Source organism: Xenorhabdus littoralis (assembly GCF_033949345.1).
GTDB classification, from domain to species: Bacteria; Pseudomonadota; Gammaproteobacteria; order Enterobacterales; family Enterobacteriaceae; genus Xenorhabdus; species Xenorhabdus littoralis.
In genome coordinates this window covers 57,672-173,014 of the sequence record NZ_VCDP01000004.1, presented here as the reverse complement: position 1 = coordinate 173,014, position 115,343 = coordinate 57,672, and the positions used below count along the sequence as shown (strand labels likewise).

At 43.5% G+C, this 115,343-nt stretch carries 91 protein-coding genes and 2 pseudogenes (2 of these 93 cut by a window edge); 34 read left to right on the top strand and 59 right to left on the bottom strand.

All coding sequences use genetic code 11. The annotated features are described in order from the left end of the window. The 4 genes from aceE to ampD all read right to left on the bottom strand — a co-directional run. Positions 1-1,620 carry the 5' portion of a pyruvate dehydrogenase (acetyl-transferring), homodimeric type gene (gene aceE, locus FE394_RS01670; protein ID WP_319924659.1) on the bottom strand. Its footprint begins 1,044 nt before the window's first position, so only the first 1,620 of its 2,664 coding nucleotides appear in the window; it begins with the start codon at positions 1,618-1,620; its stop codon lies off the left edge, out of view. A 240-nt stretch (positions 1,621-1,860) separates the two neighbouring features. Beyond that, positions 1,861-2,625, bottom strand: a complete 765-nt coding sequence (gene pdhR / locus FE394_RS01665) for a pyruvate dehydrogenase complex transcriptional repressor PdhR (protein ID WP_319924658.1) — start codon at positions 2,623-2,625, stop codon at positions 1,861-1,863. A 719-nt stretch (positions 2,626-3,344) separates the two neighbouring features. Next, positions 3,345-4,214 carry a beta-lactamase regulator AmpE gene (gene ampE / locus FE394_RS01660; protein ID WP_319924657.1) on the bottom strand — a complete coding sequence of 290 codons (870 nt, stop codon included), beginning with the start codon at positions 4,212-4,214 and terminating at the stop codon, positions 3,345-3,347. 5 nt (positions 4,215-4,219) lie between these two features. Continuing rightward, positions 4,220-4,762, bottom strand: a complete 543-nt coding sequence (ampD, locus tag FE394_RS01655) for a 1,6-anhydro-N-acetylmuramyl-L-alanine amidase AmpD (RefSeq protein WP_319924656.1) — start codon at positions 4,760-4,762, stop codon at positions 4,220-4,222. Between the two features lie 283 nt (positions 4,763-5,045). Here ampD and ppdD point away from each other — a divergent pair, with 283 nt between their 5' ends. From ppdD to yacG, 6 genes are all read left to right on the top strand, one after another. After that, complete coding sequence (gene ppdD, locus FE394_RS01650) at positions 5,046-5,468, top strand: prepilin peptidase-dependent pilin (protein ID WP_319924655.1); 423 nt, start codon at positions 5,046-5,048, stop codon at positions 5,466-5,468. A gap of 57 nt (positions 5,469-5,525) precedes the next feature. Next, complete coding sequence (gspE, locus tag FE394_RS01645; RefSeq protein WP_319924654.1) at positions 5,526-7,037, top strand: type II secretion system protein GspE; 1,512 nt, start codon at positions 5,526-5,528, stop codon at positions 7,035-7,037. Next, the gene (gene hofC, locus FE394_RS01640) at positions 7,034-8,233 is read left to right on the top strand and encodes a protein transport protein HofC (RefSeq protein ID WP_319924653.1); all 1,200 of its coding nucleotides are present in this window, start codon (positions 7,034-7,036) and stop codon (positions 8,231-8,233) included. Before gspE ends, hofC begins: the two co-directional genes overlap by 4 nt. 134 nt (positions 8,234-8,367) lie before the next feature. Beyond that, positions 8,368-9,003, top strand: coding sequence for a dephospho-CoA kinase (coaE, locus tag FE394_RS01635; protein ID WP_319924652.1), 636 nt, complete (start codon positions 8,368-8,370; stop codon positions 9,001-9,003). Beyond that, positions 9,003-9,761: a cell division protein ZapD gene (zapD, locus tag FE394_RS01630; RefSeq protein WP_319924651.1), complete on the top strand. Its 759-nt coding sequence runs from the start codon at positions 9,003-9,005 to the stop codon at positions 9,759-9,761. The genes coaE and zapD overlap by 1 nt, the downstream gene beginning before the upstream one ends. Before the next feature lie 95 nt (positions 9,762-9,856). Continuing rightward, positions 9,857-10,054, top strand: a complete 198-nt coding sequence (gene yacG / locus FE394_RS01625) for a DNA gyrase inhibitor YacG (protein ID WP_319924650.1) — start codon at positions 9,857-9,859, stop codon at positions 10,052-10,054. A gap of 98 nt (positions 10,055-10,152) precedes the next feature. Here the strand turns inward: yacG and mutT are convergent, their stop codons facing one another. The 3 genes from mutT to secM all read right to left on the bottom strand — a co-directional run bounded on the left by mutT (position 10,153) and on the right by secM (position 14,426). Next, the gene (gene mutT, locus FE394_RS01620; protein WP_319924649.1) at positions 10,153-10,557 is read right to left on the bottom strand and encodes an 8-oxo-dGTP diphosphatase MutT; all 405 of its coding nucleotides are present in this window, start codon (positions 10,555-10,557) and stop codon (positions 10,153-10,155) included. A gap of 510 nt (positions 10,558-11,067) precedes the next feature. Next, the gene (gene secA / locus FE394_RS01615; RefSeq protein ID WP_319924648.1) at positions 11,068-13,776 is read right to left on the bottom strand and encodes a preprotein translocase subunit SecA; all 2,709 of its coding nucleotides are present in this window, start codon (positions 13,774-13,776) and stop codon (positions 11,068-11,070) included. A gap of 95 nt (positions 13,777-13,871) precedes the next feature. Beyond that, complete coding sequence (gene secM, locus FE394_RS01610) at positions 13,872-14,426, bottom strand: secA translation cis-regulator SecM (protein ID WP_319924647.1); 555 nt, start codon at positions 14,424-14,426, stop codon at positions 13,872-13,874. Between the two features lie 36 nt (positions 14,427-14,462). Between secM and FE394_RS01605 the strand changes: the two genes are divergently transcribed. Next, on the top strand, positions 14,463-14,999 hold the full coding sequence (locus FE394_RS01605; protein WP_319924646.1) for a DUF721 domain-containing protein: 537 nt from the start codon (positions 14,463-14,465) through the stop codon (positions 14,997-14,999). A gap of 107 nt (positions 15,000-15,106) precedes the next feature. Here FE394_RS01605 and lpxC read toward each other — a convergent pair whose 3' ends face one another. The 21 genes and pseudogenes from lpxC to leuO form a co-directional block, all read right to left on the bottom strand. Next, entirely contained in the window at positions 15,107-16,024 is a 918-nt protein-coding gene (gene lpxC, locus FE394_RS01600; RefSeq protein ID WP_319924645.1) for a UDP-3-O-acyl-N-acetylglucosamine deacetylase, read from the bottom strand. A 99-nt stretch (positions 16,025-16,123) separates the two neighbouring features. Further along, the gene (ftsZ, locus tag FE394_RS01595; protein ID WP_319924644.1) at positions 16,124-17,287 is read right to left on the bottom strand and encodes a cell division protein FtsZ; all 1,164 of its coding nucleotides are present in this window, start codon (positions 17,285-17,287) and stop codon (positions 16,124-16,126) included. 66 nt (positions 17,288-17,353) lie between these two features. Next, a complete protein-coding gene (gene ftsA, locus FE394_RS01590; RefSeq protein ID WP_319924643.1) occupies positions 17,354-18,610 on the bottom strand; it encodes a cell division protein FtsA in 1,257 nt (418 codons plus the stop codon). A gap of 32 nt (positions 18,611-18,642) precedes the next feature. After that, the gene (gene ftsQ, locus FE394_RS01585; protein WP_319924642.1) at positions 18,643-19,464 is read right to left on the bottom strand and encodes a cell division protein FtsQ; all 822 of its coding nucleotides are present in this window, start codon (positions 19,462-19,464) and stop codon (positions 18,643-18,645) included. Position 19,465: 1 nt separating this feature from the next. Next, complete coding sequence (locus FE394_RS01580; protein WP_319924641.1) at positions 19,466-20,386, bottom strand: D-alanine--D-alanine ligase; 921 nt, start codon at positions 20,384-20,386, stop codon at positions 19,466-19,468. Then, positions 20,379-21,854: a UDP-N-acetylmuramate--L-alanine ligase gene (gene murC / locus FE394_RS01575; RefSeq protein WP_319924640.1), complete on the bottom strand. Its 1,476-nt coding sequence runs from the start codon at positions 21,852-21,854 to the stop codon at positions 20,379-20,381. Before murC ends, FE394_RS01580 begins: the two co-directional genes overlap by 8 nt. Positions 21,855-21,897: 43 nt before the next feature. Further along, entirely contained in the window at positions 21,898-22,989 is a 1,092-nt protein-coding gene (gene murG, locus FE394_RS01570) for an undecaprenyldiphospho-muramoylpentapeptide beta-N-acetylglucosaminyltransferase (RefSeq protein WP_319924639.1), read from the bottom strand. Then, positions 22,986-24,179 (bottom strand): cell division protein FtsW, encoded by a 1,194-nt coding sequence (gene ftsW / locus FE394_RS01565; RefSeq protein WP_319924638.1) that lies wholly within the window; start codon positions 24,177-24,179, stop codon positions 22,986-22,988. The genes murG and ftsW overlap by 4 nt, the downstream gene beginning before the upstream one ends. Further along, complete coding sequence (murD, locus tag FE394_RS01560) at positions 24,179-25,489, bottom strand: UDP-N-acetylmuramoyl-L-alanine--D-glutamate ligase (protein WP_419836286.1); 1,311 nt, start codon at positions 25,487-25,489, stop codon at positions 24,179-24,181. The genes ftsW and murD overlap by 1 nt, the downstream gene beginning before the upstream one ends. Positions 25,490-25,506: 17 nt before the next feature. Then, a complete protein-coding gene (mraY, locus tag FE394_RS01555) occupies positions 25,507-26,589 on the bottom strand; it encodes a phospho-N-acetylmuramoyl-pentapeptide-transferase (protein ID WP_319924636.1) in 1,083 nt (360 codons plus the stop codon). Continuing rightward, complete coding sequence (murF, locus tag FE394_RS01550; RefSeq protein WP_319924635.1) at positions 26,583-27,965, bottom strand: UDP-N-acetylmuramoyl-tripeptide--D-alanyl-D-alanine ligase; 1,383 nt, start codon at positions 27,963-27,965, stop codon at positions 26,583-26,585. Before murF ends, mraY begins: the two co-directional genes overlap by 7 nt. Next, positions 27,962-29,464, bottom strand: coding sequence for a UDP-N-acetylmuramoyl-L-alanyl-D-glutamate--2,6-diaminopimelate ligase (murE, locus tag FE394_RS01545; RefSeq protein WP_319924634.1), 1,503 nt, complete (start codon positions 29,462-29,464; stop codon positions 27,962-27,964). The genes murF and murE overlap by 4 nt, the downstream gene beginning before the upstream one ends. Beyond that, a pseudogene (locus tag FE394_RS01540) lies at positions 29,451-31,230 on the bottom strand (peptidoglycan glycosyltransferase FtsI). The gene murE and the pseudogene FE394_RS01540 overlap by 14 nt, the downstream one beginning before the upstream one ends. 27 nt (positions 31,231-31,257) lie before the next feature. Beyond that, a complete protein-coding gene (ftsL, locus tag FE394_RS01535; RefSeq protein ID WP_319924672.1) occupies positions 31,258-31,578 on the bottom strand; it encodes a cell division protein FtsL in 321 nt (106 codons plus the stop codon). After that, a complete protein-coding gene (gene rsmH, locus FE394_RS01530; RefSeq protein WP_319924632.1) occupies positions 31,575-32,519 on the bottom strand; it encodes a 16S rRNA (cytosine(1402)-N(4))-methyltransferase RsmH in 945 nt (314 codons plus the stop codon). Before rsmH ends, ftsL begins: the two co-directional genes overlap by 4 nt. 2 nt (positions 32,520-32,521) lie before the next feature. After that, complete coding sequence (mraZ, locus tag FE394_RS01525; RefSeq protein ID WP_319924631.1) at positions 32,522-32,980, bottom strand: division/cell wall cluster transcriptional repressor MraZ; 459 nt, start codon at positions 32,978-32,980, stop codon at positions 32,522-32,524. Positions 32,981-33,649: 669 nt separating this feature from the next. After that, a complete protein-coding gene (cra, locus tag FE394_RS01520; RefSeq protein WP_319924630.1) occupies positions 33,650-34,657 on the bottom strand; it encodes a catabolite repressor/activator in 1,008 nt (335 codons plus the stop codon). A gap of 88 nt (positions 34,658-34,745) precedes the next feature. Then, positions 34,746-35,237 (bottom strand): acetolactate synthase small subunit, encoded by a 492-nt coding sequence (ilvN, locus tag FE394_RS01515; RefSeq protein ID WP_319924629.1) that lies wholly within the window; start codon positions 35,235-35,237, stop codon positions 34,746-34,748. Positions 35,238-35,239: 2 nt separating this feature from the next. Next, positions 35,240-36,967, bottom strand: a complete 1,728-nt coding sequence (ilvI, locus tag FE394_RS01510) for an acetolactate synthase 3 large subunit (protein WP_319924628.1) — start codon at positions 36,965-36,967, stop codon at positions 35,240-35,242. A gap of 230 nt (positions 36,968-37,197) precedes the next feature. Next, positions 37,198-39,021 carry an AMP-dependent synthetase/ligase gene (locus FE394_RS01505; RefSeq protein ID WP_419836285.1) on the bottom strand — a complete coding sequence of 608 codons (1,824 nt, stop codon included), beginning with the start codon at positions 39,019-39,021 and terminating at the stop codon, positions 37,198-37,200. A 281-nt stretch (positions 39,022-39,302) separates the two neighbouring features. Continuing rightward, complete coding sequence (gene leuO, locus FE394_RS01500) at positions 39,303-40,250, bottom strand: transcriptional regulator LeuO (RefSeq protein ID WP_319924626.1); 948 nt, start codon at positions 40,248-40,250, stop codon at positions 39,303-39,305. A 1,146-nt stretch (positions 40,251-41,396) separates the two neighbouring features. On the opposite strand from leuO, the gene leuA reads away from it, so the two are divergent. The 5 genes and pseudogenes from leuA to FE394_RS01475 all read left to right on the top strand — a co-directional run bounded on the left by leuA (position 41,397) and on the right by FE394_RS01475 (position 49,141). Beyond that, on the top strand, positions 41,397-42,974 hold the full coding sequence (gene leuA / locus FE394_RS01495; protein WP_319924625.1) for a 2-isopropylmalate synthase: 1,578 nt from the start codon (positions 41,397-41,399) through the stop codon (positions 42,972-42,974). 2 nt (positions 42,975-42,976) lie between these two features. Then, complete coding sequence (gene leuB / locus FE394_RS01490) at positions 42,977-44,101, top strand: 3-isopropylmalate dehydrogenase (RefSeq protein ID WP_319924624.1); 1,125 nt, start codon at positions 42,977-42,979, stop codon at positions 44,099-44,101. Positions 44,102-44,186: 85 nt separating this feature from the next. Next, positions 44,187-44,970: pseudogene (locus tag FE394_RS01485) on the top strand (ABC transporter substrate-binding protein); the annotation flags it as partial. A gap of 588 nt (positions 44,971-45,558) precedes the next feature. Further along, positions 45,559-46,239 carry a DNA mismatch repair endonuclease MutH gene (gene mutH / locus FE394_RS01480; protein WP_319924623.1) on the top strand — a complete coding sequence of 227 codons (681 nt, stop codon included), beginning with the start codon at positions 45,559-45,561 and terminating at the stop codon, positions 46,237-46,239. Between the two features lie 685 nt (positions 46,240-46,924). Then, complete coding sequence (locus tag FE394_RS01475) at positions 46,925-49,141, top strand: ornithine decarboxylase (RefSeq protein WP_419836284.1); 2,217 nt, start codon at positions 46,925-46,927, stop codon at positions 49,139-49,141. A 66-nt stretch (positions 49,142-49,207) separates the two neighbouring features. On the opposite strand, the gene FE394_RS01470 is transcribed toward FE394_RS01475, so the two are convergent. From FE394_RS01470 to FE394_RS01455, 4 genes are all read right to left on the bottom strand, one after another. Next, a complete protein-coding gene (locus FE394_RS01470; RefSeq protein ID WP_319924621.1) occupies positions 49,208-49,606 on the bottom strand; it encodes a hypothetical protein in 399 nt (132 codons plus the stop codon). A gap of 287 nt (positions 49,607-49,893) precedes the next feature. After that, positions 49,894-50,400, bottom strand: a complete 507-nt coding sequence (gene def / locus FE394_RS01465) for a peptide deformylase (protein ID WP_319924620.1) — start codon at positions 50,398-50,400, stop codon at positions 49,894-49,896. A gap of 321 nt (positions 50,401-50,721) precedes the next feature. Next, positions 50,722-51,891, bottom strand: a complete 1,170-nt coding sequence (locus FE394_RS01460; RefSeq protein WP_319924619.1) for a trans-sulfuration enzyme family protein — start codon at positions 51,889-51,891, stop codon at positions 50,722-50,724. A gap of 20 nt (positions 51,892-51,911) precedes the next feature. Next, the gene (locus tag FE394_RS01455; protein ID WP_319924618.1) at positions 51,912-53,282 is read right to left on the bottom strand and encodes a pyridoxal-phosphate dependent enzyme; all 1,371 of its coding nucleotides are present in this window, start codon (positions 53,280-53,282) and stop codon (positions 51,912-51,914) included. Positions 53,283-53,628: 346 nt separating this feature from the next. Here FE394_RS01455 and FE394_RS01450 point away from each other — a divergent pair, with 346 nt between their 5' ends. Both FE394_RS01450 and FE394_RS01445 read left to right on the top strand, forming a co-directional pair. Then, a complete protein-coding gene (locus FE394_RS01450; protein WP_319924617.1) occupies positions 53,629-54,489 on the top strand; it encodes a lipase family protein in 861 nt (286 codons plus the stop codon). A 92-nt stretch (positions 54,490-54,581) separates the two neighbouring features. Further along, positions 54,582-55,094: a membrane-associated Zn-dependent protease 1 gene (locus FE394_RS01445; RefSeq protein ID WP_319924616.1), complete on the top strand. Its 513-nt coding sequence runs from the start codon at positions 54,582-54,584 to the stop codon at positions 55,092-55,094. Positions 55,095-55,206: 112 nt separating this feature from the next. Here FE394_RS01445 and FE394_RS01440 read toward each other — a convergent pair whose 3' ends face one another. The 4 genes from FE394_RS01440 to galE all read right to left on the bottom strand — a co-directional run bounded on the left by FE394_RS01440 (position 55,207) and on the right by galE (position 59,375). Next, on the bottom strand, positions 55,207-55,908 hold the full coding sequence (locus FE394_RS01440; protein WP_319924615.1) for an O-methyltransferase: 702 nt from the start codon (positions 55,906-55,908) through the stop codon (positions 55,207-55,209). A gap of 44 nt (positions 55,909-55,952) precedes the next feature. Further along, positions 55,953-57,125 carry a galactokinase gene (gene galK, locus FE394_RS01435; RefSeq protein ID WP_319924671.1) on the bottom strand — a complete coding sequence of 391 codons (1,173 nt, stop codon included), beginning with the start codon at positions 57,123-57,125 and terminating at the stop codon, positions 55,953-55,955. Between the two features lie 37 nt (positions 57,126-57,162). Beyond that, a complete protein-coding gene (locus FE394_RS01430) occupies positions 57,163-58,287 on the bottom strand; it encodes a UDP-glucose--hexose-1-phosphate uridylyltransferase (protein ID WP_319924670.1) in 1,125 nt (374 codons plus the stop codon). Between the two features lie 68 nt (positions 58,288-58,355). Continuing rightward, on the bottom strand, positions 58,356-59,375 hold the full coding sequence (gene galE, locus FE394_RS01425; protein ID WP_319924614.1) for a UDP-glucose 4-epimerase GalE: 1,020 nt from the start codon (positions 59,373-59,375) through the stop codon (positions 58,356-58,358). 150 nt (positions 59,376-59,525) lie between these two features. Between galE and FE394_RS01420 the strand changes: the two genes are divergently transcribed. Further along, the gene (locus FE394_RS01420) at positions 59,526-60,269 is read left to right on the top strand and encodes a 4'-phosphopantetheinyl transferase family protein (protein ID WP_319924613.1); all 744 of its coding nucleotides are present in this window, start codon (positions 59,526-59,528) and stop codon (positions 60,267-60,269) included. Between the two features lie 228 nt (positions 60,270-60,497). Here the strand turns inward: FE394_RS01420 and speB are convergent, their stop codons facing one another. Next, on the bottom strand, positions 60,498-61,424 hold the full coding sequence (gene speB, locus FE394_RS01415; RefSeq protein ID WP_319924612.1) for an agmatinase: 927 nt from the start codon (positions 61,422-61,424) through the stop codon (positions 60,498-60,500). A gap of 72 nt (positions 61,425-61,496) precedes the next feature. Beyond that, positions 61,497-63,401 (bottom strand): biosynthetic arginine decarboxylase, encoded by a 1,905-nt coding sequence (gene speA / locus FE394_RS01410; protein WP_319924611.1) that lies wholly within the window; start codon positions 63,399-63,401, stop codon positions 61,497-61,499. Between the two features lie 717 nt (positions 63,402-64,118). Between speA and metK the strand changes: the two genes are divergently transcribed. Both metK and FE394_RS01400 read left to right on the top strand, forming a co-directional pair. Continuing rightward, positions 64,119-65,273 (top strand): methionine adenosyltransferase, encoded by a 1,155-nt coding sequence (gene metK / locus FE394_RS01405; RefSeq protein ID WP_319924610.1) that lies wholly within the window; start codon positions 64,119-64,121, stop codon positions 65,271-65,273. A 130-nt stretch (positions 65,274-65,403) separates the two neighbouring features. Then, entirely contained in the window at positions 65,404-65,904 is a 501-nt protein-coding gene (locus FE394_RS01400; RefSeq protein ID WP_319924609.1) for a SprT family zinc-dependent metalloprotease, read from the top strand. Positions 65,905-66,108: 204 nt separating this feature from the next. Here the strand turns inward: FE394_RS01400 and FE394_RS01395 are convergent, their stop codons facing one another. Beyond that, entirely contained in the window at positions 66,109-66,459 is a 351-nt protein-coding gene (locus tag FE394_RS01395) for a DUF6694 family lipoprotein (protein ID WP_319924608.1), read from the bottom strand. Positions 66,460-67,092: 633 nt separating this feature from the next. Here FE394_RS01395 and FE394_RS01385 point away from each other — a divergent pair. Continuing rightward, entirely contained in the window at positions 67,093-68,577 is a 1,485-nt protein-coding gene (locus tag FE394_RS01385; protein WP_319924607.1) for an aldehyde dehydrogenase family protein, read from the top strand. Between the two features lie 107 nt (positions 68,578-68,684). Here FE394_RS01385 and FE394_RS01380 read toward each other — a convergent pair whose 3' ends face one another. From FE394_RS01380 to rlmD, 7 genes are all read right to left on the bottom strand, one after another. Beyond that, positions 68,685-69,605 carry a dienelactone hydrolase family protein gene (locus FE394_RS01380; protein WP_319924606.1) on the bottom strand — a complete coding sequence of 307 codons (921 nt, stop codon included), beginning with the start codon at positions 69,603-69,605 and terminating at the stop codon, positions 68,685-68,687. Positions 69,606-69,775: 170 nt separating this feature from the next. Beyond that, positions 69,776-71,161 (bottom strand): DASS family sodium-coupled anion symporter, encoded by a 1,386-nt coding sequence (locus tag FE394_RS01375; RefSeq protein ID WP_319924605.1) that lies wholly within the window; start codon positions 71,159-71,161, stop codon positions 69,776-69,778. 352 nt (positions 71,162-71,513) lie between these two features. Further along, on the bottom strand, positions 71,514-72,815 hold the full coding sequence (eno, locus tag FE394_RS01370) for a phosphopyruvate hydratase (protein WP_319924604.1): 1,302 nt from the start codon (positions 72,813-72,815) through the stop codon (positions 71,514-71,516). 74 nt (positions 72,816-72,889) lie between these two features. Continuing rightward, positions 72,890-74,527: a glutamine hydrolyzing CTP synthase gene (gene pyrG, locus FE394_RS01365; RefSeq protein WP_319924603.1), complete on the bottom strand. Its 1,638-nt coding sequence runs from the start codon at positions 74,525-74,527 to the stop codon at positions 72,890-72,892. 283 nt (positions 74,528-74,810) lie between these two features. Then, positions 74,811-75,611, bottom strand: a complete 801-nt coding sequence (gene mazG / locus FE394_RS01360) for a nucleoside triphosphate pyrophosphohydrolase (RefSeq protein ID WP_319924602.1) — start codon at positions 75,609-75,611, stop codon at positions 74,811-74,813. A gap of 58 nt (positions 75,612-75,669) precedes the next feature. Then, positions 75,670-77,907, bottom strand: a complete 2,238-nt coding sequence (gene relA / locus FE394_RS01355) for a GTP diphosphokinase (protein ID WP_319924601.1) — start codon at positions 77,905-77,907, stop codon at positions 75,670-75,672. Positions 77,908-77,959: 52 nt separating this feature from the next. Beyond that, entirely contained in the window at positions 77,960-79,369 is a 1,410-nt protein-coding gene (gene rlmD, locus FE394_RS01350; RefSeq protein ID WP_319924669.1) for a 23S rRNA (uracil(1939)-C(5))-methyltransferase RlmD, read from the bottom strand. A gap of 53 nt (positions 79,370-79,422) precedes the next feature. Here rlmD and FE394_RS01345 point away from each other — a divergent pair, with 53 nt between their 5' ends. Beyond that, positions 79,423-81,804: an ATP-binding protein gene (locus tag FE394_RS01345; RefSeq protein WP_319924600.1), complete on the top strand. Its 2,382-nt coding sequence runs from the start codon at positions 79,423-79,425 to the stop codon at positions 81,802-81,804. Here FE394_RS01345 and dgt read toward each other — a convergent pair. Next, entirely contained in the window at positions 81,788-83,314 is a 1,527-nt protein-coding gene (gene dgt, locus FE394_RS01340; protein WP_319924599.1) for a dGTPase, read from the bottom strand. The genes FE394_RS01345 and dgt overlap by 17 nt on opposite strands. Positions 83,315-83,430: 116 nt before the next feature. On the opposite strand from dgt, the gene mtnN reads away from it, so the two are divergent. The 4 genes from mtnN (at position 83,431) to FE394_RS01320 (ending at position 87,547) form a co-directional block, all read left to right on the top strand. Further along, the gene (mtnN, locus tag FE394_RS01335; protein WP_319924598.1) at positions 83,431-84,126 is read left to right on the top strand and encodes a 5'-methylthioadenosine/S-adenosylhomocysteine nucleosidase; all 696 of its coding nucleotides are present in this window, start codon (positions 83,431-83,433) and stop codon (positions 84,124-84,126) included. 30 nt (positions 84,127-84,156) lie between these two features. Further along, positions 84,157-85,014, top strand: coding sequence for a vitamin B12 ABC transporter substrate-binding protein BtuF (btuF, locus tag FE394_RS01330; RefSeq protein ID WP_319924597.1), 858 nt, complete (start codon positions 84,157-84,159; stop codon positions 85,012-85,014). A gap of 546 nt (positions 85,015-85,560) precedes the next feature. Next, entirely contained in the window at positions 85,561-86,202 is a 642-nt protein-coding gene (locus tag FE394_RS01325) for a hypothetical protein (RefSeq protein WP_319924596.1), read from the top strand. A 445-nt stretch (positions 86,203-86,647) separates the two neighbouring features. Next, positions 86,648-87,547: a DMT family transporter gene (locus FE394_RS01320; RefSeq protein WP_319924595.1), complete on the top strand. Its 900-nt coding sequence runs from the start codon at positions 86,648-86,650 to the stop codon at positions 87,545-87,547. 586 nt (positions 87,548-88,133) lie between these two features. Here the strand turns inward: FE394_RS01320 and erpA are convergent. After that, the gene (gene erpA / locus FE394_RS01315) at positions 88,134-88,475 is read right to left on the bottom strand and encodes an iron-sulfur cluster insertion protein ErpA (protein ID WP_319924594.1); all 342 of its coding nucleotides are present in this window, start codon (positions 88,473-88,475) and stop codon (positions 88,134-88,136) included. 257 nt (positions 88,476-88,732) lie between these two features. On the opposite strand from erpA, the gene hemL reads away from it, so the two are divergent. Further along, positions 88,733-90,016 carry a glutamate-1-semialdehyde 2,1-aminomutase gene (hemL, locus tag FE394_RS01310; RefSeq protein WP_319924668.1) on the top strand — a complete coding sequence of 428 codons (1,284 nt, stop codon included), beginning with the start codon at positions 88,733-88,735 and terminating at the stop codon, positions 90,014-90,016. Positions 90,017-90,130: 114 nt separating this feature from the next. Here the strand turns inward: hemL and mrcB are convergent, their stop codons facing one another. Continuing rightward, complete coding sequence (gene mrcB, locus FE394_RS01305; RefSeq protein WP_319924593.1) at positions 90,131-92,617, bottom strand: bifunctional glycosyl transferase/transpeptidase; 2,487 nt, start codon at positions 92,615-92,617, stop codon at positions 90,131-90,133. A gap of 50 nt (positions 92,618-92,667) precedes the next feature. Further along, entirely contained in the window at positions 92,668-95,130 is a 2,463-nt protein-coding gene (gene hrpB / locus FE394_RS01300; RefSeq protein WP_319924592.1) for an ATP-dependent helicase HrpB, read from the bottom strand. A 136-nt stretch (positions 95,131-95,266) separates the two neighbouring features. On the opposite strand from hrpB, the gene sfsA reads away from it, so the two are divergent. The 7 genes from sfsA (at position 95,267) to panC (ending at position 101,558) form a co-directional block, all read left to right on the top strand. Beyond that, positions 95,267-95,977 carry a DNA/RNA nuclease SfsA gene (sfsA, locus tag FE394_RS01295; protein ID WP_319924591.1) on the top strand — a complete coding sequence of 237 codons (711 nt, stop codon included), beginning with the start codon at positions 95,267-95,269 and terminating at the stop codon, positions 95,975-95,977. A 197-nt stretch (positions 95,978-96,174) separates the two neighbouring features. Then, positions 96,175-96,630 carry an RNA polymerase-binding protein DksA gene (gene dksA / locus FE394_RS01290; RefSeq protein ID WP_047963537.1) on the top strand — a complete coding sequence of 152 codons (456 nt, stop codon included), beginning with the start codon at positions 96,175-96,177 and terminating at the stop codon, positions 96,628-96,630. Between the two features lie 101 nt (positions 96,631-96,731). Then, positions 96,732-97,610 (top strand): tRNA glutamyl-Q(34) synthetase GluQRS, encoded by an 879-nt coding sequence (gene gluQRS, locus FE394_RS01285; RefSeq protein ID WP_319924667.1) that lies wholly within the window; start codon positions 96,732-96,734, stop codon positions 97,608-97,610. Between the two features lie 311 nt (positions 97,611-97,921). Then, positions 97,922-99,280, top strand: a complete 1,359-nt coding sequence (pcnB, locus tag FE394_RS01280) for a polynucleotide adenylyltransferase PcnB (protein WP_319924666.1) — start codon at positions 97,922-97,924, stop codon at positions 99,278-99,280. A gap of 1 nt (position 99,281) precedes the next feature. After that, the gene (folK, locus tag FE394_RS01275; protein WP_319924665.1) at positions 99,282-99,767 is read left to right on the top strand and encodes a 2-amino-4-hydroxy-6-hydroxymethyldihydropteridine diphosphokinase; all 486 of its coding nucleotides are present in this window, start codon (positions 99,282-99,284) and stop codon (positions 99,765-99,767) included. A 103-nt stretch (positions 99,768-99,870) separates the two neighbouring features. Further along, on the top strand, positions 99,871-100,662 hold the full coding sequence (panB, locus tag FE394_RS01270; protein ID WP_319924590.1) for a 3-methyl-2-oxobutanoate hydroxymethyltransferase: 792 nt from the start codon (positions 99,871-99,873) through the stop codon (positions 100,660-100,662). A 38-nt stretch (positions 100,663-100,700) separates the two neighbouring features. Then, complete coding sequence (panC, locus tag FE394_RS01265) at positions 100,701-101,558, top strand: pantoate--beta-alanine ligase (RefSeq protein WP_319924589.1); 858 nt, start codon at positions 100,701-100,703, stop codon at positions 101,556-101,558. A 193-nt stretch (positions 101,559-101,751) separates the two neighbouring features. Here the strand turns inward: panC and FE394_RS01260 are convergent, their stop codons facing one another. Together FE394_RS01260 and FE394_RS01255 are read right to left on the bottom strand one after the other, a co-directional pair. Then, a complete protein-coding gene (locus FE394_RS01260; protein WP_319924588.1) occupies positions 101,752-102,522 on the bottom strand; it encodes an ABC transporter permease in 771 nt (256 codons plus the stop codon). Next, the gene (locus tag FE394_RS01255; RefSeq protein ID WP_319924587.1) at positions 102,522-103,445 is read right to left on the bottom strand and encodes an ABC transporter ATP-binding protein; all 924 of its coding nucleotides are present in this window, start codon (positions 103,443-103,445) and stop codon (positions 102,522-102,524) included. The genes FE394_RS01260 and FE394_RS01255 overlap by 1 nt, the downstream gene beginning before the upstream one ends. Positions 103,446-103,626: 181 nt before the next feature. On the opposite strand from FE394_RS01255, the gene can reads away from it, so the two are divergent. Further along, positions 103,627-104,280 (top strand): carbonate dehydratase, encoded by a 654-nt coding sequence (gene can / locus FE394_RS01250; RefSeq protein ID WP_319924586.1) that lies wholly within the window; start codon positions 103,627-103,629, stop codon positions 104,278-104,280. Between the two features lie 84 nt (positions 104,281-104,364). Here can and hpt read toward each other — a convergent pair whose 3' ends face one another. The 5 genes from hpt to FE394_RS01225 all read right to left on the bottom strand — a co-directional run bounded on the left by hpt (position 104,365) and on the right by FE394_RS01225 (position 107,315). Then, on the bottom strand, positions 104,365-104,910 hold the full coding sequence (gene hpt, locus FE394_RS01245; protein ID WP_319924585.1) for a hypoxanthine phosphoribosyltransferase: 546 nt from the start codon (positions 104,908-104,910) through the stop codon (positions 104,365-104,367). A gap of 372 nt (positions 104,911-105,282) precedes the next feature. Continuing rightward, positions 105,283-105,546: a helix-turn-helix domain-containing protein gene (locus FE394_RS01240; protein ID WP_319924664.1), complete on the bottom strand. Its 264-nt coding sequence runs from the start codon at positions 105,544-105,546 to the stop codon at positions 105,283-105,285. A 280-nt stretch (positions 105,547-105,826) separates the two neighbouring features. Beyond that, positions 105,827-106,030 carry a helix-turn-helix transcriptional regulator gene (locus FE394_RS01235; RefSeq protein WP_319924584.1) on the bottom strand — a complete coding sequence of 68 codons (204 nt, stop codon included), beginning with the start codon at positions 106,028-106,030 and terminating at the stop codon, positions 105,827-105,829. After that, positions 106,027-106,908 (bottom strand): integrase domain-containing protein, encoded by an 882-nt coding sequence (locus tag FE394_RS01230; RefSeq protein WP_319924583.1) that lies wholly within the window; start codon positions 106,906-106,908, stop codon positions 106,027-106,029. Before FE394_RS01230 ends, FE394_RS01235 begins: the two co-directional genes overlap by 4 nt. A 230-nt stretch (positions 106,909-107,138) precedes the next feature. Then, complete coding sequence (locus FE394_RS01225; protein ID WP_319924582.1) at positions 107,139-107,315, bottom strand: hypothetical protein; 177 nt, start codon at positions 107,313-107,315, stop codon at positions 107,139-107,141. A gap of 820 nt (positions 107,316-108,135) precedes the next feature. Between FE394_RS01225 and FE394_RS01220 the strand changes: the two genes are divergently transcribed. Beyond that, positions 108,136-111,852 (top strand): AAA domain-containing protein, encoded by a 3,717-nt coding sequence (locus FE394_RS01220; RefSeq protein ID WP_319924581.1) that lies wholly within the window; start codon positions 108,136-108,138, stop codon positions 111,850-111,852. Continuing rightward, positions 111,849-113,690, top strand: coding sequence for a phospholipase D-like domain-containing protein (locus FE394_RS01215; RefSeq protein WP_319924580.1), 1,842 nt, complete (start codon positions 111,849-111,851; stop codon positions 113,688-113,690). The genes FE394_RS01220 and FE394_RS01215 overlap by 4 nt, the downstream gene beginning before the upstream one ends. A 133-nt stretch (positions 113,691-113,823) precedes the next feature. Here FE394_RS01215 and FE394_RS01210 read toward each other — a convergent pair whose 3' ends face one another. Next, the gene (locus FE394_RS01210; RefSeq protein WP_319924579.1) at positions 113,824-113,949 is read right to left on the bottom strand and encodes a hypothetical protein; all 126 of its coding nucleotides are present in this window, start codon (positions 113,947-113,949) and stop codon (positions 113,824-113,826) included. Positions 113,950-114,246: 297 nt separating this feature from the next. Continuing rightward, on the bottom strand, positions 114,247-115,343 hold the 3' portion of the coding sequence (locus tag FE394_RS01205) for a DUF5906 domain-containing protein (RefSeq protein ID WP_319924578.1). 1,315 nt of this gene lie beyond the right edge of the window; the window shows 1,097 of its 2,412 coding nt (coding positions 1,316-2,412); its start codon lies off the right edge, out of view — the gene reads right to left on this strand; it ends in the stop codon at positions 114,247-114,249.

Here is a 115,343-nt window from a genome sequence, read left to right as displayed (position 1 = left end):
GCTGTAGATACCGATTTGACGGAACAGACCTTCCATACCGAAAGTACGTGCTTCGTCAGCAATGATTGGAACCAGACGATCTTTGATCGACTTGTTCTTAAGCATAACGTTCAGCGCACGGACAAAAGCGATAGTGGTAGAAATTTCTTTGGATTGTTCTTCCAGCAGAGAGCTGAAATCTTCCAGAGCCGGGATTTCCAGTTTGTCGTCGAAGTTAACGCGACGGCTTGGCAGGTAACCACCCAGTGCGTTACGACGCTCATGCAAGTATTTGGACTCTTCAGAATCTTTATCGAAAGTGACATATGGCAGGTTTTCGATCTGATCATCGGATACAGGCACATTGAAACGATCACGGAACTGACGAACGCCTTCCATGTTCATTTTCTTGACCTGATGGGCAATGTTTTTGCCTTCAGCGGTATCACCCATACCGTAACCTTTGACGGTCTGAGCCAGGATTACAGTTGGTTTACCTGTGGTTTCCTGCGCTTTTTTCAGTGCAGTGAAAACTTTCTTAGGATCGTGACCACCACGATTCAGAGACCAGATTTCGTCATCAGTCATGTCTTTGACCAATGCCGCAGTTTCTGGGTAACGGCCGAAGAAGTGCTTACGAACATAAGCGCCATCTTTGGACTTGAATGTCTGATAGTCACCGTCCAGCGTTTCGTTCATCAGCTGAATCAGTTTGCCGCTGGTGTCTTTACGCAGCAGCTCATCCCAACGATCGCCCCACAGGACTTTCAGTACCTGCCAGCCAGCGCCGTCGAAGATACCTTCCAGTTCGTTAACGATTTTGCCGTTACCAGTTACCGGGCCATCCAGACGCTGCAAGTTGCAGTTGATGATGAATACCAGATTATCCAGTTTTTCACGAGTTGCGATAGTGATCGCACCTTTGGATTCTGGCTCATCCATTTCACCGTCGCCCAGGAAAGCGTAAACGGTTTGTTTAGAGGTATCTTTCAGACCACGATTTTCCAGATATTTCAGGAACTTCGCCTGATAGATAGCGGAAATTGGCCCCAGACCCATTGAAACAGTCGGGAACTGCCAGAAGTCAGGCATCAGTTTTGGATGCGGATAAGAAGACAGACCATTGCCACCGATTTCCTGACGGAAGTTATTCATTTGCTCTTCAGTCAGACGGCCTTCAAGGAATGCACGTGCGTAAACGCCCGGAGAAATGTGACCCTGGAAGTAAACCAAATCACCGCCATCATTTTCATTGCGAGCGCGGAAGAAGTGGTTAAAGCAAACGTCATAAACAGTAGCGGAAGACTGGAATGAAGCCATGTGGCCGCCCAGTTCCAGATCTTTTTTGGATGCACGCAGAACGGTCATTACTGCGTTCCAGCGAATAGCAGAGCGGATACGGCGCTCTAAATCCAGGTTGCCAGGGTAAGCAAACTCATCCTCAACGGGAATAGTGTTGATGTAATTACGACTTGCAGCACCTGCAGCAACGCTAACTCCACCTTTACGAGCTTCACTCAAAACCTGATCAATCAGGAACTGAGCGCGCTCAACACCTTCTTCACGGATGACCGATTCGATCGCCTGTAACCAATCGCGAGTTTCGATCGGATCCACGTCATTTTTCAAAATATCTGACATGGTTTATTCCTTATCTGTTATCTATTTCTAATGGTTGTTGGAGCCTATCTTCTGGTCATACCCTTTGATGAACAGCCTGTTATGACCGGAAGATAGGCCCTGCTATATATTGCTGCTAAAACTCTTAGATAAAGAGTTGACGAACTGTACAAACGCAGCAGTCAGGATCTGTACAGTCAAGTTTAGAATCTGCCCTTTTCGGGAAATTGATGAGTCAATGACGCCCCAAAGGACAGACTCTTATTCCTGATGTTGCTGGAGCCGCCTCAATGAACGCTCTCGACGAGTATGTTCACGATTCAAATCCAATAAAACTTCTTCAATAAAAGCCAAATGGCGATGGGAAGCTTCTCGGGCTTCTTCCGGTTTTCTCGCCATAATAGAGCGAAAAATCTCAGCCCTATGATCACTAACGGCTGCCAGCATTTCCTTGCGGGTATAAATGAATTCGAAATTGCGTCTGATGTTTTGTTCCAACATCGGGATCATACAGCGCAATAGATGCAGTAATACCACGTTATGGGCAGCTTCCGTGACAACGAGCTGATATTGCAGGACAGCATCAGATTCCGCATTGACATCTCCACTTTGCTGGGCTTCTTGAATAGCAAAGTGGCTTTGTTCAATACGCTTGAAATCTTCATCGGTTCCCCTCAGAGCCGCATAATAAGCTGCAATGCCTTCTAAAGCATGCCGCGCTTCAAGGAGATCGAACTGGGATTCTTGATTCTCTGCAATAAGTTGGACAAGTGGGTCGCTGAAACTTTGCCACAGATTGTTCTGTACGAAAGTTCCTCCCCCTTGACGACGGAAAAGAAAGCCTTTGGCTTCCAATTTTTGAATGGCTTCGCGTAATGAAGGACGTGATACTTCAAACTGCTTCGCTAGCTCACGCTCAGGCAGCAGTTTTTCTCCCGGGCGTAGCGAGCCTTCGAGAATGAGCTGTTCAAGACGCTGCTCAATCACATCTGATAACTTTGGTTGGCGAATCTTGCTATAGGCCATATCTGCTGTAAGCCATTCAATGAGTAAATGTTGCTTCGGACTATGCCCTGATGACCTGAGCCTTGTGGACTAAGTTCTAGTCAGCAAGCCCTAGCTAACAGAGCTGGAGTCAATTGGTAATACCAATTCTGAATACGGGCCTTAAAGTAACAAAGTATTCACTAGCTGTCTATAAAGACCTTGAGGCAAATCATAAAAATCTGCAAATTTTAACAAATTATTTTAAATTTTATTAGAAAATTATAACTAGAGAGGATTTTTTAGACAGTAAATCTGATGGTATTTAACGTTGCACAACGCATAGAGAGAAAAATAGAGAGAAAAAATGAAGTTTTAGCTAATTTAAAAATATAAACAAAAAGATGAAAATTAGCTTCTCATTTTATCATCATAGGCAATCCAATATTGATAAATAAAATAGTCATCAACAAATCAGCTATTACCAAATCCCGACACATATAAATAGGTTTTCATAATAGTGATACACTCAAATTATGAGGATTCCTTACTCCTCGCGCAGCGAGGGGTAAGGAAGTGAACTACAATTTTGGAATGTTATTTATATTGATAACGACTTTAATCTGTAAAAAATTAAAATCCACTGTATTGCAACGCAATAACTAAAGGGATTTTAAAAATCAAAATCCCTCAATTATTGTTATTAAATATTGTTATTAAACCATTTAACGTTACAAAAACAGGGCACAGCTTTTCATATATCAGACCAGAGTCCCATAAATCGTCAATAACGCAACGATAATCACAATCGTAAACGTTGCTTTTTTGGCTAATGTAACAGCAGCAACAGGTGTCTCTACCAAATTGAGGTGCGGTTCTTTACTTAATGCAAATTGAGCCAGTTGGCTGACCACCCTATATTGAGATGTGCGAAAATCACTGAGCGATGCGATCCAGGCAGGCAACGCTTTCTCACCGTGTCCCAATAAAGCATAAGCAATACCAGCCAAACGGGCCGGAAGCCAATCAAGCCAATGCAATATACCATCAACTCCCGACTGTGCCCGCTGTACCGCCGTTGCGTGTTGTGCCAGCCATCCCTGATAAGCTCTGAGGCAACCATATCCAACCAAAATGGCCGGACCAAATTTCCCCAGTACAATCATCCAAAAAATCGGGGCGAGATAATAACGAAAATTTATCCAGATTAACGCATTTTGTATTTCACGTAGCCGTTCTTCCTTTGTTGTTTCTGATAATGCTGAATCAGACAGCATACCCTGAATCATGGTTAAACGGGCAAGATAGCTATTCTGTTGTTCCGGATCATCATGACGTACTGCCTGAAGATATCCGCGATAGTCATGACGTAACTCCCCGGCACCAATACATAACAGGCCAATTATGATACTCAGTAAAATTGCCGGAATACCAAAAGCAACCGCACTTGAAATATCAATCAGTTTCCACGTCAATAAGGCGACCAAAAAGGTAATCCCCAGACTGCCCCATAGTGAATATGACTTTACCCTGACAAAAAACGGAGCTAAATAGCGTTCCAACTGCCAATGATCACCCATCTTAAAAACGCGTTCCCATGCCAGTATTAACAATAGAATAAAGAGTGTCATTTTCCTCATTCCTTCAATAGTTGCCGATAATGTTCCCAAGAAAAATAAGGGCCCGGGTCAGTTTTTCTATCCGGTGCTATATCACTGTGCCCCGTGATATTTTTGCGGATATCAGGATATTGACTGATAAGCAATTCAGTGACCTCAGCCAACTTAATATACTGAATTGCAGTGAATTCCTCATAATCCGTGCCTTCCAACTCAATGCCTATCGAAAAATCATTACACTTTTCACGTTCACAGTAGCAGGAAACACCGGCATGCCAAGCTCTTTTATCGAAAGGAACGTACTGTACAACCTCACCGTCACGCCGGATTAAACAATGAGCAGAAACGCACAAGTGTTTAATCTCATCAAAAAAAGGATCATCATTTGGATTCAGTACTCCCATAAACAATTGATCAATATAGGGGCCACCAAACTTGCCGGGAGGTAAGCTAATATTATGAATAACCAGCAATGATGGAGTCTCACCCTCCGGACGCAAATCACAATGCGGAGAAATCACCTTTCTTGACGTATCAATCCATCCTTCATGTAGCCTCATTTTTCTACTCCAGCGCTTGTTCTCACCGTTTAGTCCCATTTAAAGTGTAACAGGCTCGCATGTTAACACTTTAAAACAACTAATATTTCTGACTGTTCTTTATTTACAGACAGCCTCGAAATTTTTATTGCAATAAATGTAACACCTAATTATTTTTTCGAGGCTATTCCATAATTTTTACTCAGGCTATTTTATTTTCTTCCTTTTTCTCCATGCTTATTCGCGTCAGTATCCATCCAGAACTTGATGTTGTAATTCGTGAAGTACCAATTAAGGAGGAAGAATGAATCAGAAAGGGTTTACATTAATGGAAGTCATGGTTGTTATGGCAATAGTCTCTATCCTTGGTGCCATTGGTATCCCCAGTTATCAGGGATATATCCAAAAGGCAGCACTGACGGATATGCTTCAAGCAATTGTACCTTATAAATCGGGAGTAGAGCTTTGTCGCTTTGAAACTGAAAATTATAAAGCATGTCACTCGGGTCAATCTTCCATTCCATCGGGTCACAATAGTCGCTATGTCAGTACCATTTCAGTAAAAGATGGGGAAATAACCATTGTAGGTCAACAAAATCTCGACGGACTCAATGTCATTTTAAGACCTGCTCAGGATACCAAAACAGGCATTACTCAGTGGAAAGCGAGTTGTGAGTCTAAAAATGAGTCATTAAAACTGAAATGTCAGGAGTCCGTGAGGTTTTAAAGATTATTTTTTATTAGTTTATTAAAAGACACCATTCTATTTAAAGGAATATAAATAATGAAAAACAAGGAATATCTCTTAATGGAGAGAGAAATAAAAGATCTATGCCAACGACATCAGGCCATTATTATTAAAAAAGATCCTCACACTATTACTATTGCCTGTAGTCAATCACCGAATGAAGATTTCACCGCTGCATTGCGGTTTATTTCCGGTTTAATCGTTAATGTAGATATCTGGCCACAAGCAAAATTAGAATCTATGTTGACACAAAGCCATTCATTTATATCAGCAGAAAATTACTGCGCGGAAAATGATGACACTGAATCTTATCGTATAGAAAATCTGGATACAAACTATACCAGCTCTCATGCAATACAAACAAACGATATCCACGATGAAGATATAGATACCCCGGTTATTCAGTTAATTAACCAGACGATATTAACTTCAATACAAAAAAGAGCCTCTGATATTCACTTTGAACCGTCTCAACGTGGTTATCAGATACGCATTCGAGTTGACGGTATATTACATGCGATGCAAACTCCACCTCCTCAAATAAATGCGAGCATTCCTGCCCGCTTAAAAATCATGGCAAAACTCAATATTGCTGAAAAACGCCAGCCACAGGATGGTCAGTTTGATTGGTACGACAGCAAAAACAACTATGCAATACGGATATCAACACTACCGACATTACATGGGGAAAAAGTCGTCCTGCGTATTTTAAATACCATACACCAATTATCATTGGAACAACTTGGCCTGCCTGAATCACAGTTACAACTTTTAAAGCAGAAAATCCATTTACCACAAGGTATGATTTTAGTTACCGGCCCAACGGGCAGCGGAAAAACTGTCACTCTGTATAGCTGTCTGCAATATTTAAATCAGACTAAAAAAAATATCTGTAGTGTCGAAGATCCTGTAGAAATCCCTTTAAATGGTATCAACCAAACACCTGTAAATAATAAAATTGGTCTCGATTTTGCCAAAATACTCAGGGCATTATTACGGCAAGATCCCGATATCATCATGGTTGGTGAAATTCGTGATAATGAAACTGCTGAAATATCAATGAAAGCCGCACAAACAGGCCATTTGGTTTTATCGACACTACATACTAATTCTACTATTGATACTTTGTCCCGCCTGCAAAATCTGGGAATTTCCGGCTATATCACCGCCTCATGCGTAAAGCTGATTATTGCTCAAAGATTAGTCCGTAAACTCTGTCACCATTGTCGCCAACAAGACAGCAGCATTACCATTATTCCTAATTATATTAACAGCACCGACTCGACGACACTGGCAATAAATAAATGGAATGCAGTGGGTTGTGACCACTGTTTTTCCGGTTACTATGGCAGGACAGCCATCTATGAATTCCTCGAAATCAAACCTGAACTCCAGCAAGCCCTGTCAGGACATTCAATAGACTCTCTATCTCATTTACTTGTCACACAGCAGGATTCAACTCTTTTTTCGGCAGGACTCACATTAGTGGAGGAAGGAATAACGACTCTTGAAGAGATTTATCAAATTACAGGCCATGAAATCATATGAAAATAGAATATATTTATCAATGGCAAGCGGTCAGCAATAAAGGAAAAGTTATCACGGGAGAGAGTATTGGACACAGTAAAAAAAGTGTATTCCAACAATTAAGTTATCTTGAACTACAACCTTATGTCATTAAATACAAAAAAATCATTCATTACAGCAAAAAGGAAATTGCTTACCGACTACATTTCATTCATCAGTTAAGCACATTACTGGCATCGGGTATCCCCCTTTTAAAAGGGATAGCTATCTTATTACAAGATTGTAAACACGACCTCTGGAAATGTGTGTTAACGGATATGATTCAAAGAATCAGTCAGGGAGAATCATTTTCTACAACACTGGCACTTTATCCTAAGTTATTTCCTCCCTTATTCTGCCAAGTTATCGCGGTAGGTGAACAAACAGGTCAACTTGAAAGCTGCTGTCAATTGATTATTAATCGACTGGAGCAGCAAGATGTATTGCGGAAAAAAATTCAAAAGGCTTATCGCTATCCTTTGATAGTCGCTTTTGTGACTCTGATGGTCATTGTTATGATGTTGATTTTTGTCTTACCGGAATTCCGACAAGTCTATTCTTCTTTTGATGCTGCTTTACCTTTATTAACACAGTGGGTTTTATTAGGTTCTGATCTTTTGATTCACTATGGGGCATTAATTCTATTAATAATATGTACATTAATTGCTTGTTATCTATGGTTGCGTCATCGCTTTCCAATATTACAATCAAAGGAAAAAATGCTTTTGCTGAAATTTCCTCTTTTTAAGCGACTCACGATTTATCAACAGACCAACCAGATATTTCACATTTTGTTCATGACACAAAAAGCCGGGTTAACACTAACAATGGGACTGGAATGTGCCATGAATGCCACTCATCATCCTGCTTTTATAGCAGGAGTGAAAAGCCTGCACAGGCAAATCCAACAAGGGATACCAATGAGTGAAGCATTAAAAAAAGCAGATTATTTCCCCGCGCTATGTCAACAGTTTGTCACGATAGGTGAAGAATCAGGGGAATTAGAGTTATTTTTGTATAATCTGGCAAAATGGTATCAGGAGAAATCCATCAATCTTGCTGATAATTTGGTTCAATTACTTGAACCCCTATTGATGCTGATAATGGCTCTGATTGTCGGTTTATTATTGCTGGCCATGTATCTGCCTATATTTCAATTAGGTGCAATATTAACGTAACAAGGTATTTACATATTTCATCATCTTTTCCCGATGGTCGCAAAAGCTGGAATTATACGTGTTTGTTTATAGCTCAATAGCCTCCCTTGAGTTACAATTTAATTATTGCTATCAGAAATATTTTAAGGGATGGAATGACTTATATTATTGCACTCACAGGTGGAATTGGTAGCGGTAAGACGACTATTTCTAATGTATTTTCATCCCTTGGCGTCCCGCTTATTGATGCAGATGTTATTGCCAGAGAAGTTGTTGCTTCAGGGACGCCGGCATTGCAGGCAATCGTAGAGCACTTTGGCTCTGATATACTATTATCAGACGGCTGCCTCAACCGCCCATTACTACGTCAGAAAATTTTTGCCACCCCAGCAGAAAAACAGTGGCTTAATGCACTTTTGCACCCATTGATCCAAACAGAAACACAGCGGCAATTAAGCCAGATTACTGCCCCCTATGCGATGTGGGTAGTTCCTTTGCTAATTGAAAATAATTTAATGCACTTAGCAGACCGTATTTTAGTTGTTGATGTCCCACCAGAAGTCCAGATCGAGCGAACAATGGCTCGTGATGGCGTAAGTCGTGAGCAAATTGAACGTATACTGGCTGCACAAGTCAGTCGTCATGACAGACTAGAACAGGCCGATGATGTCATTTTAAACCATGATAGTGAGCAAGATATCATTCCCCATGTGCTCGAATTGCATCAGCAATATCTAAAACAAGCAGAAGCGTTTGAAACAAACAAAATCAGTCAGACAGGAAAATTATAATGAGTGATTCAATTTCCTCTATTATTTTTGAACATCCACTCAATGAAAAAATGCGTTCATGGTTGAGGATTGAGTCTTCACTACAACAATTGGAAAAACAGCGCCATCTGGATTCTCAGTCAAGTAGCCTCGCGTTTTTCCGAACAATTGCCGAATTAATTGAAATTCTAGAACGTGGTGAAGTCCGTTCTGAATTATTGAAAGAGCTAGAACGCCAGCAAACAAAATTAAAGCAATGGCTCAGTTCCCCTGATGCCGATGCTGTCATGATCAATAGTTTGTCGGAACAACTCAAAAAACGGAGCATGGGCCTGAGTCAGGCCCCCCGAATCGGTCAACACATCAAAGAAGACCGCATGATCAGCATGGTTCGTCAACGACTGAGTATTCCTGGCGGATGTTGTAGTTTTGATTTGCCGACATTACACCTGTGGCTACATTTACCACAATCAGTCAGAGATGAAACCGTCAAGTCTTGGTTAGACAACCTTGCTCCATTACAGCAGGCATTGGAAAGTATTCTGGGACTTATACGCCAATCAGCAATATTCATCCCTAAAACCGCTCACAATGGTTTCCATCAAGGAAATGCTGATGAAGCAGATCTGCTGAGATTAAAATTAGACATTGACCTGAATACATTGGTTTATCCGCAAGTTTCCGGTTACAAGACGCGTTTCGCTATCCGTTTCCTGCCAATGGATAGTGAGCATGGTGCTCTCCCTACCCATTTGTCATTTGAATTGTCCTGCTGTTAACATATACCCATAAATTTCAAGTTGCGGCGTCACTAACAAAGCAGCAACTTGAAAAATGAAGGGTATCACCTTCAAATCATGCAGGAGAAATTGAAATGTCAGAAGTATTAACTGTCGAATGCCCAACATGTGGCAATACTGTAATTTGGGGAGAAATCAGCCCACATCGTCCATTTTGCAGTAAGCGTTGCCAATTAATCGATTTGGGGGAATGGGCCAGCGAAGAAAAGAAAATACCGAGTCAGAACGACAGTTCAGAAAATGATAGCTGGAGTGAAGAGCCTGACCTGTAATCCTATTCAGATTATATCGCAGCCGTGCCAATTTTGTTGGGCACTGCTGCGATCGCAACACCTAAAAATAAATTAATTCAAAAAAGTGGCTCAAGTTTTTAATGAGAGCCATCTTTAGTCAGAAAAGCGACAATACTGCGGTTTGCAGGCGGAAATTCATCAGCGATTAATTCTGCTTGTGGAACCCAGCGGGAAGGTTGCCCTTCTTTACCAAACGGTTCGTTTTCCCATTTATCGACCAGAAAAAAGTGGAGTGTGATATTTCTGTCAGGAAAGTCAAATTGGATAGTATCCACCAAGTCCCAATGCGTCACAGTGATCCCAACCTCTTCCTTTAATTCTCTAATCAGAGCTTGTTCAGGTGTTTCTCCCCGTTCAAGTTTCCCTCCGGGAAACTCCCAAAAACCGCCCATATGTGAATCAGCACTACGCTGAGTGATAAAAATTTCATCATTGCTATCTTTAATGATGCCTGCGGCAATATGCAGATGTTTTTTTTCCATAATTATTTTTCTTGCTGTTGATTATTTAACCTGAGTGATTATCCCTTGCAGACTACAATAAAATTAGCTTAAATCGCAAATTTGTATTTCATTCAATAGTTAATCACTTTTACCTTTCTACAAAAACATATCCTGTAAGCACAGACAACAGCGGTATAAAAATCAACCTATAAATGGATTCAGATTCAAACCACGATTTCAGAGATTAAGGAAGAACCGTTTATGCAATATGACGTTCAACAATTAATGATCGTGAATTAGGGCGCTCTAAAGCCACACTGTCACGGCAAGCAATATTGAAGGCGTAGGTGGTATGCAGGAATTGGAATTGTTTTGACAAAACCCCCAAATCTATTTCTTAAGCAACATTCCTTGAAGAGCATTCCTTGAAGAGCATTCCTTGAAAAACATGTCCAGAATAAGATTTGGGGGTTCGTTAAATTTAACTGGCCAGCCAATGGTAATAGTTAACTATACATTTACCACTGGCTCTATCCACATCAGATTTAATTATAAGCTGCCGTGGCAATGTTTATATTTTTTGCCAGAACCACATGGACAAGGATCGTTACGACCAACTTTGCGCTCTCCACTCGCCATTTGCGCCTCCGCTTCTGACATCAACGCACCCTGTTCAACTTCATGACTCAGGTGCTGTTTTCTCGCCAAACGCTCTGCTTCTTCACGGCGCTGTTGCTCAAGTGCTTCAACTTCTTCCGGCATCCTGACCTGAACTTTGCTCAGGGTACTGATCACTTCATATTTCAGTGATTCCAGCATGTTAGCAAACATAGAAAAGGATTCACGTTTGTATTCTTGCTTTGGATCTTTCTGTGCATAACCACGCAAGTGAATACCCTGACGCAGGTAATCCATCGCTGCCAAATGCTCTTTCCACAGTGTATCCAATGTTTGCAGCATGACGCCTTTTTCAAAGTTACGCATCATTTCCACACCAACGATCTCTTCTTTCTGTTTGCAAGTTTCAATCATTTTTTCAAGAATACGCTCACGCAGCGTTTCTTCATGCAATTCAGGTTCTTTATCCAACCACTCTTTGATTGGCAACACTAAGTCAAAATCGTTGACTAAACGTTCTTGTAAACCTTCAACATCCCACATTTCTTCCAGTGATTGCGGTGGGATATAAGCATCAATCGTTACCTTGAGAACATCTTCACGGATGCTGGCAATGGTTTCACTGACATCACTCACATCAAGTAAGTCGTTACGCTGAGCATAAATTGCACGGCGCTGATCATTGGCAACATCATCATATTCCAGCAACTGCTTACGAATATCAAAGTTACGGCTCTCAACTTTACGCTGAGCATTCGCGATCGCTTTAGTCACCCAAGGATGTTCGATTGCTTCGCCGGGTTGCATGCCAAGTTTACGCATCATTCCTGTCACGCGATCGGAAGCAAAAATACGCATCAGGGAGTCTTCCATTGATAGATAGAAGCGTGAAGAACCCGCATCCCCTTGACGCCCTGCACGGCCACGTAACTGATTGTCGATACGGCGTGATTCATGGCGCTCTGTACCAACAATATGCAAACCACCCGCAGCCAATACCGCATCATGGCGCACTTGCCATGCAGCCTTGATTTCCTCAATTTTGGCTTCGGTCGGCGCTTCCAATTTAGCGACTTCAGACTGCCAACTTCCGCCCAACACGATATCAGTACCACGTCCTGCCATGTTGGTTGCAATTGTCACCGTGCTAGCCTGACCCGCCTGAGCGATAATATCCGCTTCCATTGCATGGAATTTTGCGTTCAAGACGTTATGCACGATGCCAGCTTTGGTCAATGCATTAGAAATGAGCTCCGATTTTTCAATCGAAATAGTTCCCACCAATACCGGCTGCCCGCCATTTGTACGCTCTTTGATATCCTCAATGATCGCTTCAATTTTTTCGGCTTCCGTCATATACACTAAATCAGGTAAATCCTGACGAACCATTGGGCGGTTTGTTGGAACGACGATGGTATCCAGTTTATAAATAGAACTGAATTCAAAGGCCTCAGTATCGGCTGTTCCCGTCATCCCCGCCAATTTCTCATATATACGGAAATAATTCTGGAACGTGATTGAAGCCAGTGTCTGGTTCTCATTCTGAATCTCAACACCTTCTTTGGCCTCTACCGCCTGATGCAAGCCATCAGACCAGCGACGACCCTGCATAGTACGTCCCGTATGTTCATCAACAATGATGACTTCGCCATCTTTAACGATATAGTCTACATCGAGAGTAAACAGGGCATGAGCACGTAGCGCTGCTGTCACATGGTGCATCAACATGATATTAGTCGGTGAGTACAGTGATTCACCTTCATTCATCAATTTGACATCTACCAGCAACTCTTCAATCAATACCAGACCACGTTCAGTAAGGTTAACCTGACGTGTTTTTTCATCAACGGAGAAGTGACCTTCACCTTGGAATGTATCTGAGTCCTCTTTTTCCTGACGGATCAATTTCGGGATCAGTTTGTCCACTTTGATGTAAAGTTCGGAGCTATCTTCCGCTGGCCCTGAAATAATCAATGGAGTACGGGCTTCATCGATCAGAATGGAGTCCACTTCATCCACCAGAGCATAATGCAATTTGCGTTGAACTCGCTCTTCCGGACTAAATGCCATGTTGTCACGCAGATAGTCGAAACCATATTCGTTATTGGTGCCGTAAGTAATATCTGCGGCATAAGCTTCGCGTTTTGCCGGTGCTGGCATACCCGGCAAGTTAATGCCTACAGTCAGGCCAAGAAACTCAAACAATGGTCGGTTGTTTTCAGCATCACGTTGTGCCAGATAATCGTTGACGGTAACAACGTGTACACCCCGGCCACTTAAGGCATTAAGGTATGCAGGCAAGGTTGCTGTCAGCGTTTTACCTTCACCTGTACGCATCTCCGCAATACAACGCTCATTCAGTACCATTCCGCCCAGTAGCTGCACGTCAAAGTGACGCATGTTAAATACACGTTTGCTGGCTTCACGCACGGTCGCAAAGGCTTCTGGCAGAATTTTCTCCAGTGATTCACCTTCTTTCAGGCGAGCACGGAATTGGTCTGTTTTGGCTTTCAGCTCTTCGTCAGAAAGCTTTTCAAAATCCGGTTCCATGTGGTTAATCACATCAACCACTTTACGCAGACGGCGTAAAGTCCGGTCATTACGGCTACCAAAAATTTTAGTCAGTAATTTAATCAGCATAATTAGTACATCTCAGATAAGGCTACTGCTGTAGCCAACCAATTATTTATCAAAAAACCGTCTTATTCAGTTAAGAACAAAATAAAACAGCATCATTACAGCAAAAATAAATGATTAGAAATTGGTCCAGCTCTGATACCTTGAATTTGAGCGACCCAAAGTGCCGGGGTATGAATATCAGGAAGAACAACCATCGCCAGAGAAACATCAGAAATAGTTTCATCAAATGGTACGGATGCTTGTGTCAGCATGGCATGCAACGTATCCAACATCAGTTGTTGCATGGATGGAGAAGAAATCTGCGAACTTTCTTTTACTGCTTCATATCTGACGGGTTCTGTAATCGAAAAAACAAAAGAAAGTTGACGGATCACATTACGTACAGCATGTTGCTGCCAGTAATTTAAATAATTTGCGGGTTGACGCTGGGCACTTTTTAATTGAAACAAATGTAATTGGAATAAGTGCTCAAACGAAGAGAATGCTTGGTTTTGCTTTCCTTGTGAGGAAGATGTATTTGTGTGTGGAAGGCTTTCTGTCACTCCGGCAAAAACGGTAGGAACACCAATTCCTGTGGCAACCATGCCCAGTAAAAGGTGAGACCAAAAATAACGCCTACCAAATTGCCGCCAAAGATTTAGAATACTCATTAATCCTTCATTATAAATACTGGAACTGCCTTTATTATGCGAGATAGCCGCCCACAATCACTGGAAACACTATTTGAAGACGCGGCGATTGTCGGCAAAAGTCCTCTTCAAGCCATTCAACAACATGCCATCGCACTATTAAAGCTCAATCGTGCTGTTCTCAGTTTACTTCCCGCACAGTTGCATCCGTGGTGCAGGGTCGCTAATTATCGCAAACAAATTCTGGTACTGGAAGCAGGAAATGCCAGTTGGATGACCCGACTTCGTTATGAAATACCCGTTCTGCTTTCTGCACTTAGAAGCGAAATTCTACCATCTTTATCCTCAATCGACATCAGGATTAATCCATCATTAATGGTTAAGAGTGATAATAATGCACAGAGCTTCTCAAAATCGTTAATAAAAGCATCCGATAATGATAATCAGGATTTACCGAAACGCCAATTGACCCATGAAAGCGCAAAAGCATTAATGTCATTGGCTGAACGTAGCCCTGAAAAATTAAAAAGGAAGTTGGAGCAATTGGCTGCACTGGCCGGAGAGGGTACCAGTACAGCCAAGAAGAAGCGCTAACGCTGAATGAAAAACATCAGAGAAAGGAGTGTGATAGATAACATAACCCACGGATGTATCATAAGTATGTTCTCAACACATTTTTAGCTGTGTTTGATCACCAGCCATTATGCCAGCACCAATGATGGAGCACGGAAAGCCAATGGCATTTCAGCTTCATCTTCAAATGTGACAAATTCCCAAGCGCTTTCCTGCACTAAAACTGCTTGCAACAGCTTGTTGTTCAGTGCGTGGCCTGATTTAAACGCGGTAAAGGCGCCAATGATATTGTAGCCACACATAAACAGGTCACCAATGGCATCCAGCATTTTGTGACGGACGAATTCATCCGCAAAACGGAGACCGTCTTCATTAAGTACGCGGTAGTCATCAACCACAATCGCACAATCGAAGCTGCCACCAAGGCACAACCCCTGAGATTGTAAGTACTCAATATCGCGCATAAAACCGAAGGTACGCGCACGACTAATTTGGCGAACAAATGAATCGGCTGAGAAGTCCAGGCTATAGCGCTGTGTGCTGGAGTCAATCGCAGGATGGTTAAAGTCGATGGTAAAATCCAGACTGAAACCGTGATAAGGTGATAATTCTGCCCACTTATCACCATCTTCCACACGAATGGTATCTTTCATGCGCACGAATTTCTTCGCGACATTCAGCTCTTCAATACCGGCATCCAATAACAAGAAAACGAATGGACTGGCGCTGCCATCCATAATAGGGATCTCTGGGGCATCAACGTCAATAACAATGTTATCGATCCCCAAACCTGCCAGCGCTGCATTCAAATGTTCAACGGTTGAAATCCGCACATTATGCTCATTCACCAGACAGGTGCAAAGCATTGTATCACGCACAGATTTAGCATCTGCCGGAAAATCTACCGGAGGATTCAAGTCAGTACGACGATAGATGACCCCGGTATTAGCCGGCGCTGGACGCATTGTCAGCGTGACTTTCTTACCGGTGTGCAAACCCACGCCAGTCGCCTGAACAACACGTTTTAATGTCCTTTGTTTGATCATCGTTTATATCTCGCAATGTTACGTATCCCGCCAATCACTATAAAGCATGACTGGCAGGACAGTTTAGCACAAAAAGCGGAGAAACCAATTTTTTAGCAATTAATCAGCCTGCTTGCGCAAAAATGCAGGGATATCCAAATAATCAGGCTCTTTGCTTGTCTGCGTACTTTGATCATTAACGACTTTTGCGATTGTTTTGTTCTCATCAGACAATGACGGAATTCCGCCCGGCATTTGCTGGTAACGGCGATCTATTGTGTTTGCCTGAGGTGCTTTGTTGTTGGTTACCAGCGTAATTTCCGGACGCTTGTCCATCCCGATACCAGTTGCCACAACAGTAACACGCAATTCATCGTTCATATCTGGATCTAATGACGTACCGATAACTACCGTCGCATTGTCAGAAGCGAATGCACGGATTGTATTACCAACCGTTTCAAATTCATCCAGACGCAGGTCAAAGCCGGCGGTGATGTTAACCAGAACACCACGCGCGCCGGACAGATCGATATCTTCCAGCAATGGGCTGGAAATCGCCATTTCCGCAGCTTCTTCCGCACGATCTTCACCTTGTGCAATACCTGACCCCATCATGGCATAACCCATCTCAGACATCACGGTACGAACGTCAGCGAAGTCAACGTTCATCAGCCCTGGGCGAGTGATCAGTTCAGCGATCCCCTGAACCGCCCCTTTCAGGACGTCATTGGCTGCACCGAATGCATCCAGCAGGGAAATTCCGCGTCCCAGAACTTTCAATAGTTTGTCATTTGGAATGGTAATCAATGAGTCCACGTGTTTGGACAGTTCAGTGATCCCCTGTTCCGCGAAGGCCATGCGCTTTTTGCCTTCGAAATTAAACGGCTTAGTAACGACAGCAACAGTCAGTATGCCAAGTTCTTTGGCAATTTCAGCGACTACAGGTGCTGCGCCCGTTCCTGTACCACCACCCATACCTGCGGCGATGAATACCATGTCAGCCCCTTCCAGGGCAGTGCGCAATGATTCGCGATCTTCTTCCGCAGCTGTGCGACCGACTTCAGGGTTTGCCCCAGCACCTAATCCTTTCGTAATGCCGTTGCCAATCTGGATAGTCTGACCAACAGCCGTCTTACGCAGAGCCTGAGCATCAGTGTTAATTGCAAAGAAGTCTACGCCTTCAATGCGTTCACGCACCATGTGCTCAACAGCATTACCGCCGCCGCCGCCGACGCCGATGACTTTAATCACCGCGTCATTGGTTAATTCCAGTGGTTCAAACATAATTTCTCTCCGTTTTGTGCCTTTATATCGAGGCCGGCGACATTGTCGTAGTCTCGGAATAAAAAATCAAAATTCTTTTTTCAGCCAGTTGCTGACTCTCTTAAACCAGCCACTCACTGACGTTCTTTTGTCAGCATTCGAATCGCCACCAAGATGGGATTCTTTGCCATAGTGCAGAAGCCCGACTGCTGTTGAGTAGCAAGGCTCCTGTACATAATCTGTCAGCCCAGTGATGTTCAGCGGGCGGCCAATGCGAACTTGGGTATGAAAAACCCGCTGAGCACAATCAGCCAGACCATCAATCTGGGCTCCTCCGCCTGTCAAGACGATCCCTGCCGCCAGGTGGTGCTTTACTCCCTGCTGACGCAATTGTTCCTGCAATCGCAAAATTTCATCGTTCACTAAATTCAGCAGTTCGGTATAACGAGGCTCAATCACCTCGGCCAGAGTCTGGCGCTGCAAGCTACGAGGAGGTCGTCCTCCTACGCTTGGCACTTCTACACTCTCATCCTTGCTGACTATCGAGCCTAATGCGCAACCATGACGAACTTTGATGGTTTCCGCATCAGTTGGAGGAGTACCAAAGGCATAAGCAATATCACTGGTAACCACATTGCCGGCGTAAGGGATAACCTTGGTATGGCGCAATGCCCCGCCAGTGTATACAGCAATATCCATCGTGCCACCGCCGATATCGACGACGCACACCCCCAATTCACGTTCATCTTCCGTCAGCACAGCATAGCTAGCTGCTAATCCGGCAAAAATAAGCTGATCAACTTTCAGCCCACAACGTTCCACAGCTTTTACGATATTTTTCGCCATGTCGTTATGACAGGTAATCAAGTGTACTTTTGCCTGCATACGCACACCAGAGAGCCCAACCGGATTTTTGATCCCTTCCTGATAGTCAATTGCGTATTCCTGTGGGATCACATGCAAAATACGGTGTTCATCACGAACACGAACCGATTTAGCCGTATGGACAACGCTATCCACATCGTCCTGCGTTACTTCTTCTTCCGAAATCGGCACCATACCTATTTCGTTCTGGCAACTGATATGCTTGCCGGAAAGCGCCAGATAAACTGAAGATATCTGGCAATCCGCCATAAGTTCAGCCTGATCAATGGCACGCTGTACGCATTTAACGACCGACTCAAGATCGTTGACACCGCCTTTATCCATGCCGCGGGATGGGCAACTTCCTACTCCGATAATATTAACCATACCATCGGGCAGAATTTCACCAACCAGGGCAGATACCTTTGCTGTCCCGATTTCAAGGCCAACTACCAATTTTCTGTCCGTTGATTTGATCATCGTTATTCTGCCTGTCTCTGTATTATTACCAGTCACTGTTTGTTTTCTTGCCCGGCCTTTGAAACCGGCGTATCAGTTAATAAAGGAGCCCAACCTACTGCAGCACCGCTGTCATAACGTAAGTCAACATAAGCCACACGCTTCTCCGTGTTTTTCAGCAACACAGGATAAAGTTCAATAAAACGTTTTATCCGCTCCATTTTATCTCGACTTCCTAACTCTAACCGGATATCGTTATCCAGTATCAGCTGCCAAGAATTACGTGCTGTCATGATCACTGCTTTCAATTTAATTTGATGTTCTGCAAGCAGCGCAGCCATTGAGCGATACCCTTCTAATACCTCTTTTTCTTTGCCTTCCGGGCCATACAGCATCGGATACTGTCCATTGACGCTGCGTTCCATCGGCAAGCTGAATACCCGACCTTCTGCATCCAGCATTTGCGTATCGTTCCAACGGACATAAGGTACATATTCTACCAGATGTATTTTCAGTTCATCAGGCCATTGTTTACGCACAGTGACCTGCCGAATCCATGGCAATTGTTCAATCTTCTCTTGAATGACATTGACATCCTGTGTCATGAATGTACCGGGAGTTCCCAGTGACAAAATAGTCTGCCTGACATCATCATTCTTGGTGTAATGGCGTTCACCAGTTAACACCAGTTTTGAGAGCGGTAATCTATTTGAGTCCTTCATCCAATCCAGTGTTATCCAGCTTCCCCAAATGATGGTGCCAACCACCATCAGAAAGAAGATAATCCCTGCCAGATAATAACCATTACTGGGACGAGATCCCTGAGTTTCACTTTCCCGCTCTCGCTCCCGGATATTCCGGGCTGCCTGTGACATATCAATCAGCCAATTCCAAAATTCTCGCTACGAGTTGAGAAAAGCTGAGTCCGGCCTGACGCGCTGCAATAGGTACCAGACTGTGACTGGTCATGCCCGGAGAGGTATTCACTTCCAACAGATAGAAGTTACCATTGCCGTCATCCATGATATCGACCCGTCCCCAGCCACTACATCCCAACGCTTTGTACGCTCTTGAAGCAATATCTGCCAATTGCTGTTCTTTTTCAGCACTCAAGCCGCTTGGGCAGAAATATTGCGTTTCATTGGAAATATATTTTGCCTCGTAGTCATAAAATACGTCCGGCGCTTGAATGCGGATAGAAGGAAGCGTTTCATCCCCCAAAAATCCCACGGTATATTCAGGGCCAAATAGCCACTTTTCAACCAAGACTTCGGTGTCGTACTGAAATGCCAGTTCCAATGCACCACGTAGTTCGGGATAGTCACTGACTTTGGTCATTCCCACACTGGAACCTTCCAGATTGGGTTTAACCATTAATGGCAATCCTAATTCTTGAACATACTCTTTGAGTTGAAAATCACTAACTTGTTCAAATTTTTGGGAATTAATCACGACATAAGGAGAAACAGGTAGTTTTGCTCCCTGCCATAGCTGTTTTGTGCGTAATTTATCCATTGACAAGGCAGAAGCCATCACGCCACTTCCAGTGTAAGGAAGCTGCAAAAACTCTAACAAACCTTGCAGAGTACCATCTTCACCACCACGACCATGCAGCGCGATAAAGATTTTACTAAATCCTTCTTCTTTGAGTTTAGTCACATCAAAGTCTTTTGTATCGACCGAATAGGCATTAATGCCTGCTTCTTTCAGCCCAGTCACTACAGCTTGTCCTGATTGCAATGAAACTTCACGTTCAGCAGAAGTTCCACCCAACAGAACAGCAACTTTATCAACCATGATGTTCTTCCTCTTTAAAAGATGGCTGCAATTTTGTTTCAGCCAGATTGCGCGCTATTTTACCGATATTACCGGCACCCTGTACTAAGATTAAGTCGTTGTTTTCTATCAACTGTGACAGTATGACTGAAACTTGCTCAGGCTCTGACACAAAAATCGGATCTAATTTTCCACGGCTACGGATAGTACGGCATAAAGAACGACTGTCTGCTCCCGGGATCGGCGTTTCACCTGCTGCATACACATCCAGCATCAATAGAACATCTACCTGTCCCAACACATTGGCAAAATCATCATATAGATCACGGGTTCTGGTATAACGATGTGGCTGAAAAACCATAACAATACGTTTATCCGTCCAGCCTGCCCGTGCTGCTTTAATTGTGGCGTCCACTTCAGTTGGGTGATGACCATAATCATCTACCAGCATGACACTGCCTTCTTTGCTGTTAACATGCCTGAGTGAAAATTCACCCAGAAAATCAAACCGACGCCCTGTTCCCTGAAATTCAGCCAGTGATGCCAGAATATCAGCATCACTGATACCTTCTTCTGTCGCTACTGCCACGGCAGCCGTCGCATTCAGCGCGTTGTGGCGACCGGGAGCATTTAACACGACATGCAAATCCGGCAAATCATACCGACTGATAGTGAAAAACCCCTGCGCCCCTTTCTGTTCATAATGGGTAATACGAACGTCCGCTTCCTCGCTGAACCCGTAAGTCGTGATATAACGGCCAATACGTGGAATCAATTCCCTCACAACGGGGTCATCAATACACATCACAGCACGACCATAAAACGGCAGGTTATGCAGGAAATTAACGAATGTCTGTTTCAGGTTCTCAAAATCACCCTGATAAGTATCCATGTGGTCAGCTTCAATATTGGTGATAACTGCCATCATGGGCTGTAAATGCAGGAAAGAGGCGTCGCTTTCATCTGCTTCAGCAATCAAGTAGCGACTACTGCCCAAACGGGCATGTGTTCCTGCCGCCTTCACCAGTCCGCCATTCACGAATGTAGGATCAAGACCCGCCTGTGCGTAAATACCCGCAATCATTGCTGTCGTCGTCGTTTTTCCATGTGTTCCCGCAATGGCAATACCGTGACGATAACGCATTAATTCCGCCAGCATTTCGGCACGGCGGATCACAGGGATCCGGGCCTCACGGGCAGCCAAAATTTCTGGGTTTTCTGCGGAGATAGCCGTGGATGCAACGACTACGCTGGCACCCCGCACATTTTCCGGACGGTGATTAAAATAAATAGTTGCACCCAGTGCAATCAGCTGCTGTGTGACAGGATTGGGTGCCAGATCAGAACCACTTATCTGATAACCTTCATTAGCCAACACCTCGGCGATACCACCCATGCCGGCACCACCAATGCCGACAAAGTGGATATGCCTGACTTTTCTCATCTCAGGCACTGAAGTTCTTAATTTCGCCAACTGTTGTGTATTCACGTTTTAATTTTCACTCGTTATGTTTACGTCACCGCTCTACTTTCTATTTAGAACCAGAACGGCCTGAATGATTTTCTACAGCATCAATTAGCGCTGCTGCCACACGTTCGGTCGCATTAATGATGGCAACGGAGCGTGCCTTTTCTGCCATTTCCAGCAATTGCGGGCGTTGCCATTGCGTTAACAGTTCTGCCACTGCATCAGCCGTAAATTCAGGCTGTTCAAGTATCGTTGCAGCTCCCGCTTTTTCCAGCGGCAAAGCATTCCAATATTGCTGACGATCTTTATGCTGGAACGGAACAAAAATCGCGGGTAAGCCTGCGGCAGAAATTTCGCTAACTGTCAATGCACCGGAACGGCACACGACAATATCTGCCCACGCATAAGCCTGCGCCATATCATCAATAAATTCAGTCACTTTAAATTCAGACTTGACTGAATTTTCATATTTTTTATTTGTTTCTTCCTGTGCGCCCTTTCCTGCCTGATGCCATAATGTGATTTTATCACCCAGACGAGCGGCCACTTCTGGCATAGTTTGGTTCAGAATTCTTGCGCCCTGACTTCCCCCGACGACCAATACCCGAACAGGGCCTTCACGGTCAGTCAAACGTTGAGCCGGTACAGGTAACGCCAATACATCTTCCCGCACGGGATTACCGACAACCGGCGCTTTAGGGAATGCCCCCGGAAATGCCTGTAATACAGTTTTTGCGATTTTTGCTAACCAGCGGTTAGTCAATCCTGCAATCCCATTTTGTTCATGCAGTACAACCGGAATGCCACACAACCATGCTGCTATTCCTCCCGGTCCGGAAACATATCCTCCCATTCCCAGAACAACATCAGGCTGATAACGACGCATAATGGCTTTTGCCTGTTGAATCGCTTTAAAAATTCTAATGGGAGCGGCAAGCAACGCTTTTATGCCTTTGCCCCGTAATCCTGAAATCTGGATAAATTCGATATCAATTCCATGTTTCGGAACTAAATCCGCTTCCATACGATCAGCCGTTCCTAACCAGCGGATATCCCAACCCTGCTCTTTTAAATGATGGGCAACCGCCAGTCCGGGAAATACATGACCGCCCGTACCACCTGCCATCACCATTAAACGCCGGTTTTTGCCACTCATTTAGGGCTCCTTACGAACGCCTGTGCTTTTGTCAGACGCACTTCATAATCAATTCGCAATAATAAGACGATGGCTGTTGACATCACTATCAAACTGGAGCCACCGTAACTCACCAAAGGCAATGTCAGGCCTTTCGTTGGCAACATACCTGCCGCAGCACCAACATTAATGAATGCCTGAAAACTGAACCAAACACCAATTGCACAAGCCAGAAAACCTGCAAACCGTTGATTAAGCTGTAATGCCCGGCGACCAATCATCATTGCGCGGAAAGCGACGAAGAATACCATTGCCAACACTAAAACCACACCGAAATAACCTAATTCTTCAGCAATAATTGAGAAAATAAAGTCAGTATGGGCTTCCGGCAGGTATTCCAATTTCTGGACTGAATTACCCAGTCCTTGTCCGAAGAAATCGCCACGACCAAATGCCATCAGCGATTGGGTTAACTGATAACCGCTGCCAAAAGGATCTTCCCATGGATCCAGAAAAGAGGTCACTCTGCGTATACGGTAAGGTTCAGCAACAATCAGTACGCATACAGCAAATATTCCACAACCAATGATAGCGAGGAACTGCCACAATTTAGCGCCAGCCAGAAACAGCAGTGCCAGTGTTGTTACAAACAGCACAATCACCGTTCCTAAATCTGGCTGCGCCAGCAACAGGATAGCCAAAGCAACCATGACGCCCATCGGCTTGCAGAATCCCCAGAAGTTATTTCTCACTTCTTCTACTTTTCTGACCAGATAACTGGAGAGGTAGCAAAAAAGCGACAACTTCGACAATTCCGCTGGCTGAATACGCAATGGACCAATCGCTACCCAGCGCGATGCCCCGTTGACCGAGCTACCGACAAACAGCACCACCACCAACATCATGATCGTACCGATCAACATGACGTAACTGTAACGCTGCCAGAATTCCATCGGAATGCGCAGTGTGATCAGCGATAAGAAAAAGCACAGCGACAAATAAACCGCATCACGTTGGGCAAAGATAAACGGATCTTTAGCGAGGCGCTGACCAACCGGCATTGAGGCTGATGTCACCATGACAAAGCCGATCACAATCATCCCCAATATCATCCAGACCAGAGTACGATCATACATGACAGTATCTGTGGCATCGGCCTCCACATTTCCCGTCAGCCAATTTTTAAATTTACCAAGGCCTGGAATGGTCATTAACCTAACTCCTCTGCCAAACGGGCAAACACATGACCACGATGTTCAAAACCATTGAACTGGTCAAAGCTCGCACAAGACGGTGACAGCAATACCATGTCGCCAGCAACCAATTTGGAGGCAATTTCTCTCATCGCCTGTTCCATCGTCTCTGTCAGCATAGAAATTTCAGGACGTAGCTGCGCCAACTGATTCCCATCACGACCAAAACAGTAAAGGCGAATATTGTTCCCCGATATATAGGGCTTCAACGGGGTGAAATCTGCCGCTTTGCCATCTCCCCCCATTAAAAGATAGAGTGTACCTTCCAGTCTTAATCCACTCAGTGCCGCTTGAGTACTGCCGACATTTGTTGCTTTAGAATCATTAACCCAGCGAACGCCATTTCTCATATGAACCACCTGAAAACGGTGTTCCAATCCTGAATAAGTACGTAATGCCTGAAAGCTGGCTTCACGCGGAATATTTACAGCATCAGCCAATGCCAAGGCGGCCAATCCATTGGTGTAGTTATGTCGCCCAGCCAGTTGCAGTTCACGGGTCGCTAATACGGGCGATTGATTGACCACCAGTTGTTGATGCTCACTATCAAGTTGGTAATCCCCACTGTCCACACCAAAACTGATACAGCGGCTGTCTTTTCCTGCCTCCGGTAACGTCAAAGCATCCTGCTCATTCACTACACAGACCCTTGCCTGATCGTAAATCCGCAATTTTGCAGCACGATACTGAGACAATCCATCAGGATAACGAACCATATGATCTTCGGTTACATTCAGTACAGTCGCTGCCGCTGCTTTCAGGCTATAAGTCGTTTCGAGTTGGAAACTGGACAATTCCAGTACGTACAACTGACATGGGCGTTTCAGCAATTCCAGCGCCGGAACGCCAATATTCCCCCCGACACCCACTTGCCATCCGGCTTCTTTTGCCATCTCTCCGACTAATGTGGTCACGGTGCTTTTACCGTTTGAACCGGTAATGGCAACAATCGGGGCTGTGGCTTCACGGCAAAACAGCTCTATATCCCCGATAATTTCAACACCAGCATCAGCCGCTGCCTGTAATTCAGGTGTTGCCAGTGCAATTCCCGGACTGGCAACAATTAAATCAGCGTCCATCAACCACTGAACATTTAAACTGCCGGTATGACACTCAACTTCGTCAGGCAGCTTATCGCTGCCCGGTGGCACAATACGGGTATCCATCACTCGTGGAATCACACCCCGACCGATGAAGAAATCAACGCAGGAGAGACCTGTCAGCCCCAGTCCAACGATAACGATTTTTTTATTCCCGTATGCCGTCATGAGTCTCTCAGTCATGATTAACGTACCTTCAGAGTTGCCAGACCAATCAGCACCAGCATCAGAGAAATAATCCAGAACCGCACAATAACGCGCGGTTCCGGCCAGCCTTTCAGTTCATAGTGATGGTGAATCGGTGCCATACGGAAAATACGCTGTCCACGCAGTTTGAATGATCCGACCTGCAAAATGACAGAGAGCGTTTCCACCACGAAGACTCCACCCATGATGACCAGCAGAAACTCCTGACGCAGCAGTACTGCGATGGTGCCCAATGCCCCCCCCAGCGCCAATGAACCCACATCGCCCATGAACACTTGTGCCGGATAAGTGTTAAACCACAAAAAGCCCAATCCGGCACCCACTATCGCAGTACAGACGATGACCAATTCACCCGCATGACTCAGGTAAGGGATATGCAGATAGTTGGCAAAATTCACGTTACCCGTTGCCCATGCCACCAATGAAAAGCCCGCCGCAACCAGCACGGTTGGCATGATAGCCAGTCCATCCAAACCATCAGTCAGGTTAACGGCGTTACTGGTTCCTACAATCACGAAATAAGTCAAAAGGATATACAATATCCCAAGCTGCGGCATGACCTCTTTGAAGAATGGCACAACCAATTGGGTCGCTGGTGTATCTTTACCGATGCTGTACATAGTAAATGCCACACCCAATGCCAGAACGGATTGCCAGAAATACTTCCAGCGGGCAATCAGCCCTTTGGTATCTTTGCGAACCACTTTACGGTAGTCATCCACAAATCCGACAATGCCGTATCCCAATAACACCACCAATACACACCAAACATAGGGGTTATCCAAACGGGCCCAGAGCAAAACAGAGATGGTGATGGAGAACAGGATCAGCAGTCCGCCCATGGTGGGTGTCCCACGTTTACTGAAATGGGATTCAGGGCCATCGTTGCGGACAACCTGACCAATCTGCAATTTTTGCAGGTAAGCAATCAAGGTTGGCCCCATCCATAACGCAATAAACAATGCAGTAAGCAGGCCGACGATGGCTCTGAACGTCAGATAAGAAAAGACGTTAAAGCCAGTGTGATATTTAACCAGATGTTCAGCCAGCCAAACTAACATTGGAAGTTCTCCTTCAGTGAGTTCACTACCTCTTCCATCGCGGCACTGCGTGAACCTTTAATTAATATGGAAATCATTTCGTGTTGTTCCAGTAAAGAAAGCAGAGCTGCAACTAATTCAGTCTTGTTCGTGAAATGTTGCCCCCGGCCACTCGCATCACTGATATGAGTACTGAGTACCCCGACACTGAGCACTTTATCTATGTTCGTTGAAACCACGGCTTCTCCCACCTCACGGTGGCACTCAACTGCCTGTTCCCCCAATTCGCCCATATCACCGACCACCATGACCCGGTGACCAGACATTTGTGATAGCACATTCGCCGCCGCAATCATTGAGCCGGGATTCGCGTTATAGGTATCGTCCAGCACCACTTTTCCCTCTGCGAGGCGAATAGGAAATAAACGACCGGCAACAGCCTTCAGCTCTGATAATCCGGTACGAATATTCTCCAGCGATGCACCAACTGAAATTGCGAGAGCGCTGGCTGCCAACGCATTGGCAATATTGTGTTTCCCCGGTAGTGGCAGTGTCAGCTCGATATTGCCAATTGGGGTGTGGAGGGAAAAATGTGTTGCCAACGGTTGTTCCGAAACATCCGTTGCATAAAAATCAGCACCTACCGTTGATGAAGCGGAAAAACGCCATACGACCTGCTGATCACTAATGCTGTGCTGCCAATTATCCCAGTCATTGCTATCCAGATTGATAATGGCTGTTCCGTTTGGAGCAAGGCCATCAAAGATTTCTCCCTTTGCCTTTGCCACTCCCGCTAAAGAGCCGAACCCTTCCAGATGAGCAGAAAACAGGTTATTGACCAGCGCACTTTCAGGGCAGGTCATTTCAGTCGTATAGGCTATTTCGCCAATATGGTTAGCGCCCAGCTCAATCACAGCAAATTGATGTTCATCGGTCAGCCTGAACAGGGTCAATGGCACACCAATGTCATTATTGAAGTTTCCTGCGGTATAAAGGGTATTTCCGCGCTGACGCAGAATCGCCGCTGTCATCTCTTTTACTGATGTTTTTCCGGATGAGCCTGTCAACGCCACGACCCGTGCCTTGCTCTGCTGACGAACCCAAGCGGCCAGTTTACCCATCGCCAAACGGGGGTTTTCCACGACAACCTGAGGACAGTCAACCTCAAGACAACGACTGACCAGTAAAGCACCCGCCCCCAGTTTCACTACATCAGCAGCGAAATTATGGGCGTCAAAATTTTCCCCTTTTAAGGCAATGAATAAACTGCCACTGACGATTTTGCGGCTATCGGTTTCTACGGTATGAATTCGGATAGTGGCAGCCTGCTGCTCGGTAACATGATATAGCGTTCCATCAGTTAACCGGGCCAATTGCTGAAGTGTAAGCGGGATCATGCGATTACCCCCAGCAAACGTGCAACAGTCAGGCGATCTGAATAGTCTAAACGACGATTGCCGATCAACTGGTAATCTTCATGGCCTTTACCTGCCACAAGAACGACATCATCTTCTGTTGCCTGCATAATTGCACTGGTCACCGCTTCAACACGCCCATGAATTGCCATCACTCGTCCCGGATCGGCGAATCCTTTCAGTATATCCGCCACAATACGCTGTGGTTCTTCACTACGAGGGTTATCATCAGTAACAACCACGCGATCAGCACCCTCTTCAGCAACGCCTCCCATCAATGGGCGCTTACCTGTGTCACGATCACCACCACAACCGAATACACACCAGAGTTGACCTTTGCAATGTAGTCGAGCCGCAGACAACGCTTTTTCCAAAGCATCAGGTGTATGAGCATAATCTACGACAACAGTGGGACGACCATCGGCAGAAAAGACTTCCATACGCCCACAGACGGGTTCGAGGCAGGAAGCAGTTGCCAGCAATTTTTCCAGGGGATATTCCAGTGACAACAAAGTCGCAAGTGCCAATAGCAAGTTGCTGACATTGAATGCTCCCATCAGAGGGCTATTGAGCGTTCCGCTTCCCCAACTGGAAGTGAATGCAATGGAAGCACCTTTGTCGTGATAATCGACTTCATTGGCTGATAACCAATACCCCTGCCAATTTTCCGGCAAACGGTTCTCCATCGTCACAGCAACCGCTTCTGGCAAGCGGGACAACCATTTCTGTCCCACCGCATCATCAGCATTAATGATTTTTTGTTTTACATCGTGTTTTTTTGCATCATGATTACTGAATAGCATCCATTTGGCATTTTCGTAATTCTCCATATCACCGTGATAATCAAGGTGATCACGGCTTAAATTCGTAAAAACGGCCGCCTGAAACGGTAATGCCGCCACTCTTCCCTGAATTAATCCATGCGAAGAGACTTCCATCGCGGCAAAAGTCGCTTTTTGATTAACGAGTTGTTGTAAATCAAGTTGAATATCAACAGCAGAGCCGGTGGTGTTTTCGCTTGGCACGATCATGCCCAGCAAACCATTTCCCACCGTTCCCATTACGGCACTGGTTTCTCCGAGCCCTTGGCTCCATTGCGCCAGCAATTGCGTTGTTGTCGTTTTCCCGTTGGTGCCTGTCACACCTATCAACTTCAGCTTATTACCCGGATGTTGATAAAATGAACCTGCCAGCTTTGACAATTTATCATTTAAATCATCCAGATATATAACCGGCACACCATGCATCGTCTGCATAGTGCCGTTATCCACTTTTCCCTTCGCTTCTGCAATCACCGCAGCGACGCCCTGAGCAATGGCTTGAGGAATATATTTTCGACCATCTGTCTGATGCCCTTGAATCGCAACAAACAGATCTCCGGCAGCCGCCTTACGGCTGTCCAATGTCATTTCGCGCAGCGGAAGCTCCGGTGTATCGACACCCCACGGAGCCAATAAATCGCGTAAATTACGATCTGCCACTTTCATCCTCTTTATTGATTAATTACAAATTCGTTTTTATTACCCACCGGCAATGCATCTGGTTCAACATTCATGGTACGCAGAACACCACTCATGATGGTTCCAAAGATGGGCGCCGAAACCGCACCGCCATAATATTTACCTGCTTGTGGATCATTAATGATTACCACCAGTGAAAATCGTGGATTACTCGCCGGTGCAACACCGGCGGTATAAGAAATATACTTATTAACATATCTGCCATCTGGCCCGACTTTTTTTGCCGTGCCGGTTTTAATTGCAATTCGATAGCCTTTTATCGCGGCCCGTACACCACCACCTCCCGGTAATGCGACGCTCTCCATCATGTGTACGACTGTCCGCATGACTGGCTCAGGAAATACCCGGGTCCCCGGTACAGGAGGATCGACCTTGGTAATTGACAATGGGCGATAAACGCCCAAGCTGCCTATCGTTGCATAGACCCGCGCTAACTGTAATGGTGTTACCATCAGCCCGTAGCCGAAAGAAAAGGTGGCCCTATCAAGATCCGACCACCGTTGTTTATTTGTTGGAAATAAGCCACTGCTTTCTCCGACCAGCCCCAAATTGGTCGGTTTTCCCATCCCAAAGCGTAAATAAACATCTACGACCTCTGAGGCAGGCATCGCTAACGCCAGCTTGGAAACACCAACGTTACTCGACTTCTGTAAAATTCCGGTGATAGTTAACTCAGAACGCGGAGCAACGTCTTTGATTTGATGCCCCCGCGAACCATACGTTAATCGATATGGTCTGGTATCCAACACCGTATTTTCTTTGACAATTCCACTGTCCAGCGCACTCATCACCACCAGCGGTTTCACCGTCGAACCGGGTTCAAAAATATCGGTGATGGCACGGTTACGCATCGTATCTTTCGGCGTTCCAGACAAATTATTCGGGTTATAAGATGGACTGTTTGCCATAGCCAATACTTCGCCCGTATTGACATCGAGCAGTACCGCTGTACCTGATTCGGCTTTATTCAGTGAGACAGCTTTGGTCAGTTCGCGATAAACCAAAGTCTGAAGGCGTTCATCAATGCTGAGCATCAGATCGTGGGCAGCCCTGCTATCCGTAGATGCGATATCCTCAATGACACGCCCTGTACGATCTTTTCGAACCGTCCGGCTTCCCGGCATTCCTGTCAGCCAACTATCAAAACTTTTTTCGACACCTTCAATTCCCTTGCCGTCAATATTAGTGACTCCGATAATATGCGCTGTCACCTGCCCTGCCGGATAATAGCGGCGAGATTCCTGACGCAAATAGATACCGGGTAACTTCAATTTCTCAACATAGTCACCGATGGAGGTATTTACCTGACGGGCAAGATAAACAAAACGCCCATTGGGATAATCACTGATTTTTCGGGTTAATTGTTCAAGCGGAATAGAAAGTGCGTCAGACAAGGCCTTCCAGCGGGTATCATCTGTAATGCCTCCTTTTTCAAACACTTCTTTGGGATCTGCCCAAACAGCATCGACAGGCACACTGACAGCCAGTGGACGCCCGTTTCGATCGTTTATCATGCCACGGGAGGTTGGGACAGATTGAACACGCAGGGAACGTGAATCACCCTCTTTGACTAATCGGTCGGGATTGATGATCTGCAAATAAGCAACTCGAATCAAAAGCCCGATTAAAGCAAACCCAATGCCTCCACACAGCAAGGCAAATCGCCAGCTCACAAAACTTGCTTTATCTTCTTGCTTTTTCAACTTTAAAGAGCGTGCAGCTTTCATCGCCTACCTTTTGGTTGTCAACTGGACTCATTGAGTTATCACAATGTTTTCTTTCGTCGGATCAACGTGTTGCATTTGCAATTTTTCAGTCGCAATCCGTTCAACCCGACTGTGATCTCCCAGAGCATTCTCTTCAAGGAGCAGGTTACGCCATTCTATATCCTGAGCATCAAGCTGAATCACTTGACGCTCTTTCTCCGCAGTCAATAAGCGGGTCTGATGCGTGACCGTCACAACACTAATAGCTGAAATCACAATAGCTACCAGCAAAATCAGTGGGATCTTGGCATTGCGGATCAAATCACTGCCGATAACCCCGACTAAGCCATGACGTTCACCAGCCATTATTCGACCGCCTTTTCAGCAAATCGCAAAACCGAGCTTCGCGCTCTTGGATTTGTGGCCACTTCATCCTCTGACGGTTTCATTTTTCCTATGGATTTCAAACTTCGTCCCCCCAGCGCTTTTAACTGGGTTTCCGTGAGAGGCAAACCGGCCGGAACTTGCGCTCCCTGACTATTTTGTCGGATAAAGCGTTTCACTATGCGATCTTCCAACGAGTGGAAACTGATGACAGATAATCGCCCTTGTGGTGCCAAAACGTGCAATATGCCATCCAATGCACGTTCGATCTCTTCCAGTTCACTGTTAATATAAATTCTAATAGCCTGAAAGCTGCGGGTTGCCGGATGCTTATGCTTTTCCTTAACCGGACTGGCCTGAGCAATCAACTCTGCCAGTTCCCGAGTCCGCGTCATCGGCTGCTCTTGATTGCGCGCTACAATAGCCCTTGCAATACGTTTGGCGAAACGTTCTTCACCAAATGTTTTCAACACCCATGCTATGTCTTCTGCTTCAGCTTTCATCAACCATGTGGCGGCAGACTGTCCTCGCGTAGGGTCCATCCGCATATCCAGTGGCCCGTCACGCATAAATGAAAAACCGCGTTCAGGATCATCCAACTGTGGGGAGGAAACCCCTAAATCGAGCAACACTCCATTAATTTTTCCGACCAGACCCGCGTCTTCCACATAAGTTGCCAATTCTGAAAATGGCCCGTGTGTGATAGAAAAACGCGTGTCAGTAATGGCTTTTGACGCTTCAATTGCTTGTGGGTCACGGTCAATCGCCATTAAACGCCCGTTAGGTCCCAGTTTTGACAAAATCAGGCGGGAGTGCCCCCCTCGTCCAAATGTTCCGTCTATATAAATTCCATCTTCTTGAATATTCAGTCCGTTGACAGCTTCGTCCAGTAATACACTGGTATGCTTAAGATGACTATTTGCCATATTTATAGTGATAAATCCTGTAGCCTTGCTGATAAAGGTTCTTGTGTGGACTGTTCGGTTTCAATGTCGTTTTGTACTTGCTGATACCAAACTTGTTCATCCCACAATTCAAATTTATTAAATTGCCCAACCAGCATGACCTCTTTTGTTAGCCCTGCGTGCTGACGCAGCGTATTGGCTAATAAAAGACGCCCTGCACTGTCCATTTGACATTCACTGGCGTGTCCCAATAACAAACGTTGAACGCGACGTTCGGCTGGATTCATGCTGGATAAGCGAGATAACTTTTCTTCGATGATTTCCCATTCGGGTAATGTATAAAGCAACAGGCACGGCTGATGGAGATCAATGGTACAAACCATTTGACCATTCGATTCTTCATTCAGCGTTTCTCTATATCGGGCAGGTACAGTGAGCCGCCCTTTACTATCGAGATTAACCAGTGTTGCTCCACGAAACATACTCAGGTTACCCCTTGATGGCCCAAATCTCCACATTATCCCACAAATCACCACAATTAAGAGTTTACGGATGGTATGAAAACCTTGTCAAGCCAGAGCCGGTGCGCTTTAGCTAGATTTACAGAAAGATTTAGGAGAGAAAAAGAAGGATTTTTCAGATTTGGCTATATTAATAATAGATAACATCATGATAATTTTGGATAATTTAATAAAGTCGGCGGGATCTTTTTTAGCGGGTGAATTTAGGTCAAATAATTACCACTTAAATTAATTTATGTTAGCCATATCTCATTATTGCCCAATTGTTAAGCAACAGTGTTCTACCAATAATAAAAATACATTCAAGCTACTATAGTATAAAAAATAATAATCCAATGAAATTCGCTATTCACCCTCAAAATAAAAACACTTAAATATCAAAGTAATAAAAAAACAATCCAATACCAAAGAAAATCACACAAAAAATATAATTTTAGATAGGAATCATCATATACAGTAACTTTAATAATACATTATCGTTTTTAATGGTTATAAAACTCTGTTAAGCATAATTTTAGTCAGAATAATCTCAAAATTATGTCAACATATGTATTTCAATGATTTTAGCAACGTTTTGGCAACATTTTGATGAGACAAACAGTACCCTCATCTTCAATGAGGGTACTCGAATCAGGCTTTGCGGCTCAACTTGCCACGACGGCATAAATGACGACGCATTCGGGTGATCCCCGGAGCGGGTCGTTGTTTCTTATCCAAACTGGCTAATACCAGTTCAAGGGCACATTCAGCCACCTCACGGTGACGCTGCGCTACAGATAATACAGGGCATTCAAGGAAATCGAGCAATTCATGATCGCCAAATGTAGCAATAACCAACTGGCTGGGTAAGCGACCACTTTGCTTAAGGATGGTATCCATGACTCCCTGAAGCAGGGCAAACGAAGTGGTATACAGTGCCTGAGGAATAGGGTTCGTTTCAAGCCACAAGGAGAATACTTCAGCCGCCGCCTCACGCTCATAGCTATTTGCATACAGGTAGCTTACTTCCCTTGAGTCATGCTCCCAAGCTTCACGGAAGCCTTTTTCACGCAAGAAACTGACCGATAATTCAGGTAGCGCTCCCAAATAAAGCACTGATTCTGCGGGGAATTGACGTAATTCCTGTGCCAGCATTTTTGCATCTTCAAGATCATCCCCAACAACGCTGATAAAATGTTCACTGTCCAGAGCACGATCAAGCGCAATAATCGGCAGTGAGCGATTTGTCCAACGCTGGTAGAAAGGATGCTCAGGTGGCAAGGCTGTAGAAACAATGATGGCATCAACCTGACGTTGCAGCAGATGCTCAACACAACGCATTTCATTATCAGGCTGATCCTCGGAACACGCGATCAATAGCTGGTATCCACGCTGCCGCGCCTGACGTTCAAGATAATTGGCAATGCGAGTGTAACTCGTATTTTCCAAATCGGGTATGACTAAACCAATTGAACGGGTGCGTCCTGCCCGAAGACCAGCGGCAACAGCATTAGGATGATAATTGTGCTCCCTGACCACCGCCATCACTTTTTCTACTGTTTTATCGCTGACCCGATACTGCTTGGCTTTACCATTGATGACATAACTGGCCGTAGTCCGTGAAACACCTGCTAAGCGGGCGATCTCATCCAGTTTCACATTAACCCCTCGGTAAGATGATGAAAAAGCCCTACATTACAGTAGGGCTCTATGAATATCTGTATCTTAACCCGCAGATTACGATTTTTCATCGCATAATTTTCTCTCCGCGAGAAACACCCACAATGCCTGAACGCGCTACTTCGACGATCTCCGCCACATCTCTCACCGAATCAATAAATGCATCCAGTTTTTCACTCGTTCCAACTAATTGGACGGTATAGAGCGTCGAGGTCACATCAACTATCTGCCCACGAAAAATATCCGTGCTGCGTTTGATGTCTTCGCGACCATATCCGCTGGCTTGCAGCTTCACCAGCATAATTTCACGCTCAACGTGAGGCCCGGACGTTAATTCATTGACCCGCAGCACATCCACCAATTTATGCAGCTGCTTTTCAATTTGCTCCAGTACCTTGGCATCACCTTTGGTCTGAATGGTCATGCGTGATAAGGTTGGATCTTCCGTCGGAGCGACCGTCAGGCTTTCGATATTATAGCCTCGCTGGGAAAACAGCCCGACCACGCGGGATAATGCTCCCGATTCGTTTTCAAGTAATACAGACAAAATCCGGCGCATGATCAGGTCCTCTCTGTTTTGCTTAACCACATTTCATCCATTGCCCCGCCACGGATCTGCATTGGATAAACGTGTTCTGTTTCATCAATGGTGACATCCACGAAAACCAGACGTTTATTCTCATTAACGTCATGCAGAGCCTGGGCTAATTTTGTTTCCAGCTCTTCGTACTTTTCGATAGAGATACCAATATGACCGTAAGATTCAGCCAATTTGACGAAATCAGGCAGGGATTCCATATAGGATTGAGAGTGGCGGCCTCCATATAGCATATCCTGCCACTGCTTTACCATTCCCAAGAACCGGTTGTTCAGATTCAGCACAAGAACAGGCAAACCATATTGCAAGGCAGTGGACAATTCTTGGATATTCATCTGGATACTGCCGTCACCCGTCACACATACAACCGTTGCATCAGGTTTTGCCAGCTTGACACCCAGTGCAGCGGGCAAGCCAAACCCCATTGTTCCTAAACCGCCGGAATTGATCCAATGTCTTGGTTCATCAAATGGGTAATGCAGGGCTGCAAACATCTGATGCTGGCCCACATCTGATGTCAGATATGCCTTACCTTCAGTCAGGCGGTAGAGAGTTTCAAGTACGGCCTGTGGCTTGATCTTCACTGTGGTGTGGTCATAATCAAGACACTTTCGGCTACGCCACTGTTCAATGGAAAGCCACCAATCTTTCAGAGCATCCGGATCTTGGGTATTTTGCGTGGTATCCAGCAATTCCAACATCTGACCGAGAACCTTTCTGGCATCGCCAACGATAGGAATATCCGCGGTTACCGTTTTAGAAATCGAAGCAGGGTCAATATCAATGTGCAGTACGGTCGCGTCTGGACAATATTTTTCCAGATTATTGGTTGTACGATCATCAAAGCGTACCCCAACGGCGAAAATCACATCGGAATAATGCATCGCTTTGTTGGCTTCAAAAGTGCCGTGCATTCCCAGCATACCCAAACTTTGCCGATGAGTGGCAGGAAATGCCCCCAACCCCATCAATGAACTGACGACCGGAATATGCAAACGTTCAGCAAGCGTCAGAAGCTCCGCGGAACATGATGAATTGATAGCTCCGCCGCCGACATAAATGACAGGTTTTTTCGCATCCAACAGCGCTTTCAATGCGCGCTTAATCTGTCCTTTATGTCCATGGACAGTAGGATTATAAGAACGCATATTGACTTTATCTGGATATACATACGGAAATTTGTGGGCCGGATTGACGGTATCTTTGGGAAAGTCAATAACGACAGGTCCTGGTCGTCCACTCGCGGCCAAATAAAAAGCTTTCTTAATCGTATTCGGAATGTCTTCTGCTTTTTTCACCAGAAAACTGTGTTTCACGATCGGGCGGGAAATTCCCACCATATCGCACTCCTGAAAAGCATCATTGCCTATTAAGGAACTCGCGACCTGACCAGACAGAACCACCATGGGAATGGAATCCATATACGCAGTGGCAATTCCCGTGATGGCATTTGTTGCTCCCGGCCCGGATGTCACCAAAACAACCCCGACTTTTCCCGTGGAACGGGCATAGCCATCCGCCATATGAACAGCACCCTGTTCATGGCGCACAAGAATATGCTCGATTCCCCCAACCGTATGCAGGGCATCGTAGATATCTAATACTGCCCCGCCCGGATAACCAAACACATGTTCAACACCCTCATCGATTAACGATCGGATGATCATATCGGCTCCTGACAACATCTCCATTGAGTTTGCCTCCAGGCTTTGTTTGCAAGTTAACTGTCGGAATTTCATAAGGAGATTGTCAAAAATAACCTTATTTATCCCATTTCTTATTTATATGAAGAGTGAACTATTATCTAACGTTAATCGATAACGTTGAGTAAACTAACATAACGTTAGATAACAGGGTTAGCAAACACCAATTCACAGACTGGAAACATTTTTTTAATAGAGAGCCGATATTTTATCTGTCTTCAATCCCGGTACATGGATTCAATTTCGCACTGATAACGTTGTGAGATAATCTTGCGGCGTAATTTCAATGTAGGCGTTAATTCGCCTTTTTCCATGGAAAAAGCGACAGGCAGGAGAACAAATCGCTTAACCTGATGGAACTTAACCACATTTTTCTGTATTTCCTTCAAACGCTTGTCAAATAGTTCAACAATTTGATGGCTGCGCAATAATTCAAGACGATCCCGATAATGGAGATTGATAGATTTTGCATATTCCTCCAGCGCTTCATAACTGGGAACAATTAACGCAGAAACAAATTGGCGGGCATCAGCAATAACTGCAATATGCTCAATAAAGCGATCTTGTCCCAGCATGCCTTCAATCATTTGTGGAGCGATATATTTGCCTGTTGATGTTTTCATTAAATCTTTCAGGCGCTCGGTGATAAACAAATTGCCTTTATCATCCAATCCTCCCGCATCCCCTGTCCGCAGCCAGCCATCTTCGGTAAAAGTATGGACAGTTTCCTCAGGGCGGTTGAAATAGCCTTTCATCACAATAGGGCCTCGCACTTGAATCTCGCTTTCAGTACTGATGCGAACTTCAATACCGGGCAACGGCGTACCAATTGAGCCTAAAAGATAATTTTTTTCTTCCCAGCAAGACACCGTTGCACAGGTTTCGGTCATACCATAGCCATATTTGATATTGAGACCAATGGACAGGAAAAAACGCGTGATGGAATCGTCAAGGCGCGCTCCTGCCACTGGCAGGAAACGGACCCGTCCTCCCAATAAATTACGGAGCTTGTTCAATACCAGTTTGTCTGCCAGTTGGTAACTACAACGCGTGAATGGGCAACCTTTTTTATTTTCCTGTCGGTGCATCCAGCGGCTTTCTCCCCGCTTTAATGCCCAGTTAAAAATCATTCTGCGCCAGACAGGTGCCTGAGAAACTTTTCCCAAGATAGCGCCATGCATTTTTTCATAAAAACGGGGAACCGAGCACATTACCGTTGGGCGCACGTCAGTCATCGCTTCACGCACAAAATTTGTATCAGTCAAATAGACATTCAAAGCGCCAGTGTGCATGACATAATAACTCCATGCACGCTCAAATATATGGGATAACGGCAGGAAACTGAGCGATACATCCTGTTTGGTCAATGTCAGTCTTTGGTCATGCAGATAAAGCTGTGAAGCAATATTGCGATAATCCAACATCACTCCCTTTGGCTCTCCCGTTGTGCCAGAGGTATAAATTAAAGTGAACAGATCATTTAAATCCTGATCGGCAATACGTCTGTCAAGCTCTGACTGATATTTTGCATAATCATTGGCAATATCATTAGCAATATCATTAGCAATGAAAGCAGATAAATATAATGCCTGCGGACACCCTTTCAAATCGACAGACTCATCCAGAACAATAAGATGAGAAAGTTCAGGGCACAGATCAGGCAATGCCACTGCAATGTCATACTGTTCCTGACTACCCACAAACAATACCTGTACGCCAGCATCATTGAGAATAAATGCCGCTTGATCACAAGTACTTGTCGCATAAAGCGGCACTGTTACAGCCCTGATCTGAAGAATAGCCAGATCTGCCAATGACCATGCCATGCTGTTATGTGCAAAAATGCCGATTTTTCCCTGCACTTTCACTCCCAATGACAACAATGCTCTCGCCACGGATTTAGTTATGCCCTCGACTTCTCGCCAACTCATTTCGAGCTGTTCTGATGGCGACCATTGTCGAAATGCGATTTTTTCCGGAGATTCATGGGCTTGCTGCTGCAATCGGTTAACCAAGTGATAGGAATGCAGAGAGTCTGTTATCACAATATAATCCTGTATAAATATTTTTATTCAGCATATTCAGCGAGCATACAGCCCACCTTTCAGCTTACAGATGTTAGCTATTTTCTCGCAGTCTACCTATTCCTAGTAGAAGGGGGAAGTGTATTTTTGATATCTTCTCCCTTGTAAGGAGAAAATATTTACAGGATTTATTGAATAAGTACGGATAAACAGAGATAAATATCGTGAAAAGGAGCTATATCCAAAGGACCCTATTCCAATTGATGTTTACTGGAATAGGGCCCTGTGTACGTTTTGTTTTATTCTTGTTCTCCAAGATGACTCAGTAGTGATTTCATCCACTGATGACCTTTATCTCGATCCGTTGAGCCATGCCATATCAAATAACAAGGACGGGGAGTCCGGTCGTTTGGCAAAGACACTGAACAAATATCTAACTGTTCGGAATAATGCTCAACCATCCATTTTGGCACGATAGCAACTAAATAAGTCTGAGAAACAATATTAAGAACACTATTTAAATCCGTTCCCTGATAAGAAACAGAACGCAATAGCTCATTACTTTCATAGTAAGGCTTACTGAATGAATCTGCATTATCCAATGCAACAATTGCATGCCTTTCTTCCAGTAATTGCTGCTGCGTAATTCGCTTACTAATTCTGGGATGATGCTTGGAAACTGCCAGAACCAACTCATCATTAAACAAAGGATAATTATGAAAATCAGATTTCTCTAATTGGGTATAACTGATGACAAATTCTATTTCCTGATATTTTAATTGTTTCTCAACATCATCACTAATTTGTGTTTTAATGACAACTTCTATATTCGAAGAATGTTTTTTTATTTGCCCGACAATTTGAGCAGCTAAACGAATATCAAGCGGGCTACAAATAGATAGGTTAAATACCCTTGTGCTATTATCGGGATCAAATCCTACTCCGGGCAATTCATTATGAACAATTTGAAGAGCTTGTCTGAGCGGCCCGAAAAGCTGTTTTGCTCTCGCCGTTGGTTGAATACCCCGCCCATAGCGAACAAACAATTCATCATCAAACATCGTCTTCAAGCGAGATACCGCATTACTGACAGCCGGCTGTGACATACCCAATGCCTGAGCTGCGCGTGTAATATTCTGCATTTGCATTACTGCATCAAAAACAGTAAGCAAATTGAGATCTACACTGCGCAATTGAACATCACATGATTCTTTTTTTCCTGTAGTTACTGAGTTGTATTCAGTCATTATTTCACTCCACTAAACTTATAGCAGTGATCTCATTAAATAATGGAATGCTGGCCGTTTCCAAATGCAACATTTAGACACCGAAAACAGCTTTACCTATTAATAAGATCAATTACCTCAATTTGTTTGCAAATAAATTGAGATTCGTCCTTGTACAAAAATTCAATATGCATAACCAATGCTTTCTTATCTACGTAGCCGTAATATTTTTATAAGCATGAATATTAATGCGTTACATATGAATAGAAATAACTCAACTTACACTAACGACTTACGTCCAAAACGATCAGTCAATAATGACAAAATGAAGAGCAGAAAAAATTCATAATAAAATGACTGCATTCCAACTATTTATCAGAACTATCTATTAATATTATCTATCAGGAAAATGACCCGGAGTATTAATCAGAAATTAGTTCTTCCAATATAACAAGATACAATTTATTAATATTCTATATGGTTATGATTTCTTAATCTAAAAACGCGATTCCTAAAAACGCTGTCCCTAAACGTACTGTCCTTAAACGTACTGTCCTTAAAAATACTATGCTTAAAAATACTATTCTTAAAAATACTGTCCCTAGCAATACTATGGTTAATATCCATTTTATCCTTGTTCCTTCAAATCTATCCGTCATAGCCACATTACAACAGCCGTATTCAAACGATTGAGTAAAAAAATCTCATATAAGAATAACTGTATAAAATAACAGACATCAGATTTATCATCCATCAGAGCCGGATTTTACTCCATATATAGATATGAAAAATAGATAAAAACATCGCTAAAAATGTAAAAAATAGTCACCAAGTCCAAAACGTGTTTAATTAACAATCAATGGCGATCATGATTCACGCCAAATTTATACGTTTAATTCTTGACATTATTCAGGAGATGACTTATCTATAAACGCACTAAGAGTTAAAACTCGATTAACAAATTTATAAAGGTTAACTTACATGATTTACTTCATTCTCCTACTAAGCCTACTACTAATCGCCTTTAATGTGCGCGGTATGGTGGTGGGTGAAGAGCTGAATTAAGTTAACCTCTACCAGAAAAAAACCCGCGCCGTGCGCGGGTTTTTTTTTACCGGTACGACGCTCAAAAATAAAACATCATCACCTATTTGACAGGAGCACGACATGAGCCAGCAAGTTATTATCTTCGATACTACACTGCGTGATGGAGAACAAGCATTACAATCCAGCCTGAGTGTAAAAGAGAAACTGCAAATCGCTTATGCACTGGAAAGACTGGGAGTTGATATCATTGAGGCCGGTTTTCCTGTTTCTTCTCCAGGAGATTTTGAGTCAGTCCAAACCATCGCCCGTGAAATCAAGAATAGCCGTATTTGTGCCTTATCCCGCTGCGTTGATAATGACATTGATGTTGCCGCCGAAGCCCTGAAAGTCGCAGAGGCTTTCCGCCTGCATATGGTATTGGCTACCTCTAATCTGCATGTCGAACATAAATTAAAAAGAACTTTCGATGATGTTGTCGAAATGGCTGTTCGCTCCATTAAACGAGCGCGCAACTACACTGATGATGTCGAGTTTTCCTGTGAAGATGCGGGTCGTACCAATATTGATAATTTGTGCAGAATTGTCGAACAGGCAATTAAAGCCGGCGCAACCACCGTCAACATTCCAGACACTGTCGGCTACACAACACCTTACCAATTCGGCGGTATTATCAGTACTTTATTTGATCGTGTACCCAATATTGATAAAGCCATTATTTCTGTCCACTGCCATGATGATTTGGGTATGTCTGTCGCTAACTCCATCACGGCAGTTCAGGCCGGAGCCAGACAGATAGAAGGAACTATCAACGGATTAGGGGAACGTGCTGGTAACTGTTCACTGGAAGAAGTGATCATGACTATCAAAACACGCCAACAAATGTTGGGTGTTCACACCAATATCAATCATAAAGAAATTTACCGAACCAGCCAGTTAGTCAGCCAAATTTGCCATACCCCAATTCCTGCCCATAAAGCGGTCGTCGGCAGTAACGCATTTGCTCATTCATCCGGCATTCATCAGGATGGCATCCTGAAAAATCGTGAAACTTACGAAATTATGACGCCAGAATCCATCGGGCTGAAAGATATCCAGTTAAACCTGACGTCACGTTCTGGACGTGCTGCCGTGAAACATCGCATGACTGAAATGGGCTATCAGGAGGCTGACTACGATTTGGATGCCTTATATCAAGCATTTCTCAAATTGGCAGACAAAAAAGGACAAGTGTTTGATTACGATTTGGAAGCACTGGTGTTCATTAATCAACAACAACAAGAGAATGAACATTATCGTCTGGATTATTTCAGCATCCAATCTGGTACGAATGTCGTGCCCACTGCTACAGTACGTCTGGCCTGCGGAGAGGAAATCAAAGCTGAAGCCTCTACCGGAAACGGTACGGTTGATGCCATTTATCAGGCCATCAACCGTATTACAGGCTATCCGATTGAATTAGTTTCCTATCAATTATCCGGCAAAGGACATGGAAAAGATGCCCTCGGACAAGTTGATATCATTGTCGAGTGTTTTGGTCGCCGTTTCCACGGTATGGGATTGGAAACTGACATCATTGAATCCTCTGCAAGAGCGATGGTGCATGTCCTGAACAGTATTTGGCAGTCCCGACAAGTCGAAAAAGAAAAGCAGCGTATCAGCCAAGAGCACCATCAAAACAATAAAAAGGAAACTGCATAATCATGTCTTCAAGCCAAACTATTTCAGATAAGCAAGAGGTTGCTCACTATCACATCGCTGTTTTGCCTGGCGATGGTATAGGCCCGGAAGTCATGAAGCAAGCTTACAAAGTGTTGGATGCTATTCGTCAGCGCTTTAATATCCGTATTACAACCAGTGAATACGATATCGGAGGAGCCGCCATTGATCGTCATGGTTGCCCTTTGCCTCAGGAGACTGTTACCGGTTGTGAAAAAGCTGACGCGATCCTGTTTGGTTCGGTTGGTGGACCAAAATGGGAACACCTGCCTCCAGCAGAACAGCCGGAACGTGGTGCATTGTTACCACTGCGCAAGCATTTTAAATTGTTCAGCAATTTACGTCCGGCGCGTTTATACGCAGGCTTAGAATCTTTTTGTCCACTCCGCCAGGATATCGCCGCAAACGGTTTTGATATTTTATGCGTCCGCGAACTGACTGGCGGGATCTATTTTGGGCAACCCAAAGGCCGTGAAGGCGAAGGAAAATACGAACGTGCTTTCGATACTGAAATCTACCACCGTTTCGAAATAGAGCGGATTGCCCGGATCGCCTTTGAATCCGCTCGCAAGCGACGTCATAAAGTCACTTCAATTGATAAAGCGAATGTTTTGCAAAGCTCCGTATTATGGCGTGAAGTCGTCAGCGAAATAGCCAAAGATTATCCTGACGTTGAAATCAGTCACATGTACATTGATAACGCCACCATGCAATTGATTAAAAATCCGGCTCAGTTTGATGTTCTGTTGTGCTCTAATATTTTCGGCGATATTTTATCCGATGAATGCGCCATGATAACGGGTTCTATGGGGATGCTACCTTCCGCCAGTCTGAATGAAAAAGGCTTTGGTTTATATGAACCCGCAGGGGGTTCAGCGCCGGATATTGCTGGCAAAAACATCGCCAACCCGATAGCCCAAATTTTATCCACATCCCTACTGATACGCTACAGTCTTGGGCGCAGTGATATCGCTGACGCTATTGAACAAGCTGTCAATCATGCTTTAGAGCAAGGTTATCGCACCACAGACTTAGCGGGTAATGACAACGCAGTCAGTACTGATGCAATGGGCAGTATCATCGCACAATATATTGCCGGGGGAATTTAATATATTGAGTAAATTATCAGTAAGTACTGCCTATTAAAGGCCGCTGCATAGCAAATGAAAAAAGCCAGTAAGTCACCTTACTGGCTGGCAAAATCACCATTACCTCCGCCCCGCTATTTATTTCCATCATGGTCGGGAGTTACAAATGAGCGATATCATCATCTCATTGGAACATTTGAAGACTATTCCACTTTTTTCCCACATCAAAGAAGTCACTTCCACAACGCCCCATATTATAGATATTTTTCTTCACGAAGCTGATGCCCGATTTGATTTCCTGATGGGCAGCCCCCACGCCATGATTTTGCCGCAGGAATGGCAAATCTTGCCAAACTTCTCCCGTCATCCCATTGGTACCGGGCCGTATCAAGTCGTTACCAACGATACGCGAAAACTCAAAATCAAGGCATTCGATCACTATTTTGGCTTCAGAGCACTATTTTGGCTTCAGAGCACTATTTTGGCTTCAGAGCACTACTTGATGAAGTTAACATACTGATACATCCGGAATTGACGGAAAAATTGGTTTGCACCACGTTACATCTGGAAAGATACCGAAAGTGACATCTGGCTGGCTACCGCCAATTTTTACAAGCCATTGGAATTTTCACTGTTTGCTACCCTCTATGAGATGCCATTGCTGAAAAAGTGCCTTGGCAGTGACTTAACGCAGGAAGCATCCTCTGTGGAGAAAAAACAATTTATCCGTTGAAGCATGGTGTAAAGACATCATTGATCAACATTGGTTGCATCCGTTATTTCATCACTGGCTCGAATTACAGAGACAACGCAGTATGAGAGGCGTAAAAATGAATACTTTTGGATGGTTTGATTTTAAATCTGCGTGGTTTACGCCTTCTGATGGATAATTCACAGAAAAAGCTAAAGTTATAAACATTCGTTGTCTGACAACAGTCATTTTATTCACTTTTTCTGTGGATATCTATGTGAAAAAGTAAGGGGTAAAACGGGTATACTTTTTTTGTGTGTTTTATCACACTACTTAAGTGTAAATAAATAACCATTATTTTTCATTAAGTTAATACATTTAAACCCTCTTTTTAAAGCATATATTACTCATCCGGATCTGTGGAGACGCTCTGATTGAGTAAATATCAACCAATGGTGATTTTATCCACAGGATATGCCTTTTAGTTAAACAAAAATCGTCTATTTTTGCAAAAAACGTCCTTCATTAGAGCTGTAAATCAAACCAGTGATCTCACTTTTTATCACTTATCCCATAAATCTGTGGATAACATAGTGTAAGATCCTGTTTATTATCAGTGGGAATAGGTGAACAATCATAATGAGTCTATTTTTAATGCAGAGAACATAAATGAAAAAATCTTTTATATCATGCTATTATCAAAAACATTATGGTAATGATAAATTAATAATGATTTACAATAATCCACCAGAACACTTTTTAACCAGTAAAAAATATACTCTATAACATGTACTTTACACCACCATCACCACCTGAAAATGAACAACAATTATTCGATCGCGCCCATTCTCTGGCTGGTTTATCAATGGGGGAACTTGCTGCGCAAGCCAGACTTCCCATTCCCCCTGATTTAAAGCGTGACAAAGGCTGGGTCGGCATGTTGCTTGAATATTATTTAGGCGCAAATGCCGGCAGTAAACCCGAGCAGGATTTTGAACATATCGGTATTGAACTGAAAACGATCCCTGTGGACAGCAAAGGTTCTCCATTGGAAACAACCTTTGTCTGTGTTGCACCGTTGACAGGGAACAGCGGTATTACATGGGAAAAATGTCATGTCAGGCGTAAATTATCCCGTGTTTTGTGGATACCTGTTGAGGGTGAAAGAAGTATTCCTCTTTCTGAACGCCGTGTCGGCTCACCACTACTTTGGAGCCCGAATATCATTGAAGAAGAATTACTGCGACACGATTGGGAAGAACTGATGGATCTCATTGTGTTGGGGAAAGTCGAGAGCATCACAGCCCGTCATGGTGAAGTGCTGCAATTGCGCCCCAAAGCGGCCAATAGCCGAGCATTGACCGAAGCAATCGGAGAATATGGTCAGCCAATAATGACACTGCCCAGAGGCTTTTACCTGAAGAAAAATTTTACAGCGCCGTTATTGGCCCGCCATTTCTTCTTGTAACTTCTTGTAACTTCTTGTAAATTTTTGTCACTTTGCAGTAAGTCACAATACCAGACTATGTCTCAAAATTATCGCTGCAAAAATAAAGATGACTGTAGTAAAAAATACATCCCGTTACCTAAAACCAGTGAATACACCCAAAATACGATGATGCTTTCTAAATAGATAAAATGGGTTAATACATACAGTTTGTGAGATTGTCGAGTATACCTGAAATCCATTGTGTATATACAACAAGTGCGTGACAAGGGCGATTAACCTCAACTCATCCCTGTAACCGGAAAGAGGAAAGATATATTTCAAAAAAACCAAAAATTCATCCATGATGATATCATGAAAAGAAAAAATTACTTTTATTTACCGTACTATTAGAAAAATAAAAAAACATTACAAATAACATTTACAATGTTTTGCTCGTTCATTATTTAATGATTACACTTTATTTTAATAAAAAATTTATTTAAAACAACCTTTGACTACCAAAATTTATTTATGGCATATTAAAACTCAACATTCACCATATTGCTTTCATACATAAACAAAATCATAAATATTTTGATGAAAATGGCCTCTCCATAAGCCATCCTATTTCTATCAAAAATTTACTCTTTATCCTTTAAAAGTAATTATCAATAATTCGCAATAATTCAGCACAGACTTCATTTAGTATAATTAGATTAATATGATAAAAAAACTTAATATTGCTTGCAGTAACAACACACACCATTTTTTTAATAGTAAAAGAAAGATAATCAATATCAAAGAAACGCATTTTATTGATGTATCTGCTGTTGTGATTTCATTAGAAGATACGTTAAATGGCGAATTAGAACGTATTGAAGCCACACAATATTCAATCCCTGTTTATCTTTTCTTATCCGAAAACGAAACACTTCCCGCACATCTCTTTTCACGGCTCACTGGTGTGTTCCAATCGGAAGAAGGCAATAAAGACTTCTATGGGCATCAGTTGGATACCGCAGCCGATGAATATGAAAAAAGTTTATTGCCTCCATTCTTTGGTGCAATGACCGAATACCTTGCACAAGAAAATATCACTTTTGGTTGTCCGGGACATCAGGGTGGACGATTTTTCCAGCGCCATCCCACAGGAATGCAGTTTTTCAATTACTTTGGCGAAACATTGTTTCGTTCAGATCTATGCAATGCTGATATCTTCATGGGTGACTTGCTCATTCATGAAGGGGCCCCCTGCGATGCACAAAAAAATGCGGCGCGAATCTTTAATGCCGACAAAACCTATTTTGTCCTTAACGGCACGTCCTCTTCCAACAGAGTGGTATTAAACGCCCTGCTGACGCCCGGCGATCTGGTGCTTTTTGATAGAAATAACCACAAATCTAATCATGTTGGTGCACTTATTCAGTCAGGTGCCACACCCATTTATTTGGAAACCGCCCGCAATCCATTTGGTCTCATTGGTGGTATTGATTCCCGATGCTTTGAAGAAACTTATCTGCGTAACTTAATAAAAGAAGTTGATCCTGAACGTGCTTCTGAGAAACGCCCTTTTCGTCTGGCCGTCATTCAGTTAGTCACCTATGACGGCATTGTCTATAACGCCAGACAGATAATAGATAAAATTGGTCATCTTTGTGATTACATTCTGTTTGATTCAGCATGGCTCGGCTATGAACAATGCATCCCCATGATGACCGACTGTTCACCGTTATTACTGGAACTCAATGAAAACGATCCGGGGATCATAGTTACCCAATCTGTCCATAAACAGCAAGCCGGTTTTTCCCAAGCATCCCAGATTCATAAAAAGGATCGGCATATAAAAGGTCAGTCTCGTTATGTAAATCATAAGCGTTTCAATAACTCTTTTACTGCTCACGCGTCTACCAGTCCGTTTTATCCACTTTTTGCAGCTCTTGATGTCAATGCCAAGATACACGAGGGGAGAAGCGGCACGAAGATGTGGATGGACTGCGTAAAAATAAGCATTGAGGCGCGAAAATTAATTACGCAGCAATGCAAATATATCAGGCCATTTATACCCGATACCATCGGAGGGCGTTTCTGGGCTGATTATGATACTGAAGAAATCGCCAATGACCTGCGCTTCTTCAATTTTATGCCCGGTGAAAAGTGGCACTCATTTGATGGCTATGCTGAACAGCAATATTTTGTTGATCCCTGTAAACTCGTGCTAATCACCCCCGGTATTGATGCTGATACCGGGGAATATGACAAATTCGGTGTTCCTGCGACGATTTTAGCCTATTTCCTGCGCGAAAATGGCATCATCCCAGAAAAATACGACCTGAATTCAATTCTATTTCTGCTCACTCCAGCAGGAGATATGGCTAAAATAGGGCATCTTGTCTCCCAACTCATCCACTTTGAGCACTTGCTGGAACAAGATGCACCATTAGAAACTGTCTTGCCTTCGCTCTGCCTTATCCATCCAGAACGTTATCAACACCAGACTATCCGGCAACTGTGCCAACAAATGCACGATCTCGCCATTCAGCAAAACTTTAAACAGTTACAAAAAGAAATATTCCGTAAGTCTCATTTCCCTAAAATTGCCATGAGTCCCCAAGAGGCAAATATTGAATTAGTCCGTGGTAACGTGGAACTGGTCGCACTGCGGGATATTGAAGGATTGATTGCGGCAGATGGTGCAGTCCCTTATCCTCCGGGAGTTTGCTGCGTTGTCCCGGGTGAAGTTTGGGGAGGTTCAGTATTGCGTTATTTTCTTGCACTGGAAGAAAACATAAATCAATTCCCCGGTTTTGAACAAGAGTTACAAGGCATCTATCTTCAGAAAGAGAAAAACGGGCAGACCCGTATTTATGGTTATGTCATTGATTCACAAAATTTTGCTAACCTAAAGAGCAACAACGTGAAAAACGACGAGTGTAACGGGTAATAATAAATCATTCGGTGGCCCGCCAAGTGGCCACCTTGATAATTGTTGTTCGCCCAAAAGAATGCTCTATTTTTCTTTCAGTCTAAAGTCAAATTTAGTGTTATCTATCCTGTCTACATATAAATTAAGTTGAGAATCTGAAGAAATCTTTAATTTAGTAATGTCAACAAGTCCAGAGGACGGATGGTAACTAAGGTAGATAGTGCCTACCACTGGATAACTGCGATTATCCTCGTTTCTAATATAAATGGCACATGTGATCCGATTACTGCTAGCCTTTGATGGTATATGAACATATTCCACTTTGCTGCCAACTTTAACAGAAGGAATTTTAGCATCACTGATTCCTTCTGCATCCAGTATCATCAAATAAGTCCCTGACTTGGCATCAGTTGTATCTATCAGCTTCAGACTAATCAAAAAATTAGATTGTCGATAACCCTCAATATTACTTGTTTCAATCACAATTATTCCTCTGCTGGTATTATTACAATCAAATCATTTAAATTCCATCAGATATACTTTTAATTTTTAAACCTTGTCGTTTTTTTCGATATATGAATTTAACATATTATATTGAATATATTGTGTTAAAATCGCATTGCATTGAACGAATTGTATTCAAAATGGAATTTTAAACTTTTTTATTAAAATTTATCATTAATAATTTTAATAACATCTATATAAATAATAATATTTTACAGAAGTATAGTTAATCAATGAAATAATTACGTATTTTAAATCACTCTAAATTAACCTTTCTCATTGCTTAAATACTTCTTTACTTTTTTGAGTGCCATTTGCCTTTTCAGTGGAGACAGATAATCGATAAAAATAATACCGTGTAAATGATCGATTTCATGCTGCATCACAATCGACAGAAAATCATCGCTTTCTATCGTAATCGGCTTACCATACCGATCCTGTGCTTCTACCTTCACTTTTTCAAACCGTTCAACATCCACGTAATATCCGGGTATCGACAGGCAACCTTCCTGATTAGTGACACGACGCTCTTTTTCAACGATTTTGGGATTAACCAAAACCATTGGCTGATCACGGTTTGGCGAAATATCAATGATTAAAACTGCTTCTTTACTGCCAACCTGTGGTGCTGCTAAGCCAATGCCGTTGTCGGTGTTATACATAGTTTCCAACATGTCATCAACCAACGTTTGAACTTTATCAAAATCAGTGACATCAACACATTTTTGTCTCAGTCTTTCATCTGGAATGGTAAGTATATTCAGAATTGCCATAATTTATCATCCTCATAGTATCCATTTAACCATTTATATTTCAACGTTGTTGAACAACTATATTCCTGAGGATTCGTTCCCTTGTCGTCCAGCTACAACTTGAAATCTATCGGGCATATACATTTCTGATAAAAACAAATATATATCATTCTCAATTAGAGATCAGTAATTATAAAAACACCTTGATTTTAAAGAGAATTGGGAATATCAATCTGAATAGTTCAAAAAAACAAAAAATGCCAACCGAAAGAAAATCAGTTGGCACATTGTTTTAATTATATTAGTTTTAATTATCTTAGTTTTGATTACGTTAGCTTTCTGTTACAAATCCGCGGCTTCCAATGCCTGAGATAAGTCATCAATCAAGTCATCAACATTTTCAATACCCACAGAAATACGGATCAGCTGTGGCGTAATACCTGCTGCCAGACGTTTTTCCAGCGGAATAGAGGCGTGAGTCATGGTAAATGGCTGACCAACCAGACTTTCCACCCCCCCCAGACTTTCTGCCAATGTGAATAATTGCAATTCTTTAATAACTCGATTTGTATAATCCTCATCGCCTTTCAGTACGATGGAAATCATGCCACCAAATCCCCGCATCTGATGTTTTGCCAATTCATGCTGAGGGTGAGAGGCAAGACCGGGATAGTACACTTTCTCAACTTGTGGCTGCTGTTCCAACCAATGTGCAATCTTCTCCGCGCTGCTAATATGGCGATCCATACGCAGGGCCAGTGTCCGGATGCCACGCAGAACAAGGAAGCTGCTGAAGGGATCAAGGATGCCGCCAATAGAGTTTTGCAGGAAGGCAACTTGCTCTGCCAGTTCTGCGTTGTTCCCCACAACAGCAAGGCCGGCAATCACATCAGAATGGCCATTCAGATACTTGGTAGCAGAGTGAACTACGATATCAAAACCCAAATCAAGCGGACGCTGAATATAAGGGGAAGCGAAAGTATTGTCCGCAACACTGATGATATTATGGCGCTGGGCAATCTGTGCGATAGCCGCCAAATCAGCCAATTTCAACAGCGGATTAGTGGGAGTTTCCACCCAAATCATTTTAGTATCAGGTTGGATAGCCGCTTCCAGCGCCGCAGTATCCCCTGCCGCAACATAAGTTATCCGCAGACCCGCTGTCCGACGACGCACTTTCTCCAGCAATCGGTAAGTACCGCCATAGAGATCATCCACGGCAATAATATGGCTATCTTTATCCAGTAACTCCAGAATGGTAGAACTGGCAGCCAGACCAGAGCCAAACGCATAACCACGAGTGCCGTTCTCTAACTCAGCTATTGCGCTTTCCAGCGCAGTACGCGTCGGGTTTCCACTACGGGAATATTCATACCCTGTATGCTGACCCGGAGCAGGTTGAGCATAAGTCGACGTGGCATAAATTGCTGGCATGACTGCACCTGTATGATCAGGAACATAACCTGCGTGAACGCTTTTTGTATCAAACTTAATCTTATCAAACTTAGTCATTAATTTATTCCTGAAATAGATCAATTGAGTTGTTGACGCCATGCGTTCAGCACATCAGTACGGGTAACAAGGCCAAGGAATTGATTGTTATCATCGACAATCAAAGCGACATGACCCGCATCAAAGGTAGCGATCAACTGTCCCAATGGTGCGTTTTTATTAAGTGTATGAATCTGACTCGTCATCGCTTCAGTGACGGGCAGAGAAAAATGGCAAGAATTAGCCTGAATAGTATGCATGAGATCCCATTCATCAATGATCCCCACAACCTGATCGTTTTGGATCACCGGTAACTGTGAAATGTCATACAGACGCATACGCCCATAAGCAATTTTCAGGGTATCTTGCGGTGAAACTGAAACCGTTGCCCCATCCTGATAACGATATGTGATGTAATCACTCAAATCATTTTCTTGTGGTTGTGAACGCAGCCCTTGCTCCAATAACCAGTAATCATTAAACATCTTCGACAAATATTTGTTACCACTGTCACAGGCAAATGTAACCACGCGTTTCGGTGTTGTTTGTGCGCGGCAATAACGTAGTGCAGCAGCCAGCAGTGTTCCTGAAGAAGAACCCGCTAATATACCTTCGGTCAATAATAAATCCCGGGCGCTGGAAAAAGCTTCTGCATCAGTAATGCGATAGGCATGGTGAACTTGAGAAAAGTCGCCAAGAGGTGGGACAAAATCTTCCCCGATGCCTTCCACAAACCAACTGCCCGCTTCGTCATAATGTCCATGCTCAACATAATCGGCAAGAATAGAGCCTTTGGGATCAGCGAGGACAAACTTTGTCTGGGGGGAAACATTTTTAAAATACTGACTTAGCCCGCCCAGCGTACCACCAGAACCGACACCAACCACTATCGCATCCACATCCTGTTCCATTTGTTGCCAAATTTCCGGGCCGGTTGTCATAAAATGGGCATCTGAGTTCGCAGAATTATTAAATTGATCAATATAATAAGCTTCACTGATTTCTTTTGATAATCGCAGTGCATAGTCCTGATAATATTCCGGATGCCCTTTACCAACATCAGAACGCGTGAGGCGCACATCCGTCCCTAATGCCCTCAAATGATAAATTTTTTCCCGGCTCATTTTATCAGGCACAACCAAAATCAGTTTATAGCCTTTCATAGCAGCGACCAACGCCAATCCGATACCGGTGTTACCCGCAGTGGCTTCAATGATAGTGCCGCCAGGCTTCAGCTTACCCTGCTTTTCTGCCTGCTCAATCATTGAAAGTGCCACCCGATCTTTAATCGAACCACCCGGATTTTGGTTCTCTAACTTAATAAACAACTGACATGGACCTGTATCCAGATGAGTAAGTTCCAGTAACGGTGTATTCCCTATCAGTTCAAGAACCGAACGTGGTGCAGCCATATTAGCCTCTTGATAATCGGTAAATTTACAAATAAAACTTTTAGTTTGGGAGAGAGTAACGCCGCATGGCAATCAATCTGAAAGAATAAATACAAACTACATATAATAAAAAGTAATTAGCTAATTCAATATTGATAGTTAAAACATGATTTCTGAATGATTTAATAATACGTAATTTCTGAAAATATAGACTCAATTTAAGTCATATCGCCACAATCTTCCCAGTATAACTCTCAATATATATATATCGCCCTTCACACCAGCAAACCCAAAAAAATAACATACACTTAAATCACATAATGCAATCAATTTCTTAACAATCAAAAATAAAGAAAAGAGGAAATATATGTATACATATCAAGAGGCTGCCAACCTTGCTGCATTAGTGTTATATGCTGCTGAGATGAATAATCAACATTATAATAATCCGATGCCTCCTGCCGATCCGCGCATTGAAGAAGATGGATGGAAAATTATCGCGTATATTTCGGCAGATGATACCTCTTTCTCAGTAGAAACCCGAAAGTTCGCACTACCAGAACATACCTGTTACGGATACGTTGCACAAAACAATCAATCCCCATATGACTATGTTGTTGCTATACGTGGAACAGACCCGACCATCTTGCTAGAAGATGTCCACGATGGGTTAATTGATCATACATCACCCTGGGCCAGATACCCTGCAATAGAGGTCAGCAGAGGATTTTTCAGCGTTTATGACTCAATGAAATTGATGGTCATTGATTCTGTATCTCACGGTGATTATGACAATCTCAAACTGGCAACGGCGATTACTCAACTTATCGGCGCAAATAGCCGATTGACAATCACTGCTCACAGCCTTGGATCGGCTATTGCGGCCTATCTTATGTATGAAATTTCGCCCATGATTCACAATCATTCAGCCTGTTTGTTTGCCTGTCCAAGACCGGGAAACGGCGAATTTGCCCAACGTGTCAGCCAGAATTTTAGCAACTTTGAGGTGCTTAACTATGTAGATGATGTCATTCCTCATTTACCCCCTGAAATACTGGGATATTCATCACTGGAACAAATCAAAGAATTTGAGTCCCAAACTCATATAGATATCTCGGATGGCCCGCTATGCAGCCACTATTTAATCAATTACATCGCAAGGCTAGATTTTGATGTGTTCAGAAGAATCACAAAATACGGTGATATCGATTCTTGTATAAACCTGTAATGACTGTTCAGGCCAGACAAGATGACTTGATTTTTTTGCTGGCCACTGCAATACCTATTTGATGTTAGGAATTCATAAATAGGAGAATAAAGATGAAATTGCGTGGTTACACATTACGTAGTCGCACATTACGCCGTTATACGCGCCGTTATACATATGGTGCAATATTACTGGCAGGCAGCCTTTTCACACCAGCATTGTGGGCAAAAGGGGAAGCTCATTTGTTATTCCATATGGGATTAGGCGCCAATGGCCAATTCTTTGTGGGCGGAACACTGCAAAACAAAGGCGATCAGCCTGTAGCGGGAGGGTATCTGGCTGTATTGCCCCTTAACACCAAATGTGAGCCAGAAACACTGGTAGTTCACGCATTTGAACTATTGACTCCCGGGGAAAAAAAAGAGTTTCGCGTCCCAGTAAGTCAGCCGCTAAGCGGTTACCGTTTAATTGGTTTTGGTGCTTATGATGATATGGGTTTCCCTCTTACAGCCATAGATGAAACAGCAGAAATCATTAAAAAACGCGAACCGGATGAGCGCAGGTCGTGTCTGTCTGCACGGAAAACCACCACTGAAAATAAAAAAGCAGAAACGCCAAAATCCTAATTTTGAGATCTCAAAAAACGCTTTCATGAGACGATGATTTTATAACCTGAGGATGGTTTATATTTTAATAAACCATCCGTTTTGTAACCTATTACTTTCTACAATTAAAAATTTATTTAATAAATTCTCTATCCGTATTTATCCGCGCTAATACAAAACCATCCCAGCCTTTTTGTCCGACAGTTTGTAAAGCCGTTACAGTGATATCAGGACGATTAAGCATTGAATCAAGAGCCTGACGAACCCCTTCTACGGATTCATCACGCTGCTCATCCAAAATCATACCTTCACGAACCATATTATCCATGATGATAATGCTTCCCGGATGCCCCAATTTAATTGCCCAATCTAAATATAGTGTACTGCTTTGCTTATCTGCATCGATAAAAACCAAATCAAAAGATGCTTCCTCTGCCAGTGTTGGCAGGGTCTCGCCAGCATCTCCTACAATGATTTTGATCTTATGGGCAAGCTGTGCCCTGTCGATATTATGCTGGGCGACGGCGGCTACGTCAGGATCTTTTTCCAATGAGATCAGCAGACCATCATCGGGCAGTGCCTTTGCCATACACTGAGAACTATATCCCCCCAATGTGCCAAATTCCAGAATACGTTTTGCACCACTTATCTGCACCATCATCATCAAAAACTGCCCTTGCAGCGCAGAAACATCAATAGCCGGCAAGCCTTGGCTGGCATTGTATTCAAGTGTCTTATCAAGATTCGGGGATGGTGGCAGCAGCACTTTCCTGAGATAATCATCAACGTCTGTCCACTGCTGCTGAAGTGTTGTTTGCTGTTGGTTAGAACTCACAATCATGCTCCTCTCATTGTTAAAATTAGGGATTGCACCTATTCTCAAAATTTAAAAGATAAAGAAGCGAGTTGGCTGGCTCCTTTTGTTGCCTGACAAATATAAACGCTCGCTTTCAGGCCGGTTTTGGTTTTGTATTGATATTCGATTGCTTTCTTCACCCTTTCCACCAAGTCTGGGGCAAGCAATACCACGACACATCCTCCAAAACCACCCCCTGTCATACGAACGCCCCCACGATCACCAATAACATTTTTTACAATCGTGACCAGTAGATCTATTTCACTGACAGTAATGTCAAAGTCATCACGCATGGAAATATGAGACTCGGCCATAAGCTGGCTTAAAAGAAATAAATCACCCGCTTTTAAAGCATCCGCCGCTGCCTCAGTACGCAAATTTTCGCTGATCACATGACGAGCGCGTTTAGCAAGCAGCCGGTCAAGCAAACCCTGTTTGGCATTGAAATCGGCAAGGGATACATCACGCAATGCTTTTACATCTAAAAAGCGAGCCGCATCTTCGCATTGCTGCCGACGGATGTTGTATTCACTTTCTACCAGTCCCCGTGGCTTATTGGAATTAATGATCATCACAACCATATCATCCGGCATGGTCACGGCTTGAGTTTCCAAGGTACGACAGTCAATCAACAAAGCGTGATTTTCTTCCCCGCAAGCAGAGATTAACTGATCCATAATCCCCGAATGACAACCGACAAACTGGTTTTCCGCCTGCTGTCCATTCAGTGCAATTATTTTAGGACTGATATCAAGCTGATAAAGCGAATTAATGGTTTGTCCAATCACGACTTCCAGTGATGCAGATGAACTCAGCCCTGCTCCCTGCGGAATATTGCCACTAACGGCAATATCCATGCCGCCAAATGAATAACCGCGTTCTGCCAGAGACTTCACCACTCCACGGATATAATTCGCCCACATTTTTCCTTGCTGAAAGAGAATAGGCTGAGAGAGATCAAACTCATCACGTTCATTATGATAGTCAACGGCTATTATCCTGACTCGTGTATCCTCACGCTTGGCTGCGGCAACTACTGTATGATAATTAATCGCACAAGGCAAAACGAACCCATCGTTATAATCTGTATGCTCACCGATTAAATTCACTCGCCCCGGAGCCTGAAAAAAGTGCGTTGGAGAATAGTAAAAACACGTATTAAATGATTTTTTTACGTCTTGGATTAACACCTTTATCACGATACTTTCCCCCATAAACGTGTTTGCTAAGGCATTAACACGCTTTGAAACGGATATCACTGACACTACGCAATCGCTGAGCCGCCTGTTCTGGTGTCAAATCACGCTGAGGTTCAGCAAACATCTCATAACCCACCATAAATTTGCGAACAGTGGCTGAACGCAATAACGGCGGATAAAACAACGCATGTAACTGCCAGTGCTCAACCGTATATTCTTGCGTTTTGAGATCATTATCGCGTTGATTATTAAAGAAAGGGGCAAAATGCCAGCCCATCGAATAGGGAAAAGTACATTGAAAAAGATTGTCATATCGGCTGGTCAGTTTTTTTAATGCGACAGCCAAATCATCACGCTGAGCTTCCGTCAGCTCATTCATGCGACGGATATGGATTTTCGGTAACAACATCGTTTCAAACGGCCACATAGCCCAATAAGGGACAACCGCCAGCCAGTGCTCGGTTTCCACAACAGTACGTGAACCATCTTTCCGTTCGGCTTCAACATAATCCACCAGCAAATTAGTTCCTTGCTGGCGATAATATTGCCGCAATAATGCATCTTTATGAGCCAGTTCATCGGGCAGGAAATCACTGGCCCATATTTGTCCGTGAGGATGAGGTTGAGAACACCCCATCTGCTCCCCTTTATTCTCAAAAACCTGAACCCAGATATAACGTTGGCTCAGTTCTTCAATCTGTTCATTCCACGTATCAATGACGCGCCGGATCTGCACCAATGCCAATTCCGGCAACGTTTTGCTGTGATCGGGCGAAAAACAGAGTACCCGACAAACACCACTCACCGGCATTGTTTTAAATAGCATTGTTTTAAATAACATTGTCTTAAATAATTGGTTATCAGGAGGAGGAACATCAGTAAGAGGAATATCAAAGGATTCAGACAGCAAAGCAGGATAGTCATTCTGGAATACATAGATATCCTGATAATCTGGGTTGTTCTCACCTGAGACGCGGGGGTTTCCAGGACATAAAAAACAGTGTTCGTCGTAATTCACCAGCGCAACGTGGAGGGGATTTTCATCAATTCCACTCCACGGTCGTTTGGCCCGGTGCGGTGAAACAATAATCCATTTACCAGTCAAAGGGTTATATCGTCTATGAGGACAATCAACAACATTGAATTGCATCTTTGGCATCATTGAGTTCTCTTATTTTTACAACCCCAGCCAAATGACTAATAAATCCTTATTATTTCATTTTGTAATTATTTCACTTTATAGCCATCAGGATTCCGGGACTGCCAGCGCCATGCGTCTGCGGCCATTTCCACAACAGTGCGATTTGCTTTCCAGCCTAATTCACGCTCGGCTTTCTCCGGGCTTGACCAACATTCAGCAATATCACCCGGACGACGTGGACATATCTCATAAGGAATCAGCTTACCACAAGCCTTACTAAAGGCTTCCACCATTTCCAGCACCGAGGTGCCTTTCCCCGTGCCCAAATTATAGATATGCAAACCGGATTGCTTACCAACAGCATTGAGTGCAGCAATGTGTCCGTCAGCTAAATCCATAACATGGATATAATCACGAACGCCTGTCCCATCCGGTGTTGGGTAATCATTGCCATAAACAGACAGTTTTTCCCGACGGCCTACCGCAACCTGAGCGATATAAGGCATCAGGTTGTTAGGAATTCCCTGAGGATCTTCCCCCATCGTGCCCGAAGGGTGTGAACCAACCGGATTGAAGTAACGCAATAACACTACAGACCAGTCATTTTCTGCATGGTGAAGATCAGACAGGCAACGCTCTACCATATACTTACTGGTGCCATAAGGATTGGTGGTATTGCCTACCGTGGATTGTTCAGTAATCGGCACGGCATCCGGATCACCATAGACCGTTGCAGATGAGCTGAAAATGAGACTTTTTACACTGGCTTTGTGCATACTGCGTACCAGCACCAGCGTCCCGTTAACATTATTGTCATAATATTCGACAGGCTTGGCGACCGATTCCCCGACCGCTTTCAAACCAGCAAAATGAATAACTGACTGAATTTGATGGCGGGAGAAAATATCATCAAGGAATGATTCATCACGAATATCCCCTTCATAAAACAGTGGCTGAACCCCGGTCAATGCCTCAATGCGAGCCAGAACCTCGCGATTGGCATTACACAGGTTATCGATGATGATCGGCGTCATTCCGGCCTCCAACATCTGGACACAAGTATGGCTACCGATATATCCCATTCCACCTGTTACTAATATTTCCACATTAACCTCTTTTTAAAAATGATAACGACTGAGAGTATAAAAAGAGTCAGCACATTAGTGAACTAAAACTAAAATATGGCAGAATTGGGGAAATAATCATTTTTGAATGACTCTCTATCCAACAATCACAGCCAGTAATAAAATCCGACAATGAAAAAAATTACTTTTATCTCTGCTCAGGCCACAACCGAAAATGATCCTTTTTTTACCAAAATACAAATAGGTTCACTATCTGAACATCCTGATATTCAAATCATGCAGGCTTATTTTGATCAAGTTTACTATCGGAATACATTATTTGATGAATGCGGCATCACCTACCCGACCGGATTACAGAATGCGGTTAATAAACGCAAAGCAGAGTATCTGGCAGCCCGCTACTGCACTCAACAAATTTTAAATAATCTGGGTCATTCGGCATTTCAGGTAACGAATGCCCAAGACCGTTCCCCGGTCTGGCCTGACAATATTTGTGGCTCTATCTCCCATTCCGCCAACTGCGCCATTGCGTTTGCGACTACCTGTTCCGATAAGTACCGGATGATCGGCGTAGATATCGAGCAGGAAATTAAGACAGAAACCATCAATAGTGTTTCTGCGAGCGTCATCAATGACACCGAAGCTGCATTACTGACCGCATGTACATTATCTTTCGAACAGACATTTACCCTTGCATTCTCCATCAAAGAGAGTCTGTTCAAGGCTCTTCATCCCCATGTAAAACGCTTTTTCGATTTTCATGCAGCGGAAGTGACCTCAATTGATTGCAGTGATCACACAATGAGCATCAAACTACTGCAAACATTATCTGATGAATATCGGGCAGGTTCGCAATTTCACGGAAATTTTGCCTTAATGCCGCAACAGCAAGTGCTGACGTATATTGTGCAGTGATATGATCTGTCCTTGATTTAAGACCTATATTGTTTTCAAACTCTGCAAAGTAAATTTACAAAGTACATTGAATTTATTGAAAAAATTATTATTTAGTTACATTTCAGGATTTGTTGCCCATTCCCTATATATTTTAGCTGAGCAATAATGACGATATAAACAATAAAGGCTCATCTTTAAAATGAGCCTTTAAAATATGATTTGTCGGATTTTTACCGATTTAATGCATCAGAGATCTTTCTTCGATGCCTGCAAATACAGCAACTCCAGACCAATCGTCGCGGCAGCCAGCGCCGTAATTTCAGATTGGTCATAAGCCGGAGCGACTTCTACTACATCCATGCCGACGATATTCAGTGGTTGCAAGCCACGCACGATCTTCAATGCACGGTCAGAGGTCAATCCACCAATTACTGGTGTCCCCGTCCCCGGTGCAAATGCCGGATCAAGGCAATCAATATCGAATGTCAGGTAAATAGGCAGATCGCCAACTATGGTTTTGATCTGCTCAACAACGTCATCAATCCCGCGATCATTAACCTGACCGGCATCCAGCACAGTGAAACCATTATCTGTATCATGTTCAGTACGAATGCCTATTTGTACTGAATGATGAGGATCGATCAGCCCTTCATTTGGCGCATGGTAAAACATCGTACCATGATCAAATTTACTGCCATTTGGATAAGTGTCCGTGTGAGCATCAAAGTGGATCAATGCCATTTTGCCGAAATGTTTTGCATGAGCGCGCAACAATGGCAAAGTGACAAAATGGTCACCACCGAAAGAGAGCATACGTTTACCTGATGCCAACACTTTTTCAGCATGAGCCTGTAACTTATCGCTCATATCCTGAGCATCACCGAAGTTAAACACCAGATCACCGCAATCCACCACATTCAAGCGCTTGCGCAAACTGAAGTTCCACGGCCAACGGCTGCTTTCCCATGCCAGATTAGTCGATGCCTGACGAATGGCGGCTGGCCCGTGACGGCTACCTGCACGTCCCGAAGTTGCCATATCGAAAGGCACTCCGGTAATGACCCATTCTGCATCACTGGAATAAGGCTGAAAATTTAACGGAAAACGCAGGAAACCGAAGGCATTTGAAACCAAAGAGTTATCAATTTGATTCCCTAAAGAGCTAATACTCATAATATATCCTCGAAAGTCCCGTGCCCATTTGTTAGCAATAACAGTAGCATGGGATTTATTTACGCTAGAAAATTATTCATCTTCCAAATAGGTGTAGCCATACAGGCCGTTTTCAAATTCTTGCAGGAATTGAGCCTGCAAATTTTCATCCAGATCAGTCGACTTCACTTGATCACAGAAGCGGGTCAGCAATACCTGCGGGTCCAGTTTGACATACTGGAGCATATTGGCAACAGAATCACCCTCTTCGCTCTGCTGATAAGTCACTTCACCGTTTTCTTCAACATAAACATCAATGGCTGCCGTATCACCAAACAGGTTATGCATATTGCCCAGAATTTCCTGATATGCCCCTATCATGAAGAAACCAATCAATGGCGGACAATCCGGATCATAAGCTGGCATTGGCATTGTTGTTGCCACACCATCACCATCAATATAATGGTCAATCGTACCGTCAGAATCACAGGTGATATCCAACAAAACAGCGCGGCGATCCAGTGGCTTATCCAGTCCTTCAATTGGCAGGACCGGGAATAACTGATCAATCCCCCACGCATCCGGCATTGATTGGAATAAAGAGAAATTCACGTAGAATTTATCTGCCATGCGCTCCTGTAATTCATCAATAATAGGACGATGGGCACGATTGCTTGGATCAAGATCCTGCTGAATGTGGCGACAGATATTTAAATACAGCTCTTCGGCCCACGCCCGCTCTGACAGATTCAGCATTCCGTGGGCATATTGAGTATGGACATCATGCAGATCAAACTGACTGTCATGTAGCCACTCGCGCAAGGAACGACGGCTGCCGTCAGATTGCATCTCCAGCCATGTATCCCACAAGCTGGTCAGAGGGCGGGAAGCATCTTCTGCTGGCGGCGTTGTTTCAGTAAACTCATTACGTTCTACCCCAATCACATTGGAGATTAAAACAGTATGATGGGCAGTCAATGCGCGACCGGATTCAGTAATGACGGTTGGATGAGGCAAGCCATGCTCTTCACACGCATCACCAATGCCCCAAATGACGTTATTCGCGTATTCATTCAAACCATAGTTAACCGAGCATTCTGACTGTGAGCGCGTACCTTCATAATCAACACCCAGACCACCGCCAACGTCGAAGCACTGAATATTGACACCCAACTTAGAGAGTTCGACATAAAAACGGGCTGATTCACGTACACCGGTTGCTACATCGCGGATATTCGCCAATTGAGAACCCAAGTGGAAATGCAGTAATTGCAGGCTATCCAGTCTTCCCGATGAACGCAGGGTTTCAATCAATTGCAATACCTGTGCGGCCGCCAGACCAAATTTGGATTTCTCACCGCCACTGGCCTGCCATTTTCCTGAACCTTGCGAAGCCAGACGCGCCCGTACCCCCAAACGTGGGATCACATTGAGACGCTTGGCTTCTTCCAGCACCATTTCAATTTCAGACATCTTTTCGATAACCAGATACACTTTGTGTCCCAGTTTTTCACCGATCAGAGCCAGACGAATATACTCGCGATCCTTGTAACCATTACAGACAATCACAGTACCTGTCATGCCAGCATGAGCCAATACAGCCATTAATTCCGCTTTAGAACCGGCTTCCAGTCCGATCGGCTCATCAGCGTTTGCCAGTGTTTCAATAACACGGCGTTGCTGATTAACCTTGATCGGATACACCAGAAAGTAATCCCCTTTATAGCCATAAGATTCACGCGCACGCTTAAACGCTGCATTGATGGAACGCAGGCGATGTTGCAAAATCTGGGGAAAACAAAACAATGCCGGTAAACGTAATTGTTTTTTTTCTTCCTGAACTTTTTTCACCAATTCAGCGAGTTCAACTTGAGCTCCCGGTAAATCAGGATTTGGACAAACACTGACATTACCCAGATCATTGACATAGTAATAGTTGCCACCCCAGTATGCGATGTTGTAAGTCTGTTGCATTTTGCGGGCGATATTATCATTCATGGCAGTCTCCTTCATGGAGTCGAGGTTTGCCTTCACCTGTTGAGTCAATAACCCAAGACACTATTTTATAGTGCGTATCTTGCGCATTAAAAAATGTCAGGGAACAGCATGCTCTTAAATTATAGGAACGTTTAGAAGGAACTAAACAATATATTTATTGTGTGGCTATATGATGCCAACTCGATATTGCCTGCTTATACCTGCTGTCTTTCAGGTTGCATCCTGAAATCCATTGGGTATATATGGTTACGGGTAACATCGAAATGAATTCACAGATGAAAGGAAGGAACTGGATGTGGATACATCAGTGGCATAATGTGGCTGTTGGCCGTTAACTATCAGCAGATAATGGTTCATAAGCCCATTCACCCCACATGGCTTACCTATCGCAAGCCGTTTCTCAATTGAGAAGCAGGACACACGAGTCCCCTGCAAACGCCCCGTAACTTTAAGAGAGAAAACTTAACTCAGTTACGCGCGCAGTTTATACCTGTAATCCAACAAAATTGCAAAATGAAATTTATGTAAATTACGCCGGGTAAATCTACGGGTATAGAACCGAAAGCTAAAATGTCACACCATGAAAGATATTTAAAATTAAAAAAACTGGTATACTCAGCAAGAGTAACTTAAAATAGCCGTCTAGATGGTAAAACATCCCCCCCTAAAACCATCCACCTTTAATCCAAAAAATTATATTTAAGGTAATGAAATATAATGACTACACATCTTTTTACTTCTGAATCAGTTTCAGAAGGACACCCAGACAAAATTGCCGATCAAATTTCCGATGCTGTCCTTGATGCAATCTTAGAACAAGATCCTAAAGCGCGTGTTGCCTGCGAAACCTATGTTAAAACCGGTATGGTGATGGTTGGTGGCGAAATCACTACCAGTGCATGGGTTGATATTGAAGAAATTACGCGTCGTACAGTACGTGAAATCGGTTACACCAGTTCAGATATGGGCTTTGACGCCAATTCATGTGCGGTTATCAGTGCCATTGGTAAACAGTCTCCTGATATCAACCAAGGTGTTGACCGGGCAGATCCTCTGGAACAAGGTGCTGGCGATCAGGGTCTGATGTTTGGCTATGCAACCAACGAAACTGATGTTTTAATGCCAGCGCCTATCACTTATGCACACCGTTTAGTGGAGCGTCAGGCTGAAGTTCGTAAAAACGGCACACTACCGTGGTTACGTCCTGATGCAAAAAGTCAGGTAACATTCCAGTACGACAACGGCAAAATTGTTGGTATTGATGCCATTGTGCTTTCTACCCAGCATTCAGAAGATATCAATCAAAAAGCGCTGCAAGAAGCCGTGATGGATGAAATCATCAAGCCTGTTCTGCCAACGGAATGGCTTACTCCGATGACTAAATATTTCATCAACCCAACTGGCCGTTTTGTTATTGGTGGCCCAATGGGTGACTGTGGCCTGACTGGTCGTAAAATCATTGTAGATACTTACGGTGGCATGGCGCGTCACGGTGGCGGGGCATTCTCAGGTAAAGATCCTTCCAAAGTTGACCGTTCGGCTGCCTATGCAGCACGTTACGTTGCCAAAAACATCGTTGCAGCAGGTTTGGCTGAACGCTGTGAAATTCAAGTGTCTTACGCCATCGGTGTTGCAGAACCAACCTCTATCATGGTGGAAACATTCGGTACTGAGAAAGTTTCAACTTCAACACTGATTCAATTAGTACGTGAATTCTTCGATCTGCGTCCTTATGGTCTGATTAAAATGTTGGATCTGCTTCACCCAATCTATCGCGAAACTGCGGCATACGGTCACTTCGGCCGTGAGCAATTCCCGTGGGAAGCGACAGATAAAGCAGAAATTCTACGTTCAGCAGCAGGATTGAAATAGTTTTTCGTCAGCCTATAGAACCCGCAAATATTCTGCGGGTTTTTTTATGACTCTTGGTGACTTAATGATTGGATAAGTAGCCAATAGAAATTAAACTTTAAAAATCAGTGAAATATAGTATACAACCGCAATGAAAACAGTCAGTGTTCCCCTCTCTTTACAGCATGCTGTTATGAGCACTATGCAGCAAAAATTGGAACAGGCGAGTCATTTTCTACAACAAAGCTTTCCTGAACCCAGCATTAACTATCAGCAAAGAGGCACGATTGCGGGTAGCGCCCGATTGCAGGATTGGGAAATCCGCCTGAATCCGATTTTGTTGATCGAAAATCAGCAAGCATTCATTAATCAAGTCATTCCCCATGAATTGGCACATTTATTGACTTACCATCAATTTGGTAAGGTTGCACCACACGGGAAAGAGTGGCGTTTCATTATGGAAACCGTACTCAAAGTACCTGCCAGCCGGACACACCAGTTCTCTGTGCATTCTGTCCGCAGTCAAATATTCATTTATTGTTGTTATTGCCAAGAACATGAACTGACAATAAGGCAGCACAATAAAGTGCTCAGGGGGAAAAGTTGTTATGTCTGTCGGCAATGTGGAGAAAAGTTAACATTATTAGAATGATTATTATCGTCAGATTAGGTGACTATACCTGTCGTTTTGCCAGTTGCAGCTTTGTTGGTTCACTCACCTTAGTCATCGTTTTTATAAAAATACGGTTAGCTATGCTCCCCGGGATTCGTTCCTTGCCATCGCGCTGTATTTTGAAATCCATTGGGTCTAAATGTCGCCAACAAAACCGTTGCACCTGCCAGCGACGTAATGCCTTTACCGCTTGTTATTCATGCTCGCCGCTTTAATTTTTTCCGCTTCGTCAATAACCTGATCGGCAGTTTTTCCATTAAGGGATTGAAAATATTTCTGTTCCAGCTTTAGTATCTCCCCATGTTTTATACCATCACTCTTTGTCTCTTTGAATAATTCATCAAAATCGATACTATTGATCATGGTAATATTCAATGAATCATCAAATTGTAATTTTTTATCTTCGGATAATGTATCTCTGATCTTTTCAATGGATGTTTTTACAGTTATTTCATTTGTGCCATCAATTTTGGGTTGATTATCACATCCCACCAATGCTACACCCAACAAACAAACTACCCACATTTTCTTCATGACCAACCCCGCCTATTACCGATAAGATAATAATAGCAGAAGCTGGATAGATAAGTCGTTTTAATAAAAATTTTTATTATTAAATCATGTACATTTATAATTTGGTCATTTTATGCTCGTTAATTATGCAACTTGCTCAAAGCTAATAAACTCTATGATCCCATATCCAAACAAGAAAAGTATAATAGTAAAAACACATTTCATTTAGCTTTGAAATTAGAAGATTTTTTATATTATATCGTTAATTATCTTGACCATTCTCTTAATGATAAGAAAGCCTATCGCGAAAAACGAGTCATGGCGATTTTATCATTAATATGATGACTCACCATTCAATATTATTGCCGTAGAAGCCATTGCCAAATGGCTGCACCCCGATCTCTTCAAGGATATTGATCCTCAGGAAGATAATATTGACGTTCATCAAACATTCACCGCACTTGATGAATCCTGAATTATCAGGTTATTCATTAATAATATATTTAACAATAAGTTAAAATTTATCTATAACAATTATTGATACAGATCTTTTATATTTAGATTAAACTTTTTTAGAAATTAAGAATTTATCCGATAATCACTTCTAAATATATATCCTAGCATACACAGAAACCAAAGTACCCGGAGAATATAATGAAAAAGCTACATGATATAGCCAAAGAGTTGTTACCCACTCAATCTTACAAGATGTTGATTAATGGCAAATGGGTCGATAGTGTTTCGAAAAATACGCTAAAAAGCTATAACCCTGCAACGGGTGAACTACTGACGGAATATGCAGCAGGTAACGCCGACGATGTTGAACTGGCGGTCCAAGCTGCCCAAAAAGCCCTGCCAGCATGGAGCAAAACATCCGCCGCAGAAAGGCAAGCGCTGCTACTGAAAATTGCCGACCTGCTGGAATCAGAAGCAGAACGCTTCATCGTTCTTGAAACATTGGATGGCGGTAAGACCCAAGCGCTGTGTCGTAATTTTGATATTCCTTTCTCCGTCGATCACTTCCGCTATTTTGCAGGCGTGATCCGTGCTCATTCTGATGCTACTGATGTTATCGATAACGATACGCTCAGTCTGGTGATAAGAGAGCCAGTTGGCGTGATCGGACAGATTATTCCATGGAATTTCCCATTATTGATGGCTGCGTGGAAACTCGCACCTGCCCTTGCCGCTGGTAATACTATTATCATGAATCCTGCAAGCCTGACACCAATCACTCTGCTTGAATTGGGACGTATCATGAGTCAGGTTCTGCCACCGGGCGTTGTCAATATTGTGACCGGGCGTGGCTCAATTGTCGGTCAGGCTATCCTCGACCATGAAGGTATTAACAAGGTAGCCTTTACCGGCTCGACAGAAATCGGTTACAACGTTGCGGCGGCGGCAGCGAAAAGACTCATTCCTGCAACACTGGAGTTGGGTGGTAAATCTGCCAATATCGTTTTCCCTGATGCCAATATGAAGAAAGCCGTTAAATATGCCGCCAACGCGATTTTGCTGAATCAAGGACAAGCCTGTGAATCGGGTGCCCGCCTGTTCCTGCATAAAGATATTTATGATGAATTACTGAAATCGCTGAAAATGGTATTTGAATCAGTCAAAGTGGGTGATCCCATGCTGATGGAAACCGAAATGGGTAGCCAGATCAGCGAAGATCAAATGAATACCATTTTGAGTTACGTTGATTTGGCAAAAAAAGAAGGGGCAAACATACTGACTGGCGGAAACCGCATGACAGGTGAAGGATACGATGATGGTTTCTTTATCCAGCCCACTATTATCACGAATGTGACCAATAAAATGCGGGTTGCACAGGAAGAAATTTTCGGGCCGGTGCTGTGCGTTATTCCATTCAGTAATGAAGAAGAAGTCATCGACATGGCCAATGATTCTGAATATGGTCTGGCGGGTGCGGTATGGACGCAGGACATTAACCGTGCCCTGCGCGTTGCCAAAGCCGTAAGAACCGGCCGCATGTGGATTAATACTTATCACGAGCTACCTGCTCATGCTCCTTTCGGCGGCTATAAGAAATCAGGTCTTGGACGTGAAACCCACAAAATGATGTTGGATGCTTATTCTGAAGTGAAAAACATCTATATCAGTACCAAAGAAGATTAATGCGTTAGAAAAAAATGACTTAAAAAATCATCGCCACCTTCACTGGTGGCGATTCAGAATAACTTTATCGATAGCTTGCCCGGTAATAAAATAATCAGTACGTTTATTTAATGTAGTTGTTTAAACCATTTTTTAATATCTTCAATGACAACCGATGATTTATCTTCTTTTTCACGGTTATTGAAAAAATGGTCAAGGCCTTCATAGGTCATAAAAGTAATATTTGGCTTGTTGATTTTGTGTCGCATTTTGTCGAATGAATCAACATTAACGTTGATATCATTCATGTTTTGTATAATCAGAATAGGTGACTGTATTGATGATATTACTGACTGATTATCAATGGATAACGATTCTTTCCACCAGCGAATTCCGTGGGTATCAATAATAGAATCGTCGGGTAGCTTATCCTCTTTAATTAAGGCAAACATTTTATTCACATTTCTGACTTCGTCATCTACTTTTGTTCCCTTATAATTCTTTATCGTACTGTAAATGACATCATCACTAAAATAGCGCCCGCCGGCGTTCATTGATATTGTTACATCGCTGACATCTGAATTTGCTGTCACTAAATTGGCAATAATGGCACCCTCACTTCCGCCTATTAATATTACTTTTTTATAATTCTTTTTTAAGAGGCTTATGGCAGTGATATAGTCCGATACTCTTTTTTTAGGCGAATCATTTAGCATGTATATTTTAGGGCAGTTATCGTATTCTATTGCCACATCATCCTGATTTGATGTATTTGCATTAAGTCCATACTTTTCAACCAGTAAGAGATCACTTTCAGGAATAACCTGACCAAATTTTTTTATCATATTTTTATTTCGTATGGCACTCTTACAATCAGAACCCTGAATGAGAACCAATAGATTTTTAGATTTTCCATTATTTCTTTGAAAAAGATAATAAGTGATATCCTTTTTATCATCAGATGTTAGTGTATGGGTATAAAAATCACCTACGCTTTTAGCGGAAAAAGACAAACTCAGCAGGGATAAAATAAAAATATATTTAATCATGTGATAATTCTCATTTAAATGAATAATAAAACACATGCAACATAGATAACACTTATTTCCCGAAGGGAATTCTCATATATCCAGTTGATTTATAAATAATTTATTAGCATGTCAGAAATACAAATCGCCACCTGTACAGGTGGCGATTTTAATCATAGTTTATTTAATCATTAGATCCAGAAAAACCAGGCAACCGCAGAAATAATAGCAATACATGCCAGATTCAGCACTATGCCCACTCTGACCATTTCTATTTGTTTGATATAGCCTGAGCCATAAACAATTGCGTTAGGTGGCGTTGCAACAGGCAACATAAATGCACAGGATGCACCAATACCAATTATCATCGTCAAGACCATGACCGGCATTCCCAATGCTTCTGCAACCGTAGCAAAAATAGGCACAAGCAACGCAGCACTCGCTGTATTACTGGTAAATTCTGTCAGAAAGATAATAAATGTAGCAATCGCAACGATAATCACAAACCAAGGGCTTGTACCGAAAGTGGTCGCCATTCCATTCGCCATCACTTCGCTGGCACCAGAATTTTTCAGGACAGCACTCAGTGTCAGACCACCACCGAACAGCATCAATACGCCCCATTCAGTGTTATTCTGAATCTGTGACCATGTTGATACGCCAGTAATGCCAATCAGGATAGCTGCGCTCACCGCAATAATTGTATCCAGATCTTTGACACCGCCAAGTGCGTTACTGATAACTGAACTGAAAATCCAGCAAACAACCGTCAGCAGGAAAATGCTCATGGCAATAATGCGTTTGCTATTCCATTCCAGATGCTCCAGTTCCAGATCAAATTTATGGTTCAGGTTCGGGCGCAACATGATGTACATCAGTACTATCATAACAGGCAACAGAATGATCACCATTGGTACGCCATATTTCATCCATGTGACGAAATCCATTCCCAATTGTGCTGCAGCGATGGCATTGGGCGGACTACCTACCAATGTACCTAATCCACCAATACTGGCACTATATGCTACCCCCAACAGTACAAATACAAATGTATTACGTTCAGAGCGTACATCCAGATTCGCCAGAATACCGAGAACCAGTGGTAGCATCATCGCTGCGGTTGCAGTATTGCTGATCCACATGGAAAGTAGTGCAGTAATACCAAATATCAGCAATACCGCTACAGACAAACGCCCACGGGCAATCATCAACAAGCGGTTAGCTATCAATCTGTCCAAACCTTGGATATGTAGCGCCGTTGCCAGTGCAAAACCGCCAAAGAACAAAAAGATAATCGGGTTTGCAAAAGATTTCAGCGCGTCACCAGTATTCATCAATCCCATACCAACAGCCAGAATCGGAATACACAGTGCAGTAATTGTGACGTGAATAGCTTCAGTCAGCCATAACACACCCACAAATGCCATCAATGCCAAGCCTGCGTTTGCTTTTTCTCCATAAGGTAAAAACTTAAGCAGTACTACAAGCAAAATAATATCCAGCGCGAGAATAATTAAGCCTCTTTTATTTGAGGGGGTAGGCCCGATCGCTGGGGTTAAAGATTCAGAAGCGTCCATGAAGACTCCGTAAAACAATGAGACATAACTCTGTAATGTAAAAAGAATACTTAATGAATCATTGCCATAAATGTTAAAGAATTACATTACATTTGAAATAATAAGGAGTATTAAAAAGAAATAAAATACGAGTTGTATAATTTTGGGATCTACTGCGTGGGATTTGTTTAATTTCCGAGTAATTGTTGAGAAATTAAACTAAATTTTTGTTGTTATGTCACATTTTCATTTCATGACAGCACACATAATCACCAGTCGAAATAAAATGTTCTTTCAATAAAAAGACGAAAGAGCATGAACTCTTTCGCCAAAACATAAATAATATTTACTTTTTATCGAATCAGGCTGGCAATTATGCCTGACCTTTGACTTCTTTCAGACCGTTGAAAGGTGCACGGTTACCCAGTGCTTCTTCGATACGGATCAGCTGGTTATATTTAGCTACACGGTCAGAACGGCTCATAGAACCCGTTTTGATTTGGCCTGCCGCAGTACCTACTGCCAAGTCAGCAATCGTTGCGTCTTCCGTTTCACCTGAACGGTGAGAGATGACCGCAGTGTAACCAGCATCTTTCGCCATCTTGATTGCAGCCAGAGTTTCAGTCAGAGAACCGATCTGGTTGAATTTGATCAGGATCGAGTTTGCGATACCTTTATCGATGCCTTCTTTCAGGATCTTGGTGTTGGTTACGAACAGATCGTCACCAACCAACTGGATTTTGTCGCCCAGCACTTTAGTCTGGTAAGCAAAACCATCCCAGTCAGATTCGTTCAGGCCATCCTCGATGGAAACGATTGGGAACTCTTTAGTCAGACCTTCCAGATAGTGGGTGAATTCCTGAGAAGTGAAAGTTTTGCCTTCACCTTTCAGCTCATAGTTACCCGTTTCTTCGTTATAGAATTCAGAAGCAGCGCAGTCCATCGCCAGAGTAATGTCTTTACCCAGTACGTAACCCGCCTTTTCCACTGCTTCTTTGATTGCTGCCAGCGCTGCTGCGTTGGATTCCAGGTTTGGCGCATAGCCACCTTCATCGCCTACCGCAGTACTCATGCCTTTTGCTTTCAGCACTTTTGCCAGATTGTGGAATACTTCAGAACCTATGCGTACAGCTTCTTTCAGTGTGCTTGCGCCAACTGGCTGGATCATGAATTCTTGGATATCTACGTTGTTGTCCGCGTGCTCACCACCGTTGATGATGTTCATCATTGGCAGAGGCATAGAGAATTTACCCGGAGTACCGTTCAGCTCAGCGATGTGCTCGTACAGAGGCATACCTTTCGCTGCTGCCGCTGCTTTGGCGTTCGCGAGGGATACGGCCAAAATCGCGTTAGCACCGAAGTTAGATTTGTTTTCAGTACCATCCAGCTCGATCATGATCTTGTCGATGTTAGTCTGATCTTTCGCATCCTGACCAGCCAGAGCCTGTGCAATCGGACCATTAACCGCAGAGATAGCTTTCAAAACACCTTTACCCATGAAGCGAGATTTATCGCCATCACGCAGTTCCAGCGCTTCGCGAGAGCCTGTTGATGCACCTGATGGTGCAGCGGCCAGACCGACAAAGCCCCCTTCCAGATGAACTTCTGCTTCTACAGTTGGGTTACCACGGGAGTCGATGATTTCACGGCCAAGCACTTTAACGATTTTGGACATTAGGTTTTCCTCAAATCACAAGTTAAATTTCGGGCAACAAGTTGAAGCTAAAAATCAACCCATTGCCCCATATCTTATTTCAACTGGCCTTTCTGGTATTTGCCTGCGGCTTCAACAAAGCCGGCAAATAACGGATGACCATCGCGAGGCGTTGAAGTGAATTCTGGGTGGAACTGACACGCCACGAACCACGGATGTGCTGGGTTCTCAACGATTTCCACCAGTTTGTTGTCGATTGAACGGCCTGCTACACGCAAACCTGCATTTTCAATGCGTTTCAACAACAAATTGTTCACTTCATAACGATGGCGATGACGCTCAATGATGTCATCCTGGCCATAGAGTTTACGTACCAGACTGTCTTCAGTCAGATGGCACAACTGACCACCAACACGCATCGTTCCGCCAAGATCGCTCTCTTCGCTACGTACTTCTACGTTGCCGTCCTCATCACGCCATTCGGTGATCAAGCCAACAACCGGTAACTTACATTCAGGATCAAATTCGGTGGAGTTAGCATCAGTCATACCTGCAACGTTGCGGGCAAAATCAATCAGAGCAACCTGCATTCCCAGACAAATACCCAAGTATGGAACTTTGTTTTCACGGGCATAACGTGCAGTCATGATCTTGCCTTCGATACCACGGCCACCGAAGCCGCCCGGCACCAGAATCGCATCCAGATCTTTCAGTACTTCAACACCACGGGTTTCAACATCCTGCGAATCGATCAGTTTGATGTTGACCGTCAGGCGCTTTTTCAGCCCGCCGTGTTTCAGTGCTTCAATCACTGATTTATAAGCATCTGGCAGTTCAACATATTTGCCCACCATCCCAATGGTCACTTCACCTGATGGATTGGCTTCTTCATAAATGACCTGTTCCCATTCGGACAGATCCGCTTCTGGGCATTCAATGCTGAATCGTTTACAAATATAATCATCTAAGCCCTGAGATTTCAAGAGGCCCGGGATTTTATAAATGGAATCAACATCTTTTAAAGAGATAACCGCTTTCTCTGGAACATTACAGAAAAGCGCAATTTTTGCACGCTCATTGGCTGGAACGATGCGATCTGAGCGGCAGATCAACACGTCCGGCTGAATACCAATGGAGAGTAATTCTTTCACGGAATGCTGGGTCGGCTTAGTTTTCACTTCGCCCGCAGCAGCCATATAAGGCACCAGAGTCAGGTGCATGAACAGGGTGTTTTCACGACCCACTTCTACCGCCATCTGACGAATAGCTTCAAGGAATGGCAGGGATTCGATATCACCGACAGTACCGCCGATTTCCACCAATACAACATCATGGCCTTCTGCGCCACGGATGATGCGGTCTTTGATTTCATTGGTGATGTGAGGGATAACCTGAATGGTCGCGCCAAGATAATCGCCACGGCGTTCTTTGCGCAACACTTCCGAATAGACACGGCCAGTCGTGAAGTTATTGCGGCGTGTCATTTTGGTTCGGATGAAACGTTCGTAATGACCTAAATCAAGATCAGTTTCAGCGCCGTCTTCGGTCACGAAAACTTCCCCGTGTTGGGTCGGGCTCATTGTACCCGGATCGACGTTGATATACGGGTCCAGTTTCATAATGGTGACATTGAGTCCACGGGCTTCGAGTATAGCCGCCAAAGAGGCTGCGGCAATGCCTTTACCCAGAGAGGATACGACCCCGCCGGTCACAAAAATATAATTAGTTTTCATGCTGAACCTGAAAGTTTAGGTTTAAAAGGATGATGAATATAACAGGACGGGAAAGCAGTATACCCTAACCTTAATTTCGCTACAAACCATCTAAACGGGGTAAAGTACCACATAAGCAATAACGCAGTGAAATTCATGCCCGACTTTCTCTTTAAATTCATCAAGTTATTAGTATAAAATTTTTTCACCTGATTCAGGTTATCCAGCCATTTATGCCGCATCCTTTTTGCAACTTCTATACTATTTTCATGCTATTTTTATGCTATTTTTCGTTATCACTACCCTATGACTGCTGCTTTTTAACCCTCTGCCACATGGCTTCCATCTCATCCAGTGTAGCAGTTTCCAATGACAAGCCTTTGTCGAGGATCAGTTTTTCGACGTTACGGAAGCGGTTTTCAAATTTATGGCAGGCTTTTTGTAATGCCATTTCCGGCTTATGCCCCAAATGACGGGATAAGTTCACGACCGAAAATAATAAATCACCCAGTTCTTCTTCCAATCGGGCGTCGTCAACAACGGCCTGTTGCGCTTCGTCCATGACTTCATCAATTTCTTCATAGACTTTATCCAGCACCGGACCCAGTGTATCCCAATCAAAACCAACCGAAGCACAGCGTTTCTGAATTTTATAGGCTTTCATCAGTGCCGGAAGGCTGGCCGGGATATCATCCAACACCGAATGTTGATCTTTTTCTGCCCTTTCTGCGGTTTTACGCTGTTCCCAGCTTCCTATCGCTTCTTCACTGCTGATCCCTGCTTGTTGATTGAAGATATGGGGATGGCGGCGTTCCAGTTTGTCGCATACCGTCTCACAAATATCATCGAAATCGAACTGTTGTTGTTCCTGAGCCATCTGGGCATAAAACACGATGTGAAACAGCAGATCCCCCAGCTCTTCTTTCAGGGCGTCGGTATCGTTGCGCTCAATCGCATCAAGCACTTCATAGGTTTCTTCCAGCGTATAAGGCGCGATCGTGGCAGAAGTCTGTACTTTATCCCAAGGACAGCCGTTCTGGGGATGGCGCAATTGCGCCATAATCCCCTTAATTCGTTCAATAGAGCTTAGTTTCATCTTATCCATGCTTTCATCTTATCTATGCTTTCAACTTATCTATGGTTTCATCTTATCTATGCTTTAATCAATTACCGTGTAAACGTCTGGCTTCAATCACATCAGATAACTGATTGAGCTTCGCCAATACCCGCCCGAGCACTTGTAAGTTATAAATCTCAATATTCATATCAATGGTGGCAAGCTGCTGTTTAACATCGCTGCGACTGCTGACGCCCAGTACATTGACTTTTTCATTGGCGAGGATGGTCGTGATATCACGCAATAATCCACTGCGATCATTGGCAAGTACCCGCACAATAAGGGAATAGCCGCTGGAGTAACTTTCTCCCCATACTGCATCAACGATCCGCTCCGGAGAACTGGCTTCCAACTCCACCAACTGATCACAATCAGCACGATGGATGGAAATCCCGCGACCGCGTGTAATGAAGCCAATGATTTCATCGCCGGGAATAGGCTGACAGCAACGGGCAATGTGGTGCATCAAGTTACCAACGCCCTCAACAACAATTCGGCCATTATCTTTGGTTGTGTTACGCGGAGCATAGGTTTTGCTTTCCAGAGTGCGAAGTGCTTCGCGATCTTCTTCTTCTGCCGTGGTTTTATTGAATCTGTTTTGCAGGAAATTAACCAACTGATGGATGCGAACATCACCAACACCAATACCTGCCAGTACTTCTTCCAACGAATGAACGTTATAACGGGCAATCAGCTCTTTTTCAGCTTCCTTGACGGTGATCCCTAAGTGCGCCAGTTCGTTGTCCAACATTTGGCGACCGGCAATGATGTTTTTGTCGCGATCCTGCTTACGGAACCAATTATGGATTTTCGCGCGGCCACGGCTGGTCGTCACATAACCAAGATTAGGATTCAGCCAGTCACGGCTTGGATTGGGTTGCTTCTGGGTAATAATTTCAATCTGATCGCCCATTTGAAGCTGATAGCTGAACGGCACAATGCGTCCGCCAATTTTTGCCCCAATGCAGCGATGCCCGACATCACTGTGAATGTGGTAAGCAAAGTCCAACGGTGTGGAGCCGATTGGCAGGTCAATGACATCCCCTTTTGGCGTAAAGACATAAACGCGATCATCAAATACCTGACTGCGTACTTCATCCAGCATCTCGCCGGTGTCTGCCATTTCTTCCTGCCATGCGATCAGTTTACGTAACCACGCAATGCGGCTTTCATAACTTCCTGATTTTCCGCCCCCAATCGCAGTACCTTCTTTATATTTCCAATGCGCTGCCACTCCGAGTTCAGAATCATCATGCATCTGACGAGTACGGATCTGGATTTCTAGGGTTTTACCACTCGGCCCCAAAACAACCGTATGAATGGACTGATAACCGTTTGGTTTCGGATTGGCAACGTAATCGTCAAATTCGTCCGGTAAATGGCGATAGTGAGTATGCACTATCCCCAATGCTGCGTAGCAATCCTGCAAACGCTCAACGACAATCCGAACCGCGCGAACGTCAAACAGCTCACCAAAGGCGAGGGACTTTTTCTGCATTTTTCGCCAGATGCTGTAAATATGTTTGGGGCGGCCGTATATTTCACCTTTGATCCCCTCTTTCAGCATGTATTTACGCAGGGTTGTAATGAACTTTTCGATATATTGTTCACGATCAATCCGGCGCTCATGCAACAGCTTGGCAATTTTCTTATATTCATCGGGATGCAGGTAACGGAAACAAAAATCCTCCAGCTCCCATTTTAATTGCCCGATCCCCAAACGATTGGCGAGAGGAGCGTAAATATTGGAACACTCTTTGGCTGCCAGTACGCGCTCATCTTCGCTGGCATCCTTCACTTCCCGCAAATGGGCGATACGCTCTGCCAGTTTGATAATCACACAGCGAAAATCTTCCACCATCGCCAGTAACATCCGGCGGACATTATCGACCTGTACTGAGCAAATTGCATCGGTATGAGTGGCTTTTAGCTGGCGAATGGCATCCATTTCCAGTACCCCATTCACCAGATTCGTGATGCATTTACCAAAAGTCTCTGTCATTGTTTCGCTATCGAGCAGCTTGGCATTAAGGATGGGAAAAAGCAGCGCAGCACGCATACTGTCATTATCCATGCTCAATGTGGACAAGATCTCCACCATTTCTACACCGCGCCACAGCAACAGTTCCGCATCGGGGTGATTTTGGACTTTTTCGCGACAGTAATGCCATGTTTCAGCCAGTTTTTCACTGGATTGTGGATTAGTAATATTTAAACTCGCGATCCACTTATCGACAGCAAATTCACCTGCCGGTGTGAGATGCGCACTTCTTACCGCAACCATAATTTCTCCCTACTCGATAGCCATTGGCTCCCGGCTGACCCTTAGTTCGCGGCTAACGACTAAATAGTGCCATGGATTCCAGATGACTGGTGTGCGGAAACATATCCAGCATCCGCACACTGACAAGATGATAACCCGCCTCCAGTAAAACTTTACTGTCCCGTGCCAGTGTCGTGGGGTTACAGGAAACGTAAACCACTTTTTCGGGGGCCAGTTTTACAATATGAGACATCACGCCCGCTGCACCTGCTCTGGCGGGGTCTAACAATACTTTATTGAATCCCAGCGCTGCCCATGGCTGCCGGTGAATATCCGATTCCAAATTCTCATGAAAAAAATCGACGTTATTAAGTTCATTGAGCTGAGCATTATATTGCCCACTCGCGACCAATGCGGCAACCCCTTCCACACCAACTGCTGCCTGAACTTTAGTCGCAATCGGCAGGGTAAAGTTCCCCATGCCGCAAAACAGATCCAGAACTCTGTCTGTTGGCTGTAAATCCAGCCATGCCAACGCCTGTGATACCATTTGTTGGTTAACTTCATCATTAACCTGAATAAAATCCTGCGGGCTGAACACCAGTTTTAAGCCATTCACCTGATACCAAGGTGCAGCTTGCCCCCCTATAAGAGGTTCAAGGGATTTTTTATCACCCGCTAACTGTTCATCTGATACTTTTTCATCTGATAATTGTTCATCTGATACTTTTTCATCTGATACTTTCTCATCTGATAATTGTTCACCGGCCAAATACAGTGCCACATTATGCTGCACTGAAAAAGTGCGCAGTATCTCCCTGTCCCCGAGCTTCAATGGATCAAGATGGCGCAATACGATTAATGGGCCATTATCCGCCAGCACCAATTCAACATGTCCCAATCGCTTAACTGCATGCAGGCTGTTCAGGCACTGATATAGTGGTTGCAATAACTGTTCCAGCTCAGGGCGCATGACAGAACAACGTTTAATATTTACCAAATCGTTGGTCTGGCTCTGTCGAAATCCCATCAATAATGCGCGCTGTTTGGCATTATATTGCAGGCCAAGCCGGGCACGACGCCGATAACCATATTCTGGACTGTGAATAATGGGATGCGCGCTGATGTTAATTCCGGTTTCCCGCTGAATCAAATGCTCCAGCATACTGGCTTTGGTATTGGTTTGTAGCTCACTAGCCACGTGTTGCTGCTGACATCCTCCGCACATTTTAAAGTGCGGGCAATGAGGCGCTACACGATATGGGCTGTCTGATAACCGTTTGACTACTTTGGCCTTGGCAAACTGGCGTTTTTCCTCTGTCAGTTGGATCTGTGCCTGCTCACCCGGCAATAATCCTGAAATAAAAATAGTTTTTCCCTGATGACGGGCAATGCCTTGCCCTTGTGCATCAAGGTTATCTGCGGTAACGGAGATAATGTCCCGGTTTACGGAACGACGATTTGGGGAGTAAAATTGCACCATGATTCTGACTGACTTTGAAAAATTGAGTTCTGATTTTCCCACAATGGACGCCTATGACCAAATATAGCCTACGCACCCGTATGATGAGCCTGATATTGGTTCCTGTTTTACTGGTCGGAACGCTTGTGAGTATATCATTTATCTCATACCGCTATTACGAGTTGAAGAGCCTGATAGTCCGCAGTGGGATCAGCATCATTGAACCGTTATCCATCGCCAGCGAAGTCGGCATTAATCTGGACAATCGAAAACGCGTCAAATCGTTGATAAACAGCCTGCATCGCCGGAACTCTGAGATAGTCAGGGCTATTGCCATTTTTGATGAACATCATAAATTATTTGATATTTCGAATAACAAATATGATGTCAATCACCTGAGACTCAGCCCTGATGAACTGATCCCAACAACCTTATCCAAGACGGAATATGGTAATAGCATCATTCTGAAGATGCCCATCATCTCAGAAACCCCCTCTTCTCATCAGTGGAATAATACCACCAGCGCGTCTCAGACCATCGGTTATATCGCAATTGATTTGGATTTACGCGCGGCACAGCTTCAACAATATAAAGAGATTGCGACTTCAATCATTCTGTTAATCCTGTGTCTTGGTGGAACCGCCCTGTTTGCTCATGCGCTGGTACGGAAAGTAACACAGCCGCTGAACTGTATGGTCAAAGCGGTGGATCGCATCCGACAGGGGCAACTGAACAGTCGGGTGAAAGGAGCTATGCCGGGAGAACTGGCCGCCCTGCAAAATGGCATCAATACGGTGGCGGAATCACTTTCAAAGTACAAGGACGAAATGCAGCTCCATATCGATCAGGCAACTTCCGACCTGCAAATCACGATGGAACAGCTTGAAATCCAGAACGTTGAGTTGACCATTGCCAAAAAACGGGCGCAGGAAGCGGTCAGGATCAAAACGGAGTTTCTGGCCAATATGTCCCATGAATTGCGCACACCACTGAATGGCGTTATTGGTTTTACCCGTCAGATGTTAAAAACCCCCATTACATCCCAGCAAATGGAATATCTGTATGTCATTGACAGATCGGCCAATAATCTACTGAAAATCATCAATGACATTCTGGATTTTTCACGGTTGGAATCGAATAAACTGGTGCTGGATCAAGTCCCTTTCCTGCTGCGGGATACTGTCAATGAAGTGATTGAGTTACTCACTCCTGCCGCGAGTGTGAAAAACCTGCCGCTGTATCATCATATTGATGACAAATTACCTAACCTGATGATTGGCGATCCTATTCGCTTACAGCAAATACTTACGAACCTGATTGGCAATGCGATTAAATTCACGGACAAAGGCAGCGTCAGACTGGATATTAAATTACGCCAGCAACAGCATCATCTCGTACAGATTGATTTCTCTGTGACCGATACAGGTATCGGCATCAAACCAGAATATCGCCCGATCTTATTCCAAGCGTTCAATCAGGCAGATGCCAGCATTACCCGCCATTATGGCGGAACAGGACTGGGCTTGAGCATCTCCAAGAGGCTCGTCAATGAAATGAAAGGGGATATTGATTTCATCAGTGAGGTCGCCAAAGGTACGGTATTTTATTTTGATATCTGGCTGGAAAAAGACGAGTTTTTATTCGGTTCATTGCCAACACATCTGCCCGTTCCTTCTGTGGCATCGCGTTTACCGATAACAGTTTTACCGATAACAGTGATGGCGGTGGATGATAACCCCGCTAATCTGAAATTAATTGGCACTCTGTTAAGTGAGCAAATCGAAAATACCTTGCTGTGCAGCAGCGGCATGGAAGCGCTGGAGATGGCAAAAAAACACGCTCTGGATCTGATTTTGATGGATATCCAAATGGCAGATATGGATGGCATCCAAACGTCTGAACACATCCACCAATTACCCCAACATAAAGAGACCCCCATTGTTGCTGTCACTGCTTTTGTTTACCCCGAAAACAATGCGTTCCATCATGAAAAAAATACACCTTTTATTGACTGTCTTTCCAAGCCCTTGGATGAAGATCGCTTGCAGGCATTACTGAATAAATACAGCCAGCAGAAAAAACCACAGACAATTGATTGGGATATGGCTTTAAAGCAGACCGCTGGTAAAGAATCCTTGGCACAGGAGATGCTGGAAATGCTGGTGCAATCCTTACCCGAAATGCGAGTCATGATTGAACAGGCTTTAACTGCCGACGGAGAAACTCTCCGCAAACATTTTCAGCATCATGTCCACCAATTACACGGCAGTTGCTGCTATAACGGTGTACCTAAACTGAAAGCCATATGTGAATTTGTTGAAGGGCAACTTCAGCAAGGCGTTGCTCTGGCTGATCTGGAGCCGGAGTTGCTGGAATTCATGGATGAAATCAATCATGTGATTGCAGCAGCCCCCGATGTCCTCAAGGCGACCCGGCCCGTTATTTTGTCACCATAAACTTACGATATTCTTCATAAGCGTAATGATCAGTCATACCGCTGATGTAGTCCTGAATCAGTCGTGCCCGATAATAAAATTCGAGTACATCTTTTTCAGCTTCATCAGTGGCAACAATTCCCTCCACGGCTTCGCCATATGCCAGACGATGTTTGGTGGAAAGTTTGTGCAGCAAACGAGTTTCAATAAAGTATTTTTTGTGAAAGTTATTCTGGTTCAGCTCGATAAAATCCTGTCGGGACAATTCCAGCAAAGGGGAATACACATCCAGTAATCCGGTAATAATCCGATAGCCCTGCAATTCTAATTCTTCTACTTCAGGATGATTGAAAACCTGTTTGCGTGTGACGCTTTTCAGGGTTTCCAGTAAACGGTGTTCATCTCCATCCCCTTCTAACAAAGCGTGGTTAAATGTCCCGTCATAAATTTCCGGCAAATGTTCAATAAACAGCCTTGCTGTATAAGGAACCAATTTGCCGGTGATAAACACCCGCAAATACATAAAAAATTGTTCGTGGATATTGCGACGCACTTCATTGTTAGTCGTTTTCTTATGAGCTTGTATCACCGTGGCTTCGAACAAATCACCTTTCCTTTGTCCCCCAGTCTCTTCCCACTCTTTTTTCAGATATTCCACCAGTTGATCGACATTAAAAATCCCTTTTTCAACAGCATCGTCCAAATCAGCAATGCAGTACGAAATATCATCTGCGGCTTCCATAATGTATGTCAGTGGAAAACGGCAGAATTCCCCCAGTTGCAGCTCTTTTTTCAGCTCACGAATAAAATTGTCTTCTGACCAGTAATAGCCTTTTTTCTTCGTCAGATAACTGAATTCAGCAGGGGATTCCTCCAGACGATAAGCCGGGCAGGTATATTTCAGGATACAGCCGATTTGGGCATAAGTCAGATTCAATCGGAGCAGATTATGTGCCAGACGAATAGCTTGGGCATTACCTTCAAACTGACATAGATCTTTACGTAACTGCCGGCGGAACAGATCTTTCTTTTCTTCCCCTGTCAGGCGTAATGCCGCGACTTTACAATCATCCTGCCGATTTTCCATGTCAAATGAATAGTCCGGATCTAATCGGCGAGAAAACCAATCTTTAATCGCCGCTTCCCCAAAATGCCCGAAGGGGGGATTACCGATATCGTGCATCAAACAGGCCATTTCAATCAGGCTTTCAAAAGCAAGTAAGCGATCACTTAGCCCGTATTGATTCAGCAAATCTTGCTTTGTCAGCTCAGCAATAATCGTTTTTGAAATATAGCGCCCTGTTTGCTGTACCTCGAGCGAGTGGGTCAATCGACTGCGCACGGCGGCGTTACGCTCAAGTGGAAATACCTGCGTTTTTTGCTGCAATCGCCGGATGGCGGCTGAGTTGATAATCCGCCCACGATCACTCTCAAATTGGCGGGTTATGTAATCTTCATCATCAGGATGGATGGAAGATTTACTGAACTTACGTTGGTAATTCAACTTCTGTTTGAAATCAATATTAGACATCAGTCCTCCCATACCGAATGAAACGATTATTTAAAGTTGGGATATCCGGTAAGTCACTATTCAATGATACACTTCCCGACGAATTCAACCCATTAATAACAAGCGAGTATGACACAATGAAAGTAGGTGTAATAGGTGCAATGGAACAAGAAGTGACGTTACTGCGTGACCAGATTGAAGGTCTGCAAACACTGTCACGAGGCGGATGTGAAATTTATACCGGCAAACTGCACGGCGTTGATATTGCCTTGCTGAAATCGGGTATTGGTAAAGTTTCCGCCGCACTAGGAACCACTTTGTTGCTTGAGCATTGCCAGCCAGATATCGTCATTAATACGGGTTCAGCCGGTGGTCTTGATCCCAAATTGACAGTAGGTGATATCGTTGTTTCCGAAGAAGTTCGTTATCACGATGCCGATCTCACCGCCTTTGGCTATGAGCCGGGACAGATGGCGCAGTGCCCGGCAGCGTTTATTGCTGACGATAAATTAATCGTTCTGGCAGAAAAATGTATCCAGTCTCTCAGCCTGAATGCCGTGCGCGGTCTCGTTTGCAGCGGTGATGCCTTTATCAATGGTTCAGAGCCATTATCACGTATTCGGGCTACTTTCCCGAAAGTTGCTGCGGTTGAGATGGAAGCAGCGGCTATTGGCCATGTTTGTCATCAATATAAAGTACCGTTTGTTGTCGTTCGCGCAATCTCTGACGTTGCTGATCAAGAATCTCACATCAGTTTTGATGAGTTTTTAGTTGTTGCAGCCCGTGAATCTACACGGATGGTCAATGCCATGTTGGCAGAACTCAGCAAATAATAAGCCATTATTACAAGTGGAGCATCGGTAATGAAATCAATTTTTAAAACAGTCTCACATCGTTCTATTGGATTGGCATTCTCATTCCTCCTGTATGGTTTCCTATATAGCTTTTTATATGGCTTCAGTGCTCCACTTTATGCGTCAGCCTCCCGCGTTATCAGCCTTGCACCATCAACGACAGAGCTTGCTTATGCCGCAGGGCTGGGTGATCAGCTTGTCGCAGTTAGTGCTTACTCCGATTATCCCGAAGCAGCTAAAAAACTGGAACAGGTCGCAGACTGGCAAGGTATTAATGTGGAGCGGATCATCGCCCTGAAACCCGACCTGATTCTGGCATGGCGTGGCGGTAATCCTCAACGTCCACTGGATCAACTCGCGGCTTTGGGCATTCCGATTTTTTATTCTGATGTAAAAAAAATCGAAGATGTTGCAACAGAGCTGGAACGCCTTGCTGACTATAGTCCGCATCCCGATATGGCTAAAAAAGCAGCTTCAGAGATCCGTCAGAAGTTCAACCAGTTAAAACACGATTATGCCGACCTCGCTCCTAAACAGGTATTCTTACAGTTTGGTATGAACCCGATTTTTACTTCATCCTCTCACACCATTCAAAGTGAAATCGTTTCCACATGCGGTGGCAGAAATATTTTTGCTGACAGCCCGGTTCCGTGGCCACAGGTTAATCGTGAGCAAGTACTTACCCGCAAACCGGAAGTGATTGTCATTGGTGGAACGGAAGCGCAAAAACAGCAGATTGCGGATTTCTGGCAACCACAAATGAAGGTCAACATTATTGCACTGAATGATGACTGGTTTAGCCGCGCAGGACCGAGGGTTATTCTGGCAACAGAGCAGCTTTGTAAGCAATTAAATGAGATCCATTAAATACAGCAGCCCAAATCACAATAATGAAAATTACCCACGTCAGTCGCATAGGGATTTGCGAATTCAATTTCTTAATAATAAACATGGATTAGTTCAATGTCTTATCCAAAATTCAGGTTAAACTCTGTATTGTAATAATGTTAATTACTTAAATAGTAAAATATTATAGATCGCATTATTTTTCAAAAAAACAAACAATGATAACAATAAATGTTCCACATAAATACCTCCTGCAATGTGCATATTAATTACCCAATGAAATTTAACACAATAAAATATAAACAATAAGCGCCGTTAAAAAATATTGACATTGCCATACTTATGAAGTTATTTAAACAGGAGATTAAATGGTTAATATTTAATTTACCCTCTGATTATATAAACGCTTTGCATCTATTTTAAAAAACAGTTAATTTAACTAATCTAATTTATTTTTTGTAAAAAAAAGCACATGGAATATTTATTAATCTAATCTTATTTATCAGATAATGTATTATTATCCGTAAAGATAATTACAGATATAATAATACTGTTTAGGAGAAGATCATGCAAAAAGTTACTGCTCAAACTTCCTATTCACTTCATGTTATTGATGCGGGGCTGGTGAGTCAAAATGAACTCCGTCGTATATCTGACAATGCCGAAGCGCTTCGTTCTAAGGCGATGGAACTGACCGATTCGTGGGAAGGTGTGATGTTTGCCCTACTTCCTGAAGAAATGGAGAATATTGCTCTGGCCCTTGGTTTCATTCCAGAAGTATCAAGTAAGATTCACCATGAAATTAAGTCACTCGCCTATGCTAAAATTCAATCTCTGAAAGGCACAGAATCGCTTGCTACCAAACATAACATTGATGTTAGTCTTCTCGCGCTTCGGGGGATAACAGACTTTGATCATGCTTTGTCTCACGTTAATGATACTAATCTGGAAAAAATCCTGGATGACAACCAAGAGATATTCCAAAAGATCCGTAAAGCGCTTCCCGCACATGAAGCCCGAATGAATTTTAGGCCCGAAACTGCCTCTGCTGTGCTTAAATCTCTGGGGGCAGATATATCACCGACACTGCTTTATGAAATCTGTACAAAATATCATACGACATCGGTTATAGACCTTGAAAATCGCAAAGGGGTTTCCACCGAATTTATTCGTTGTGTCACCTTAACATTGGGTACAACGATTTGCTAAAAGCATTAACATTATGCCGGCTCCTATTTTCGCGGAAACGGGCATATTTGTGTTTCCACTGAGGATAAGCAAGCTGATATGCCCGTAATGTCGTGTGAATTTCATTCTCTGTTTCGGGCATTTTGCCATCTGGCCGGAAATTCATTTCACCTGTATTTTTCCGGAATAAATGCTGAAAATGCTATTTTAAATGGCCGAATTTTTCAACTATGTCATCGCTCGGCAGGGGATAAATGGATATTTCCTTCAAACCGGATATCCCAAGCGGGATCTGTTAACATCCTTCGCGGTATGATGGTGAAGTCTGGTTGTTTTTTGGCGAAAGTAATTATATCAAATGATTGTGCTGCTCAAATCCTCTTACAAAACACCAACATACCCCAAGTATAAATAAAACATTTTAATCCTTTGTTACTCTCATTTTTTATTTGGATAAATACAGAAAATGAATACCGCTTTTTACCAACGGGCTGAATTTTATGCTCTCACAGCCGCTGCGCTTAACGGCACAATCGGCGTACTGACCCATTTTGGACTGAATTCAGGCATCAGCCATCATCAGGTTGCATTCTGGAAATGTTTTATTGCCTTCCTGATACTGTTGGTCTATTGCCTGATGAAACCCTCTGAGCGACGGACGGTTTTTGCTTTACGACATAAAAGCCTGCAATTTGCCATACTTGCTTTCTTTGGGATCTTTTGCCTGTATTTCTTCGAAACCTGGGCATTTAAGGAAGCGCCCATTCCGTTAGTCTCTTTTCTTGTTTATGCCGCTGGTGGCATTACGATCATTCTTTCATCGCTGTTCTTGGGAGAAAAAATTGGTATCAATAAATGCTTATCGTTCGTGCTGATTATCATCGGCGTTTACTGCCTCTTTAATTTCGCGGATCAAACCTCTGGCAGCTATACAGGTATTGTGCTGGCATTATTAGGTGGGTTGGGATACGCCCTATTCATCTTTCTCTCAAAGCTCATGAATATCGGCAGCGGGGTGTCAGTACTACTCTGGTTATTTGGCTTCGGCAGTATTTTCCTCGCAGTACCCGCAATATATGAAGGTCTACAACTTCCTTCCGGTATCGCATTGCTGATGATTCTGGGGCTTGTGTTGCTGCCATCAATTGGCGGGTTTTACTTTACAACCAAAGCCGTGGAAAAAGGAGAAGCCAGCAGTGTACAAATTACTGAAACCAGTGAACCGCTGTTTTCAACGCTGTTCGCATTCATATTTATTGGAGAAACGCTAGGATGGATGGGCACATTGGGGGCGTTTTTCATTATGTTAGGTTTAGTGGTCAGTATTCTTAAAAAATCCCACCAACCGCACTTGATTTCGTCTTAGCGAGATATGTCACGGGCTTCCCCTGCAAAATAGCCTCCGCAAAAGGAGGCTCATATTTTAACAACTCTTGTTTGAAATAGTAGTTATGTATTAAATGATATTTACTTCACCATTAATTGAGTTATCACCACCACGTTACAACCCAGCTTGTGGTCTATACTTTATTCGCCATCCAGTATATAAAGAGCTGAAAACAATTATGAACACCAACAGAAAAACAACATTAAGCTACACCAAACCTACTCGCAGCCAAATAGCACGTTCAGTAGCACTTGTTTATCAAGACTTCTTCATTTGAATCTTGAGCAAATTTACCTTCGCTGTTAGAAACAGCTATACCTGTTCATTCGAATTTCCAGTTAGTGATATCAGTTAGTTATAATAGTTCTATCCGCTTTTATCTATTGGGGCTGTTAATATAGAAGGACTATTAGCGTAGTAATAGCAGGTTAATTAATTGTAGGTTTTTACTTATTTTTAGAAATAATTGTTATTAGAAAAAACCTCGTCATTTTAAACGAGGTTTGTCAGTACGCTAATCTTCTGGAAAAGAGGGGCTATTTATTATAATGACCCACACTTTCAATCAGACACTAAAAGAAGATCCACAACCACAGGTGGTTTTTGCATTCGGATTGGTGACGATAAAACGGGAACCTTCCAACCCTTCGGTATAATCTACACAACCACCCACTAAATATTGCAGGCTCATTGGATCAATAACCAGTTCAACCCCTTGTTTCTGGATTGTCAGATCACCTTCGTTCATCTGGTCATCGAAAGTGAAACCATACTGGAAACCGCTACAACCACCACCTGTAATATAGACCCGCAAACGCAGGTTCGGATTATCTTCGTCAGCAACCAGCACTTTGACTTTATTGGCTGCGGCATCAGTAAACTGCAAAGGCAGTGCAGCATCGCTCATATTTTTGCTCCAGTCCGGCTTTCCGGTAAAAGTTCTCGTTATACCCAATGGATTTCAAGATGCAGCTTTGTTAGCTATGGGTATACGCTTTCTAATCAACTGTCGGCGATTATCCAATACCTGACTAATTCGTTCAAGTTTTGCCACACGAATGCAACAAGGTAAATCCTTCTCATCATTTGGCTTCCCCATTATGGTGCTTTAGAATGGCATTCCCATATCTGTACCGTTATCGTTATCTTTCAGGAGCTTTATTAATGAGCCAGTCCGAAACGCTTTATTCTCAGGCGAAACATGTGATCCCCGGCGGTGTCAATTCACCTGTACGTGCTTTTAATGGTGTTGGCGGTACGCCTGTCTTTATCCATCGTGCCGATGGTGCCTATCTTTATGATGTCGATGGTAATGCTTATATCGATTATGTCGGTTCATGGGGGCCGATGGTGCTTGGACATAACCATCCGGTTATCCGCAATGCGGTTATTGAAGCCGCTGAACGGGGCCTGAGTTTTGGGGCACCTACCGCTGCCGAAGTAGAAATGGCAAAGCTGGTAACAGAATTAGTCCCTTCTATGGATATGGTTCGCATGGTGAACTCAGGTACAGAAGCAACCATGAGCGCCATTCGTCTGGCTCGTGGCTATACCGAACGCGACAAAATCATTAAATTTGAAGGCTGCTATCACGGTCATGCCGATTGTCTGCTGGTCAAAGCAGGTTCAGGCGCTTTGACCATTGGGCAGCCTAACTCACCGGGTGTTCCTGCTGATTTTGCTAAACATACCCTGACCTGCGTTTACAATGACCTGAATTCCGTTCGTGAAGCCTTCGAAAAATATCCTGAAGAGATTGCCTGTATTATCGTCGAACCTGTCGCAGGTAACATGAACTGTATTCCGCCACTGCCAGAATTCCTGCCGGGTCTGCGTAAACTGTGTGATGAGTTTGGTGCTTTGCTGATCATTGATGAAGTGATGACAGGTTTCCGTGTCGCTCTCGGCGGGGCGCAAGAGTATTACGATGTTAAGCCGGATCTCACTTCCCTTGGCAAAATTATCGGTGGTGGTATGCCTGTCGGTGCTTTTGGTGGCCGTCTGGAAATCATGGAAAAACTGGCACCAACCGGCCCGGTTTATCAGGCAGGAACGCTTTCTGGTAATCCAATCGCGATGGCGGCGGGTCTGGCTTGTCTGAATGAAGTCGCTCAGGCTGGCGTTCATCAACGTTTAAGCGAATTGACCGACAAACTGGCTACTGGCCTGAAAGACGCGGCATCAGAAGCAGGCATTCCGCTGGTAGTTAATTACGTTGGTGGCATGTTCGGTATTTTCTTTACTGATGCGGAAAGTGTGACCTGCTATCAGGATGTCATGAAGTGTGATGTAGAACGTTTCAAGCAATTTTTCCATCTGATGCTGGAAGAAGGCGTCTATCTGGCACCTTCCGCATTTGAAGCGGGCTTTATGTCTATCGCTCATACTGATGAAGATATCCAGCGTACTGTTGACGCAGCCGCACGTAGCTTCGCTAAACTGAAATAAACTGCCTTATTTATCCAGACGCCACAAGTCATTGATCGTGACGTCTGGAAAAATAAAAGCTTTCCTACCCATTCCATTCCGGTGGGAAAGCTTATTTTCTTACGAAATCAACGACTACTGATTAAACATTTCGCGCAGCCAGCCCGGGGCTTCTTCTTCATTATCCTCTATCGGCTGTTGCACAGGTTGCTGACACAAGGACTGAGGATCATCTGTCCAGACAGGCAGCGTTCTGATGCCGGTACCAGCACAGTTGAAACTGCCATCTTCATTGACTGACATATCCACAATGCCTTCCGGCGGACGGTTATTCAGAGCCAATGGCGTTTCATTTTCCAGATAACGCTTGTAAATGGTCAATGCTCCCGTCGCCCCTGTCAGATTAGTCGGGCCATTGTTATCACGCCCGGTCCAGACAACAACGACTTCTTTACCATCAATCCCCGTAAACCAGCTATCACGAAGATCGTTAGTCGTTCCGGTTTTACCCGCCAGATTATATTTGCCATATTTTCCGGCCAGTGATCGGCCTGTACCACGAACGACTACTTGCTGCATCCCATATAATGTCAGATAAGCAGCCTGTGGCGGCACTGTCCGCTCAGCCTGTGGATAGCTCTGGTAAACCACCGTACCGTCTTCAGCGATGATAGAGCGTAACGCAGAGAGTGTTGCGCGATTGCCACCACTGGATATGGTCTGGAATTCCTGTGCCATTTCCATTGGCGTCAGCGCAATTGCGCCCAGCAACATAGCGGGAACCTGCTTGATTTCCTGAGCAGGAATACCCATTGAAATCAGCGTACTGGCAATACGATCCAATCCCACATCCAGCCCCAGATTCACTGTAGGAATGTTCATCGAACGCGCCAAAGCATCAATCAACATCACCCGGCCACTGAAAGTACGGCTAAAGTTCCTCGGCTCCCAAGCTTTTCCTCCTTCTTGGGGGATAGAGATTGGCTCATCCGACAACCAAGTGTTCAGGCGATACTTATCCGGCTGGCTTAATGCCGTGAGGTAAGTTGCAGGCTTAGCCAAGGAACCAATCAAGCGTCGGGCATTCAGTGCCCTGTTAAATCCTGCATATTGTGGTTGCGAACCTCCCACCATTGCGCGAACTTCGCCACTGATGCGATCCACGATGACAATCGCGCCTTCCAGATCACTGACCTTGCGCTTTGTTCTCAGATCTGCGACTCCCTCCTCTACCGCTTTTTCTGCTGCATCCTGTGAAACAGGATCTAAGGTAGTGAAGATTTTTACCCCCGATAAAGCATTAACCTTATCGCCTAACTTTTCCTGTAATTCCTTACGCACTAACTGCATAAACGCAGGCTGCGGCGTAATACTCTCACTTTTAGGTTTTACGCCAAGTGAACGGACACTCAACAAGTCATAATCTTTTTGCGTGATGACATTCCGGTTCTGAAGAATTTTCAGAACGATATTGCGGCGTTCCAGTGCTTTTTTAGGATTGCGCCACGGGTTATATACCGATGCCCCTTTAACCATCCCCACCAGCAATGCCTGCTGATCCAGCGTTAATTCACCAATCGGGCTGCCAAAGTAGTACTGGCTCGCTAACGGGAAGCCATGGATCTGTTCATCGCCACTTTGCCCCAAAAAGACTTCGTTCAAATACAGTTCAAGAATGCGATCTTTGCTATAACGTGCATCCATCAACACCGCCATCAACGCTTCATTCGCTTTACGGGTCAAAGTACGCTCATTGGAGAGAAACAGGTTTTTCACCAGCTGCTGGGTCAGAGTACTGCCTCCCTGAACAGTATGTCCCGCTGTCAGATTGGCCAATACAGCGCGGATAATGGAAATTGGCCTGACTCCGCCATGTTCATAGAAATAACGATCTTCTGTTTCCAGCAAAATCTGAACCAGTGAATCAGGAAAACCTTCACGCGGGACAAACAGACGTTGTTCGCCATTCGCCGACTGCATCATCGTAATCAGTTTTGGATCAAGGCGGAAGAAACCAAACTGCCGCTGGTTTTCTACGTTTTCGATACTGGTAAGATGGTTATTTTCAAAGGTCAATCTGGCCTGAATTTGCCCTTCCTGACCATCAGGGAAATCAAATGCACGACGCAGAAGCTCAATGCTGTTTCCCTTGAGTACAAACTCACCCGCACGGGTAATTTTTGTCACTTTCCGGTATTGCATACCTTCCAGCAATTGGATCATTTCTTCCTTGCTGTAATTCATGCCCGGTTCAAGATTGACCATTCGACCATACACTGCGGCGGGTAAATCCCAGACTTTGCCGTCGATACGCTGGCTAATTTTGTTATCCAGATAGAAACCATAGATACCAATAATCACCGCCAACACAATAAAGACTTTCAACAGCAACCACAAAAGCCAGTTTCCCCGATTTTTGGAAGGTCGGCTCTTCGGTGAGCGGGTCTTCTTCCCTTTTTTAGTCATGACTTCATCCTCATCGTCGTCGTCAAAATCATCATTTTCATAACCATCACAGTCATCATAGTCATCCCGCCGAATGCGATTTTTTGATGCTCGCCCACGACGAAGTCCCGATTTTTTACCCTTACGTCCGATTGGCTGACGATCATCATCAGACATACCGAATTCTCCACATGTTTGTTCGATACAGGTTATGAATCCCAAAGTAATTACATATATTTTTTCACGCGCCTTGTCGGTGCCGTGTTAGCAGGATCATCCGGCCATAAGTGTTTGGGATAGCGCCCTTTCATCTCTTTTTGTACTTCACGGTAAGTCCCGCGCCAGAATGCGGCAAGATCTTGCGTGATCTGCAATGGACGATGGGCAGGAGACAACAGTTCAATCACTATCGGAATTCGACCTTTCGCCAATACTGGATTTTGCTGTTCCCCATACATTTCCTGCATTCTGACTGATAGTACAGGAGATTTATCCTTAAAATACTGGATAGTGAGCCGGCTCCCAGTCGGCACAGTGTAATTAGTAGGCAATTCATTATCCAGTATTTGCCGTTGCTGCCAATCAAGCAAATTTATTAGACAAGATGACAGCTCAATCTGACGCAGTCCTTTCAGGTCACCAACGCCTTCCAACGCGGGAAGTAACCACTGTTCAAGAGAATTCAGCAAGCTATCGTCATCTACCGCTGTCCATGTCATTTCCGGTAACCATTCTGTTGCCCTTTGCAGACGAATGCGCAACTGCAATGCTTCCGGTGACCAATTCAACGCCGACAATCCCTCCTGCCGAACCCAATTCAGCAAGGCTTCGTGTAATTCCGACTCAGAAGGTTTTGCCAGAGGCTGCGCTTTGACAACCAAACGCCCGCATTGCAGACGCTTCCATGCCCGCAATGAGCCTTTGCTATCATCCCATTCAACGGCTGTATGTTCAGTAAACAAAAGCGGATATTGGCGTATGGTCTGTTCGATGTTCAACGAACAGGCAAGCGAAACCCTGGCATCAGGGTTGTTACTGCTTTGTTGTAGTGAAGGGATAACCAGCCAAGCTTCACTCGAAAGCGGCTCTTCTCGTTCCAGCGCGGCGCCTAAACCATTAGCCAACTGAAAGCGCCCGACGTTATCACGGTTTTTAGCAATCCTATCGGGAAAACCCTGTACCAATAATTCAGCAACAAAATCAGGGCTAATGTTTTCAACGCTGTTATCAAAATCTTGTTTATCACTTTTACCCACAAGGTTCCTGATAAGCTGATTAGCCCGCTTCTGCCAATGGTGCTGAGTTGAGGTCATCCAATAAATAAGATCTGGCTGTCCACGGCGCGGTGGTTCTTCCAGAATGGCAACAAGTTTCGCCGCTGTTGCCAATGTCGCACTGCTTTTTTCTTTAGCCAAACAGAGCATTGCCGCCAAACGCGGTTCACTGCCGGATTCGGTCATTTTCCAACCACGGGCCGTCAGTTGTTGATTATCATCCAATGCTCCCAATCTTAGCAGCAACGATTCCGCAACAGCCAAAGCGGGTTGTGGTGGATTGTCCAGCCAATGAAGTTGGGTCATGTCGCGACATCCCCACTGTAATAGAGAGAGTAACAGGTTGCTTAGATCTGAATGCAGGATTTCCGGTTCACTGTATTCCGAAGCCCTTTCTGCCTGTTCCTGACCAAACAAGTGCCAGCAAACACCTGACTCCAGTCGCCCGGCACGTCCTGCCCGCTGAATCATTGATGCTTGGCTGATGCGCTGAGTTATTAGACGAGTCAATCCGCTTTTCGGTTCAAATCGGCTGGTTCGTTCAAGGCCGCTGTCCACCACCAGCCGGATGCCTTCAATCGTCAGGCTGGTTTCTGCAATGTTGGTTGCCAGTACAACTTTACGCATTCCCATTGGCGCAGGTGCGATTGCCTTGCGCTGGTCTGACAGCGATAGCGCCCCGTACAACGGACACAATAGGGTATCTTCATTTATCTTCCCATCCAGCTGCGACAGAACACGCTGGATTTCACCGACTCCGGGTAAAAACAGCAACAATGATCCCGTTTCCTGCTGCAATAAACGCAATACCGCCGAGGCGACCGACTGTTCAAAAGGCTGATGAGAAGAAAGGGGATGATAGGATCTCGCTACCGGATAGCTGCGTCCTTCTGACACAATCACTGGCGCATCCGGTAATAAAGAGGAGAGACGCTGATTATCCAGCGTTGCCGACATCACCAGGATGCGCAAATCATCACGCAATCCTTCCTGCACATCCAGCAACAGCGCCAACGCCAGATCAGCCTGTAAACTGCGTTCATGGAATTCATCAAGGATCACGAGTGAGACATCACTCAATTCAGGATCTTGCTGAAGCATTCGAGCCAGAATGCCTTCCGTCACCACTTCAAGGCGTGTGGCAGCACTGATTTTTGTTTCCGAACGCATCCGATAGCCTACGGTCACGCCAACAGGCTCATTCAATTGTTCGGCGAGACGCTCAGCCACACTACGCGCAGCAATACGCCTCGGTTCCAGCATAATGATGCGCCCTGCCAATTGTGCCTGCTTCAGAATTGCCAATGGCAATCCGGTCGATTTTCCTGCCCCTGTCGGCGCATGCAGCAATACCTGCTTTGACGTTTGCAACTCAGCAATAACTGATTCCACCACGTCATAAATTGGTAATAACAAAGGTTCACCATTTATGGATTAACTTTCAGTAGCCGCCATTGTAGCATTGGCATTCTTGATTTCGTTTCATCGAATTTCAGGTCATTCAGGCAGTCTGCCCATTGGGACTCCAATCACTGGTTATAAAGGAAAGTTTATGGAATTTGTATCTCCCCTGAAATCAGCCACTTTAATCCGTCGCTATAAACGTTTTCTGGCGGATGTCCTTACACCGGAAGGAGAAACACTCACCATACACTGTGCCAATACTGGCGCAATGACAGGTTGTGCTACGCCGGGAGATACCGTCTGGTATTCCACATCCGACAATCCCAAGCGCAAATATCCGAATAGCTGGGAGTTAACACAGACGCAAAATGGGCACTGGATTTGTGTTAATACACTCAGGGCGAATGACTTAGCCTATGAAGCTATCGAAAAAAACGTAATTTCAGAATTATCTGACTACGAGCAAATAAGCCGCGAAGTGGGCTATGGAAAAGAGAAAAGCCGGATAGATATATTGTTACAGTCAAAACAAAGAGTTGAATGCTATATTGAAGTCAAGTCAGTGACATTATTACAGGAAAATCATGGCTATTTCCCTGATACGGTTACAATTCGCGGGCAAAAACATTTACGTGAGCTATCATTGATAGCACAACAAGGACAGCGGGCTGTCCTGTTATTTGCTGTTTTACATTCTGGGGTCAGTCAGGTTGCGGCAGCAAAACATATTGACCATGATTATGCTGTTCTTTTGGAACAAGCACGCAAATCAGGGGTCGAAGTTATTTGTTATAAGGCCAGTATGACAGAAAACAGGATGGTTATAAGTGACAAATTACCTTTTTTATCAATAGGATAATTTGTAAACAGATCATGCTGACGAGAGCAGTTTTGCAATATATTTAGGCAGTAAACACGGCTGTCTTCACACCATTGCAAAACTAATGGCAGGAACAATTGCCAACCTCGCAGTCATCTGCTATTTATAGCGGCCTATTTTTTTCCCCCCTATTGTCGGGGGGGTCGTTTGATAGTGCGTGTGTAAGGAGAAGCATTATGCAAGAAGGGCAAAAACGTAAAACCTCGTCCTTGAGCATTCTCGCCATCGCTGGGGTAGAACCTTACCAGGAAAAGCCAGGCGAAGAATACATGAACGATGCCCAGTTAGAGCATTTCAAGCTGATTCTGGAAGCATGGCGCAATCAACTCAGGGATGAAGTAGACCGTACTGTATCTCATATGCAAGATGAGGCAGCAAACTTCCCTGATCCAGTTGACCGTGCGGCGCAAGAAGAAGAGTTCAGTCTTGAATTACGTAATCGGGATCGTGAGCGTAAATTGATCAAAAAGATCGAAAAAACGCTGAAAAAAGTCGAAGAGGACGATTTTGGCTATTGTGAATCCTGTGGGGTTGAAATCGGCATCCGCCGTTTGGAAGCTCGCCCAACAGCCGATTTATGTATTGACTGTAAGACGTTGGCTGAAATTCGCGAAAAGCAAATGGCTGGCTAACTATATAAGTAAGTATATAAGTAAATATATAAGTAACTGATAAGTACATGGGTTAAGTACGGCGCTGAATGGCGCCGTATGAGCCCTATATTGATTCTGACATGACCCAATCTGAATATTCCTCGTTATATATCGGGCGCTTCGCCCCATCTCCTTCTGGTGATCTCCATTTCGGTTCTCTGGTGACTGCATTGGGCAGTTATCTGCAAGCCCGCGCCCACCACGGGAAATGGCTGATGCGCATTGATGATATTGATCCCCCGAGAGAAGTTCCCGGAGCGGCCAGCCGGATATTAAAAGCCCTTGAGCACTATGAGCTTCACTGGGACGATGAAGTTTTCTATCAATCCCGGCGTCATGAAGCCTATCGCGCCATCCTTGAACAATTAAAACAGCAAGGAAAGAGCTATTGCTGTACCTGTACCCGTCAGCGCATTCAGCAACTGGGTGGTTTTTATGATGGTCATTGCCAACATTTATCCCTTACCGGGTATGATGCCGCAATTCGGCTGAAACAGTGGCATCCCGTTTATGGTTTTTACGATAAATTGCAGGGTTACGTCACAGTACCTTCGGAAATGGCGGAAGAAGATTTCATTATTCATCGCAAAGATGGCTTATTCGCCTATAATCTTGTCGTTGTAATTGATGATAACTATCAGGGCGTCACTGAAATTGTCAGAGGAGCTGATTTAATTGAACCAACGGTTCGTCAGCTATCTCTGTATCAACATCTCAATTTCACTGCGCCAGACTATGTGCATTTACCTCTCGTGCTAAATAAAGAGGGAAAGAAGCTCTCTAAGCAAAATCATGCCCAGCCAATACCGCTGGATGATCCAAGACCATTGCTTATTGATGCGTTATCATTTTTAAACCAACCCACTATTGCAGGCTGGCAAGATCTCACTACAGATCAACTGCTAAAGCAGGCTATCGTCGGTTGGAATATAAACGCAGTTCCGTCAAAAAATAGATAACCAACGGTCAATTTAAATAAAGTGTTTCTATTGGCGCAGTAAGCATTCTCAAAAAATGTTCAGTAAGTTATGATTGGCGGCTGTTTTTTGTTTTAATTGATTAGTCACTATCGAGGTGTACCATTTTTAACCGAGTAGCAACTTTCTGCCGTAATTTGCTGATCCGCGACAACAGAGAAAAACGCGACACACGGGCAGTCAGTGAAAGGCCAGTCACCGTATCTGACCATTCTGCTCAAACAGAGAGCAGTTCTCCACGCAAACGTCGTAGAGAAAATCATTCATCTTCATCACATGCCAACAATGACAAAATGAAGAAAAAATCCGCAAGGGTCAAACCCTCGGACTCCCCGATCACGGTGATCCCACGGGAGCAGCACCCCATTTCACGCAAGGACATCAGTGATAATGCCCTGAAGGTTCTGTATCGTCTGAATAAGTCAGGTTTTCAGGCCTATTTGGTCGGAGGCGGGGTTCGTGATTTACTGCTGCACAAAAAACCCAAAGATTTCGATATAGCAACCAATGCTACGCCGGAGCAGGTTCGTAAACTGTTCCGTAACTGTCGCCTTGTTGGCCGCCGCTTTCGTCTTGCCCATATTATGTTTGGACCGGATGTGATTGAAGTTGCGACTTTCCGCGGGCCGCATGAGCAAGTTGAAAGCAATGACCGGAATCAATCACATAAAGCCCAGAGCGGTATGCTATTGCGTGATAATATCTTCGGTTCGGTCGAAGAAGATGCCGTTCGTCGCGATTTCACGATCAACAGCCTCTATTACGGCACTGAAGATTTCGCATTACGGGATTACATCGGTGGCATGGCAGACCTGAACGCAGGCATTATCCGTCTGATTGGCGATCCGGAAACCCGCTACCGTGAAGATCCTGTCCGTATGCTGCGTGCCGTCCGTTTTGCCAGTAAACTGGACATGACCATAGAACCAGCAACTGCTGAGCCGCTCCCGCGTCTTGCGGTTCTGTTGAAAGAGATCCCATCAGCCCGCCTGTTCGAAGAATCCCTGAAACTGTTGCAAGCGGGACAGGGTTACAGAACCTATAAGCTGCTGCGCGAATATCAATTATTCCAGCCGTTGTTCCCCATGATTCAGCGTAATCTCACCCAAGATGGTGATTCGCCGATGGAAAAAATGCTGGCACAAGTGCTCAAGAATACGGACCACCGCTTACAGAATGACCTGCGAGTCAACCCGGCGTTCTTGTTCGCAGCCATGCTGTGGTATCCATTGATTGAACATGCGGAAAAACTGTCTCAAGAAGGCGGATTACCGTATTACGACGCCTTTGCGCTGGCAATGAATGATATTCTCGATGAACAGTGCCGTTCTATTGCGATTCCGAAACGCCATACCACAACGATGCGCGATATTTGGCTGCTTCAGCTCCGTCTGCCGCGCCGTCAGGGAAAGCGGGCGAATAAGCTGATGGAGCACCCGAAATTCCGTGCTGCGTATGATTTACTGGAGTTACGTGCCAGCGTTGAACCACGCCATGAACTGAAAGAACTGGTTCATTGGTGGACGGAGTTCCAACAGTCAACACCTTCCCAACAACGGGGAATGATATCAGAATTAGGTAATGATCCAATTCGCCGCAGAACGCGACCGCGCCGTAATGGACGAATTCGCCAGAACCGGGACAACGGTTAATATGACGCGGGTTTATCTTGCCGTTGGCAGCAATCTGGCTGAACCTTTGCAGCAAGTGGAGAATGCACTTGCTGCTCTGAAAACGATCCCTGGCACCACATTTGTGGCTTGCTCATCCTTTTATCGGACCAAACCAATGGGGCCTCAGGATCAACCTGATTACCTCAACCTTGCCGTCGCTCTGGAGACTCAGTTACCGGCAGAAACTTTGCTTGATCACACTCAGGCAATAGAACTGGCGCAAGGTCGTGTCCGTAAAGATGAGCGCTGGGGGCCAAGAACGCTTGATCTCGATATCATGTTGTTTGGCGATCACATCATTAATACTGAACGACTGACTGTTCCTCATTACGGTTTAAAACAACGCGAATTTATGCTTTACCCGCTTGCAGAAATTGCACCGGATCTTGTGTTTCCCGATGGAGAAACACTGGCGGAACGATTAAAACAAGTTCCAGAAAATGGCCTGACGTTTTGGTTAAGCTAGTACAGTTTTTAATGTGGCCGATTTCTGGATAATCAGAGCCTATCTTCTTGGGCATTTTTTGGATAACCCAATGGGATAGGCTCTCACCATTCAGGAGATAATAATGAAACCAACAACCCTGTCTGACCTGCGTCAATTAAAGAAAGAGAAACGCAAGTTCGCGACTATCACAGCTTACGATGCCAGTTTCGCCCGCCTTTTCACCGAACAGGGCATTAATGTCATGTTAATTGGCGACTCACTCGGTATGACCGTGCAGGGATTCGATTCAACCTTACCCGTTACCGTTGAAGATATTTCTTACCATACCCGAAGCGTTCGCGCAGGCTCTCCCCACGCTTTCCTTATCGCGGACATGCCTTTCATGAGCTATGCCACCCCGGAGCAAAGTTTTGACAATGCCGCCGTATTGATGCGCTCAGGGGCCAATATGGTCAAAATTGAAGGTGGAGATTGGTTGTGCGATACCGTCAGAATGCTGGCTGAACGCGCCGTCCCTGTCTGTGTTCACATGGGTTTAATGCCACAATCAGTTAATGTCCTCGGCGGCTACAAAGTTCAAGGGCGCGATGAAGCCTCTGCCCAGAAATTACTTAACGACGCCATTGCCTTGGAAAAAGCAGGAGCACAGTTATTGCTACTGGAATGTGTGCCGACCAAATTGGCGAAACGTATCACTGAAACGCTGGAAATTCCGGTCATTGGCATTGGCGCTGGCAATATGACTGACGGACAAATTCTGGTTATGCACGATGCCTTGGGCATCACAGCGAAAGCACCTAAATTTGCCAAAGACTTTCTCAAAGAAACCGGCAACATACGGGATGCCGTTAGACTGTATATTGAGCAGGTAGAAAGCGGTATCTATCCCGGCCAAGAGCACTCATTCAAGTGATGATCCCCAGCATGACTGATAATTAAAGGAGTACAGCAATGCTGATTATAGAAACGGTCCCAATCTTACGTCGTGAAATCCGCCGCTGGCGTCAGGCAGGTAAGCGTATTGCCTTCGTCCCTACGATGGGTAACCTGCATGACGGTCACATGGCATTAGTTGATACCGCCAAAGCACAAGCTGATGTCGTTATTGTCAGTATCTTCGTCAATCCGATGCAATTTGATCGAGAAGACGATCTGGTCAATTATCCACGCACATTGCAGGAAGATTGTGAAAAACTGAGTCGTCGCAATGTTGAAGTGGTTTTCGCCCCCAGCGCCAGCGAGATATATCCGCATGGCCTGAACGGTAATCAAACTTTTGTTGAAGTGCCAGAGCTTTCCCATATGCTTGAAGGTGCCAGCCGTCCGGGGCATTTCCGGGGTGTCACGACCGTTGTCAGCAAATTGTTTAATCTGATCCAGCCTGATCTGGTTTATTTCGGCGAAAAAGATTTTCAGCAATTACAGATTATCCGGAAAATGATTGCGGATATGGCTTATGAAATTATATTAGTTCCTGTGCCTATCGTTCGTGATAAAAATGGATTGGCGTTGAGTTCACGTAATAATCTCCTCTCCGCTGAAGAGAAAAAAATCGCGCCTTCGCTGAATAAAATCATGCAGCTTATGGCGGAAGAACTGAAGAATGGAGAGCGGGATATCGATAAGTTGATTCAATCATCATCTGCACGCTTACGGGCAGAAGGCTTTATGCCTGATGAATTATTTATCCGGGATGCAGAAAATCTGGCACCATTAACAGTGCAAAGCAAAAAAGCGGTGATCCTGATGACTGTATGGTTAGGACAAACGAGGTTGATTGATAATCAGCAAGTCGATTTGATTCATTGAGCTTAATCGAGGGATATAAGTATAGACAGCAAAAATAATACGTATATCCCGATTTAGTTATGCTTAAAGCGCGCCATCTTTTTTCCTCAGACACCATTCGGATGGCAGTTAAATAGGGTCAGCTTATTATACTCCACCATCATTCACCATTCACGGCGGAGTATTATTTTTACTGTGAGTACTATTTTTGCTGTTAAGTTCTGAGTCCCCGACCTGACTCAATCAAATACCAAGACAGCCAATAGAATCCAATAATAAAAGCACTCAGCATACCTAATGTCATCATAAGAGAAACATCAGCAATACCCAGAAAACCATAACGGAATCCGCTGACCATATAGACAATCGGATTAATTTTTGACACAACTTGCCAGAAAGTAGGCAACAAAGTAAGGGAATAGAATACACCGCCTAAATAAGTCAAAGGTGTCAGAACGAAGGTTGGAATAATACTGATATCATCGAACGTTTTCGCAAAAATGGCATTCAGCAGCCCTGCCAACGAAAACAAAATAGATGTTGCCAGTAAGGTAATCACCACCATACTCCATGAATGGATCTGTAACGGTACAAACAATAGTGATACTAATGTCACCAGAATCCCGACACACACGCCACGGGCCACTCCGCCACCAACAAATCCCGCAATGATGATATGAGTCGGAACCGGGGCAACCAGTACTTCTTCAATGCTGCGTTGGAATTTAGCGCCAAAGAAAGAAGAGGAAACGTTAGCATAGGAATTGGTGATCACTGACATCATTATCAACCCAGGCACAATAAAGTGCATGTAACCGACCCCACCCATTTCACCAATACGGGAACCCACTAAATTGCCGAATATGACAAAATAAAGGGACATTGTGATCACTGGCGGCAATAACGTCTGTACCCAGATGCGACCAAAGCGGTTGATTTCTTTAATCCAGATAGTTTTAAGAGCCACCCAGTACAGTTGGATCATTATTTATCTCCTTGATTATTATGGGTCAAGTCAACAAACAGCTCTTCCAAACGATTCGCTTTATTGCGCATGCTGCTGATTTGAATACCTTGTGTACTTAATTGGGAGAAAATATCATTCAATCCCTGACCGCGTTTTACATCCACTTCCAACGTGGCTGAGTCAATCAGGCGATAATCATAACCATCAACGATAGGCACTGAGCCTTCCGGTGTTAAATCGAGCAAGAACGTCTCACACTCAAGTTGGCTGAGCAAATCTTTCATGCTGGTGTTCTCGACCAAATCACCATGCTGAATAATGCCAATGTTACGACATAGCATTTCGGCTTCTTCCAGATAGTGCGTTGTCAGAATGATCGTAGTTCCCTGCGCATTCAATTCCCTTAAAAAGTCCCACATGGATCGGCGCAGTTCGATATCCACACCTGCTGTTGGTTCATCAAGGATTAACAACTTTGGCTGATGCATCAGGGCACGGGCAATCATCAGACGCCGCTTCATGCCACCAGATAAACGGATAGCCCGTTCGTTGCGCTTTTCCCATAAATCCAACTGAGTAAGGTAAGTTTCAGCTCTTTCTTGTGCTAAATCACGGGGAACACCATAGTATCCGGCCTGATTCAATACAATCTGAATCACTGTCTCGAACTGATTGAAATTAAATTCCTGCGGAACAAGCCCCAGTTGCCGTTTAGCATTGACAAGATCTGTATCAATATCGTAGCCAAACACCTTAACCTTACCGCTGCTTTTATTGACCAAGGAACTAATAATACCAATCGTAGTGGATTTCCCCGCACCATTTGGTCCCAGAAGTGCGTAAAAATCGCCAGTTTCTACACGCAAATCAATTCCCCGCAGCGCCTTCACTCCACCTGCATAGGTTTTCGTGAGCTGCGTCAATTCCAGTGCATAAGCCATAAGTAAGAAACACCTTTAATTTTTGCTATTTTTGAGTGCGAGATAGAAATTATGCCATTATTTTTCCTGTCTTTCTTCGCAATGACAGGCATCAAATAAAAAACATTCTTCAATTAAATATTAAGTTCTTAATTAATGTTGTATATGATTCTATCTCAAAAATGTTGCCAGGCTATTAGTTATGATGAGAAAAATTGAAGAGCTGTTTGCCAGGAACAAACAGTGGTCAAAGTCTGTAAATGAAGAAAATCCACATTTCTTCAAAGACTTATCAAAAGCACAAACACCCCATTTCCTGTGGATTGGCTGTTCTGATAGCCGAGTCCCTGCCGAGAAGTTGATTGATGCCGCACCCGGCGATCTTTTTGTTCACCGAAATGTCGCTAATCTTGTTATCCATACTGATTTAAACTGTTTATCCGTCGTACAGTATGCTGTGGATGTCTTACAAGTTGAACACATCATCATTTGTGGTCACTACGGCTGTGGGGGTATTGAATCCGCTGTGAATGGCACTGAATTGGGTTTAATCAATAACTGGCTGCTCCACATTCGTGATTTGTGGTACAAGCACAGCTCCATGCTCGGCGAGTTATCTCCTAATGACCGGCTGAACCGCTTGTGCGAATTGAATGTAATCGAACAAGTTTATAATCTCGGCCACTCAACCATCATGCAATCTGCGTGGAAACGCGGTCAGAAAGTGATGATCCACGGTTGGGTGTACGGCTTGAAAGACGGTGAATTACATGATCTGGATATCACGGCTGACAGCCGTGAAAAGCTGGAACTGAATTATCGCCAGGCTATCTCTAAACTGTCTCAAACCAAATAACAGCATCAGCTGAAAAAACAAATGGCAGCCTTTTTGCTGCCATTTGCTCACTGCACTACAGATAACTTCTGCTTACAGCAAAAATTAATCTTCCAGCAAAGTAACATGCCCAATATAAGACAGGTGGCGGTAATGCTGTGCATAATCAATGCCATAACCCACCACAAACTTATCTTCAATCGCATAACCAACCCACTCAACTGGAACATCAACTTCACGACGAGATGGTTTGTTCAGCAGAGTACAAATCGCCAGTGAGTTTGGTTCACGCAGTCCCAAAATCTCACGGATTTTGTTCAGTGTATTGCCTGAGTCGATAATATCTTCAACGAGCAACACGTCTTTACCACGAATGTCTTCATCAAGATCCTTGAGAATTTTCACATCGCGGGTAGAACTCATCTCATTGCCATAGCTGGATGCAGTCATAAAATCCACTTCGTGGGGAATCTGTATTTCACGGCATAGATCTGCCATAAAAATAAATGATCCTCTTAGCAGACCAACCAGTACCAACTCACGATCGCTATTGCGATAATGTTCTGTGATCTGTTTTCCCAGCTCAGCGACACGTTGCTTAATCTCCTGTTCGGAGATCATCACTTCTACAATATGTTTTGGTTTACTCATAACCATCTATTTTTAAACAAAAATTAAAATAAAATCATGTGTCTTTTTACGAAAAGTGATACACCGATTGATATACCGTTCACCACACAAAGACGCACACACACAACAACATGAGAACAAAATATTTTGCAAAGCATATCAGAATTCACCACCTACAGTAAAAGAAGGGTTGAATCTATGACTCGTTGCCAATGAGCAGATCAGAACACTAAACGTTCTGGACTTGTGATAAGAGGTTGCGACGCATTTCATCAGAAGGTATTAAAGATTGCGGTGACGGATAACCCATTGTGCCACCTCATCAAAACAAACAACACAATAGGTAATGAGATGAGGTGACTATTTCCCTGATGTTTTCCGGTATTAGAATAATTATTTTGATGATTTATCGCGAACTTTACGCTCAATAAGATCACCGTCCATATCAAAATAACGGCTAGGCCAGATTTCAGACGGATGAATGTTGAGATAATTAGCGATAATCCATTCGCCTTTAGGCCAAGGACGTGACAGCGTGTTAGCTAGTGTGGAAGAACTCAGTCCTGCTTCACGGGATACTGCCGCTAAGGTTGTACCACGTTTACGTAATGCAGCAATAATATCGGCTTGATGCCAGTCGTTTCTGATGTTATTCATTCCTGCTACCCCTTCCATTAATTGAGAAAATTGATGGTGGTGATTCAGACAGGGTTCGCAGTACCGGTAGCTACCTTCCGGCGAGGCCGAGGCCTCCCCCGCCTGAACCACCATTGAAAAGGCGATAACAGGCACACTGGTAGAAAAATCCTACCAGTGGGTAGCTATATACAAGGCTGCGAAACCTTACCATTGGATTTTGCCAATGGCGCGGTTACTTTAACTGATTGGTTTATCTGACTCAATAACTGAATCACTAATACCAACCACTAACTCAGCCTCAATTCAATAAGTTAGGCGCTTTACTGGCTTTATTTGCTGCCCATTCATCAACCTCTTTTGCCATCCATAACATAGAACGGATACCCAACCTGCGAGGTTTAGGAAAATTCCCCTGCCGAATCAAATGATCGATTTGTGATTTTTCCAATCCAGTCTTTTTCATCACATAGTCCAGACGAATGAACGTCAGGGTATCCATCATGCCATACCTCCCTGACTATAAACCCTCTCCACATAACGCCCGCGACCATCGCCATGCCCTAAATCCATTGAGACCAATGCTCGTGCTTCTTGGCGGCTAAAGCCATTTTGTTGGTAAAACGCCAGTGCATCCTGTGCCCACGCATAACGCAAACTGTGGGGAGAATGGCAGCCCGTTAAACCAATCCTTGTGGTATTGGTTCGCCAATAGTTCATGGCCTGTTTGAGATCCGGTTTATCAATCAACCTGCCACCTCGTTGTTCTGCAATAGCAATGGCCTGCTCTACAGCCTCTTTCACCGCAGCAACATCCAGTACACGGGTTTGTCTTGGCCGGCCGCCTTTTGTACCGAAAACAATATGAAGTTTCGGTTCTGGTTGTTCTAACTGCTTCCGCCAACTTTTCAGTGAGGCACTACATTGCACCGCTTCCTGAGAACGTAGCCCCATCAAGCGGGCAAGTTTCAATGTGACTGCAAATCCGGCATCACGCTCAAGGGCTTTCTGATACACAGTCTGAAACGTGGCATCAAGGATCGCCTGCTTCGTTCCGGCGCGGCTGGCTCCATTTAATCCCAACGCCTTATTGCTCAAACGCGGAGAGGCTTCCAATTTCTCCCGACCAGCCATACGGAAAATATTACGCAGCGCAGACATTTCATTCTGTACTGTTCGTTTAGCAGTACCCTGAGATAAACGGGCATCAACATAATGTTCCACATGTTTGGCTTTTAAATGGCTGAGGCTTTTAACCTGAATATTCAGGCTCAATAACAACGCGCCCAAACGCCCTGCAATCCGAATGCGGTCGTGACAGGTTTTATGGCTACCACCACCCTGCCGGGCAAAAAATTTTAATTCCTTAATCAATCGGCTCATCTGATTCCCCTACTTAACCTTTCAACATGCAATCTCTGGCGCGCGACAGTGCTGACAAAGCAGGAAATGCCTGCTTTATCCTTGACGGATATCTGTGCGCCAGAGTGAACGCGAGTTGAGGTATTGCGGGGTATCGGTTGAGTACACGGTACTGCCGCCTGTATAAACAGGTCATCCCCACCGGCAAAAAGCCAGCCTCGATATCGTCAAGCTCTCCTTTTGATGCTTTTTCAATCTATAAAATGCAGTGTCAGATTCACTGCGCTGTTAAGCAGGCATGAGCCTGTCATCGTCATGTTGTCCTTTTGCTGCGGCGTCACTTTCAGCGATAAATCCGCAAAAAGTGACGCCTTAAGTCCGCAAACAGTCAGCAAAAGTAGTGCAAGCGTTGAAATGCCAATAGGCACAGCAAAACGCCGCAAGGTTAAGGATCAAACGGTAGCAATAGGCTAATTGTTTAGGTGTAGAAAAGCCGCCCGCTAAATATTTCAAGCAGACATAGCTAAACATGAGCGAAATGCGTGAAAGCAATCCTGCTCATTGAGGTGAAATGAGATCGAGATGTAACTCAACCCCATAGTGCGTAAGGCTGATGGGTTTTATCACCTGACGCTAATGTGAAAAGTAAGCAAATATTCTTGCTTACCTAAGAGTGGATCTTCCCCACCCTGAAGCCAGCTACGAAAGGTAATGAAAATCACAACCTAACGCGCCTAAGTACCGTTGGTACTCTATTTAGTTAAAAAGACCTTCATCGCCGGACGGTGGGTTATGTGTCCGGCGATATCTGCTTCCAAAGGTGCGCAGATGTACCGCAATTCTTGCTCTCCCTTTCAGGCTACGGGAGTTTTCTAGTCGCTCGAAAGCGCTTCCTCTCAGACTATGGAAACATTGGTGACCATCGATGATGGTGATTAAACAAAATCAGATTATCGAATTATCTTAAGCGTTGCAATAAGAAAGTCCATAAGAACATTGCCTCAATATTATATTGAAGTAATGTTCATGCTTATTATCAAGATTGCACCATTCTATTTTTCACTCTGCAGTAACATAAAAGCTGATTGTAGGTGTGACTTTAAGAATCTCACATTTAATTTTCAATGTTGATTATTGCATTACATTATATTTTCTAAAATTATAGTTTTATTATTTTTGGGGAAATCACTTTTTAATCAACTTCATAAATATTAGTATTAGTTTTTTCTCATTCATAAGGAAAAGTGTATGCCTGTTTGCTCCCAATCATCATTCCTAAAAAAATTCGAAGAACCACTTATTTTCAAAGAGGCTGACTCTACACAAGGAAAACCAACTTTAATTACAGCAAACCTAAAAGATAGCCCAGTTATCATAAAATACTGGCCACATGAATCTCACGGACCATCAGACATTCTTGAAGATATCTGGCTGTATGAAATTCGTCAATTACGTCGACTAAAAGGTTATCCCGGACTAGGAGACTATATCGCTAACTTAATCGATGCAGGCAAAGATGAATGTGGTTTTTACCTTGTTCTTGATGCAGGTAATCGCCTACCTTTATCTAACTTTCTTCAAAGCTCAATGCAAAAAAAAACGTTGTCTATACATTGGCTTAAAACACTAAAAGTACCGCAAAGAAGAATCCGTTTCTGGAATAATATTATCCGTGTAATTAATGCTCTTCAATTGCTACACTCACAAGGACTATTACATCGCCATCTAGATGAAGACGCCATACTGACAGATCCTCATTCATCAGATTCTGATTTTCAATTAACTGGTTTTGAATGGTCCATTCGAGTACAGACCATGTCTGGATTTAATACTTCTGGCTCTCCATCAGAGTCAATTAAATCTGGGAGAGTATATTCTTTTCTAACCGATTGGGCTGATTTAGGAAGATTAATTGCAAAAATACTTAAGTTAGATATCCTAACTTTAAGAAATCTTACTATTCCTATCAAACAGTTAGTTGATGAAAGTGGCCTTACGCTTGATGAAATCACATTAATTCGTGGATTATTAGGGGATCTAAAACTACAAGCAAATATACCCCGTGAAAGTATAGATGGCAATATGATTATCACACAAGTTAAAGATATAATTACTTCATTAACTTCGTTACTATCTTCTGATGATTCAAATTTAGATATTATAATCCATCTTAATACAAATACTCCACGTAACTTAACACCATTAAAAAAATCATCTGTTTTTATCGCCATTCAACACATATATAAAAAATTATACGACGTAAATTTGGGAGAAAATGATACAAGTGAATGTATTAAATTTGTAGCCTCTGATTTACGCAATGATCCTCGTATTGTCATATTACCTTCACCAGAAGGAGAAAATGAAGAACTTCTTCTTTTGGGAAGTCATTTGACTTACATACTCACTAAGCATCAGAGAAAACATGGAGAAGCTAATTGGGACGCAGCTTTCTGTCATTCAGCTTATATTGATCCCCCTAAAGAATTACGTAGTAACTGTGAGTTAGCTAAACTCAGCCACTATACTTTCCATTATTACACTCCTTCACAATACAGAACAAAACAGCAAAGCTCATCCCGCTCTTGGGATGACGTGATTATCTCACTACATAAAAACCAAGAAGAAGATATCAATAAACAAAAGATTATCGATGGCTTTTCAGCCTATCACTTGACTGAAATTGCATATGCTAAATCAGAAATATATCCTGTTTCACTTGTCAGTTTTGAAAAAAATAAAGATGATTATTCACTCTACAATGTGATTTTAAAAAACACCCAAGATCATGATGTACAAGCAATTTCCCGCTCTTTGGGACTTAAATCACCAGCTAAACGTGTTGATGAGAAACTGAAAAGTGAGACAAGTGATTCATTTAGTTGGATACTTGTAAGTAATGCAAATTTCATTGATGAGGAAGAAATTGTATTGGAATTTCAGAAAATTGATTCTCAGCCAGATGGAGAATCATTCTATTGTTTCACTACTACCTCATCACCTCCTGATTATAATAAATATTACATCATTCCCCTATCAGTACAGGGAACCACAAGCCAGTTAAATCGTAGAGCTTCAGCTATTGATGCATTAAGTAACCATGCTGAATTGATAGGGATGCTATCCAATCCATACTCAGGAAGTACTCTTCTTCAAGAGGGTTGGGAAAAACATAAAGCATTTGATTCACTAGATTTTTCTAAGCAAGAAGCTTTTATTAATGTAATAAAAACATTACCTCTATATTTAGTTCAAGGTCCTCCTGGTGTAGGTAAAACTTTTCTTGTTACCGCATTAATGCAGCAAATATTTTCTCAGGAAACAGAAAGCCGAGTTCTTTTAACCGCGCAAGGTCATTCAACTGTTCAGCATCTTTATCATGAAGTTATGAATTACTTAAACAATTCTGTTGATACAAAAAATCCACCTTTGATTGTCAGTTGCATAAAAACGAAAGGTCAGAATAACAGTGAATCAGATTCGTTAGCAGAATTAGATTTACAAATACAATCATATCTCAAGTTACTTATAGAAAGCTCATTTTTTCAAAAAATAAAATCAAATTCAGCCAAAGAAAAAATTATTGCCATGAGTGATGATAGTGCTCGTTCTTCCCGAAATCCTTTAGCTTCACAACTCCTGAAAGCAGCTAATATCGTCTTTACTACAACAAACTCCCGACAAGTAGAAGAATTGATTAATGCTCGTTCGCAATTTGATTGGTCAATAATGGAAGAAACTGGAAAAGTGACAGGTATAGAGCTATTAAGTCCTTTGCTATTATCATATCGTCGCTTGATGATAGGAGATCATAAACAACTTCCTCCTTATGCAGCTAAAGAAATGAAAAAAATTCTTGAGGATCCTAAACGATTACACAACGCACTAAAAATCGGAACAGATGTTTACAATAATTCTTTGAAAGGTCAAATAATTAAGTCACGTTTTACTGATGAGTTTGTTCAGTCTCTCAATGAAGAACAACTTAATAACCTTTGTAAAGATTCATTGAGACTACATCTTTTATTTGAAAACCTAATTTTTGAAGAAGAAAAAACCCTTGAAAAGTCAATAAAACATTTTGGTTCTGATATTCATCATCAACCTATTGCTAGTATGTTATCTATACAGCATCGTATGCATCCAAATATTGCAGCCCTAATCTCTCGTGTTTTTTATAACGAAAAACTTTATACAGAAAAAAATAAAACTGAATTTTACCTCCAAACTCCTAGTCAACGGCCTTTCATTTTCAGAGAAATTGATTCAGCATCAACTGAACCAGCAATTATCTGGATTGAAACACCAGATAGACAATCTAATCGCCACTGTAAAGCAGGAGAAAGTTATCCTCGTTGGCAAAATAAATACGAGTGCAATATCATAATGACATTATTGAGTAAGCTCTCTGTATCTACTCAAATAGAAAAAAAACCAAAGCTTGCCATTCTATCACCATATACTCAACAAGTAAGGTTGTTATCGAAAGAAATTGAGAAAAAAACGGCTAGAGAAGAGCTTGCAAATCTATCAAAATTTGATCGCCCCGATGACCATATGTCATTTTGCAGCACAGTAGATAGTTTTCAAGGAGCAGAAGCTGATCTTGTCATTGTATCTTTAGTAAGAAATAATCATCATTCATATGGTATAACCGCATTAGGCTTTTTATTAGATAGCCAACGAATGAATGTGTTACTAAGTAGAGCAAAGTATCAAATGATTCTCGTTGGATCACTTCAATTCCTGCATCATTGGGCAAAAAAAATAAAAAAAGAACAAGTAGATAAAGGAAATCACTCTCATGCTTTTATTGTGAAACTTGTAGATACACTCATGGAATATAAAACACAGGGAATTATGAAGTGCATCCCTGCAGAGATTCTTCTACCTGATACATCCAAAATTAACTTATCCATTTCCCCAAAAAAAGTAAAAAAAAATAAAAAGGGATTACGCTCATGAGAAAAGAAAATATCTTTGTTCTCGTAAAATTCGGTTATGGTATTCATCGTTTTAAAATAGTGAAAAGTCGTAAATGGGGGGCAATAGATCACGCAATTCTACAGTATATTACACAACAAGCTTGTACTTCACGTATGCTTGCTGAAGTATCTAATTTGCCAAGACAGTTAATAACAGAAATTGTTATTCCACTAATGCAAGTCGGTTGGGTTGAAATTATGCATAATGAAAATGGATATTTTTTCCAAGCTACATCGAGAGGGATGGCAGTTGCAACGTATGAAGATCTACCATCTGACAGCGAGCCTATGAGCCGGTTAAGAAGTTTTCTAATTGACCCTATCACACTTGAATGTTATCGATTGGAACGTAAACAAAAAAAACAACCCTTTAAAGTTTATCATTTCTTACGAGCACAAGATTTACTCAATGAATATAAAGGATCAGTTACTGAATTAAAAGTAGACTCTTCATACAGTCCTGAGTTATCGGATATTTTTCACTGTGTGGCTAATCGTAATGAAGAAGTGAACGGCTTTGATGGAGGCATAATAAAGAAAAGCTATTCTGACTCCGTAAAATATGCTATCGCTGTTGTTGACAGAGAAGATAACATACAAGGAGTACCTGAAATTTCAAAAGAACTCAGAGATGCGATATTGAAAGCAGCAAATATTCAGAGGGAAAGGTTTCAATTACTAGGTATTATAAACGGAAAAAACATACCCGAGCTAATCAGTTATGAAACAAAATCCATAAATCGTCCATTCCCTTATCACAATATAAAAGATTCTGAAGTTGATTTAATCCTTGGAGGCACTCAGCACTATCAACATTTAATTAATACAATTGATAACGCATTTTCACGGATAATTATTCATTCAACTTTCATTAATGAAAAAAATATTGATGATCTCTTTTTGAAATTGTTATCTGCAGCTCGGCGCTCTATCCAAATTGATGTTCTTTGGGGACAGACAGAACCAGAAGAATCGAAAAAGTTTATCGCTTACCAAAAAATAATTGATAAACTTGATTCACTTCAAAAACAGATCAACCGAGAAGGTTTGGCTACTCAATTTCGCTTTCATCTTAATCCAACTCAGTCTCACGCAAAATTTCTTATAACTAATTGGAGTGAGGATGATTGGTCTGTTACTTTTGGTTCCTGCAATTGGCTATCATCTAGTTTTAATCGATTTGAATCGTCTGTATGTATTCATAACCAATCTGTGGTATCAAATGCCCTTAGTATTGCTTCAAGGCTCGCCATGGAAGATCAAGGGCTAACGAATGATTTGAGCCGTGACCTAGCCATACTTTCTACACTACTCAAAAAACACAATCCTCCATCTGATTTTCTCCACGAAGATAACACTGTTAAAATTCAATTAATAACATCTAATATGCACCATGATCTAGCAAAAACAGCAAGTGATGAAGCACAAAAGGATATTTTTGTTTGTAGTCATCGCATTAGTTTTGCTGGAGAACGTCCAATTCTGACTCCACTGAAAGCAGCACTTAATGACACGCCTTCACTTACAGTGAAAGTTGTTTATGGACGTACTAGCGGTACAATGCGGAATGCTGATATGCCAGAGCTAAAAGACACTTTATGTGAGGATGGGTTTCATATAATAAAAGCTGAAGACCCTCAAATCCATGCAAAAATATTGACTTGGGATAATGATAATGTAGTCATTACAAGTCTTAACTGGCTTTCTGCTTCAGCAGTGGGTGACATATATGATGAAATTGGTGTTTATTTGAAAGGGAAAGAACTTGCATCACAGGTAAAAAAAGCATTCACTCAGCTTTATGGAAATAAAGAGTAATCTATTATTAATTGAATAATACCTGTTTGCAGTTTTGCAATGTGCCTTTCTTTAAAAAGTAAAAAAGCGCTTAGGATTGAATCTATAGCGCTTTTTTTGATGTATTATTCCAATCTACTGATAATTGCATATATTAACCTAAGCATACATCAAACAGGAATACTGACGCGCTGCGCTTGTCTTCTCTGGCATGTCTGGCTAATACATTAACCAGACATGCCAGAGAGTTGAAAAACACTACACCAGCCAGAAAAGCCATCTTTATTTAACCCCACCCTATTAAAGAATTATGGATAAAACTGTTCACCCTATTCACCATTAATTATTCTTATTTAAATTCAATTAATTAAATGGTGATAACTTAAAATCAGTCTCTTCATCACTCTTCATATAAACCCCCACCAAAATTCAGAAAAAGGTGAATAGAATGAATACTTATGAATAGTAAAAAATAACTATTCACCCTATGAAAGCTTAAAATATCAGGCTTCAATCAAAGGGTGAATAGTGATGAACAGTTTTTCAGGTTTTCTTTAGATAAGAATAGTGGAGAGAATTATTCTTCTGGCGGGTCTTTCCTTGTTAGCTTTGGCATCCATTCATTGGCGTTTTCGATATTCAGGCTCATATTGCTACAAATGCCTTGTTTGCTTTTCTTACGCAGATAAGGCAAACCATACTCTGCCAATGCTCCCGGCATATCCATACCGAATCGGGTAACGGAAACAGGTTTATTCAGATTGTTGCCTTTCATATAAGCAAGGTAGGCGTGATAAAGATACTTACGGGGATTAAACGGCATAATTTCCGCATTACCGATTAACATGCCATCAGCTTCATCGGAAGCAATCAGATAACCGCAAAAATCCACTAAGGAATCTGTGCCTCGTTTGATATCTAGCGCTTCTTCAGATTTCTGTTGCTCCGCCAGTAAACGCCTTGCTTCTTTCGGGTCAGCAAATCGATGAAGTAAGTACTGGATAATTACGGGCAATTCCGCTGCTATTTTGTCTCGCAGAAATGGATCACGTTCATGTTCAGGCACCACTTCGGAAAAGTTGAAAATCACCCGACGCCGTGACACCCCGCCACTGCGATCACTGAAACTCATTGCGTTATTATTCACTGCTAACACCACAGCAGGAATGCGGGTTGAATAAGGCTGCTTATGCTTAGGGTCAATGGAAACCTCATCCCCGCCTGTAATTGCTTTAATGCCTGAACCATCACCTACATAGCGAGTTTGATCAGGCAAAATGATGAGTGAGTAGCCCACAATCAGTGCCCTGTCCCGTGCGTTTTCCAGTGCAGACATGTTTGCTGATACAGTATTCCCTTTGCCTGCCAGCATAGTACAGATTTCAGCAAAGATACTTTTGCCACTGCCTCCGGCTCCAGTCACTTCCAAAAAAAGCTGCCAGTCGTAGCGGTTCGCCAGAACCATGAACAGCGCTGCCAATACCCGATCTGACTTGTTCTCACAATTGGCTACTGCTCGATTGAGCCAACGCCAAAAATACGGAGCATGATCTTTCATGTTTCCCCCCGAAACAGAGGTTTTGAACACCACATCACTGGCAAGCAGCAACCAGTCATTTTTGCTATGAGGCCGGAACTGGCACGTTTTCAGGTCAAACACCCCATTACTGAACC

What these genes read in the sequence shown, in the direction of transcription:
- FE394_RS01260 (WP_319924588.1), bottom strand. Translation starts at nt 102,522, where the DNA reads ATGATCCAACTGTACTGGGTGGCTCTTAAAACTATCTGGATTAAAGAA.
- can (WP_319924586.1), top strand. Translation starts at nt 103,627, where the DNA reads ATGATGAGAAAAATTGAAGAGCTGTTTGCCAGGAACAAACAGTGGTCA.
- erpA (WP_319924594.1), bottom strand. Translation starts at nt 88,475, where the DNA reads ATGAGCGATGCTGCACTGCCTTTGCAGTTTACTGATGCCGCAGCCAAT.
- mutH (WP_319924623.1), top strand. Translation starts at nt 45,559, where the DNA reads ATGTACTTTACACCACCATCACCACCTGAAAATGAACAACAATTATTC.
- FE394_RS01400 (WP_319924609.1), top strand. Translation starts at nt 65,404, where the DNA reads ATGAAAACAGTCAGTGTTCCCCTCTCTTTACAGCATGCTGTTATGAGC.
- ftsQ (WP_319924642.1), bottom strand. Translation starts at nt 19,464, where the DNA reads ATGTCACAGGCAGCCCGGAATATCCGGGAGCGAGAGCGGGAAAGTGAA.
- pcnB (WP_319924666.1), top strand. Translation starts at nt 97,922, where the DNA reads ATGAAGAAAAAATCCGCAAGGGTCAAACCCTCGGACTCCCCGATCACG.
- pyrG (WP_319924603.1), bottom strand. Translation starts at nt 74,527, where the DNA reads ATGAAAACTAATTATATTTTTGTGACCGGCGGGGTCGTATCCTCTCTG.
- ampE (WP_319924657.1), bottom strand. Translation starts at nt 4,214, where the DNA reads ATGACACTCTTTATTCTATTGTTAATACTGGCATGGGAACGCGTTTTT.
- mraY (WP_319924636.1), bottom strand. Translation starts at nt 26,589, where the DNA reads ATGTTAGTTTGGCTGGCTGAACATCTGGTTAAATATCACACTGGCTTT.
- FE394_RS01375 (WP_319924605.1), bottom strand. Translation starts at nt 71,161, where the DNA reads ATGGACGCTTCTGAATCTTTAACCCCAGCGATCGGGCCTACCCCCTCA.
- sfsA (WP_319924591.1), top strand. Translation starts at nt 95,267, where the DNA reads ATGGAATTTGTATCTCCCCTGAAATCAGCCACTTTAATCCGTCGCTAT.
- panC (WP_319924589.1), top strand. Translation starts at nt 100,701, where the DNA reads ATGCTGATTATAGAAACGGTCCCAATCTTACGTCGTGAAATCCGCCGC.
- FE394_RS01455 (WP_319924618.1), bottom strand. Translation starts at nt 53,282, where the DNA reads ATGGCTGCACCACGTTCGGTTCTTGAACTGATAGGGAATACACCGTTA.
- FE394_RS01220 (WP_319924581.1), top strand. Translation starts at nt 108,136, where the DNA reads ATGCCTGTTTGCTCCCAATCATCATTCCTAAAAAAATTCGAAGAACCA.
- speB (WP_319924612.1), bottom strand. Translation starts at nt 61,424, where the DNA reads ATGAGTATTAGCTCTTTAGGGAATCAAATTGATAACTCTTTGGTTTCA.
- murF (WP_319924635.1), bottom strand. Translation starts at nt 27,965, where the DNA reads ATGATCCCGCTTACACTTCAGCAATTGGCCCGGTTAACTGATGGAACG.
- murD (WP_419836286.1), bottom strand. Translation starts at nt 25,489, where the DNA reads ATGACGGCATACGGGAATAAAAAAATCGTTATCGTTGGACTGGGGCTG.
- FE394_RS01215 (WP_319924580.1), top strand. Translation starts at nt 111,849, where the DNA reads ATGAGAAAAGAAAATATCTTTGTTCTCGTAAAATTCGGTTATGGTATT.
- hemL (WP_319924668.1), top strand. Translation starts at nt 88,733, where the DNA reads ATGAGCCAGTCCGAAACGCTTTATTCTCAGGCGAAACATGTGATCCCC.
- relA (WP_319924601.1), bottom strand. Translation starts at nt 77,907, where the DNA reads ATGGTTGCGGTAAGAAGTGCGCATCTCACACCGGCAGGTGAATTTGCT.
- speA (WP_319924611.1), bottom strand. Translation starts at nt 63,401, where the DNA reads ATGAATGATAATATCGCCCGCAAAATGCAACAGACTTACAACATCGCA.
- hpt (WP_319924585.1), bottom strand. Translation starts at nt 104,910, where the DNA reads ATGAGTAAACCAAAACATATTGTAGAAGTGATGATCTCCGAACAGGAG.
- mtnN (WP_319924598.1), top strand. Translation starts at nt 83,431, where the DNA reads ATGAAAGTAGGTGTAATAGGTGCAATGGAACAAGAAGTGACGTTACTG.
- FE394_RS01325 (WP_319924596.1), top strand. Translation starts at nt 85,561, where the DNA reads ATGCAAAAAGTTACTGCTCAAACTTCCTATTCACTTCATGTTATTGAT.
- FE394_RS01345 (WP_319924600.1), top strand. Translation starts at nt 79,423, where the DNA reads ATGACCAAATATAGCCTACGCACCCGTATGATGAGCCTGATATTGGTT.
- metK (WP_319924610.1), top strand. Translation starts at nt 64,119, where the DNA reads ATGACTACACATCTTTTTACTTCTGAATCAGTTTCAGAAGGACACCCA.
- FE394_RS01385 (WP_319924607.1), top strand. Translation starts at nt 67,093, where the DNA reads ATGAAAAAGCTACATGATATAGCCAAAGAGTTGTTACCCACTCAATCT.
- panB (WP_319924590.1), top strand. Translation starts at nt 99,871, where the DNA reads ATGAAACCAACAACCCTGTCTGACCTGCGTCAATTAAAGAAAGAGAAA.
- FE394_RS01445 (WP_319924616.1), top strand. Translation starts at nt 54,582, where the DNA reads ATGAAATTGCGTGGTTACACATTACGTAGTCGCACATTACGCCGTTAT.
- murG (WP_319924639.1), bottom strand. Translation starts at nt 22,989, where the DNA reads ATGAGTGGCAAAAACCGGCGTTTAATGGTGATGGCAGGTGGTACGGGC.
- dksA (WP_047963537.1), top strand. Translation starts at nt 96,175, where the DNA reads ATGCAAGAAGGGCAAAAACGTAAAACCTCGTCCTTGAGCATTCTCGCC.
- FE394_RS01460 (WP_319924619.1), bottom strand. Translation starts at nt 51,891, where the DNA reads ATGACTAAGTTTGATAAGATTAAGTTTGATACAAAAAGCGTTCACGCA.
- eno (WP_319924604.1), bottom strand. Translation starts at nt 72,815, where the DNA reads ATGTCCAAAATCGTTAAAGTGCTTGGCCGTGAAATCATCGACTCCCGT.
- zapD (WP_319924651.1), top strand. Translation starts at nt 9,003, where the DNA reads ATGAGTGATTCAATTTCCTCTATTATTTTTGAACATCCACTCAATGAA.
- ampD (WP_319924656.1), bottom strand. Translation starts at nt 4,762, where the DNA reads ATGAGGCTACATGAAGGATGGATTGATACGTCAAGAAAGGTGATTTCT.
- ftsW (WP_319924638.1), bottom strand. Translation starts at nt 24,179, where the DNA reads ATGACCATTCCAGGCCTTGGTAAATTTAAAAATTGGCTGACGGGAAAT.
- FE394_RS01235 (WP_319924584.1), bottom strand. Translation starts at nt 106,030, where the DNA reads ATGATGGATACCCTGACGTTCATTCGTCTGGACTATGTGATGAAAAAG.
- dgt (WP_319924599.1), bottom strand. Translation starts at nt 83,314, where the DNA reads ATGTCTAATATTGATTTCAAACAGAAGTTGAATTACCAACGTAAGTTC.
- ftsA (WP_319924643.1), bottom strand. Translation starts at nt 18,610, where the DNA reads ATGATCAAATCAACGGACAGAAAATTGGTAGTTGGCCTTGAAATCGGG.
- pdhR (WP_319924658.1), bottom strand. Translation starts at nt 2,625, where the DNA reads ATGGCCTATAGCAAGATTCGCCAACCAAAGTTATCAGATGTGATTGAG.
- ilvN (WP_319924629.1), bottom strand. Translation starts at nt 35,237, where the DNA reads ATGCGCCGGATTTTGTCTGTATTACTTGAAAACGAATCGGGAGCATTA.
- FE394_RS01230 (WP_319924583.1), bottom strand. Translation starts at nt 106,908, where the DNA reads ATGAGCCGATTGATTAAGGAATTAAAATTTTTTGCCCGGCAGGGTGGT.
- FE394_RS01240 (WP_319924664.1), bottom strand. Translation starts at nt 105,546, where the DNA reads ATGAATAACATCAGAAACGACTGGCATCAAGCCGATATTATTGCTGCA.
- leuO (WP_319924626.1), bottom strand. Translation starts at nt 40,250, where the DNA reads ATGACTGAATACAACTCAGTAACTACAGGAAAAAAAGAATCATGTGAT.
- mazG (WP_319924602.1), bottom strand. Translation starts at nt 75,611, where the DNA reads ATGGATAAGATGAAACTAAGCTCTATTGAACGAATTAAGGGGATTATG.
- mutT (WP_319924649.1), bottom strand. Translation starts at nt 10,557, where the DNA reads ATGGAAAAAAAACATCTGCATATTGCCGCAGGCATCATTAAAGATAGC.
- ppdD (WP_319924655.1), top strand. Translation starts at nt 5,046, where the DNA reads ATGAATCAGAAAGGGTTTACATTAATGGAAGTCATGGTTGTTATGGCA.
- FE394_RS01605 (WP_319924646.1), top strand. Translation starts at nt 14,463, where the DNA reads ATGCGAGATAGCCGCCCACAATCACTGGAAACACTATTTGAAGACGCG.
- FE394_RS01380 (WP_319924606.1), bottom strand. Translation starts at nt 69,605, where the DNA reads ATGATTAAATATATTTTTATTTTATCCCTGCTGAGTTTGTCTTTTTCC.
- mraZ (WP_319924631.1), bottom strand. Translation starts at nt 32,980, where the DNA reads ATGTTTCGTGGAGCAACACTGGTTAATCTCGATAGTAAAGGGCGGCTC.
- FE394_RS01210 (WP_319924579.1), bottom strand. Translation starts at nt 113,949, where the DNA reads ATGGCTTTTCTGGCTGGTGTAGTGTTTTTCAACTCTCTGGCATGTCTG.
- leuB (WP_319924624.1), top strand. Translation starts at nt 42,977, where the DNA reads ATGTCTTCAAGCCAAACTATTTCAGATAAGCAAGAGGTTGCTCACTAT.
- mrcB (WP_319924593.1), bottom strand. Translation starts at nt 92,617, where the DNA reads ATGTCTGATGATGATCGTCAGCCAATCGGACGTAAGGGTAAAAAATCG.
- hofC (WP_319924653.1), top strand. Translation starts at nt 7,034, where the DNA reads ATGAAAATAGAATATATTTATCAATGGCAAGCGGTCAGCAATAAAGGA.
- FE394_RS01430 (WP_319924670.1), bottom strand. Translation starts at nt 58,287, where the DNA reads ATGCCAAAGATGCAATTCAATGTTGTTGATTGTCCTCATAGACGATAT.
- FE394_RS01580 (WP_319924641.1), bottom strand. Translation starts at nt 20,386, where the DNA reads ATGGTTGATAAAGTTGCTGTTCTGTTGGGTGGAACTTCTGCTGAACGT.
- leuA (WP_319924625.1), top strand. Translation starts at nt 41,397, where the DNA reads ATGAGCCAGCAAGTTATTATCTTCGATACTACACTGCGTGATGGAGAA.
- FE394_RS01420 (WP_319924613.1), top strand. Translation starts at nt 59,526, where the DNA reads ATGAAAAAAATTACTTTTATCTCTGCTCAGGCCACAACCGAAAATGAT.
- gluQRS (WP_319924667.1), top strand. Translation starts at nt 96,732, where the DNA reads ATGACCCAATCTGAATATTCCTCGTTATATATCGGGCGCTTCGCCCCA.
- btuF (WP_319924597.1), top strand. Translation starts at nt 84,157, where the DNA reads ATGAAATCAATTTTTAAAACAGTCTCACATCGTTCTATTGGATTGGCA.
- rlmD (WP_319924669.1), bottom strand. Translation starts at nt 79,369, where the DNA reads ATGGTGCAATTTTACTCCCCAAATCGTCGTTCCGTAAACCGGGACATT.
- def (WP_319924620.1), bottom strand. Translation starts at nt 50,400, where the DNA reads ATGGCAATTCTGAATATACTTACCATTCCAGATGAAAGACTGAGACAA.
- folK (WP_319924665.1), top strand. Translation starts at nt 99,282, where the DNA reads ATGACGCGGGTTTATCTTGCCGTTGGCAGCAATCTGGCTGAACCTTTG.
- yacG (WP_319924650.1), top strand. Translation starts at nt 9,857, where the DNA reads ATGTCAGAAGTATTAACTGTCGAATGCCCAACATGTGGCAATACTGTA.
- secA (WP_319924648.1), bottom strand. Translation starts at nt 13,776, where the DNA reads ATGCTGATTAAATTACTGACTAAAATTTTTGGTAGCCGTAATGACCGG.
- FE394_RS01450 (WP_319924617.1), top strand. Translation starts at nt 53,629, where the DNA reads ATGTATACATATCAAGAGGCTGCCAACCTTGCTGCATTAGTGTTATAT.
- lpxC (WP_319924645.1), bottom strand. Translation starts at nt 16,024, where the DNA reads ATGATCAAACAAAGGACATTAAAACGTGTTGTTCAGGCGACTGGCGTG.
- FE394_RS01255 (WP_319924587.1), bottom strand. Translation starts at nt 103,445, where the DNA reads ATGGCTTATGCACTGGAATTGACGCAGCTCACGAAAACCTATGCAGGT.
- gspE (WP_319924654.1), top strand. Translation starts at nt 5,526, where the DNA reads ATGAAAAACAAGGAATATCTCTTAATGGAGAGAGAAATAAAAGATCTA.
- secM (WP_319924647.1), bottom strand. Translation starts at nt 14,426, where the DNA reads ATGAGTATTCTAAATCTTTGGCGGCAATTTGGTAGGCGTTATTTTTGG.
- coaE (WP_319924652.1), top strand. Translation starts at nt 8,368, where the DNA reads ATGACTTATATTATTGCACTCACAGGTGGAATTGGTAGCGGTAAGACG.
- ilvI (WP_319924628.1), bottom strand. Translation starts at nt 36,967, where the DNA reads ATGGAGATGTTGTCAGGAGCCGATATGATCATCCGATCGTTAATCGAT.
- FE394_RS01320 (WP_319924595.1), top strand. Translation starts at nt 86,648, where the DNA reads ATGAATACCGCTTTTTACCAACGGGCTGAATTTTATGCTCTCACAGCC.
- rsmH (WP_319924632.1), bottom strand. Translation starts at nt 32,519, where the DNA reads ATGGCAAATAGTCATCTTAAGCATACCAGTGTATTACTGGACGAAGCT.
- ftsZ (WP_319924644.1), bottom strand. Translation starts at nt 17,287, where the DNA reads ATGTTTGAACCACTGGAATTAACCAATGACGCGGTGATTAAAGTCATC.
- FE394_RS01395 (WP_319924608.1), bottom strand. Translation starts at nt 66,459, where the DNA reads ATGAAGAAAATGTGGGTAGTTTGTTTGTTGGGTGTAGCATTGGTGGGA.